90 protein-coding genes, 1 tRNA gene and 2 pseudogenes (2 of these 93 cut by a window edge) are annotated in these 115343 nt (G+C 52.1%); 55 read left to right on the forward strand and 38 right to left on the reverse strand.

Going from position 1 to position 115343, the window contains the following annotated elements; all coding sequences use genetic code 11:
- The 3 genes from brnQ to CSTAT_RS03870 all read right to left on the reverse strand — a co-directional run.
- Positions 1–1054, reverse strand: the 5' portion of a protein-coding gene (brnQ, locus tag CSTAT_RS03860) for a branched-chain amino acid transport system II carrier protein (protein ID WP_066792820.1). The gene continues 311 nt to the left of window position 1, outside the view; only the first 1054 of its 1365 coding nucleotides appear in the window; the start codon lies at positions 1052–1054; its stop codon lies off the left edge, out of view.
- 115 nt (positions 1055–1169) lie between these two features.
- Positions 1170–2351, reverse strand: a complete 1182-nt coding sequence (locus CSTAT_RS03865; protein ID WP_075722528.1) for a MalY/PatB family protein — start codon at positions 2349–2351, stop codon at positions 1170–1172.
- A gap of 10 nt (positions 2352–2361) precedes the next feature.
- Positions 2362–4266: an ABC transporter ATP-binding protein gene (locus CSTAT_RS03870; protein ID WP_075722529.1), complete on the reverse strand. Its 1905-nt coding sequence runs from the start codon at positions 4264–4266 to the stop codon at positions 2362–2364.
- Positions 4267–4419: 153 nt separating this feature from the next.
- On the opposite strand from CSTAT_RS03870, the gene CSTAT_RS03875 reads away from it, so the two are divergent.
- Positions 4420–4977: a hypothetical protein gene (locus tag CSTAT_RS03875; protein ID WP_075722530.1), complete on the forward strand. Its 558-nt coding sequence runs from the start codon at positions 4420–4422 to the stop codon at positions 4975–4977.
- On the forward strand, positions 4977–5549 hold the full coding sequence (idi, locus tag CSTAT_RS03880; protein WP_075722531.1) for an isopentenyl-diphosphate Delta-isomerase: 573 nt from the start codon (positions 4977–4979) through the stop codon (positions 5547–5549). Before CSTAT_RS03875 ends, idi begins: the two co-directional genes overlap by 1 nt.
- On the opposite strand, the gene CSTAT_RS03885 is transcribed toward idi, so the two are convergent.
- A complete protein-coding gene (locus tag CSTAT_RS03885; protein ID WP_075722532.1) occupies positions 5546–6901 on the reverse strand; it encodes a carboxylesterase family protein in 1356 nt (451 codons plus the stop codon). The two genes, idi and CSTAT_RS03885, sit on opposite strands and share 4 nt — an antisense overlap.
- A gap of 54 nt (positions 6902–6955) precedes the next feature.
- On the opposite strand from CSTAT_RS03885, the gene CSTAT_RS03890 reads away from it, so the two are divergent.
- Entirely contained in the window at positions 6956–7153 is a 198-nt protein-coding gene (locus tag CSTAT_RS03890; protein WP_075722533.1) for a hypothetical protein, read from the forward strand.
- A gap of 1 nt (position 7154) precedes the next feature.
- Positions 7155–7487 (forward strand): hypothetical protein, encoded by a 333-nt coding sequence (locus CSTAT_RS03895; RefSeq protein ID WP_066792829.1) that lies wholly within the window; start codon positions 7155–7157, stop codon positions 7485–7487.
- 3 nt (positions 7488–7490) lie between these two features.
- On the opposite strand, the gene malQ is transcribed toward CSTAT_RS03895, so the two are convergent.
- A complete protein-coding gene (gene malQ / locus CSTAT_RS03900; protein ID WP_075722534.1) occupies positions 7491–9614 on the reverse strand; it encodes a 4-alpha-glucanotransferase in 2124 nt (707 codons plus the stop codon).
- Positions 9615–9697: 83 nt separating this feature from the next.
- Here malQ and CSTAT_RS03905 point away from each other — a divergent pair, with 83 nt between their 5' ends.
- From CSTAT_RS03905 to CSTAT_RS03930, 6 genes are all read left to right on the forward strand, one after another.
- Positions 9698–11533 (forward strand): AMP-dependent synthetase/ligase, encoded by a 1836-nt coding sequence (locus CSTAT_RS03905; RefSeq protein ID WP_075722535.1) that lies wholly within the window; start codon positions 9698–9700, stop codon positions 11531–11533.
- A 182-nt stretch (positions 11534–11715) separates the two neighbouring features.
- Positions 11716–12402: a hypothetical protein gene (locus tag CSTAT_RS03910; RefSeq protein WP_075722536.1), complete on the forward strand. Its 687-nt coding sequence runs from the start codon at positions 11716–11718 to the stop codon at positions 12400–12402.
- Between the two features lie 150 nt (positions 12403–12552).
- A complete protein-coding gene (locus CSTAT_RS03915; protein ID WP_075722537.1) occupies positions 12553–12921 on the forward strand; it encodes a hypothetical protein in 369 nt (122 codons plus the stop codon).
- 107 nt (positions 12922–13028) lie between these two features.
- Positions 13029–13280: a PepSY domain-containing protein gene (locus tag CSTAT_RS13905; RefSeq protein WP_075722538.1), complete on the forward strand. Its 252-nt coding sequence runs from the start codon at positions 13029–13031 to the stop codon at positions 13278–13280.
- Positions 13277–14026 carry a PepSY-associated TM helix domain-containing protein gene (locus tag CSTAT_RS03925; protein WP_083640651.1) on the forward strand — a complete coding sequence of 250 codons (750 nt, stop codon included), beginning with the start codon at positions 13277–13279 and terminating at the stop codon, positions 14024–14026. The genes CSTAT_RS13905 and CSTAT_RS03925 overlap by 4 nt, the downstream gene beginning before the upstream one ends.
- Before the next feature lie 12 nt (positions 14027–14038).
- Positions 14039–14452 (forward strand): PepSY domain-containing protein, encoded by a 414-nt coding sequence (locus tag CSTAT_RS03930; RefSeq protein WP_083640653.1) that lies wholly within the window; start codon positions 14039–14041, stop codon positions 14450–14452.
- 100 nt (positions 14453–14552) lie between these two features.
- On the opposite strand, the gene CSTAT_RS03935 is transcribed toward CSTAT_RS03930, so the two are convergent.
- The 3 genes from CSTAT_RS03935 to CSTAT_RS03945 form a co-directional block, all read right to left on the reverse strand.
- Complete coding sequence (locus tag CSTAT_RS03935) at positions 14553–15677, reverse strand: HNH endonuclease signature motif containing protein (protein ID WP_075722539.1); 1125 nt, start codon at positions 15675–15677, stop codon at positions 14553–14555.
- A 199-nt stretch (positions 15678–15876) separates the two neighbouring features.
- Complete coding sequence (locus tag CSTAT_RS03940) at positions 15877–16986, reverse strand: CNNM domain-containing protein (protein WP_066840026.1); 1110 nt, start codon at positions 16984–16986, stop codon at positions 15877–15879.
- The gene (locus tag CSTAT_RS03945) at positions 16986–18434 is read right to left on the reverse strand and encodes a hemolysin family protein (protein WP_075722540.1); all 1449 of its coding nucleotides are present in this window, start codon (positions 18432–18434) and stop codon (positions 16986–16988) included. The genes CSTAT_RS03940 and CSTAT_RS03945 overlap by 1 nt, the downstream gene beginning before the upstream one ends.
- A gap of 158 nt (positions 18435–18592) precedes the next feature.
- Here CSTAT_RS03945 and hemW point away from each other — a divergent pair, with 158 nt between their 5' ends.
- The 8 genes from hemW to CSTAT_RS03985 all read left to right on the forward strand — a co-directional run bounded on the left by hemW (position 18593) and on the right by CSTAT_RS03985 (position 27015).
- Positions 18593–19735: a radical SAM family heme chaperone HemW gene (gene hemW, locus CSTAT_RS03950; protein WP_075723790.1), complete on the forward strand. Its 1143-nt coding sequence runs from the start codon at positions 18593–18595 to the stop codon at positions 19733–19735.
- Positions 19736–19787: 52 nt separating this feature from the next.
- Complete coding sequence (gene hrcA / locus CSTAT_RS03955; RefSeq protein ID WP_066792846.1) at positions 19788–20819, forward strand: heat-inducible transcriptional repressor HrcA; 1032 nt, start codon at positions 19788–19790, stop codon at positions 20817–20819.
- A 51-nt stretch (positions 20820–20870) separates the two neighbouring features.
- Positions 20871–22019, forward strand: a complete 1149-nt coding sequence (dnaJ, locus tag CSTAT_RS03960; protein ID WP_075722541.1) for a molecular chaperone DnaJ — start codon at positions 20871–20873, stop codon at positions 22017–22019.
- An 8-nt stretch (positions 22020–22027) separates the two neighbouring features.
- Positions 22028–22810, forward strand: a complete 783-nt coding sequence (locus CSTAT_RS03965; protein ID WP_075722542.1) for a 16S rRNA (uracil(1498)-N(3))-methyltransferase — start codon at positions 22028–22030, stop codon at positions 22808–22810.
- A gap of 22 nt (positions 22811–22832) precedes the next feature.
- Positions 22833–23792, forward strand: a complete 960-nt coding sequence (locus CSTAT_RS03970) for a PhoH family protein (protein ID WP_066840021.1) — start codon at positions 22833–22835, stop codon at positions 23790–23792.
- The gene (gene ybeY, locus CSTAT_RS03975; protein WP_075722543.1) at positions 23792–24367 is read left to right on the forward strand and encodes an rRNA maturation RNase YbeY; all 576 of its coding nucleotides are present in this window, start codon (positions 23792–23794) and stop codon (positions 24365–24367) included. Before CSTAT_RS03970 ends, ybeY begins: the two co-directional genes overlap by 1 nt.
- A gap of 270 nt (positions 24368–24637) precedes the next feature.
- Complete coding sequence (istA, locus tag CSTAT_RS03980) at positions 24638–26245, forward strand: IS21 family transposase (protein ID WP_075722544.1); 1608 nt, start codon at positions 24638–24640, stop codon at positions 26243–26245.
- A 5-nt stretch (positions 26246–26250) separates the two neighbouring features.
- Positions 26251–27015, forward strand: coding sequence for an ATP-binding protein (locus tag CSTAT_RS03985; RefSeq protein WP_075722545.1), 765 nt, complete (start codon positions 26251–26253; stop codon positions 27013–27015).
- Between the two features lie 746 nt (positions 27016–27761).
- Here the strand turns inward: CSTAT_RS03985 and CSTAT_RS13635 are convergent.
- The 4 genes from CSTAT_RS13635 to CSTAT_RS04000 all read right to left on the reverse strand — a co-directional run bounded on the left by CSTAT_RS13635 (position 27762) and on the right by CSTAT_RS04000 (position 30748).
- On the reverse strand, positions 27762–28715 hold the full coding sequence (locus CSTAT_RS13635; protein WP_211273025.1) for a DUF2326 domain-containing protein: 954 nt from the start codon (positions 28713–28715) through the stop codon (positions 27762–27764).
- A 183-nt stretch (positions 28716–28898) separates the two neighbouring features.
- The gene (locus tag CSTAT_RS13640; RefSeq protein WP_211273026.1) at positions 28899–29210 is read right to left on the reverse strand and encodes a hypothetical protein; all 312 of its coding nucleotides are present in this window, start codon (positions 29208–29210) and stop codon (positions 28899–28901) included.
- A gap of 334 nt (positions 29211–29544) precedes the next feature.
- Complete coding sequence (locus tag CSTAT_RS13985; RefSeq protein ID WP_075722546.1) at positions 29545–29793, reverse strand: ABC-three component system middle component 8; 249 nt, start codon at positions 29791–29793, stop codon at positions 29545–29547.
- Positions 29762–30748, reverse strand: a complete 987-nt coding sequence (locus CSTAT_RS04000; protein ID WP_075722547.1) for an ABC-three component system protein — start codon at positions 30746–30748, stop codon at positions 29762–29764. Before CSTAT_RS04000 ends, CSTAT_RS13985 begins: the two co-directional genes overlap by 32 nt.
- 457 nt (positions 30749–31205) lie before the next feature.
- Here CSTAT_RS04000 and pdxY point away from each other — a divergent pair, with 457 nt between their 5' ends.
- From pdxY to CSTAT_RS04020, 4 genes are all read left to right on the forward strand, one after another.
- Positions 31206–32054, forward strand: a complete 849-nt coding sequence (gene pdxY / locus CSTAT_RS04005; protein ID WP_075722548.1) for a pyridoxal kinase PdxY — start codon at positions 31206–31208, stop codon at positions 32052–32054.
- A gap of 401 nt (positions 32055–32455) precedes the next feature.
- Entirely contained in the window at positions 32456–32944 is a 489-nt protein-coding gene (locus CSTAT_RS04010) for a hypothetical protein (RefSeq protein ID WP_075722549.1), read from the forward strand.
- Positions 32945–33345: 401 nt separating this feature from the next.
- A complete protein-coding gene (locus CSTAT_RS04015; protein ID WP_075722550.1) occupies positions 33346–34788 on the forward strand; it encodes an MFS transporter in 1443 nt (480 codons plus the stop codon).
- 208 nt (positions 34789–34996) lie between these two features.
- Complete coding sequence (locus tag CSTAT_RS04020) at positions 34997–35347, forward strand: DUF2283 domain-containing protein (RefSeq protein WP_075722551.1); 351 nt, start codon at positions 34997–34999, stop codon at positions 35345–35347.
- Positions 35348–35501: 154 nt separating this feature from the next.
- Here the strand turns inward: CSTAT_RS04020 and CSTAT_RS04025 are convergent, their stop codons facing one another.
- Positions 35502–35999: a MarR family winged helix-turn-helix transcriptional regulator gene (locus tag CSTAT_RS04025; protein WP_075722552.1), complete on the reverse strand. Its 498-nt coding sequence runs from the start codon at positions 35997–35999 to the stop codon at positions 35502–35504.
- A 229-nt stretch (positions 36000–36228) separates the two neighbouring features.
- On the opposite strand from CSTAT_RS04025, the gene CSTAT_RS04030 reads away from it, so the two are divergent.
- From CSTAT_RS04030 to CSTAT_RS04050, 5 genes are all read left to right on the forward strand, one after another.
- Positions 36229–36651 (forward strand): hypothetical protein, encoded by a 423-nt coding sequence (locus CSTAT_RS04030; protein ID WP_075722553.1) that lies wholly within the window; start codon positions 36229–36231, stop codon positions 36649–36651.
- A 56-nt stretch (positions 36652–36707) separates the two neighbouring features.
- Positions 36708–37730: a GTPase Era gene (gene era / locus CSTAT_RS04035; protein ID WP_075722554.1), complete on the forward strand. Its 1023-nt coding sequence runs from the start codon at positions 36708–36710 to the stop codon at positions 37728–37730.
- On the forward strand, positions 37720–38445 hold the full coding sequence (recO, locus tag CSTAT_RS04040; protein ID WP_075722555.1) for a DNA repair protein RecO: 726 nt from the start codon (positions 37720–37722) through the stop codon (positions 38443–38445). The genes era and recO overlap by 11 nt, the downstream gene beginning before the upstream one ends.
- 11 nt (positions 38446–38456) lie before the next feature.
- Positions 38457–39209 carry an isoprenyl transferase gene (locus CSTAT_RS04045; RefSeq protein WP_075722556.1) on the forward strand — a complete coding sequence of 251 codons (753 nt, stop codon included), beginning with the start codon at positions 38457–38459 and terminating at the stop codon, positions 39207–39209.
- Positions 39210–39271: 62 nt separating this feature from the next.
- Positions 39272–40357 carry a VIT1/CCC1 transporter family protein gene (locus CSTAT_RS04050; protein WP_419186549.1) on the forward strand — a complete coding sequence of 362 codons (1086 nt, stop codon included), beginning with the start codon at positions 39272–39274 and terminating at the stop codon, positions 40355–40357.
- A 71-nt stretch (positions 40358–40428) separates the two neighbouring features.
- Here CSTAT_RS04050 and CSTAT_RS04055 read toward each other — a convergent pair whose 3' ends face one another.
- Positions 40429–40860, reverse strand: coding sequence for a Fur family transcriptional regulator (locus tag CSTAT_RS04055; RefSeq protein ID WP_075722558.1), 432 nt, complete (start codon positions 40858–40860; stop codon positions 40429–40431).
- 136 nt (positions 40861–40996) lie between these two features.
- On the opposite strand from CSTAT_RS04055, the gene CSTAT_RS04060 reads away from it, so the two are divergent.
- The 3 genes from CSTAT_RS04060 to CSTAT_RS04070 all read left to right on the forward strand — a co-directional run bounded on the left by CSTAT_RS04060 (position 40997) and on the right by CSTAT_RS04070 (position 43494).
- Positions 40997–42376: a glycine--tRNA ligase gene (locus CSTAT_RS04060; protein ID WP_075722559.1), complete on the forward strand. Its 1380-nt coding sequence runs from the start codon at positions 40997–40999 to the stop codon at positions 42374–42376.
- A gap of 102 nt (positions 42377–42478) precedes the next feature.
- Positions 42479–42991 carry a hypothetical protein gene (locus CSTAT_RS04065; RefSeq protein ID WP_075722560.1) on the forward strand — a complete coding sequence of 171 codons (513 nt, stop codon included), beginning with the start codon at positions 42479–42481 and terminating at the stop codon, positions 42989–42991.
- 11 nt (positions 42992–43002) lie between these two features.
- The gene (locus tag CSTAT_RS04070; RefSeq protein ID WP_083640660.1) at positions 43003–43494 is read left to right on the forward strand and encodes a hypothetical protein; all 492 of its coding nucleotides are present in this window, start codon (positions 43003–43005) and stop codon (positions 43492–43494) included.
- 9 nt (positions 43495–43503) lie between these two features.
- On the opposite strand, the gene CSTAT_RS04075 is transcribed toward CSTAT_RS04070, so the two are convergent.
- Positions 43504–45513 (reverse strand): TPM domain-containing protein, encoded by a 2010-nt coding sequence (locus tag CSTAT_RS04075; protein ID WP_075722562.1) that lies wholly within the window; start codon positions 45511–45513, stop codon positions 43504–43506.
- 299 nt (positions 45514–45812) lie between these two features.
- Here CSTAT_RS04075 and CSTAT_RS04080 point away from each other — a divergent pair, with 299 nt between their 5' ends.
- Both CSTAT_RS04080 and CSTAT_RS04085 read left to right on the forward strand, forming a co-directional pair.
- Positions 45813–46442 carry a YdcF family protein gene (locus tag CSTAT_RS04080; RefSeq protein WP_075722563.1) on the forward strand — a complete coding sequence of 210 codons (630 nt, stop codon included), beginning with the start codon at positions 45813–45815 and terminating at the stop codon, positions 46440–46442.
- 6 nt (positions 46443–46448) lie between these two features.
- Positions 46449–47714, forward strand: a complete 1266-nt coding sequence (locus CSTAT_RS04085; protein WP_075723791.1) for a deoxyguanosinetriphosphate triphosphohydrolase — start codon at positions 46449–46451, stop codon at positions 47712–47714.
- 184 nt (positions 47715–47898) lie between these two features.
- Here CSTAT_RS04085 and CSTAT_RS04090 read toward each other — a convergent pair whose 3' ends face one another.
- From CSTAT_RS04090 to CSTAT_RS04100, 3 genes are all read right to left on the reverse strand, one after another.
- Complete coding sequence (locus CSTAT_RS04090) at positions 47899–49179, reverse strand: coiled-coil domain-containing protein (RefSeq protein WP_075722564.1); 1281 nt, start codon at positions 49177–49179, stop codon at positions 47899–47901.
- A gap of 395 nt (positions 49180–49574) precedes the next feature.
- Entirely contained in the window at positions 49575–49820 is a 246-nt protein-coding gene (locus CSTAT_RS04095; protein WP_075722565.1) for a hypothetical protein, read from the reverse strand.
- A complete protein-coding gene (locus CSTAT_RS04100) occupies positions 49810–50331 on the reverse strand; it encodes a guanyl-specific ribonuclease (RefSeq protein WP_083640663.1) in 522 nt (173 codons plus the stop codon). Before CSTAT_RS04100 ends, CSTAT_RS04095 begins: the two co-directional genes overlap by 11 nt.
- A 92-nt stretch (positions 50332–50423) precedes the next feature.
- On the opposite strand from CSTAT_RS04100, the gene dnaG reads away from it, so the two are divergent.
- Positions 50424–52343 carry a DNA primase gene (gene dnaG / locus CSTAT_RS04105; protein ID WP_075722566.1) on the forward strand — a complete coding sequence of 640 codons (1920 nt, stop codon included), beginning with the start codon at positions 50424–50426 and terminating at the stop codon, positions 52341–52343.
- Positions 52344–52379: 36 nt separating this feature from the next.
- Here the strand turns inward: dnaG and CSTAT_RS04110 are convergent, their stop codons facing one another.
- Positions 52380–52649 (reverse strand): hypothetical protein, encoded by a 270-nt coding sequence (locus tag CSTAT_RS04110; protein ID WP_075722567.1) that lies wholly within the window; start codon positions 52647–52649, stop codon positions 52380–52382.
- Positions 52650–53255: 606 nt separating this feature from the next.
- Here CSTAT_RS04110 and wecB point away from each other — a divergent pair.
- Complete coding sequence (gene wecB, locus CSTAT_RS04120) at positions 53256–54461, forward strand: non-hydrolyzing UDP-N-acetylglucosamine 2-epimerase (protein ID WP_075722568.1); 1206 nt, start codon at positions 53256–53258, stop codon at positions 54459–54461.
- A gap of 253 nt (positions 54462–54714) precedes the next feature.
- Here the strand turns inward: wecB and CSTAT_RS04125 are convergent.
- Positions 54715–54787: transfer RNA gene (locus CSTAT_RS04125), tRNA-Asn, on the reverse strand.
- Between the two features lie 259 nt (positions 54788–55046).
- Between CSTAT_RS04125 and CSTAT_RS04130 the strand changes: the two genes are divergently transcribed.
- Complete coding sequence (locus CSTAT_RS04130; protein ID WP_075722569.1) at positions 55047–56348, forward strand: glycosyltransferase family 4 protein; 1302 nt, start codon at positions 55047–55049, stop codon at positions 56346–56348.
- Between the two features lie 14 nt (positions 56349–56362).
- Complete coding sequence (locus CSTAT_RS04135; protein WP_075722570.1) at positions 56363–57886, forward strand: glycosyltransferase family 4 protein; 1524 nt, start codon at positions 56363–56365, stop codon at positions 57884–57886.
- Positions 57887–58083: 197 nt separating this feature from the next.
- On the opposite strand, the gene CSTAT_RS04140 is transcribed toward CSTAT_RS04135, so the two are convergent.
- Together CSTAT_RS04140 and CSTAT_RS04145 are read right to left on the reverse strand one after the other, a co-directional pair.
- Positions 58084–59001 carry a hypothetical protein gene (locus CSTAT_RS04140; protein WP_075722571.1) on the reverse strand — a complete coding sequence of 306 codons (918 nt, stop codon included), beginning with the start codon at positions 58999–59001 and terminating at the stop codon, positions 58084–58086.
- Between the two features lie 97 nt (positions 59002–59098).
- Entirely contained in the window at positions 59099–60010 is a 912-nt protein-coding gene (locus tag CSTAT_RS04145; protein WP_156845091.1) for a hypothetical protein, read from the reverse strand.
- Between the two features lie 516 nt (positions 60011–60526).
- On the opposite strand from CSTAT_RS04145, the gene CSTAT_RS04150 reads away from it, so the two are divergent.
- The 7 genes from CSTAT_RS04150 to CSTAT_RS04180 all read left to right on the forward strand — a co-directional run bounded on the left by CSTAT_RS04150 (position 60527) and on the right by CSTAT_RS04180 (position 74350).
- Entirely contained in the window at positions 60527–61447 is a 921-nt protein-coding gene (locus tag CSTAT_RS04150; protein WP_075722573.1) for an ABC transporter permease, read from the forward strand.
- Complete coding sequence (locus CSTAT_RS04155; protein ID WP_083640666.1) at positions 61431–62282, forward strand: ABC transporter ATP-binding protein; 852 nt, start codon at positions 61431–61433, stop codon at positions 62280–62282. The genes CSTAT_RS04150 and CSTAT_RS04155 overlap by 17 nt, the downstream gene beginning before the upstream one ends.
- Before the next feature lie 64 nt (positions 62283–62346).
- Complete coding sequence (locus CSTAT_RS04160) at positions 62347–64521, forward strand: hypothetical protein (RefSeq protein ID WP_075722574.1); 2175 nt, start codon at positions 62347–62349, stop codon at positions 64519–64521.
- Positions 64522–64783: 262 nt separating this feature from the next.
- Positions 64784–69352 (forward strand): glycosyltransferase, encoded by a 4569-nt coding sequence (locus tag CSTAT_RS04165; protein ID WP_075722575.1) that lies wholly within the window; start codon positions 64784–64786, stop codon positions 69350–69352.
- A 699-nt stretch (positions 69353–70051) separates the two neighbouring features.
- Positions 70052–71470, forward strand: coding sequence for a hypothetical protein (locus tag CSTAT_RS04170; protein WP_075722576.1), 1419 nt, complete (start codon positions 70052–70054; stop codon positions 71468–71470).
- The gene (locus CSTAT_RS04175) at positions 71470–72183 is read left to right on the forward strand and encodes a hypothetical protein (protein ID WP_075722577.1); all 714 of its coding nucleotides are present in this window, start codon (positions 71470–71472) and stop codon (positions 72181–72183) included. Before CSTAT_RS04170 ends, CSTAT_RS04175 begins: the two co-directional genes overlap by 1 nt.
- A 7-nt stretch (positions 72184–72190) precedes the next feature.
- Positions 72191–74350 carry a glycosyltransferase gene (locus tag CSTAT_RS04180; RefSeq protein ID WP_075722578.1) on the forward strand — a complete coding sequence of 720 codons (2160 nt, stop codon included), beginning with the start codon at positions 72191–72193 and terminating at the stop codon, positions 74348–74350.
- Positions 74351–74455: 105 nt separating this feature from the next.
- Here the strand turns inward: CSTAT_RS04180 and CSTAT_RS04185 are convergent, their stop codons facing one another.
- The 5 genes from CSTAT_RS04185 to wecC form a co-directional block, all read right to left on the reverse strand.
- Positions 74456–76141: a heparinase II/III domain-containing protein gene (locus CSTAT_RS04185; RefSeq protein WP_083640668.1), complete on the reverse strand. Its 1686-nt coding sequence runs from the start codon at positions 76139–76141 to the stop codon at positions 74456–74458.
- Positions 76142–76384: 243 nt separating this feature from the next.
- On the reverse strand, positions 76385–78133 hold the full coding sequence (locus CSTAT_RS04190; protein WP_075722580.1) for a hypothetical protein: 1749 nt from the start codon (positions 78131–78133) through the stop codon (positions 76385–76387).
- Positions 78126–78992, reverse strand: coding sequence for an LbetaH domain-containing protein (locus tag CSTAT_RS04195; RefSeq protein WP_075722581.1), 867 nt, complete (start codon positions 78990–78992; stop codon positions 78126–78128). The genes CSTAT_RS04190 and CSTAT_RS04195 overlap by 8 nt, the downstream gene beginning before the upstream one ends.
- Positions 78993–79020: 28 nt before the next feature.
- The gene (locus CSTAT_RS04200; protein ID WP_156845092.1) at positions 79021–80718 is read right to left on the reverse strand and encodes a heparinase II/III domain-containing protein; all 1698 of its coding nucleotides are present in this window, start codon (positions 80716–80718) and stop codon (positions 79021–79023) included.
- A 408-nt stretch (positions 80719–81126) separates the two neighbouring features.
- Complete coding sequence (wecC, locus tag CSTAT_RS04205; protein WP_075722583.1) at positions 81127–82380, reverse strand: UDP-N-acetyl-D-mannosamine dehydrogenase; 1254 nt, start codon at positions 82378–82380, stop codon at positions 81127–81129.
- A gap of 410 nt (positions 82381–82790) precedes the next feature.
- On the opposite strand from wecC, the gene CSTAT_RS04210 reads away from it, so the two are divergent.
- The 3 genes from CSTAT_RS04210 (at position 82791) to CSTAT_RS04220 (ending at position 87717) form a co-directional block, all read left to right on the forward strand.
- Positions 82791–84236, forward strand: coding sequence for an APC family permease (locus CSTAT_RS04210; protein WP_075722584.1), 1446 nt, complete (start codon positions 82791–82793; stop codon positions 84234–84236).
- A gap of 432 nt (positions 84237–84668) precedes the next feature.
- Positions 84669–85580 carry a hypothetical protein gene (locus CSTAT_RS04215; RefSeq protein WP_075722585.1) on the forward strand — a complete coding sequence of 304 codons (912 nt, stop codon included), beginning with the start codon at positions 84669–84671 and terminating at the stop codon, positions 85578–85580.
- Positions 85581–86073: 493 nt separating this feature from the next.
- Positions 86074–87717, forward strand: a complete 1644-nt coding sequence (locus CSTAT_RS04220) for a CTP synthase (RefSeq protein ID WP_075722586.1) — start codon at positions 86074–86076, stop codon at positions 87715–87717.
- A 164-nt stretch (positions 87718–87881) separates the two neighbouring features.
- Here CSTAT_RS04220 and CSTAT_RS04225 read toward each other — a convergent pair whose 3' ends face one another.
- From CSTAT_RS04225 to glnA (CSTAT_RS04235), 3 genes and pseudogenes are all read right to left on the reverse strand, one after another.
- On the reverse strand, positions 87882–89423 hold the full coding sequence (locus tag CSTAT_RS04225) for a glutamate synthase subunit beta (protein WP_075722587.1): 1542 nt from the start codon (positions 89421–89423) through the stop codon (positions 87882–87884).
- Positions 89423–94068: pseudogene (gltB, locus tag CSTAT_RS04230) on the reverse strand (glutamate synthase large subunit). Before gltB ends, CSTAT_RS04225 begins: the two are co-directional and overlap by 1 nt.
- Before the next feature lie 18 nt (positions 94069–94086).
- Positions 94087–95523, reverse strand: coding sequence for a type I glutamate--ammonia ligase (gene glnA, locus CSTAT_RS04235; RefSeq protein ID WP_075722588.1), 1437 nt, complete (start codon positions 95521–95523; stop codon positions 94087–94089).
- Positions 95524–95803: 280 nt separating this feature from the next.
- On the opposite strand from glnA (CSTAT_RS04235), the gene CSTAT_RS04240 reads away from it, so the two are divergent.
- Positions 95804–96172, forward strand: a complete 369-nt coding sequence (locus tag CSTAT_RS04240; protein WP_156845093.1) for a hypothetical protein — start codon at positions 95804–95806, stop codon at positions 96170–96172.
- A 263-nt stretch (positions 96173–96435) separates the two neighbouring features.
- Positions 96436–96669 (forward strand): hypothetical protein, encoded by a 234-nt coding sequence (locus tag CSTAT_RS04245; protein ID WP_075722590.1) that lies wholly within the window; start codon positions 96436–96438, stop codon positions 96667–96669.
- Between the two features lie 94 nt (positions 96670–96763).
- On the opposite strand, the gene CSTAT_RS13445 is transcribed toward CSTAT_RS04245, so the two are convergent.
- Together CSTAT_RS13445 and CSTAT_RS13990 are read right to left on the reverse strand one after the other, a co-directional pair.
- Complete coding sequence (locus tag CSTAT_RS13445) at positions 96764–96976, reverse strand: hypothetical protein (RefSeq protein ID WP_169833254.1); 213 nt, start codon at positions 96974–96976, stop codon at positions 96764–96766.
- 91 nt (positions 96977–97067) lie between these two features.
- Positions 97068–97406 (reverse strand): annotated as a pseudogene (locus tag CSTAT_RS13990) (type II toxin-antitoxin system antitoxin SocA domain-containing protein); the annotation flags it as partial.
- Positions 97407–98013: 607 nt separating this feature from the next.
- Between CSTAT_RS13990 and CSTAT_RS04255 the strand changes: the two are divergent.
- The 3 genes from CSTAT_RS04255 (at position 98014) to CSTAT_RS04265 (ending at position 100172) form a co-directional block, all read left to right on the forward strand.
- Positions 98014–98571 (forward strand): hypothetical protein, encoded by a 558-nt coding sequence (locus tag CSTAT_RS04255; RefSeq protein ID WP_075722591.1) that lies wholly within the window; start codon positions 98014–98016, stop codon positions 98569–98571.
- Positions 98572–98701: 130 nt separating this feature from the next.
- Positions 98702–99286: a TIR domain-containing protein gene (locus CSTAT_RS04260; RefSeq protein ID WP_075722592.1), complete on the forward strand. Its 585-nt coding sequence runs from the start codon at positions 98702–98704 to the stop codon at positions 99284–99286.
- Positions 99287–99293: 7 nt separating this feature from the next.
- Positions 99294–100172, forward strand: a complete 879-nt coding sequence (locus tag CSTAT_RS04265; protein WP_075722593.1) for a DUF4231 domain-containing protein — start codon at positions 99294–99296, stop codon at positions 100170–100172.
- 77 nt (positions 100173–100249) lie between these two features.
- On the opposite strand, the gene glnA (CSTAT_RS04270) is transcribed toward CSTAT_RS04265, so the two are convergent.
- Positions 100250–101692, reverse strand: coding sequence for a type I glutamate--ammonia ligase (gene glnA, locus CSTAT_RS04270; protein WP_075722594.1), 1443 nt, complete (start codon positions 101690–101692; stop codon positions 100250–100252).
- A 58-nt stretch (positions 101693–101750) separates the two neighbouring features.
- Complete coding sequence (locus tag CSTAT_RS04275; RefSeq protein ID WP_075722595.1) at positions 101751–102908, reverse strand: ornithine cyclodeaminase family protein; 1158 nt, start codon at positions 102906–102908, stop codon at positions 101751–101753.
- Between the two features lie 478 nt (positions 102909–103386).
- Here CSTAT_RS04275 and CSTAT_RS04280 point away from each other — a divergent pair, with 478 nt between their 5' ends.
- Entirely contained in the window at positions 103387–104067 is a 681-nt protein-coding gene (locus tag CSTAT_RS04280) for a DUF4230 domain-containing protein (RefSeq protein ID WP_075722596.1), read from the forward strand.
- Between the two features lie 223 nt (positions 104068–104290).
- Positions 104291–105991: a hypothetical protein gene (locus tag CSTAT_RS04285; RefSeq protein ID WP_075722597.1), complete on the forward strand. Its 1701-nt coding sequence runs from the start codon at positions 104291–104293 to the stop codon at positions 105989–105991.
- A gap of 117 nt (positions 105992–106108) precedes the next feature.
- Here CSTAT_RS04285 and CSTAT_RS04290 read toward each other — a convergent pair whose 3' ends face one another.
- The gene (locus CSTAT_RS04290) at positions 106109–107554 is read right to left on the reverse strand and encodes a DUF5129 domain-containing protein (protein ID WP_075723795.1); all 1446 of its coding nucleotides are present in this window, start codon (positions 107552–107554) and stop codon (positions 106109–106111) included.
- A gap of 384 nt (positions 107555–107938) precedes the next feature.
- On the opposite strand from CSTAT_RS04290, the gene CSTAT_RS04295 reads away from it, so the two are divergent.
- Positions 107939–111166, forward strand: a complete 3228-nt coding sequence (locus tag CSTAT_RS04295) for a LamG-like jellyroll fold domain-containing protein (protein ID WP_075722598.1) — start codon at positions 107939–107941, stop codon at positions 111164–111166.
- A 106-nt stretch (positions 111167–111272) separates the two neighbouring features.
- Positions 111273–112499, forward strand: a complete 1227-nt coding sequence (locus CSTAT_RS04300) for a trimeric intracellular cation channel family protein (protein WP_075723796.1) — start codon at positions 111273–111275, stop codon at positions 112497–112499.
- 28 nt (positions 112500–112527) lie between these two features.
- Here CSTAT_RS04300 and CSTAT_RS04305 read toward each other — a convergent pair whose 3' ends face one another.
- The 3 genes in view from CSTAT_RS04305 to CSTAT_RS04315 are tightly spaced (at most 46 nt apart) and all read right to left on the reverse strand, a layout consistent with a single transcriptional unit that may run on beyond the window.
- Entirely contained in the window at positions 112528–114180 is a 1653-nt protein-coding gene (locus CSTAT_RS04305) for a mechanosensitive ion channel family protein (protein WP_075722599.1), read from the reverse strand.
- A 41-nt stretch (positions 114181–114221) separates the two neighbouring features.
- Positions 114222–115070 carry a YwiC-like family protein gene (locus CSTAT_RS04310; RefSeq protein ID WP_083640674.1) on the reverse strand — a complete coding sequence of 283 codons (849 nt, stop codon included), beginning with the start codon at positions 115068–115070 and terminating at the stop codon, positions 114222–114224.
- A 46-nt stretch (positions 115071–115116) separates the two neighbouring features.
- A protein-coding gene (locus tag CSTAT_RS04315; RefSeq protein ID WP_075722601.1) for an isochorismatase family protein crosses the window boundary here: on the reverse strand, positions 115117–115343 show its final stretch. It continues 337 nt past the right edge of the window; 227 of the gene's 564 nt are visible here — the last part of the coding sequence; its start codon lies off the right edge, out of view; the stop codon is at positions 115117–115119.

The following is a 115343-nucleotide window of genomic DNA, read 5'->3' on the forward strand; positions in this document are numbered from 1 at the left end:
CAACGGCCATAACGGCATCGAGCCCGCGGAAAGCAATGGCGATGGACAGCACCGTGAAGATGATTGCCCATACGTGGTAGCTCAACTTTGGAACCAGGGTGTTGAAAAATGCGGAGGTTGCAGAAATCAGGCCGACCGCGGTGGTCAAGCATGCGAGGATAACAATCAGCGAGAAGATGGTTTGACCTGGAGTTCCCATAGTCAGGTTCGCGGAATCTGCGAGCAAAGCCGCGCCAGATTCATAGGACTGACCATTTGGAACAGTCTGCGCCATGTAACCCAGGCCGAGGTAGATACCTGCGAGCAAAACGCCGGCGATGACTCCGGTCAGAACGGTCGAACGCACCAGCGTGCCGCCACTGCCGAAGCCTTTAGCGCGCAGGGATCCAATGATCACGATGCCGAAAGCCAGGCCGGCGATGGCGTCCATGGTGTTGTAGCCTTCAAAAAGGCCGGTGACCATTGGGGTCGAAGAGTAGTCCTCAGTCGGTGCCCCAGGCAGGCGCTCGTAGTTAAAGATTGCCAAGCAGATCAAAGCGATTAACAAGATGACCAGAGCTGGAGTCAAAAAGCGGCCCAGCACGTCAATGACAGAGTTCTTCTTCCAAGACAAAGCCAGGGCGATACCGAAGAAGATCAGGTTGAAGATGCCATTCGCGGCAGTGCCTTCCCAGCCGACCAGCGGGGTGACAGCGGTTTCCATGGCAACAGCACCGGTACGCGGCAGTGCATAGAAAGCACCGATGGAAAGGTAAGCCATCACGGAGAAAATAACACCAAAGAACACGCCGCCGCGTGCTGCGAGGTCGCGCACGCTGTAGCCAGAAATTGCCACGGCGACAATCGCAGCCACAGGAAGCAGCACTCCGGCGATGAGGAAGCCGATAATCGCTGGCCAGAAGTTAGTACCGGAGCTGACTCCCACCATCGGTGGGAAGATAAGGTTGCCGGCACCAAAGAACATCGAAAACAGCGTTAACGAGGCGATGACGATGGTAAGCAGCGGCGAAGGAACCTTTGACTTCGCAGGTGCAGACGCGACGGTGTCAGACATTGAAGTGCCCGTCCTTTGGAATTGTAGGTGTGCAAAATGGTCGTCTAAGCGCGGAAGAATCCGCACTTACTTAGTGCGTGGGATATTACATTCCGCACCGTGAGATCGCAATAGCTTAGTTGTCGGACACCCTGGCAATAGCAGTGGCGATGCGGTCGATGGCCTCTTCGAGAATCTCCGGCGAGGTCGCGAAATTCATGCGTGCTTGGTGCGCGCCGCCCTCGCCGAAAGTCACGCCCTCGTTAAAGGCCACGCGCGCGTGCTGGATAAGCCAGGCGGCGGGATGTTCTATATCTCCAATCGCGGTGTTGCGGAAGTCCAACCACAAAAGATAGGTCGAGTCCGGCTTAGAGGTAACCAGTCCTGGAATGCGCTTCGGCAGCTCTTCGACCAGCCAGTCGCGGGTGCTGCGCAAGTATTCAATTTCTTCTTCGAGGTGCGGAATTCCATCGCGATAGGCAGCTTCAGCAGCGATGATGCCTAAGGTTCCGACGCCATCTTGTGCTACGTGAGGCAAAGAATTCCAGGTCTTCACGTCTTCATCATTGGAGAAGATGATCTGCGCGCACTTAAGTCCTGCGAAATTCCAGGCCTTCGACGTTGCGGTAATGGTCATCGTTACCCGTGCTGCAGCATCGGAGAGACTAGCAACCGAGATGTGTTGGCCGTCGAGAACCAGCGGCGCGTGGATCTCATCAGATAAGATGCGCGCGTCGTATTTATTGGCCAACTCCACCAGTTCATGGAGGTGTTCTTCATCGAAGACATAGCCCAGTGGGTTATAAGGATTCGCCAACAAGATGGAGCCGGCGCCGTCGGCAAAAGCCCGCTCAATCGATTCCAGGTCGAGGCGAGGCTTTTCGCCTTCTTTCAAATCACCGTTGGCGGGGCTAACACCGACATCGATGCGCTTGCGCCCGGCAGTTTCTGGCAATTCCAAAAAAGGTGGGTAAGCCGGCAGTGGAACCACGACGGGGGAGTCCGGGCGGGTGAAATACTGGATTCCCAGCAGCAGGCCACGCACGACATCACCGATCCAGAAGACCTTCTTCGGGTCTGGACGCCAGCCGTAGCGCTTGGCGTGGAACTCAGAGACCGCTCCGCCGAGATCTACAGTGCCCGGTGCTGGGCTGTAGCCAAAGCATTCGCGCTCGGTGTAATCGAGCAGCACCTCTTTGATAACCGGCGCGGTAGGAAAATCGCTTTCGGCAATAAAAAGTGGCAGGACATCGGGCTCAAACTGAGTCCACTTACGGGTAAAACGGGCGCGTAATTCATCTTGAGTAGGAAACTTCATGTTTTCTACCCTAGTCCTCTACAACCTCATCTTCGTCTATGGATTCATTCTCAGCTCCGGACTCATGAGCAAACCCGTACTTCTTCAAGCGTGCGCGATCTGCAGCCGATGCCGACGAGGTCAATTTCAGCAACTGCGCATAGATACCACCGGTGGTCGATAGCTCGGCTGGCGAACCCATCTCATCCACCACTCCCTTGTCCAAGGTGATGATGGTGTCGACGTTGGCGATCGTCGACAAGCGATGGGCGATGATCAACGTCGTGCGATCTTTCATCAGCTCTTCCAAACCTGCCTGCACGGCGCGCTCGGACTTAGTATCAAGCGCGGAGGTCGCCTCATCCAATACCAGGATGGGGGCGTCTTTCAACATGGCGCGGGCAACGGCGACGCGTTGTTTTTGACCACCGGAAAGGCGCAATCCTCTCTCGCCGATGATGGTGTTGTAGCCATCGGGGAAAGCCTGGATGAATTCGTGGGCATTGGCGCGCTTGGCCACCTCGATGATTTCTTCTTCGCTGGCATCAGGTTTGCCGTAGGCAATATTTTCACTAATCGTGCCGGAAAAGAGGAAAGCTTCCTGAAAGACCACACCGACGGAGGCGCGCAGGCGTGCTGTGGTGAGCTCATCGACGTCGTGGCCAAGTACTTCCAGGTTGCCTTTGGTGGGCTGGTAAAGCCCAAGCAACAGGTTGACCAGAGTAGATTTACCGCCACCGGACTCGCCAACCAGTGCGACCTTCTCGCCCTTGCGAGCACTAAAGCTCACGCCCTGGATAACTGGCTTGTCTTCTTCATAAGCGAAGGTGACATCATCGAATGTGAAAATCGGCACTGATGGATCAGCCGGCACCTCCAAGGGCTGCACCTGGGTGATGTCGAGTTCAGGTTCGTGGATGGCGCGGGTGGCATCGATAAGCGTTCTATCTACCGTGGGCTCTACTTCCTGCTCCATGACTTCGAAGTACTCCCGCGAACCACCGATGGCGCGCTGTGCCGAATCAACCATCCAACTCATCATGAAGACTGGCTGCTTGGCCATGGTGACCATTTGGATGAGCATGACCATATCGCCAATGGAGAAATGACCTTCCAGCGTGCGCCAGAAAATGACGGCGTAGATGCCGAAGAAAACCACAGCCATCGCCAAGCTGCGGAATGTATCCATGGTGTGCCACCAGCGTGACTGTGGGCGCGTGCTGGAGACATAACCGCGGTAGTGCTTGGAAAAGACATCCAGCTCGCGGATTTCGGCGACGAAAGACTTCGCCACTTTCATCTGGCCGACCACCTCAGCAAAGCGACCATTAGCGATATCGATGTGCTCGTTTTTGACCTTCTCGAACTTCAACCAGCGCTTCGAGGTCAGCGCGGTCAGCCACATGTAGATGGGGAAAAGAATTGCCAGCAAAATTGCCAGCGGCCAGTAATAAAAGGCAGTGATGGCCAAAATTGCAATGACCTGAATGATCATCGTAAAGAAGTTATTGGAAAAAGACTGCAGGAACTGGGTGATGAACATGATTGAGCGATCCAGTCGCGCAATGATGGTGCCAGTGACCTGGTTGTCGTAATAGCCCTGCGGCAGACTCAGCAGCTTGGCGTAATAGCGGGTGGAGAGAATCTGGCGCAGCCGAGAAATCATCACATCGCCGATATAGCCGCCGATATTACGGACAACGCCGTTGGCCGCATCGGCAGCCAACAAGACAACGGCAAGGCCTAAGACCGTGACAAGTGCGGTGCGAATAACCTCATCGCCGTTCAAAGCTTGCACGATGGTGTCGGTTGCTTCACGGACGATAAAAGGCGAGGCGAGCGCTAGTGCGGCGCCGATAGCCGAAGTTATGATAACGCCAAGGTAAAAGGGCCATAATGCTTGGGCATTTTTAATAATTTTGGCCAGAGAATTCACGAACTAATGCTCCAGAGATTTTATTTAAGTTATGGGGATATTCAGACCGGAAAGTATGCCACTTTTGTCCAAGCGATGCCCTGTTTTGTGAGTGGGTAGACTAAAGTGCAGTTTGAGAAGTTTGTGTCATGCCAGAAGGGAAAAGATCCTCAAGTGCCATCATCCCGCGTCATTGTATCTGCCATAGCCAGCGTAAGTATTGCGGGCGTAGCCCTTGCAGGCTGCTCTTTTTTCAACCCTGAACCAAGCGGATTGGGCTCTGATGAAGACCTCGTGGTCAGCACCTCTGAGGTGCCGTCGTACCAGCCTGAAGAAACCGAAGAGCAACTCATCACCGGTGATATCCCCGAACCGGTCAAGGACGAAGGCTATGGCGTGACCTGGTGGAATCAGGGCGCGTACCAGGATAATATTTCCGGCTCCGTAGTGACCATTAAGGTGCGCAATGACACCGATTTGCCATTGCCTGCCGATGCCATCTCCGACCCGGTACTTGAAGTTGCCGACGGCAACGGTGGTTGGTCTGGCGTTGACCTTTTGCCTTATGACCCTGATGTGAATACGAATGTGGTTGCACCCGGTCTGGACCGGCCATTGGGTGCGGGGGCCTCAACGAATTTGCAGTATCGTTTCGATGTTGCGCCCGGGAATTTGTGGAATGCGCGATTAAAAATCGGCAATGTTGTCTGGGAAGGATCACTGACTCTTTAATGCACAAAAATCTAAACACACACTCCACTGATGAAGTTGTCATCCTTGCAGATGAGAACGGTCAACCCGCAGGCACCGAGAACAAGGTCGTGGTGCACACCGCGGATACGCCGTTGCACTTTGCCTTTTCCGCATGGTTGGTACGCGACGGGAAGCTGCTGCTCACGCGACGGGCTTTGACGAAGCAGACCTGGCCGGGTGTGTGGACGAATTCCTTCTGTGGACATCCAGCGCCAGGGGAGAGCAATGCCGAGGCAGTGTATCGCCGCGCGCGGGTGGAATTGGGCATTGACCCAGCAGATCTCTCGGCGCCGGAAGAAGTACTCCCGGATTTTGCTTACCGCGCGGTGGATTCCTCCGGCATTGTGGAAAACGAAATCTGCCCGGTCTTTATTACGACGCTTGCCGCAGGCGCGAGCTTTGAACCCAACCCAGAAGAAGTGGATTCTTATGAGTGGGTTGATATTGAGAAGGCAATCGCAGCTATTGACGCCACCCCCGGGGTATTTTCCCCGTGGATGGTAGAAGAACTCTCGCACTCGCAGCTGCGCGAGACTTTGCTCGGGCGCTAGAAGCCCATCTCTTCTAAGTTCATTGGGTACGCCGGATATAAGTAATCCAGCGTGCCCTTTTCTATTGTCTGCTCGCCGGTCTCTAAGTTGTACACCATCACCGTGCGGCGGTCTTCCTCGGATTGCGCACGGTATTGTGGCAGCCCTTCGGGCTTACCGGTGCGGATGAAAGACTGCACCCAGTTATTGAGAATGCGCGCGGTCTCGGCCTTTTTCTCATCGCGGACATCGACGGTGTGCACGCCGAAGAGATAGCGCAGCTCATCACAGTGCAGCGCGGGTTTAGTGGTTTTGGTAAATTCCAGCATCCACGTATCACCCGGGGCGGCGTCACCTGCCCAGGCGACCCAGCGGCGAATCTGCGTATCGCCGATGCTGCGGCCCATGGTGCGGGCCGGATCAATCTTATCGGCGGCGAATTTCCACAGGTCATAGGACTCTTTACGCAGCCCCATCAGGATAGAGGTCTTCTTTATTATCCAGCGTTTAAAGAAGCTGTCTTTCAAATTATCGGCCCATTTGCCGCCGATATCGTGGTAGAACTCATCGCGCGTGGACGCCAACAAGACTGGTACATCGGCTAATTCTTCCGGCTGAAAAGGCGCGGGGCCAAGCGCCATGTCCAAAATATAGCGCGTGCGAAACAGCTTAAAGGTACGCTTTAAGCGCTTTGGCGAGGCCTTTTCAAAAGACCGACGGGTAATCGGCTTGCCAAAGAAGGCGCGCAAGGTGCCTTTGCGCTGTGCGAAAGAATGGCGTGGATAGCACGGGGAAATCGCGATGACCCGGCGAAAGCCCCCACGAAAGTGGTCTTTGCGCATCAACCACAATGCGGTGGTGGCGCCGGCGGATTGGCCAATGATAGTGACATTAGTCGGGTCGCCGCCGAAGGCTTCAATGTTTTTCTGCACCCACTCGAGCCCCACCTGGCAGTCATCAATCCCCCGGTAGGTGTGAGGTTCATCGCCCGGAAATTGCACGAAACCTTCAAAGCCCACGCGGTAACCCAGCTGGACTTGGACAACGCCGTGGCGTGCATTCGCAGTGCCCTCGGCACGCGGGTCTTCATGGGTGCCGGATTCAAAGCGTCCACCGTGGATATAGACAACTACAGGGTGGTCGGAGCCTGGGCGGGCATCGTCCGGCGTGGAAATGCTCAGTGCGATTTCATGGGGGCGCTCGACGGTGGCATCGAAAAGCTGCTCTGGCGCAAAATCTGCTGGCTGCGCCGGCGCGTAGCGCGTGGGTAAATCTAAAAAGTCGATGGAGTGGAAGAAATTTACGCCATCGTGAGAAAGGCCCTGATAGATTCCCGCCGGGGCATGAACGAGCACGGTAGACACAGTAGACATGACACACCAGTTTAGCGGTTTCGCTTAAAGCTTATGAGCTAGAATCTCGAAGTGATGGAGTGGTTTAGAGAATTTAGTGACGTGCTCACGGAGCCTTTCGTCACAGCGCCGGTCTGGCAGCAAATGGGCACCATCATCTTGGTGGGCGTACCAGCGCTCATCGTGCTGGCCTGGGTGCTCATGGGGGTTATTGACCTCATTAGTGGTGCTATCCGCACCGTGATTTCGTCGGATTCATCGGCTACGGGCTAAGATGGGCACCGTGTCAAGCCCTGAATCTAATCCACAATCCTCCGATGACTCCGATCGCAAGGATAAAGAACGCGTAAGCAAAGAACGCGTGGGTTTTGACGATATTTTGCCGTTTAACCTCGACCCCAGCTACGACCCGCGTGAGGGCCTGTGGGATCCTGAGCGCGCTGAGCATGACGAGGAAGTCAAAGACGAGGCCGCCGTTCCGGAACCAGCGCCGCCGGTTCCGGTAGTCAAGCGCAAGCGCGCACTGCCGAGGAGTTGGGTCAATATCACCTTGCGTGCGATGTTTGTGCTGGTGATCCTCGCCGCGCTGTGGGGCCTTTTCTTCTAGCTGCTAAACAGTGCGTTTACTGGTCGCGGTGATGGTGCGAAATAGCGGATTGTCTGCGAGCTGTTCAATTAACACTGGCTGACCTGAGCTATCGCACAACGGAATGCACCAGTTCGGATACAGATCATTGGTGGTTCCCGGCTGGTTTTGCGCGCGAATATCGCCGACCATATCTACTAAATTGGTGCACGTTAATGCCGCAGGTGTGCCTGCAATAAACGCGTGCAGTGCGCCCATGAGCTGAGTCGGATTGCCGCGTTCCTGCCGGGGCAGGTGCGCGAAATCGCGCTCGGGCAAAAGCCCACTTTCAGACATCGAGTGCAGTACCTGCGCTTGGAAGTCGAGGTCCTCGGCAATTTCCTCGTCGACGGGGCGGGTAAAAAGCCCCAGGCGCTCGCGCAGGGTAATGTGCTCGCCGCCGAGATAAGCCAAGGTTGGCGGAAGATCGTGAGTACCTACCGAGGCAAGTGCCAGCGGACGGTATTTGTCCTGCGGCAGGGGAGCGCCGTGTTCATCGCGTTCAAACCACACGATGGATGTGCCCATAAACCCTTTATCGCGCAGGGTGTCTTGAATCCAAGGTTCCATGGTGCCCAGGTCTTCGCCGATAACGACGGCGCCGGTGCGTTCAGCCTCCAGTGCGAGCACGCCCAGCATGGCTTCAAAGTCATAGGCCACATAGGTTCCGTTCGTTGGCGGAGACATGCGCGGAATCCAGAACAAGCGGAAAAGGCCCAAGATATGGTCCACGCGCACACCGCCAGCATTGCGCAGCACCGCTTCGAGCATGTCGCGCCACGGCCTATAGCCGGATTCTGCCAAGCGCACCGGGTGCCATGGCGGCTGTGACCAGTCCTGTCCTTGCTGGTTGTAATCATCCGGTGGCGCGCCCACGGAAGCCTGCGGCGCTAAAAACTCCGCCAAGATTTCTGCATCCGCGCCACCCGGGTGCACGCCCACGGCTAGGTCTGTCACAATGCCAATCTTCATCCCCGCTGCCAGCGCACGCTGCTGCGCAGCGCGGAATTGCTCATCACATAAAAATTGCAGCCACGAATAAAAGGCGATCGCGTAGTCTTGCTCTTCTTCGTCATCGATAGCGTGCCTGCCGGAGACTGCTTCTTTTTGCGCGCACCACAGCGCAAACTGTGCCAGCCCCTTGCCCTCACTGCGGGTAAATTCCAAAAAATCCGCGGTGCGCTCCGGGGTATGTTCCAGTGCGAAAAGCTCCCGCAATACCGCCAGCTTGGCCTCGAAGATTGCATTGCGCTCAATCGGGTCAGCGCTGTGGTTGCGCTCGCGGAATTCGGCAGCGAGTTCGGCAATATCGTCTTGCAGGGAGGCATCGAGAAGCGAAAGCTCTGGGATGTCTTCAATGCGTAAATAGAGGGGATTGATAAACCTCCGGGTGGTGGGAAGATACGGGGAGTCTTCCACTGGTGGCTCCGGTTCGGCCGCGTGCAGCGGGTTGATGAGCAAGAATTCCGCCCCCGCCTCCTGCGCCGCGATTTCCGCCAACTGCGCTAAATCCCCAAAGTCACCCATGCCCCAAGACTGCTCCGAGCGCACCGAATACAGCTGCGCCATGACACCGTAGGCAGGGGACTCCACGTACTTGTCCGCAGTGGTCAGCCGCGGCGGGTAGATAATCAGCGCGCACGTGACCGGGTGGTCAAAGCCATCAGAGCGCAGCACCAACTCGTGGTAGCCCAGCGGCAAATCACCTGGGATGTGGAAGGTCGCAGCGCCCCACAACACGCCATCTACTTCCACAGCAGGTTGGTCATTTGGGTCTTGGTAGACCTCGCGCCGCCCGCCTTTTTCTAGTTCAATGTGCACATCGGCGGAAGCACCGGCATGGACATGGACAGTAAAAGTTTTCTCAGTCCCCGCGGGCGCCACCACGGCAGCAGGCAAAGGCCGAGAAGAACGCGCCAAGTAGTCCAGGTACAAACGGTCAGTGAGTTCTTGCTCAGTAGGGTTGGCGGATAGGGGGACGTCAAGGGCACGGAGAGTGTATTCCAACGTGGCATCAGAAATATCGATCCACTGACCACCTTGGGAGTGATAGCCGGTAGACACCCCGTGGTTGGCTGCGAGCTCTTCCAATAGTTGGCGGTATGTCACACCACGCTATTCTGCCACATTGCAACCATTGATAAGCTAAGAAGCGTTATTTTCGTCCCAAAGCCATATGGAAGGGCTCAGCTGTGACTTTGCAAGAAACCCATACGCCGGCAGAATTTGAAATTTTAGACAACGAAACCTGCCTAACTGCGTTGATGGACACCGCGAAAGCTCGTCCGCATGGCGTGATGTTTACTCGGCCTGCTAATTATGAGTGGATTAATGTCACTGCCAAGGAGTTTATCCGGGAAGTTTATGATGTGGCCAAGGGCATTATCGCCGCGGGGATAGAGCAGGGTGATCGGATTATTATTATCTCCGAAACCCGTTATGAATGGTCTCTTTTAGACTTTGCTATTTGGGCGGCGGGCGCGGTTTCGGTGCCGGTTTATCCTTCTTCATCGCTGTCGCAGGTGCGCTGGGTGGTAGAAGATTCGGGTGCGGTATTGGCCATTACTGAGAGCCAGGACCACACAGAGTTAGTGCAGCATTTGCTCGTCGATGACTCCGGCAACCCCTCACTTTCCGGCTTCACCTCGCAGTTGCGCCGGATTTTGGAGATTAATTCCTCGGCGATAGATACGTTGAAATTTGAAGGTCGCTCTTTGACTGATGAGGTCGTCGATGAGCGCATTGCCGCAACCTCTACCAATGATTTGGCGTCTTTGGTTTATACCTCTGGTACCACTGGCAAACCTAAGGGCTGCATTTTGACGCACAAGAACTGGTTGGCGGAAGTTCGCGGACTGCTGACCAACCCGATTGGTGCGATTGTGGGGCCCGGCATTCGCGTGCTGACCTTTTTGCCCATGGCGCACGTATTCTCCCGTGCAGTGTCTTTGGCGGTGGCCATTGGTGGTGCGACGCAGAATCATTGGTCGGACTTTTCCTCCCTCTCGGTGGAATTCCAGCGCTCGCGCCCGAACCTGATTTTGGGCGTGCCGCGCGTATTTGAAAAGGTGCGTAACTCGGCGGCGCAAAAGGCTGCGGATGGCTCGGCTATCAAGCGCGGAATTTTTGAACAAGCTGAACAAGCAGCCATTCAGTATTCCAAGGCTTTGGATACTGAGGAAGGCCCAACGCGGATTCAAAAGGCCAAACACAAAGTTTTTGACCGTATGGTCTACTCCAAGATCCGTGAGGGCGTTGGCGGTTCGGTGCATTTCTGCATTACCGGCGGCTCCGCGATGGGCCAAGACCTCCTGCACTGGTTCCGTGGCATCAGCGTGCCAGTGTATGAAGGCTATGGGCTAACCGAGGTCGCGGCCGCCATCACGGTCGATTTTGACGATCAACAAATCGGTACTGTCGGCCCACCGATCGGGGGCATGACCGTTCGCACTAATGGCGTCGGCGAGATTTTAGTCAAAGGCCCCACCGTCTTTGCTGGCTACTGGAATAACGAGGAAGCTACCAGGGAAGCCCTGCACGGCGAATGGTACAACACCGGTGACCTGGGCGAGATTCTCGATAACGGGAAGTTGATGATCACTGGCCGCAAGAAAGACCTGATTGTCACAGCCGGCGGAAAGAATGTCTCACCTGGTCCGATGGAAGATATTTTGCGCGCACATCCACTGGTCTCTCAGGCCATGGTCGTAGGCGACGGGAAGCCGTTTGTGGGCGTGCTCATTACCCTGGATCCAGATATCCTGAAGCGTTGGAAGCTAGACCGCAATATCCCAGAAAACCGCTCGATTAAAGAGCTGGCCACAGAGCCGCAGTTGCGCGCGGAAATTCAAGACGCCATCAACCAGGTCAACGCTACGGTGTCGCATGCTGAAGCCATCAAGAAGTTTTATATTCTGGAATCAGATTTGACCGAGGAAGAAAACGAACTGACCCCGACGTTAAAGGTCAAGCGCAATGTTGTGGCGCAGCGCTACAGCGACGCAATTGATCACCTCTACACCCGTTAAACACGTGCGTGGACCTAGCCGAAGCTAAGGGCTGTGAAATTACGGAGTGTCTAACAGATATTTCTCAAGATCTGCAATAGAGTCATTCCCGTTAACCGTTACTCTCAACTTTAAGTTGAGGGTATGCATTTAGTAGGCAAGGACCCACTGGGCTAGAGATTGCGGAAGGAGAGGCTAAGACAATGCGCAAGATTGCCGCCGAGCTTCGGCACCGCGAACTAACCCAGGAAATCTACAACATCGGGGATGAAGTCGCTCAGTACATCGAGAACCTCATTGAGGCCATCGAGGACTGGGACAATGACCTGGCCATGGACTGCCTGGCAGAACTTGGCGACATCATCGAAGACGCCCGCGTGGATTCCGGCCGCTGTGTAGGCGAGCTTATCGGTCTGCGCCAGGCTTTGGTCTCAGGACTGCGTTCTGGCACCATTTCTGCTGCCGCTTCTGGTCAGAATGATGTTGAGGCTCCGCGTACTTTCAATGCGCAGACTCTCGAAATTGATTTTCCCATCGATGGTCCGCCTGTCGCAGTGCATCAGCTTGCCGCTGCCTTGCAGGACCGCACGGCTGCGACCGCAGACTATCTGCGCGATGTCGTCGAATATGTCCTTGACCAAACCGATGCCGTTGCCCGCAACCTGGACATGGTTTCTCTGCCACAGTTATACAACCGCACCGGCCAGCAGGTCAACGCCGCATGCCACGGCTGGTACCGCACTGTGGTGGAATCCCACTTTGCTTATGTCCGCACCATGCGCGGGCACAATCCGCCGGTGTTTTTGGAAGAGCGCGCGCGTATCGACCGCATCGTTGCCAAGGTAGCCGCCAAACGTGCGGCAGCAAAACGTTCCGCTACGACGGCTTAGGCAACTGCCGGCGCAAGCAACAGAATTTTTCGGTTGAAATAATTCTCTGTGCGGCGAAATAAAAAAACTGCTATGGTAGTTGCTGTGCTGGGCCTGCTGGCACGCTGTGTAAAAAGTGGAATCACCCTACTGCCGAAAGAGAAGAAATAGATGCGTTCTATTCGTAAGTCCCTGATCGCTGCATCTACCGCTGCTGTAGTTGCACTGTCCGCTACCCCTGCCTTCGCGCAGAGCTCCAATGACGAAACCAAGAAGCAGGAAACTTCACTGTCTTCGAACTTCACCCTCTCTTCCAAGATCGGTGAGAAATTGGACGCTTCTGACTCTCAAAAGGCTCTCTGGGGCATTGAGAAGAACTCCAGCGCCAGCGAGGCAACCCCGTTCGACAAGCTCAACTACGGCTACGTCATCGCTTCTGCTGTAGCACTGGCTGGTGGCGCTGCTGCATTTGCTTCTCAGGTACCTGAGGTTCGCGAAATCGCAGAACAGTTCAACATCGAACTGCCACGCTTTTTCTAAGCGGACCTTTAAATAGCTAAAGCTTCGACCTTCGGGTCGGAGCTTTTTCTAATGCCCAGAAACTAGATGGCGCGGAACTATTTCGTCTTTGATAGGACTTATCATCTGTGAAAGATAACGTGTCCGTTAAGTCTACTATCCCAGCTCGCCGAGCCGGGGGCTCCTATGGGATTATCCACCGGCTGCACTCGGTGGCCGGAGTATTTGTAGCACCGTTACTGGTTATCTCAGCGTTGTCGGGCTTTATCTACGCCTTTGCGCCGACGCTTGAAAAAGTGGTCTACCATGATGAGATTACAGCGAGCTCGTTGGAACCTGCTCACCCACTCGAGCGCCAAGTAGAAGCAGCACGCGCGTGAACCCAGACCTGCAACTATCAGCAGTTCAAAGCTTCGAAGACCCCACCCAAACCACGCGCGTGCTTTTTCATGACCCCGCCTTGGAGAGCTCCAGCTACCGACAAGCAGTCTTCGTCGACCCAGGCTCTTTGGAAATTACCGGAGAGCTAGTCCAGTACGGTTCCTCCCGAGCCTTGCCGCTTCGCACCTGGATCTCTGAAGGCCACCGCCAGCTGTGGCTAGGAGAGTACGGCCGCATCTACTCAGAAATGGCCGCCTCCTGGCTAGGGATTCTGGCGCTTGCGGGCGCGTGGGTGTGGTGGGTGCGCTGGCGCGTCGGTAAGGGTTCAGCCACAGGTTCGCGAAAAGGTTCAACAGCGCACGCCAAGCGCAAGAAGATCCGCAGCATTCACAGCATTTTGGGCGTCTGGCTTCTGCCCGGCTTCCTGTTCCTCACCGTCACCGGTCTGACGTGGTCGTCTATGGCCGGCGGCAATATCGCCAATCTGCGCGCGCAATTGGATTGGGTGCAGCCCACCCCGGAAACCAGCATCTCTGCCACCACCATGACCGCAACAACTAGCGCCCAGGACGAACACGCGCACCATCATCACAGCGGTCACGAAGAATCCTCAACGCTCGCGGGTCAAGACGACCTGACGCAGACTTACATCAGCCAGATCGATACCGTTGCCACCACTGCACGCGGGGCCGGTATGAGTGGCATCATCGAGATTGCTCTGCCAACAGAAGAAGGTACTGCCTAAACTGTTACCGAAATGCGTGAGCCGTGGAAGCTCGCTAACGATGCCATCTCCGTCAATGGCGAGACCGGCGAGATTGTCGACCGCGTTCACCACTCCGATTGGCCATTGGCCGCGAAGCTTTCCGCCTGGCTGATTCAGCTGCACATGGGCACGCTATTTGGCTGGATTAACCAGCTGGTGCTCGGTGGCATCGCACTAGGGCTGTTGACTATTAACGCGCTGGGCTATCGCATGTGGTGGCTGCGCGGACGCAACGGACGCCCGGGCCGACTGCAAGCAGCGGGGCAGTGGCGACGCACCCGCCCAGCGGTTCTCGCCGGCATCATCGCATTCTTGGTGGCCTACTCGGTCATGGCGCCGATGTTTGGCCTCAGCCTCGTTGCTTTCCTCATCATCGACGCCGTGATTCAAGCTCTCCGGCGCTAGGCACAAGCCCTTTCTTAAAAAGGGATCGCCGAATTGGCTAACCAGCCCGGTTGACTAGTTAGCTCTGATGGTCACCTGTTCGCTCCTCTCAGCTGTGGGTTTAGATCAGGTCCATTGCTCCCATGCTGCTCACGTGGTGCGTGTTGCCCACAAGTTTGCCGCCTGGGGTGTGCAGGCGGACTTTGCCGCGGTGGCGTCGCATCCTGCCGCGCTTGGGTTTACCCGGACTTGGTCGTTTCCGCTTCTTGCTCGGGCCGTCATCGTCGTTGACGCCGTTGTGGTACTTACACAGCATCGTCAGATTCGATGGCTTGGTATGACCACCATTCTTGTGTGTGTCGATGTGGTGGACCTGGCATCTATCGGCTGGTACGTTGCAGTCTGGCCACGGGCACACGAGATTCTCGGCCATGGCTAAAGTTCGTAGCTTGTCGGATGCGAAGCGTGCCTCATAAAGGTTGACCGGTCCGGCGGTGGGGTGGAAGAGCCCGACGTAGAGTTTGTCGCCCAAAGCACCTTCCATCGCAGCGTTGATGAACTCGACGCCGGTCATGGTCGTGCCGTCGGATAAAGCAACGATGACTTCCTCGCCGCGACCGCAGGAAACTTTCGCGAAATCATCGAGACCAATAGCAATGACGGTGCGGTATTCCGGCTTGATAAGCCCGGTGCCGCCTCCTTCGACGAGGTTCCAGAAGGGTTCTAATAATGCTTCAGAGCGAGGTTGGCCATCGTCTTTGATAGCAGCGTCAAGCGTCTTTTCTAAGTCAGTAATACGGCGCTGGGTATCGGTAATGCTAATGGTGCGCAGGCCGTCTACAACGCGGCCAAGACGTACACCCGGTTTCTTCTTGGGGTCGCCGCCTTCTTCCGTGACGCGCTTTTTAGCGTAGGCTTCGGCTTCTTCGAAGGTGCCTTCAAACGCGATAAGTTCTGCACGTAAGCGCCACGCGGCACCGCGCTTCTTCAACTTCCGGGCGTGCTTTTCCACCATCTCTAAATACTCAAGGCTTAACCCTCGCTCTTCAGCAAGCGCTACTGATTCGCGTTGGAGGCGAGGTGAGTCGGTGGGGCCGAAAAGGACATCGGAAAGCTGGGTGAAACTCTTCGCAGTCTTGCGAGCCATGCCATCGCTTGCCATGTCATATGGCGAGCGTTTAGACATGTCTTTTAAGATGCCTATTGCTTGGCTGGTAAGAGCCATAAATTCTTCGTATTTATCCATGCCTTCGACACTAAAACGCAAACGCAAGCCCGCGCTAGGGGAAGGACAAAAACCTGTGGATAACTACGTTGACACATCACGCAACAGGCGAAGTTTTCCACAGGCGGGCCAATCTGGTCGAGATAATGAATGGAAAAGGGGCCTGGCTTCGAAAGCAATGTCGAAGTCAGGCCCTTAGTTCGCTAGAACGTAAGTTGTACTAGTTCTCGTCTCCCGGTTGCAGCGGGCGGCGGAAAGCTGCGCGCTCTTCGGGTGGGAGAGTAGGGACCTTGTCCAGCTCTTCCGTAATCTGTGGCCACAGCTGGCCCATGATGTTATTCCACGTCAGAATCCACACCGCTTGAGCGCCAGGCTTGTTGTTCGGCTTACCTACGATGATCATCTGCTCATTACGGGCACGCATGTGATCCAATGTCTGCTGTACCGTGGTGGAGCTAGCAACGTTGAGCGCAGGACGCGAGAACTGCAGGGCAGGAGCATCCGGCTTCGCCATCAAGGTGTCACGCACGTGCACAACCTGGGGCAGACGCGAATTCTTTGGATAAATCAACGCGCGCATGATGCCTTTAGACAGGCATAGGGCTTGGAGTTCGGAAACGGTGGCATCGGCAGGCAAAGGCACAATCTCAGAACCGTGTAGGCGCGCAAATTCGCCGACGGTGGAGGTTTCCAGCTCAATCACGCCGGTAATCTGGCTTGCAGAACTTTCGTCCAGGGTGCCGGTGTCGCGGGAGTGTTCAACCAAGGTACGCAGCGTATCGACGTCATATCCAGCAGCGCCAGCGCGATCGACAGGTGTTTCCCCAGTCTTGCGCACCAGAACATTGGCCATATGGTTAATCCACGTGAGAAGCGGGCGGAAAATCCAGATGAAGCCGCGGGCAGGGATAGCGATGATCTGCAGCGCAGTTTCCGGGTGCGTAATAGCCCAGGACTTCGGAGCCATCTCACCGATGACCAAGTGCAAGAAGGTCACGATAAACAGCGCGACAATGAAGGCAACAACATCAGCGATGGCCATCGGCAAGCCTAGGGCTTCCAATGGGCTCATCAGCAGGTGGTGCACCCATGGTTTGGTGACAGCACCCAGGATAAATGTCGCAGCGGTAATACCCAGCTGCGCACCGGCGAGCATGATGGTCAGCTCATTTAAAGAGCGCAAACCAGCGCGCGATGCACGAGAGGTCTCAGCAGTTTCTTCCAAGCGGTTGCGGCGCGCACTCATCAAAGAGAACTCGATGATGACAAAGAAGGCCGAGGCGATAATCACCAGCAGGGTAACAACAAGATTGAAAATCCAGCTATCCATTAGCGCACCTGCCCTTCGTCGGTCGGTGATGCATCCGAGGGAGCATCATCTCCGTCTGGCTCACGGGAATCCTCGGCAGCGGATTCTGCTTCGCTGGCGGTTTCTTCGATCAGCTCAATGGCCAACACAGAAGGGACGTGGCGGTCGATTTCTTCCACGCGTACCTTGAGGTGGCGCTGCGGAGCATCATTTTCGACCCAGTCTTCAGGTTCGGCTTCGAGGTCAATGGTGTGGGTTTCTCCCTCTTCCACCAAAGCACCGGTGTGCGCGATGAGCAGGCCGGCGATGGTTTCAAAGTCACCTTCGGGCAGGTCGTGGCCGATGGCGCGTTCGATTTCATCGAGAGGCGTGTCGCCATCGACAAGCCAATGCGTCTCGTCTTGCTCGGTGATCTCTTCTGTTTCCTCGACGTCGTGTTCGTCGGCGATATCGCCCAAAATTTCCTCAGCCAAGTCTTCCAAAGTCACGATGCCGACGAAACCGCCGTATTCATCGATAACACACGCCAGCTTTTCATCAGCGTGGCGCAGCTCCTCAACCAAATTCGGCAAAGGCATCAACTCTGGCACGACGACGGCATCTTTCATGATTTCCGTGACCGGTGCATCTGGGGCGCCCTCCCAGGTCAGCACATCAAAAAGATGCACCACGCCAACTGGGTTGTGGTCGTCATCGATGACGGGGTAGCGCGTGTGGTTCGAAGCCATCAGCTCACGCACTTCGGCAATGGTGGTTGAAGGTTCGACAACATCGGTGCGCGAGCGCGGCACCATGGCGTGGTCGACATCTTCATGCGGGAAATGCAGCAAACGGTCTAAGACCAGGTAGGTGTCATCGTCCAAGTCGCCGGATTCGCGGGAATTATCCATGATGGATTCCAAGTCGCCGGAGGTGGCGGAGGAATCCACGTCTTCTAAAGGCTCAATCTTGAAAGTCTTCAAAATTGCATTGGAAGAGTATTCGAAAAAGTGCACCAGTGGGCCGAAAATCTTTAAGAAGATAATCGACGGGGTAGCCAGCCACAGGGCAGATTTCATAGGTGCTGCGATGGTGTAGTTCTTTGGGAATAGTTCCGCAAACAACATCGTGGCGATAGTAGATGCAGCCAGGGCTAAGACGGTGCCGACACCGACAGACACTGCCGCGGGCACTCCCACTCCGCCGAGCAAAACGCCGAGGCCTTGGCCTACGAGGGGTTCTGCGACATAGCCAATAAGCAGGCCAGTGACGGTAATTCCCAGCTGTGCGCCGGAAAGCATGAAGTTAGTTTTTTGTGTAATTGTGAGCGCTCGTTGGGCGCGGACGTCGCCATTGGTCGCCAGTGTGCGCAACTGGGCGCGGTCAACTGACATGTAGGCAAATTCTTGCGCTACGAAGAAAGCGTTTGCAACGATGATCAGGCCAATAACTACGATGCCACCCAAAATCATCAAGATTGCGGTCATCATAGTGCTCCCCACCACCTAGAGATTTGGTAGCGGGGACATCGACTCGGAGGTTCCACCAGCGGGTGCCTTTCTTTGAGTTGGAAAATCAGGTGCATATCATTTTGGAAATGATGTGACAAGATTACACGGATTTCGCGTTAAGCGTTAGTGTAATGGCCATGACAGACTCGTTTGGGCTTTATATCCACGTGCCGTTTTGCGCAACGCGCTGCGGCTACTGCGATTTCAATACTTATACCCCGGGTGAGCTGGGAAGCCCACGGGATCTCACGGGCCCGTATTTGGATGCGCTAGAGCGCGAATTAGACAAGGCCGCAGAGAAAATTAACCGTCCAGCCGATACGATTTTCGTCGGCGGTGGCACCCCCTCGCTTCTAGGTGGGGCAGGGCTTACTCGTGTGCTCAATGCGGCGCGCAATAGCTTCGGGATTTCGCCAGGTGCGGAGATCACCACCGAGTCGAATCCGGAGTCGACCTCGCCGGAGTTCTTTGAGCAGATCAAAGAGGCAGGCTTTACCCGCGTAAGCCTAGGGATGCAGTCGGCATCTTCGCACGTGTTGCAGATTTTAGAGCGCGCGCACACCCCGGGCCGGCCTTTTGCGGCGGCCAAGGAAGCCAAGGCCGCAGGCTTTGACCACGTCAACCTGGACATGATTTACGCGACGCCGACGGAAACAGATGATGATGTCCGCCGCACGCTCGACCTCGCGCTGGACACGGGCGTGGACCACATCAGTGCCTATTCCCTCATTGTCGAAGATGGCACCCGCATGGCGCGCAAGGTGGCCAAGGGTGAGCTTCCAATGCCAGACCAGGACACCATGGCTAGGCGCTATGAGATTATCGCGGGCAGGCTAGACGATGCAGGCTTTGGCTGGTACGAGGTCTCCAACTGGGCCAAGGAAGGCGGGGAGTGCCGCCATAACATGATCTACTGGCGCGATAAAGAATGGTGGGGTGCAGGTCCGGGCGCGCACTCGCACATCGGTAAGCAGCGTTTCTACAACGTGAAATTGCCGGCGCGCTATATCAAGATGTTGGGCGAGGGCGAGTTGCCTATCGCAGATTCGGAAACCTTGACGGCGGAAGAAAACCACATGGAGAAAATCATGTTGGGTTTGCGTCTGCGCGAAGGTATTGATCGCAGCTTGCTCACCCCTGCAGCTCAGCCAGCGGTGGAAGGCTTTATTGAGCGCGGATTGCTTGTCGATGACGGCCGGTTGCGTGTCACAAACACTGGTCGCTTGCTTGCTGATGGCATCATCACGGATCTGCTTTTGGCTGAGGAGTCTGAAACTTAACAATGGCTTGGTGGTGGGGTAGTATTTAGCAACCGAAGGAGGCGAGTGCTAAATGTCGAGTATCACTGACGCTAGGCGTAAAGAGGTCCTGCGCGCAATTGTGGCAGGCTTTATCTCCTCGCAAGAACCTGTGGGTTCTAAAGCATTACTGGAGCGCTATCAGTTAGGGGTATCTTCTGCCACGATCCGCAATGACATGGCGGTGTTGGAATCAGAGGGGTTAATTACTCAACCTCATGCGTCGTCGGGGCGCGTGCCTACGGAAAAGGGCTACCGCGTCTTTGTCGATTCGCTGCATGATCTCAAGCCCTTGTCGCGGCCGGAGCGCAAAGCGATGCTGACTTTCTTAGATGGTGGCGTGGATTTGCAAGACGTGTTGCATCGAGCAGCGCGTATGCTCGCGCAGATTACTGACTCTGCAGCCGTTGTGCAGATGCCGAACTTACGGGTGTCGACAGTTAAGCACTGTGAAGTCGTAGCGTTATCGCCGGTGCGTTTGCTGGTGGTTGTTATTACCGACAATGGCCGGGTGGAACAGCGCAATGTGGAGCTGGATTCTGTCATGGAAGCAGAAGACGTGTTGCGCCTGCGCGATGTTTTGAACAATGCGCTGGCTGGGAAGACCTTGGCGGAAGCCACTGCGCACTTGGATATTTTAGAAGAGCAAGTGGCACTTGATATTCGCCCGCACCTTCGTAAAGCTGCGAACGTCTTAGTAGACACGCTCGTGGAATATCCAGCAGAGCGCTACCTACTTGCTGGCACGCCGAATCTCACGCGCAATTCCATTACTTCTCGCGGGATTGATCTCTCGGGCATTTTAGAAGCGCTGGAGGAACAAGTAGTGGTGTTAAACTTGCTCACCCGGGTGCCAGAAGTAGGCAATATTTCTGTCGTCATCGGTGAAGAACATGATGATGACCAGCTGCGTCAAGCGTCGGTAGTAACCACCGCGTATGGTACCGATGGTGAAGTTCTTGGTGGTTTAGGCGTGGTTGGTCCCACGTTCATGGACTATTCAGGAACAATGTCTCGGGTCTCAGCCGTTGCACACTATGTCAGCGATATTCTCGGACATGAATAAATTTTTTAAGTTTTAAATAAAGATAGAAACGAAAAGGAACTAAATCTCCCCATGGCTCGTGACTACTACGGCATCCTAGGCGTGGAATCTAACGCAACCGATCAGGAAATTAAAAAGGCTTATCGCAAGCTCGCGCGTAAGTACCACCCAGATGTTAATCCCGGCGATGAAGAAGCAGCGGAGAAGTTCCGCGAAGCTTCCTTAGCGCAAGAGGTTCTACTGGATCCGCAGAAGCGTCAGGTAGTGGATATGGGCTCTGACCCGATGGAGCAGCAAGCCGGCGGTGGCGGCTTTGGCGGTGGCGGCTTCGGTGGCGGCGGTCTGGGTGATATCTTCGCTGAGTTCTTCGGCGGTGGCGGTGGCCAAGGCCGTGGCCCCCGCTCGCGCGTACAGCCTGGCAATGATGCGCTGCTGCGCACCTCAATTACTTTGGAGGAAGCTTATGCCGGCATGCGCAAGACCGTCACGGTTGATACCGCGGTGCTGTGTGATCGTTGTTCTGGTTCCGGCTCTGCGTCGAAAGCTAAGCCAGTTACCTGTACCGGCTGTGGCGGCGCGGGTGAAATCCAAGAAGTGCAGCGTTCTTTCCTTGGCAACGTGATGACTTCACGTCCTTGTCCGCAGTGCCAGGGCTTTGGTGAGGTCATCACCGATCCTTGTAACCACTGTGGTAGCGATGGCCGCGTGAAGAAGCGCCGCGACATCACCGTCAATATCCCAGCTGGTATCGGCGATGGCATGCGCATCCGCATGGCTGACCAGGGCGAGGTTGGCCACGGCGGCGGCCCAGCCGGTGACCTGTATGTCGAAGTGCACACCCAAAAGCACCCTATCTTTGAACGCGATGCCGATGACTTGCACGTGAGCGTGCGTGTGCCGATGGTCGACGCCGCCCTCGGTACCTCTTTCCCCGTCGAACACCTCGACGGTGAATCGTTGGAAATTGATATCGAACCTGGCACCCAGCCTGGCGAAGCGATCGTGCTCGACGGCAAGGGCATGCCACGCCTGCGTACCGATGGCCACGGCAAGCTTTATGCCCACGTCGACGTCCTGGTACCTACGGATTTGGATAAGAAGACCAAGGAGCTACTCGAGCAAATCCGCGACAAGCGCGAGGAATCTTCGAAGGTGCACTCCGCCGATGACAACGACGGCGAAGGTTTCTTCGACCGTCTCCGCGACCGCTTCCGTCGTTAGGGGTTAACTTGTCTTTGCCGGCGTTTTTGCACCCGAATCTCCTCGGAGTTGCTGAAGGGGATGTTGTATCCCTTTCCGGCGCGGAAGGCCGCCACGCGGTAACCGTTAAGCGCTTGGAACCTGGCGAGAAAGTGCTGCTGGTCCACGCGCCATCTGAGATCGACCGTTCATCAGAGGGTATTTTCGCCGAAGCTACGGTGACAGAAACCCGCGGCAAAGACGAACTCATTGCCAGCGTCGAGAAAGTTGGCAAGACTCCTGAGCCGAACCCACGGGTAACCGTGGTGCAAGCCATTCCGAAATCAGAGCGTTCTGAATTGGCGATTGATCTGGCGACCCAAGCCGGCGCGGATGAGTTTATTGCGTGGCAGGCAGATAGGTGCATCGCTAAGTGGGACGGCAAGAAGGCACCCAAAGCCTTGGCCAAGTGGCAAAGCCAAGCCCACGCCGCGGCCAAGCAGTCCCGGCGCACGCGCGTGCCTTTCGCCCACGGCCCGTTGACCACACCGCAATTAGTACAGCACCTGAGCCAGCGTAATAATGCGCTGGTCTATGTCCTGCACGAAGACGCCACCGAGTCCATCAAAGATGTTCCGCTCACGGTTGATGCAGCGGAGACCACCGAGCTGATCCTGCTCATCGGCCCGGAAGGCGGGATCGGTGACGAAGAACTGGCAACGCTGCAAGCCGCCGGCGCGCAAGCGATCAAGCTAGGCCCGGAAGTATTGCGCACGGCATCAGCAGCCATGGTGGCGCTGGCAGCAATCGGGGTACGCACGAGTCGATGGTAAGGACGCTGGTAGATTGATAAACGTGGCTATCATTACAAAAAAGTTTGACGTCGACTCCGCCTATACCAGCGCCGTGCTGGGCACAGCGGATGACAACCTGCGGGTGCTCAATAACCTGCTGGATGTAGACCTTTTTGCGCGCGGCAACGTGGTGACTGTAACGGGTCCTGATTATGAAGTAGCCCGCGCGAAGAAAGCCCTGGATGAGCTCGAAGCCATTGCCCGGCGAGGTCATTCGGTTACCCCGGATACGGTCAAGCACACCGTGGATATGATTGCCGTGGATGCGCCGGAGTCGGTCTCGCAGGCGCTGGCCGCAGATATTGTCTCACGTCGCGGCAAGCGCGTGCGTCCGAAGACTGTCGGTCAAAGCGAGTACGTGCAGGCAATTGATGACAACACCATCGTCTTTGGCATCGGTCCGGCTGGTACCGGTAAGACTTATTTGGCCGTGGCCAAGGCCGTGCAAGCGCTACAAAATAAGCAAGTCAGCCGCATTATCTTGACCCGACCTGCCGTTGAGGCAGGGGAGAAGCTGGGCTTTTTGCCGGGCACCTTAAACGACAAGATCGACCCGTACTTGCGTCCGCTCTATGACGCTTTGCGCGACATGATGGATGCGGAGATGATTCCAAAGCTTATGGAAGCAGGAATCATCGAGGTAGCGCCGTTGGCGTATATGCGCGGTCGCACGCTTAACGATGCCTTCGTTATCCTAGATGAAGCCCAAAACACCACTGCTGCGCAGATGAAGATGTTTTTGACACGTTTGGGCTTTGGTTCCAAGATTGTGGTTACCGGTGATATCTCTCAGGTGGACTTGCCTTCGGGTCAGGTCTCGGGCCTGCGGTTGGTGCGCAAAATCTTGAACAATATCGACGATGTGCACTTTTCGGAGCTCAAATCAGCCGACGTAGTGCGCCACCAGCTAGTCGGGCGGATTGTCAGCGCTTATGACAAATATGATGAGGAAAATAAGTAATGAGCATCGAATTTTTCAATGAGTCCGGCTTCGACGGTGTGAATGAGGAAATGCTCATTGATGTCGCCTCCTTCGCACTGGGTGCTATGGATGTTAATCCCGATGTGGAGTTGACTATGACGTGCGTGGATTTAGAGACCATCGAAGAGCTGCATGTGCGGTGGATGGACTTGGAAGGTCCTACCGATGTCATGAGCTTTCCGATGGATGAGCTCACTCCGGGAGCTATGACCCCACGTCCCGATGGCCCGGAGATGGGCCCTGCAATGTTGGGCGATATTGTTTTGTGTCCAGCTTTCGCGGAGCGCCAAGCCGACGCCGCCGGCCACTCGCTGTCGCATGAGCTAGCGCTTTTGACAACGCACGGCTGCCTGCACCTTCTGGGCTACGACCACAGCACCCCTGCTGAAGAACAAGAAATGTTCGCGCTGCAAAATGAGCTTCTGGCTGACTGGTATGACTCTTTGTCCAAGCGCGGATTGAGTTTCCAGCCGAAGCCATCGGGGGCGAAGGCGTTTCCATCGGCAGCCGACCGCGAAACTCTAGACGAGCAAGTCGATACTGACTTCCAGTAGTTCTGCTCGTTGGCTGAAAACTACGCCAGGGAAGTAGAAAATCGTCCTAAGGTTAGGGGCAACTTTTTAAGAGATGTTCTGGTCCAAGTAATCTTATGGATTTAATGGCGTGGGTGCCGTTTCGGGGTAGTTGGTACGGGTATTCCGCGTAGTTGGTACCCGTGTTCCGTATAAGTGGTACTGCTTGGGGGTTTGGGTCATTGTTTTAGGTGGCGGTGCCACGTCTTGTGTCATCGCGTCACCTTTCATGAGTCAAAAAAGGGGCCTGTAATGGCTAACTTCAAAGAAATCATGGCGATGTGTTTAGACGGGGTGAGCTATTCTGCAATAGCTTCTGCCCTGGGATGCTCACGTCGTGATATCGCAAAGACCAAGGCTGTGATTGCATCAGAGTCGGTCACCAAAGAATCGTTTCCCCAGCTTGCGCCCGAGTTTTTCGAGCATCACTTCGGCGATAACCGTACTGTGCGTAAGAAGCATTATCACCAGCCAGACTTCCAAGCCTTGGCGAAGCGTTTGGCAGCAAATAAGCATCTGACCCGGCATAAGCTATGGATGGATTATCTTGCCATTGATGCCGGTCCGGACGAAGCAAAGTATCAGTACTCGCAGTTCTGCGGGCATCTGCGCGACTATGTGCAAGCCTCGGGGCTTGACAGCGTGATTGAACATGAGCCGGGCCAGGAACTCTATGTTGATTGGGCCGGCGATAAGATCCCGGTCATCGACCAGGCCACCGGACTGGTTGGGATGAAGGCCTCGTTGTTTGTCGCAGTGTGTCCATATTCTGGGTTATTGTTTGCCCTGGCTGCCGCAAATGAGAAAATGCCAGCCTGGATTGACTGTCACGTCCAAGCGTTGAACTATCTCGGGAAAGTACCAGGGATCATCGTCCCTGATAATGCATCTACCGCAACGTATCGGCCGTTCAAAGCACAACCAGCTCGTCGTATCCATGACCGTTACGCTGATTTCGCTACGTTCTACGACCTGCTTATCGTGCCAGCACGACCAAGCAAACCGAAGGATAAAGCCGCAGTAGAACGCGCCGTGCAAACAGCCTATAGCCGTATCCTGGGCTATTTTGATGGTCAAATCTTCTACAGCCTGGATGAGCTCAACGAAGCCATCATCATCCGCGTTGACGATATCAACGACAACCTCGTACGCACTGATGGGATGAGCCGACGCGAGCTATTTGACGCGGATGAAGCACCCTTGATGCGGGATCTACCCGCGGTAGCTTTTACCGAAGTGTCCTGGCGTGATGTCAAAGTCGATCGCAACTGGCACATCACCTGCGACCACCAATACGATTCGGTACCGTTTCGTCTCATCGGGAAACGACTTCGAGCCCGTTTGACCAAAGACCTCGTCAGCATCTTCGACGGGGACACACTGGTAGCAGAACACAGCAGGCTACAGGGATTTCGCTACCGATACAGCACCGACCCGGCGCATAATCCTGATGGTGATACCCACGGAGTCGAAGTTCTCACCCGTGATGAACTGCTCAAACGCGCATCCTCGTTCGGGCCGGCAACTACCAAGGTCATCACACTAATCCTCAAGCGCAATGAAAAAGCCATTCCCCGCGGGCTACACACCGCACGCAACATACTGGTCAAACTTGGCAACAAGCACAACAAGACCAGCTTGGAGCCTGCCTGCCAGAAAATACTTGAGCATAATCTAGCACCGAATATGCAGGTCATTGCCCGTATCCAAACCGATATCGCACGCAATCATCAACAACAGTGCGCACCACCGACAGTCGTTTCAAGTGATAGGGCACGCAAACCTGTTGATATCGACAAAGTCGCAGGCGCTGTCTTCATTCGCCCGGCAAGTCACTATGACCAGGTCAAGGAGGTATAGCCATCATGTCATTGTTAAGTATTGATGAAACCACCCGGGCACAATTACGCCAGCTGCGGCTATCCACATTTGCTGATGTCTACTTTGAACTCGCAGCGGATGAAGAAATGACCAATGCGCTGCCGGAAGAGATCTTTCTCAAAGCAGTGGCCCAAGCCGCCGAACAACGCCGGCAACGCAATATCGCCAAAGCCATCACCCAAGCCAAATTCCGCTACCCCGATGCCACGTTGGCCGAGGTGATTAACCCACAAGATCGTGGTATCAACCTGCGCCAGCTCAAACGCTTGTCCGCGACAAACTGGCGTGAAAACCCCACCAACGTCCACGTGCTAGCACCGACCGGTACCGGTAAAACCTATATCGCCTGCGCTTTAGGCATTGCCGCCTGCCAAGCAGGCTACTCGGTAGCCTACTACCGACTTGATCAACTTGTGGATGCTTTAACGGTCTTCCTGCCAGCAGATAAGCGTTATGCAGACCTTATGCGACGGCTGCAAAACATAGACGTTCTCATCCTGGATGACTTCCTGACCATAGGAATCGACCAACGTGGACAAGAAGACCTCACCAAAATCATATTCGACCGCGACGGCAGACTACCAACCATTGTCGCCTCGCAAACCTCCGCCGCCTACTGGCTTGAAGCCCTCCCCGATAGAGTCGGCGCCGACTCCCTAGTCAGCCGACTTAACACCGGCCAACGCATCAACCTCGGCGACTACGACATGCGCCAACACCTGGCCTACACCCACCACACCACCGACTAACAACACTGACCCCTGGTAGCAGCCCACCGACCAAACAAGCTGCCACCAGGGGCCAACCCCAGTACCAACAACCCGGAAACTCTAAGTACCAGCTCCCCGGAACACCGGTACCAAAACATCGGAGTCAGCACGTGGGATTCGGCAGTGTTTGTAGCGCATGATAGCCCAATCAATACTGGACAAGCTACAACTGTTCACGCGTAGCTCCCTAGCTGATTTACCGTCAGGAATGCTATATGTGTCTGGACACAGCGTAAAAGCTGCAATCACATGAATTCATGTGATTAGAGAGAATGTTTAGTGTCTTTGAACGAACCTATTGGGCTGATTACCTTATCGGTTCTCACCGTCTATTCTTCTGGTTCTTAGATAAGACGCATAACCTGACTAACAAGCGCATTCGCGTTAGTTCTTCATCATATCCATCTCCGCACATACGGTGGTCTCTACCTTCGGTATTATCGGAATAGCTCTCCCTAGCATTCCACCCGATACACTTTTGGCATGCATCGAAGGCGTCGTACTTGCGGAAAACAAGAATTTAGGAGAAGTAATAGGGAAATGCCTGTATTTGTGACGACAAATTAGAGCTTGCCAAAACACGGAATCTGTGTGAAGTGAGAATGCGGCTCATGCATTAATCAATGCCAGATTCATCGGCAGAACTTGAGAAGTAAGAAATACCATGGAATTGCGATAGATGTTTCAACCATTGCAATCGGACGTAGAGGTATTAAGTGCTTGGGTCACCAAGGTTGCATTTTGAAAAGCCGGCCCTTGTCACCTTCATCATGAAGCCTCAGCACTATCTCATCCTCAGAAAAAGCAGGTTTATTGTCAACCTCTGGCGGCATGTCCGAGTCAATTAAAGTGATGATTTGTTGTATTCCGAGGTTGGCGTATTCCCTCATGACATCCAAAAGATTGGATTTCTTGCGCTTGTCTAAGGATTCGAAAACACCATCGTGGACGACAAACGCGGGGAATCCGCTCCCGAAATGTACTCTAAGAACGGCCAAGTCGAAGGCAACGCAAAGTAGCTTTTTGTAGGTGTGCCCCCGTTGTGCACTTGTGGCATTGCCAGAATCATCAAGAATTTCAGCTTCGAAGTTCGGATGAAATTGACTGTTCAGTGACACCGTGAGTAGAGCGTTCTGGTCAAGAACGTCCGCAATTATCTCATTAAATTTCAGACGGATAGTCTTGTAAATGCTATCCGTGCTCGGGCTGTTTTTTCCTTCGAATTCCTGTTCCAACTCCGATTCCAGATGATTCTTTGCCTCTTTGGCTTCGCGGATGTCTGCTCGGAGGTTCTGTAGCCTTTGTACGTGCTCACGCTGATGGGATAATGCGCGCACGTCGGATTTCAACTCGACAAGTTCTTCAGAAGCTTGCTTATATTTCCTCACAACGTCTGTGTCCCTCAAGAACGACAACGTTTCGGATCGGAGTTTTCCAAGTCGATTTAGTTCGGCTCCCACACGCTTGAGTCGAGAATCGATCTCTGTTTTCTCTTCCTGAAGGTATACTCGACGTTCTTCAGTAATAGCCTCGTTAAACTGGATCAACTGTTCGTAGTCTCGTTTGATTTGCCCTTCAAAAAGTACACCCGCTTCTTTGAAAAGACGTGCGGCTTGCTCTGGGTCAAATGCCATCTCACCGTCTTCGAGCGATGCCAATACTTTCTTTTTGTTGTACATGAGCGTGTATCGCTCTGCATTTAATTCTGCAATTTCGCTGTCAATCTGATCGACAAGCGCTTTTGTCTTTAATTTGTCCTGGTCCCGAAAATCAAAACTATCGAGTTTTGCCTGTTGCTTTTCCGTTTCTTGTTGTTTGAGCAGGAGGAGTCCTTCGATTCTGCCAAGATCTTCTATGGAGCCTCAGAGCTCAGAGCGTATTGCCTTTTCATCGCTATTCAGCTCATCAATCCGAACTTCCTGTTGATAGAATTCTGAGATGAGATCGGCGTTAAAACCAAGTATGTGTGATACATATGGTTTCCAATCAGCATGTCCAGATGCAAACCGTCTAAGTTGAAAAACGTCAGAGTAATCATCTTGAGTGCGGAGAAAATAACCTAAACCTTTTCGGAAGTCCCACGGACGTACAGCGCTGAGATTTAGAATGCCGTCCAGAATTTCCTTTGAACGCTTGAAGGCCACTTTGTAGTGATCCCATTGTGCTTTAGACAAGCCTCGGAAGTCTTGGTTAGGCGATGCGTGACTTTTAAAGCTTATTTTGGAGGCTTCCTTAACTTCCCTCCTGATAGTTATGTAATAACCGGAGGCAAGCTCTATCTCGAGAAAGAATACAAAATCTTCAAATAGGTCCTGATGTTTAAACAGAAACATCTGTGGGTTGCGTTTTGAGAGAAGGCAGAAATCGAGAAGTGAGACGAGTGTAGTCTTTCCAAGGTTATGAGTGTCTTTGTTACGATTTTCCGGGACCCGAATTTCAGCTAGGACTACGTTTAGACCTTCTCGAAATGAGATCGGAGAAAATTGGTTATCGTGATTGGAATATAGTTTAGAAAGTTTCATTAGGGCCTACATACTCGAATGAATCAGTTTTTGGGCGATACTCGATTAACCCCATTAGATAAAGGAAGCTCATTGCGGGAAGAAAGAGCACATCGCCTCCGGCTACTTTATCCTTAACAAGATTACGGAGGCTGGAGAAGTCCTCGAGCCGCTTGTGTTTAAGGGTTTCCAGCGTTATGAGTGCAACGTAGAGCACTGTCCGGTCAGGGTGCGAGTGCTTCGTTGGCCTCAACATTTTCGTCTCCAATTGTTCCGATGTCACAGTTCCAATACATGTAGAAGAGTAGTGCTCGAGTTATGCGCTTATGGTTCTTTTGTCTCAAGACTGGATCTCTATCGATAAGCAGAGCAACAAGATAGTTCATTACCTGATCGAAAGACTGATAGTCTTTTCTATGCGCGATTATCCGAAATTCAAATTCGTCAACGGCTGATTCGTATGCACTAAGCAGTTCGTAATTTTCTGGGGCTGCCAAAAACTGCCGAATTTGTTCAGTATCCTTCAAATACTTACGTTTGAGCGCCGTCGAATATTCGTCGCTCATTCCATTAATTCTATCTTTTGTAGCCATATCGACTCGCTGGGTCGGGGGCGCATCGAGTATTGCTGTCATCTCACCACGGTATTGCGCAAATGCCCCAACGATTTCTGCAATCTCGTCGGGGCTGACAATAAGCGGAGAATCAATGGGGTCAATGTCAGCCATCTCGGGTATATGCTTGAACCGTTTTAGCCAGCTCTCAAGCAGTTCTATTCCGCAGAGGAGAATTGAATCATCCTTAATTCCGCAAGCAGAAGAGATAGCCCGCCGAATTTCAAAATCACTGTTTGCTGTCAACCGCCGATTTGCGAAGAGCATATAGTGATCAAGCTCGGAGGACTCCTTCAGAGCTTTGATTCTTGGAATTTCCTTGGCAATGACACTTGAATTGCTAGTCGCACTGTAGAATTCGGATTCGCTAAAGGATTTATTCAGACCGCTGGTATGCTTTGCCTGAATCACTACGCAGCCCTCCCAAGGGGCCCTGGTGCTGGGTATAAGTTGTGCAGTTCCATTGAAGCGGGCATCTCTTCCTCCATCTGGCCCTGTGGCAAATCCTTTCGTGCCTACACCGAGAAGCTCTTGGCAAATTAATGTGACCAATGATTCAAATTGCTCGGGGGAGAGATTTTCATAAGCGAATTTCAAAGGAACCCATCTTTTCGGCTTACATGAATTGACTGTTCAGGTGTTCAATAGCAGTATCACAAGTTGCTTTCTTGTTGATTCTAGCGGAACGGCTGACAAGAACACTACAGACTGCAGTCTATAAAATTCTTGCGCGTGAACGTCGATAGATTATGAACCGGAGATCCAACAGAAGCGATGTTTCTAGATGAGCCTGTCTAGTCGAGAGCTTGGTGCTGAACTACTGATCAGGACTATTTCTTCAGAGCAGGTGCTTGACTTGTATTCACTCAAAAGTTAGCCATAACTGTGGCCGCCTAACTACGATTTTCGAGAAGATGTTCACCTCAGAGCCCTATCTGAGAGCAGTTTGGATCGCGAAGACACCACCGCTATAGCCCACGTCGACTGGATTTTGGCGGACTATTTTTGTTATTCGGTTAATAGTTTGACTAGTTGCGGGAGTAACATTGCGGGCATGAATATTCTGTCGATCCAGTCGCACGTCACGTTTGGCCATGTCGGTAACTCTGCCGCAGTCTTCCCGCTGCAGCGTATCGGCCATGAGGTGTGGCCAGTGCACACTGTCAATTTCTCCAACCACACCGGTTATGGTGACTGGGGCGGACCATTAGTCTCTGCTGCTGATGTATCTAGCATTATCGACGGAATTGAGCGCCGCGGCGCTTTTGAAAAGATTAACACCATTGTCTCTGGCTATCAGGGCGGCCCGGATATCGCCGGCGCGATTGTTGATGCCGTCACTCGCATCAAAGCAGTCAACCCCGATGCGCTTTACGCATGCGACCCAGTGATGGGTAACGAGAAATCCGGCTGCTTCGTCTCCGATGAAATACCGCCACTTCTGCGCGATAAGGTCGTACCAGTTGCCGATATCATCACCCCGAACCAGTTCGAGCTGGGTTTTTTGACTGGTAAGAAGGTCGGCAACTTGGAAGAAACCCTCGCTGCCATCAAGGCTGCCCAGGATATGGGACCACGCGTCGTGCTGGTTACCTCCGTGCAGCGTCCTGAGACCGAAGAGGGCAGCATTGAAATGATTGCCGCCGACGGCGACGATGCCTATATCGTCAAGACCCCGCACCTGCCATTCAAGCGCAACGGCTCCGGCGACGTGACCACCGCGCTGTTTGCCGGCCACTATACCGAAACCAAAGACGCCTCTGTAGCCCTTGCACGCACCGCGTCTTCTGTCTTCGATCTGTTGCAGACTACCTTTGAGGCCGGCACCGAAGAACTCCAACTCATCGAATCCCAGGAGTTCTTCGCACACCCACGCCTGCAGTTCGAGGTCACCAAGATCTAAACCACGGCTCCGGGGGCTAATCGCACCCATAAGAAATCGGCAAGAAGCACATGCTCCTTGCCGATTTTTGATCCCTGCTGGTACAGGGAGGTGGTGCTGAAATCAGTACTTTGTGTGATTGCAGGGCGATTGAATCTGAAACAGGGCGAGTTAGTTAGTCGAAAGTAGTGAAAAACTGCGGGAGGCATGCTGTGAATAAGTTTCAATTTAACGGACTCAACATGAAATGCAGGCTTTCCGGAAAGATTAAGACTCTTCTTTTGATTACGTTCGAAATCAGGCAGTGCAATTGAAAAGGCATACGGACTGGACGTAAGGGTAGATTCGATAGTTCAAAATTTTGTCGGGAGGTATAGATAAGCTCATTTTCGTTCCCTATCCCTATCTAAAGAAGGTTCATTATGAAGAGTGAAATTCCTCCTTACGCGCCCAATCCTCCTGTTGTCGGTCCGAATCGGCAATCGAAATCTAAGTCTTGGATGCGCATACTTCCTGTGGCTGCCATAGGTATCGTCATTGGTGCTGTGATGACGTTCACGATCTTTCTAATGGTTGGAAAAGGCGCCGGTGATACCGTGGAGGTGGCCCCTGATACTTCTGACCCAACAGTTGGTCCTACCGAAGCTACTTCAACTTTCCAGTATCCATCGGAGGCTATCGAAGCTCTGAAGCAGGGACGTGAGCCCGAAGACGAAGAAACCTATAAGAAGTTGGTCGCCATTATTTGCCTAGCGTCAGCAAAAGGGTATAGCTCAGAATCAATTGCAAAAGACATCGGCGAAGATCTGCCTTTATTCACCGCGAAAGACGGAGAAGATTTGGTGTTTTACGCAGAAGAAGTTATTTGCCCACAGAATAGTGAGCTGATTCAAGAAATGCTTCAGAACTAAAACCACGGTGTCTGGGCGGTAAGCGTAGGGGCGTATCAAGCCCAAAATTTGTGAAATTTGAGTTTAGATTTAGCGCAATTTCACGAGACTAAGAGAGCATTTCCATACCAAGCTGTCTAGATTCCCTGATTTATATTCATCGGCAATGGTAATACCATTAAATTTTCGCAGAACTCAAGGTCACGTGATTTTTCGGCGTTGTTGCTAGCCAAAGGGCATGTCGACGGAAACCACGGAAGTGGCAAAAAACTCCGGAAAGTTTTGCTTGTCTGGTGAATCAAAATCTGGCGAGGGAATTTTGGGATTCTGTGTTTGAATATCGATGAGCATCTGAGCAGCACAAGTACGTGTTGCCCAGTGCCTTTCTTTATTCACACGCAGGCTAGTAATTGGAGAATCTTATGGCCGCTAATACTAAGGCGAAGGATCGTCGCGTTGCTTTTGCGACGATTGCCGGAACCACAATCGAGTACTACGACTTCTTTATCTACGCTCAGGCAGCAGGCATGGTCTTTTCCACGCTGATGTTTGAGCCACTCGGTTCGGAATTCGGCATGATGTTGTCTTTGGCCACGATTGGTATTAGCTTCCTCTTCCGTCCACTGGGTGCGTTCTTGGCAGGGCACTGGGGTGACCGCTTTGGTCGGCGTGCTGTTCTAGTAGCAACGCTTATTGGCATGGGCGTGTGCACTACGTTGATTGGTTTGCTGCCAACGTACGCACAAATTGGCATCGCAGCACCGATTGCATTGTTGGTACTGCGCCTTATCCAAGGCCTGTGCGCCGGCGGTGAGTGGGGTGGTGCTGCACTTATGGCTGTCGAGCACGCTGCACCACACAAGCGTGGACTTGCTGGCACGTACCCACAGATGGGCGTTTCGCTTGGCATGCTGCTGGCCACCGGTGTATTCGCGCTGATGACCGGTGTTATCTCACCTGGCGATGCCTTCTTGGAGTGGGGCTGGCGCGTTCCCTTTATCTTGAGCTTCGTTCTCGTGCTGCTTGGCCACTTCATTCGCCGTTCGGTGGATGAGACCCCGATTTACCAGGACATCGCCGAGCGCAAGCAGCAGACCAAGGCGCCTGTCGCGGTGCTGTTCAAGAAGCACTGGGCTTTGATAATCTGCGCAGCCGTGCTTTTCGCAGGCACCAATGCATCGGGCTACATCGCCACAGGCGGCTTCGTCACCGCGTACACCACCAACCCCGATGGACCGATCGCTTTCGACCGCACCACCGCGATGTTGTGCATCAGCTCCGCAGCAGGCGTGTGGTTCCTGACCACGCTAATCAGCGGCATTGTCTCTGACTACTTCGGCCGCCGCAACACCTACTTATTCGGCTACATCTGGCTGATTGTCTTCGCGTTCCCAATGTTCGCCTTGGTGAACACCGCAGAGCCACTCAAGGTAGCGGCTGGTTTGAGCCTCTTCGCAGTCGGTCTGGGCTTCTCGTTTGGCCCACAGGCAGCCTGGTACACCGAGCTATTCCCAGCCAACATTCGCTTCTCTGGCGTGTCTATTTCTTATGGCATCGGCACGGTCATTGGTGGTGCTTTCGCACCGACCATTGGCCAAGGTCTGCTGGAGGCTACCGGTTCGACCAACGGCATTGCCGTGTACATCATCGTTATGTCGGCACTGTCTTGCTTCGCCGCGCTGCTGCTTCACGATGTCCCACGTCGCGCCCTCGGCATTGACCACCAGGAGGAGCAGGAGCACTATGCGCGCCTGCGCCTGGGTAAGACCGAGCCTTACACCGCTGCTCCGCAGCTTGTCGATGCCCACGCGGATAGCCAAGCAGCTCCCGCTAACCCAGATGACCTGGAGCGAGTAACAACTTAAAAACCGATGAGACCGATGAGAAAGTCTCTCCAGAGATAAATCCTCCGGATACTTGCCACTAACTGGCTGGTGTCCGGAGGATTCTTTTGCCTTAGTGGAACTTATCGCTGCTCACAACGGTCTAAGTAGTTCGTAGCTATTAGCTACCGAACAAAGTAAGTTGTGCCATTTTGGCGGAAAATATAACCAAGATGATTGGGAGAGACACGTGAATACGCAGGAAACCAAGCCTTTTGATATTGAGACGGCCTATATCAAGGTCAACGACAACTATGTCGAGTACTCAGTTGCCATCAATGAGAACGTGATTGCGGAGCTGGACGATGAAGACATGTTAGTTGGCGTGAAACTACTTTCGGTGAAAGAGATCCCTTCGGTTGAGGAAATTGAGTCACACGTAGATATCAATTGGGGCGATGAGGAAACTCTGGAGCGTGGTCTATGGAGGGTTGGCTTTTGCATCAGACTGCAAAAAGCCGTGGCCTTAGCCCAAGAGATTAACAATTCTCCACCTCCAAATAATGCCGGGGAAGACTTTGTGAACATAATTCATGTTTAGCTAAAGACAAAGCTTTTTGGCTGGTCCCAAGCGAATTTCAACATCGCCTCAGATCTATACGTAGGCGCTGGGAGCGGCGGAATGGACGTGAAAGCTTGGGGGTACCGCGATAGCGCGGGAATCCTGTAGCCGACCAGAATTCTTTGGAATCAGGCTACCGGCGTCGATAGAGAGGAGAGGAAGCCAGCATGCGCTGGTCGGGGTCAAGTCGGGAAAGCAGCTTGGCGGAGATGTTTGCGAGCTGGTCAATTTCTTCAGGCTCGAGGGCATCGGTTACAAGCCGGCGGACTTCGGTGACATGCCCAGGCGCGGAGGCGACAACTTTGTCCCAACCGGAATCAGTGAGAGTAACCTCGGTGGCACGGCGGTCGCTTGTGCAAGGAGCGCGGGTGATGAACTCGCGGCTTTCTAGCTTTGTGAGTACGCGGGAGAGCCGGGGGAGCGAGGCGTTGGTGCGTGCGGCGAGTTCGCTGGTGAGTAATTTTCGGCCCGAAGTTTCAGACAGCACTGACAAGCAGAAGTACTCAAAGTGGGTGAGGCCGGTGTCTTTGTTGAGCTGAGTATCAAGCGCGGAGGGGAGCAACTCCAGCACAGCTGCGAAGCGCACCCATGCTTCTTGCTCGCGTTGTGAAAGCCAACGTGTCTCGTCCATAACGTCAGTTTAATGTAAGTGGTTGCACCTTTAAGCGAGATTCCTAGCAGTTAGTCCGAAGGTGCCTGTGCGCGGGGCTTTTCGTCGACTACGACGCGAAGAAGAATTAAATAGATGCTCAAAATGCGTGACAGGGGGTGCATGAAGCTCGTATCATCAAGACCTAGAACAAGTTAGGGTCTACTTAGTACGGGCTTTGAGATTGCTACATTCGCAGAAAGGTTAGCTCATGGCAAAGAATACGTTGCTGCACCGAATTGAAGCGAGGCTGCGGCTGATTACTGCCAGTGAGTTTCACGCCTGCATTCATGATGAAGCTTTCCGTGCGCGGTTTCTGGGCACGCACGAATGGAGTCCACATACCCCGGTTATTCCGGCGCTGTGGAATACCACGGTCGATGATCTGTGCGAGCACATCGAATGGCACTGCCCGGAAGATAATGACTTCCTGGCGGTACCGGTGCTGCTGAAAGACCCAGTGAAGCTGGCGTGCATCCTGGTCACAGATATCTTTGATGTCTTCGACCCAGGTATGACCATGGATGAAGTCTGTGATGCTTTGGCCAAGACCTCCGACTGGGCTTTTGCTAAAGAAATAGACGTGCCAGTGCAAAATGAGCTGGAAATAAACCGCTTGTTGGACTTGGTCTAATTAGCTAATGTGTCAAAAGTAGGGGATTGGGCAATTTCGGACTAAGATGCAGGTCAATGAATAACTCACCAGAAGACCCATTTGAGGCGGCCATCGCTGGCGCAGGCAATGCTGGCGCAGACGATGACGGCGCTGAAGCAACGGCTGATTACAGCCAGTACACCAACACCCCGGAGGGCTTTCGCTCCGGTTTCGTGAGCTTCGTCGGTAGGCCAAACACCGGCAAGTCTACGTTGACGAATGCACTGGTTGGTCAAAAGATTGCGATTACCGCTGACCAGCCAGAAACTACCCGTCACCCGATTCGCGGTTTGGTGCACCGGGAAGATGCGCAGATCATCGTTGTCGACACCCCGGGTCTACACCGCCCGCGCACGCTGCTGGGTGAGCGCCTCAATGAAATCGTCAAGGAAACCTACCAAGACGTTGACGTGATTGGTCTGACCATTCCTGCTGATGAAAAGATCGGCCCTGGTGACCGCTGGATTTTAGAAAACGTGCGGGAAATTGCGCCGAAGACGCCGATTATTGGCATCGTGACCAAGCTGGATAGGGCATCGAAAGACGAAGTCGGCGCGCAGCTTTTAGCCTTGCATGAGCTTTTGTCGGAGAAAGACCCAGAAGCGGTAGTTATTCCGGTCTCTGCCACCGAAAACGTGCAGATTGATACGCTCATCGAGGTGCTCACGGAAGCCTTGCCTGAAGGCCCGAAGTTCTACCCTGATGATCACATCACCGATGATGACAACAACAAGCGCATCGCTGAGCTCATCCGTGAAGCTGCACTCTCAGGGCTCAAAGACGAGCTCCCACACTCCGTTGCAGTCGAAGTCGATGAGATTTTGCCTTCACAAGAGCGCGAAGGTGTACTCGATGTGCACGCTATTGTCTACGTCGAACGCCCCGGACAGAAGAAGATCCTGGAGGGCAAAGATGGACGGCGTCTGCGTCGCATCGTTAGCAATGCGCGCAAGGAAATCATCCAGTTGCTGGGCCAAAACGTCTTCCTTGATTTGCGCATCAAGGTCTTAAAAAACTGGCAATCTGATCCGAAGTCATTGGGGCGCCTTGGCTTCTAGACCCTCTTTTCGCGACCGTGCGGTAGTAATTCGCAGCTATGACTTCGGTGAGGCTGACCGCGTCATCGTGTTGCTGACTAAGCATCATGGCTTAGTCCGCGCGGTAGCAAAAGGTGTACGGCGCGCGAAATCGCGCTTTGGCTCGCGACTGCAGCTTTTCGTCAACTTAGACGTCCAGCTCTACTCCGGCCGCAACCTGGCCACTATCACCCAAGCCGACACCATTGATTACTTCGGTGCACAGCTTATCGATGACTACGATAAATACACTGCTGCGTGCGTCATGTTAGAAGCCGCCGAACGCCTGAGCCTCGATGATGATCCGTTCCTCTACGAGCTGGTCATCGACACGCTTAAAGACCTGCAAGATACGAAGCGCCCCATGCTGGTGCTTGATACTTTCTTGCTGCTGGCGATGGAACATGCCGGCTGGGCACCAAGTCTTTTTAACTGTGCCCAATGCGGCGCGCCGGGACCGCACCACGCTTTCCACCCGGCTATCGGTGGGGCATCCTGCGGTAATTGCCGCCCACCGGGGGCTGCCGAAGTAGACCCAGAGACCCTGCACATCATGTGGCTGATTTCGCATGGGCATGAGTCCAATGCCACCGTGGCGCAGGCTGGCGAGGCACATCAGCTCATACGCGCGCACCTGCAGTGGCACCTAGAACGCAAAGTCAATGCCCTGTCCGTGATGGATCAGGAATTGCAGTAAGCTAATTAATCGTGATTACCCCAGATCCCAACCGCGTTTTACACCCGCCAGAAATTCCTACGGAATTTCTCCCAAGACATATCGCCATGGTCATGGATGGCAATGGCCGGTGGGCACAAGAGCGCGGCATGAAGCGCACCGAAGGCCACAAACGTGGGGAAGCAGTGCTTCTCGATGTCGTCGATGCCTGCCTGGCTCTGGGCGTTCCTTATCTTTCGGCCTATGCCTTCTCCACGGAAAATTGGCGTCGCTCACCCGATGAGGTGCGCTTTCTCATGGGCTTTAACCGCGACGTGTTGCGCCGGCAGCGCGAGTGGTTGCATGAGCGCGGCGTGCGCGTGGTCTGGGTTGGCCGTCGCCCGCGGCTGTGGCGCTCTGTCATTAAAGAGCTAGAAGCTGCTGAAGAGCTAACGAAAGACAACACACGCATGACGCTAGCGATGTGCGTTAACTACGGAGGCCGCGCCGAAATTGCCGATGCCTTCAAGAAGATGAGCGAAGACGTTCAAAACGGCACGCTCAATGCGGCTACTGTGACCGAGAAAACCATCTCACAGTACATGTATGACCCGACCATGCCGGATGTAGATTTATTCCTGCGCCCCTCGGGGGAAAAGCGCACGTCAAACTTCCTTGTGTGGCAGTCAGCCTATGCAGAAATGGTTTATCAAGATAAGCTATTTCCTGATTTCACTCCAGAAGACCTTTTCGCAGCCGTGGAAGAATACGCGCGCCGCGATCGTCGTTTTGGAGGAACCAAGTAGCTCAGGGAGCTACTAAATTTTCGCACTAGGTAGGTAGGGAAAGCGCGACAAGGATGGAAACCATGGAGCAGCCAACTCGCCAGCAGATAGCCCGCTGGCGGAAGTATCTGGCTAATGAGCGCGCTGAAGCCGCGGTCTATCGTGAACTTGCCCGGAAGAAGAAGGGCGAAGAGCGCAATATTTTGCTCAAGTTAGCCGATGCCGAATCCCGCCACGAACAGTACTGGCAGGAAAAGCTCGGCGAATATGTTGGCATGCCGCAAAAGCCCGATTTGAACACCCAGTTTATGGGCTGGATGGCCAAGAACTTCGGTTCCGTATTTACCTTGGCGCTCATGCAGTCGGCGGAAAGCCGCACACCGTATCTAGACGATGAAGATGCCAGTGAGCAACTAGCTGCCGATGAACGCGTGCACGCCGAAGTCGTTCGCGGTCTGGCAATTCAGGGCCGGGAGAAAATCTCCGGTAACTTCCGCGCCGCAGTCTTTGGCGCAAACGATGGTCTGGTCTCAAACCTTGCCCTGGTCATTGGCGTGATGGGCTCTGGTGCTCCGACGTCGACCTTGCTGCTAACCGGTGTCTCTGGTCTTTTGGCTGGCGCTTTGTCGATGGCCGCGGGCGAATATGTCTCCGTGAAGTCCCAAGGCGAGCTGCTCGAAGCTTCGCGCCCTGCGGCACCGGCGACGCAACTGGCAGGGGAGTTAGATGTTGATGCCAATGAGCTTGCGCTAATTTACCGTGCCCGCGGCATGAGCCATGATGAGGCCGAAGCCAAGGCACAAACCGTCTTCCACGCACTGCAAGAACACACCGCGGCTGCCGATGCCTCTAGCCATGCCCACGCTGAGCCCGCCGTGGAAGAAGAAAAATCCCACGGCATTATTGGCGAAGCTTGGTCTGCGGCGCTGTCGAGTTTCTGCTTCTTTGCCACCGGCGCGCTGATTCCGATCATTCCGTTTATCTTCGGCATGGACGTTCTACCAGGTGCTATCGTTGCCATAGTGCTGGTATCGCTCGCGCTGATGACAACGGGTGGAATAACCGGTCTAATTTCCGGCAAGCCACCACTATTGCGTGCTCTACGTCAGCTGGCTATCGGCCTCGGCGCCGCGGGTATTACTTACCTTCTTGGTCTTCTCTTTGCATAAAAAGTCCGCCTGACGCTCACTGTGCGCAGCCATACTTTTTACAAACAAGATTTCCTATTTGGGAAAATTGCTTATTGGGAATTTTCCCGGCATTTGGAACAAATACCAAAGACTTCGGCGTCGTGGCCAGTGAGCTGGAAACCGTAGGTGTCGGCGACTTGCCGGGCCCACTTTTCAATCAGACCGCCATCGATTTCTTCGGTGCGCCCGCACTTGGTGCATACCAGGTGATGGTGGTGCGCCTCGGATTCGCAGTGGCGGTATAAAACCTCGCCGGTCGGGGAGTGCAGTGCATCAACGGCGCCGATATCAACCAGTGACTGCAAGGTGCGGTACACGGTTGTGAGACCGACCTTGGCGTTGCGGTCTTGGAGCGCAGTATGAATTTCTTTGGCCGATTGGAAACGGTCAATTTCCTGCATAACTTCAACAACTGCAGTGCGCTGTTTCGTGGTACGCATACCAAGCTTTGGGGTGTGTGAGCTTGAGGAATGAACGGTCATGAATCTGAGTTTAGCAACTTAGTTGCCGTGACATATAAGAACCAATTCAACCCCATCGGGCGCGGATTTCTTTCACAAGATAGAATGACGTGATTAGAACCATCGGCTGTCCCCTACCAGAGGAGTCTTAATTATTATGGCGTCAGTGATTGATTCTGTCGTAAATCTTTGTAAGCGTCGTGGCCTGGTGTATCAGGCTGGCGAGATCTACGGCGGATCGCGCTCGGCCTGGGACTACGGTCCCCTGGGTGTAGAACTCAAGGAAAACATCAAGCGCCAGTGGTGGCGTCACATGGTGCAATCCCGTGATGACGTCGTCGGTATTGATTCTTCCATCATCCAGCCTACCCAGACCTGGATTTCTTCCGGTCACGTCGAAGTCTTCACCGATCCTTTGGTGGAGTCCTTGCACACCCACAAGCGCTACCGCGCTGACCACCTGCTGGAGGCTTACGAAGAAAAGCACGGCCACCCACCAGCAAACGGTCTGGCAGATATCAATGACCCAGAAACCGGTCAGCCAGGCAAATGGTCGGAGCCAAAGGCATTCTCCGGTCTGCTGAAGACCTTCCTTGGTCCAGTCGATGATGAAGAGGGCTTGCACTACCTGCGTCCGGAAACCGCACAGGGTATCTTCGTCAACTTCAAAAACGTTATGACCTCGGCGCGTATGAAGCCACCGTTTGGTATCGCCAATATCGGTAAGTCTTTCCGTAATGAAATTACCCCAGGTAACTTCATCTTCCGTACGCGTGAGTTTGAGCAGATGGAGATGGAATTCTTCGTCAAGCCAGGCGAGGATGAGGACTGGCACCAGTACTGGATCGACAACCGACTGCAGTGGTACGTCGACCTAGGTGTTAACCCAGACAACCTGCGTCTGTACGAGCACCCACAGGAAAAGCTTTCGCACTACTCCAAGCGCACGGTGGACGTGGAGTACGCATTTGGCTTCCAGGGCTCTAAGTGGGGTGAGCTGGAAGGCGTTGCTAACCGTACTGACTACGACCTGCGCGTGCACTCTGAGCACTCCGGTGAAGACCTTTCCTACTTTGACCAGACCACCGAAGAACGCTGGATTCCATACGTTATCGAGCCAGCTGCCGGCCTGGGCCGTTCCATGATGGCATTCTTGGTTGATGCTTATACCGAGGAAGAAGTTCCCAACGCCAAGGGTGGCACTGACACCCGCGTCGTGTTGAAGCTGGACCGTCGTCTGTCGCCTGTTAAGGTTGCGGTTCTGCCACTATCGAAGAAGGAAGAGCTGTCCACCCCAGCAAAGGCTTTGGCCGATAAGCTGCGTGGCCTGTGGAACGTTGACTACGACGTCTCCGGTGCGATTGGTCGTCGTTACCGTCGCCAGGATGAAATCGGTACGCCATTTTGCGTGACCTATGACTTTGATTCACTCGAAGACAATGCGGTTACCGTACGTGAGCGCGATTCCATGGAGCAGGAGCGCGTCAAGATTGATGAGCTCGAAACCTACCTAGCTGCGCGTCTCGCAGGCTGCTAAGTTAAATCTTCTGCCTTGCGGCATGCGGGTTTAGCCTGCGAACATGACACTTTAATGCGGTGACTACCCGAAAGGGTGGTCACCGCATTAGACTCTTAAAGCATGAAATACACCAGTTGGGATAGAAGTGACCGTGACAACCCGAAGCTATTAGTAGAAGAGGGCCCAGAAGCACTCGGTACATTTTCATCTGGCTCCGCGGATATCGACGGTGATTTCTGGCGATTGAGCGTGGATAAGAAGCTGGGGGCTTCTGCCACAACCTCAGATGATCGTGTCTTTCGCATCTCTGGTGATTTAAGCAAAGACAAGAAACTGGACGTCTCTTTAGACGGGCGCACCTTTACCATCGTCAATGAGAATTCCAATGACTGGATCATTGATGATGTCAACGAGAACTTCGTCGCGCAATTTTCAGGCCGAAACAACGGTGTGCGCAAGGTCAACTTGGAATTCATGCACGAAGGCAAGATTGAACTCTCCACGGAAGAAATCGCAGCCTTGTCCTGGTTCGCGCGGTTAATTCTGGAAAATCGCTTGCAGAAATCTTCGGTTGCGATGATTGCTACCTTGGTTCTTGCTTCTGCGGTCGCGGTGGTGGCATTCCTGCTTTAAGCTATGCAATTGTGGCTAATAGAGCAGGGATTTTCAATACCCGCATTGACCTCAGCAGTGAGGTCTGGCGGTGGAAAGACAATGTCTTAACAGATTCAGGTGATCACGTTTTAGCGCGCGTGCGCGCTGATGTGATCTCGGCGGGGCACCAGAATCTGCTCATTGAGCACAATATTGGTGCACCACGCTTTCGCCTGCGGGCTACCTCATCAAAGGGCAATTTGTACACGATGGGGCAGTTGTCGTTTACGGTCAACGTGCTCAACGCGGATTGTGACCATGAGCGCTATAAACTACAGCGGGTAAACCCGTTTCGCCGCGAGCGCGTAATTTCTAATGAGCAAGGCTCTGTTTTGCGCACCCGACCGCGCAGCGACGGCTCAGTCACGGTAACTGCGGCAGACGAAAGCGCCGAGGAAATCCCTTTCTTCGACGCTGTATTCTTGTCCTATGGATGCGTGTTAATCGATGGCCCAGGCTTGAAAGAAAATATCCGAATCTAAGAAACTTAGTTAGAAGGAACCACCGCGGAAGCCACCACCACCGCCACCGGAGAAGCCGCCGCCTCCACCGCCGAAGCCTCCTCCGAATCCGCCCCCGAATCCACCACCACCACGGCCACCGCCAAGGATTTGGCCAATGACCATGCCGGTGACAATATTGCCGGCCATATTTCCGGTTTGCTGGCGTTGTTGCGCGCGGCGATGGTTGTTGTAATCATCGCGTGCTCGGTCCGCGGCAATCTTTGCGGCATTAGTTGATTGACGCGCATAGTCAATGGCTTGACGAATATCGCGGTCACGGGCGTGGAGGGCTTGGGCGTGGAGATGCTTGGCATCGGCAAGTGCGGTGCGTGCACCCGATCCTACAATGCGTCCGCGCGAAGAAATAACATCTTCCGCTGCCTGGATCTGCGTAGCCGCGGCCTGAATTTGCTTAGCAAATTGCTCTAACTGGCGCGCGTGGGTCGAGGTTATCTCACGGACCGTATCCAGCTGCTCATCGAGCTCGGTATCAATAGTAATCAACGCCGTGTGCTGTCCCAGCGGATCCTGGGTACCTTCCTGCTTCGCGGTGTTCACGGCCTGCTGGGCGCGCGCGACCACCTCATCGAGAGCGTCCCAGTTAGCATCGGTGCCCTGAGAGCGGCCCTGTGCCTTAATTTGCGCAGCCTCAGCGATTTCCCCTTCCACCTCGGCAATCAACGCCGGCAAGGCCGCTTGGGCCTGGGAGATATTGCTGCGGGCATTTTCCACGCCCTGTAGGTTGCGATCAGAAATTTCAAGCGCATGCTCGGCATCGCGGATAAAGCCGACCACCGCGCCCTGCTCGCCGGCTGGACGCGCCGCAATCTCACGTGCGGAGTCCAAAGACTTTTCCGCTTCATTCAACGCTGCTGCGGCCAGCTGCGTATTATCCGCCACCGATTGCAACATCTGTTCGTTGAACTCTGCCTGCAACCCTTCCCAGGTTTGTTCTGCTTTCGGCAACCGCGCGCGGACATCGATAGTGCGCTGAGTCAGCTCATCTAACTTGGAATCGGCATTGATCAACAGATTGCGCATCTCCGCGAATTCTTCTGCCTGCGCATCGAGGGCATCATCCGCCTGACCACACGAAGAGATAATTTCCACCAGCATCTCCCGGCGCTGCTCGGGCGTTTCGGGAATAGAGTCATCGAGGCGCTGACGGATGCTAAAAGCTTTTTGCAACGTGTTGGTGGAGTGATTCATCGCGCGCGTAAAAGCTCGCGTGCGTTCTGGGCCGAACTCAGCGGTAGCAATGTCTAATTCTTCCTTGCCTCGGCGAATAGATTCATCAGTGCTAACCAACTCTTCCTGCGCCAGCGCGTCTAGGGTCTCCAGATCCAAAGAATTCAACCGGCGAATATCGGTCGGTGCGATCTCGCGGGCATCTTCTAAGACCGCTGCCGATTCCTTCTTCGTTCGCTTCCGCGTATAAGCCCAAATACCGCCGCCGGCAACTACCGCAGCACCGCCGGCCCCGGCGAGCCACGCGCCGCTATTACCGCCAGCACCACCGGTGCCTAATGCGGCATCCATGAGCGCATTCGCGGAACCAGCCCAGTCATCGGTGGCCAAAGGCCCGTAGGCTGCGTCATACATTTCATCAAGCTTGCCCTGCGGCCACTGGTCACCAGTCTGCACGCCCATCGTCCGGCCTTCTACATCTACGACATAGGCGGCAGAATTCGGCCCCTTTTCGTTAACTAGCGCGCTCGCGTAATCTTCCGCACTCATCCCGTCAAAGCCATTACTAAAGACGATGTGAACCATCAACTGTTGCTCTTGCTGCAGCTGCGTAATCTTCTCCGTCAGCTCCTGCTCTTCAGCAGCGCTGAGCACACCCGCGGTATCAGTTACGCGCTCAGAAACAGCAGTTGGTGCCTGCGCTATAACCTCAGCACTAGCCGCAAAGGCAGGAGCAGCAACCCCACAGCCTAGGGCAGTGGCAAATAAACCGGTACACAGGAGATGGCCAATACGCACTCGCTTGTTCATAACTGCCAATCCTACCGTCGTGTGCCGCTGCCTGTGGAAAGACAGAGTTCTAATTGCTATTTCGGTAGTACCGCGACGCGTTGGCCTACCGAGCAGCATGGAATCCACGGCGCTTGTATTGATAAAGCATCTCGCCTTCCCAAAAACCGAACCCCATCTGTTTCGCGCTAGGCTTTAGCCTCTGCCCACGTGCATCGAAGTAGGCAACAGGCTAGGGGATAGCTGCAGAACTTAAAGGCCTCTAAAGCAAATCCACTTCAGTGAACTTTATCGAGGCATAGCACGTAGTCTTGGTTCCTATGGACATGGCGATAGTTATCTTGGGTGCCTCGCAATACGATGGCCGCGCATCGAAGGTGCTTGCCGCGCGCTTGGATGAGGCCTTGGCCATAGCGGGGGAGTACCCGGGCAAAAACGTGCATTTTTATACCCTCGGCGCCAATATGCCAGGCGATAGGTTCACTGAAGCCCAAGTCGCTAAGACCTATCTCCACAACCGCAACGTGGACGAGACCCGTGTGCATGCCATCCCCAAGGGCAATGACACACTCGGTTCCTTGGAGGCAGTTCTAAAAGAGCACGCCATGCTTTTGGATACCCCCTCGTACCTCATCACCGACCCCCTGCACACGGTGCGCGCGAAGCTCATTGCCAGGCAGCTAGGCTGGACACCCAAGGTTAAAGGCGCGCGCACGTGTCCTTATTCCTTCCCACAAAAAGAATGGTGGGGCGGGCTGGCACATGAGGCCGGCGGACTCATTGTCGCTATCCTTACCGGGCTCTTGGGCAAGACAGCAGGGGAGAAGATCCGGGGGCTGCTCTATAACGTCGAAGCGCTTATTCGCCCGCGGTTTAAAACCCGCCACGGTTTGATTCGCAAGAACTCATCGAACAATACAGACACTAGCAGCGATAACGACATAGAATGAATGGCAATGTATTTCTACAACGCTGCTGATACCGCCCGGATTTTTGATGAATCGCCCAAGGGGTCTACTTTTGCGTCTTCAGAAGCCGATCAGCGTGGCGCCTTTTCCCGTGACCGCGCCCGCGTGCTGCACTCGGCGGCACTGCGCCGGTTGGCCGATAAGACTCAGGTCGTCGGCCCCCACGATGGCGATACCCCACGCACCCGCCTTACGCACTCTTTAGAAGTCGCCCAAATCTCCCGCGGCATTGGCGAGGGGCTAGGTCTTAACGCCGACCTGTGCGAGATGGCCGGGCTTACCCACGATATTGGTCATCCACCCTATGGCCACAATGGCGAAAATGCGCTTAATGAAGTCGCCACCGAATGCGGCGGCTTTGAAGGCAACGCACAAACCTTGCGCATTCTCACCCGCCTGGAGCCGAAGATCATCGATGATGAGGGGAACTCCGTGGGCCTTAATCTCACCCGCGCAGCTCTCGATGCCGCCTGCAAGTACCCCAAAGCCAAGACGAACGCGGATGGCAGCATCAACCGCAAATACGGCGCCTACGATGAAGACGCGCATATCCTTGACTGGCTGCGCGAGGGCCACGTGGATGATAAACCGTCGATGGAAGCGCAAACCATGGACTGGTCCGACGACATTGCTTATTCCGTCCACGATGTGGAAGACGGCATTGTCTCCGGACGTATCTCGCTTAATGTGCTGTGGGATCTAGTCGAACTAGCCAACCTCGCAGACAAAGGGGCGAAAGCGTTCGGTGGCACAGCAGAAGAGCTTCTCGATGCCGCCGATTCCCTCCGCCAACTTCCCATCGTCTCTCACCACACGTTTGATTACACCTTAAAAAGCTACGTGGAGTTAAAGAAGATGACCTCGGAATTAGTTGGCCGCTACGTTGGCGCAACTATTTCTGCAACCAAAGACTCCAGCGACATGCTAGGCCGTCAACACGGCAAACTCGTCATCCCCCCAGCAGCAGAGGCCGAAGTACGCCTTCTCAAAACCATCGCAGTGCTCTACGTCATGGACACACCGGTACACCTGCGCCGCCAAGACCGTCAGCGCGAGCGTATCTACCGCGTGTTTGATTACCTCACCGCGGGCGCGCCGGGCACCTTAGACCCGATTTTTCGTATGTGGTGGGAACAAGCCAACACTCCCGCTGAGCGCCAGCGCGTGATTGTCGATCAAATTGCCTCGATGACCGAATCCCGCCTCGAGCGCATCGCGCGTTCTTCGGCAGAATTCTCGGGCTACCTCGGTTAGCGCACGCTGGTTCTCTTGCAAGAGCATTAGCGCTAAGTTGATTCGTCGTTGGATTAGTGACCGACAATCTATTCATTAAGACGAAACGAATGAATCCGAGTTAAAAAGTTTCGACGTATAGGGAATGAACTCTTATAGTGGCGTATTTATGCGCTACCTTTAATTAGAAGCTCTCCTGAACCTTTTATTCTTCCGACTTGGACGTTGTCTCACTTTTTGGTGGAACAAGCGTGGTGGAATCGGACGCTGCGGATTTGGATTGAGTTAAACTAGCGTCCCCTTGTGATTCAATCTCGCCAAGCTCACCATCGATATAGACACGTTTACCGACACCTCGGCGAACTTCCTGCGCATCTTCCTGATCAAAGCGAGCTAAGAATGCATCGAGTGAGCCGAGCCTGACTTCTGCGCTGCGAAAATCTTGGAAAATACTTTGTTGGATAGAAGCTTGCCGAAAGAGGTATGCTGCTATAGCTGCACTGCCTAAGCCTGTCAATATTCGGATAATTCCGCGAACGATATCAGCACTGGTAGCGGTCGATTCTAAAGCATTTTGCCCCGCATTCCATAAGATAATAGCGCTAACTACCGAAACAAAGACACCAGCAATGATGAAGCCGATCCAGAGGGCTCTCGAATCATCCGCTCGTTCTTTGAATAGCCGTGACATTTCATTTTCGGCAATATATCCCGAGACACGCTGTGTCTCTTCAACCATCTTGTCGAGGTCTTCTTTTTGAGCTTTGATTTCCTCAAGGATTCGATTGAGCGATTCAGTAGCGTTTTTACTTTGTAACTCAACTTGCGAATTATATTGATTCTGCAGCGTTGTTATTTGATCATCGATCCGCTTCTTGCCAGCTTCAACTCCTTCATCAATCTGTTCTTTGTAGCTTCCCGAAAAGTCTTCAACTTCTTGCTGAAGGTCCGTAATCTCGTTGCGGTTATTTTTTAGTTCTCCTGAAATTGTCTCCTTATAGCTCTCGAATTCTCGCTGTATAGAAGCGACGATAGACTGAGCATCATCCAGAAAGCTACTAATGCGGTCGCGTTCAACTTGATCAGCTGTGACCTTGCTGTCGACGGCAGCGGACACTATTGGGCTTAACTTATTTAGTCCGGAAAGCAATACATCCGCAGCATCGTTCGCGGCGCTGAGATTCTTATCGAAGTCTGAGGTACTATCTAGCTCTAGATTTTGAAGCTCCACATTAATGCGTGCGAGGGGTGATTTAAGCTCATCCAATAATGCTTTACTGATCGCCTCTTTAGGTGCTAATTGCAGATAAAGCCTCGTTGTTTCGACCGCAATCTGAATCCGACTTAGGAAGGAATTTGCCAGACTAGAAAGTCCTTCGTATTCGGGGCCGAATTTGGTAGAGGCTTCTGAAATCCAACTATTGATTCCTTCAATTTCGTCCCAAAGGGGATGATGATCAAAAACCTCGGTTGCTGAATCAGACATTCAATTCCTTTAAACAGACCTAATACAAATGGTTATAAGTATAGATTGGTGCCTGGACGGTCAGCGTACTTGCAGTAGATAGATGGGGAATATTTGCTGAGTCGGCAAATAGAAATGCTGATTGGACGTTAATTCATCAAGGACTTGCACAATACTTTGACTGCGGGGCAAGGACAATTTCGAGAAGTAAAAACACTAATGTTAAGTCTTTTTCCAAGTCGTATTTAACGCAGGTAATTGAAGTATGGAAAGCCTGCTATATCAGTTTTTACCTTCGGTTTTGGGCCCAAAGCTTTGCGATTAGCGATACATGAAGAGGGAAGCACTACATTTTGCAGTGCTTCTCTTGAATCCTCAAGACAAACAGTTGCACGTTCTTATCGAAGGAAGAAAATCTATCGGTACAGCTTGACGTCAAGATCACTCAGCACCCGCATAATAGCTGCTGCATCAGCGTCGTTTAAGTCCCAATTCGCACACGTAATGCGGTCAATCTTCGCGTCGACTAAGAAATCTGCCAGTCCGTCTAAGTTCTTCGGTGCTGGGGCAGTGTGTTCGCAACGCACGGTTTCTAAAGCGTGGAAGAAATCGTCTCGGTTGTGTAGGCAGTCCGTAATGAGGACGCGGCGTTTATTCGGCATCGGGGATCTCACAGAATGATTCATAGTGGTCATCGGTGTAGTACCACATTTCGGGGTCTTGCTCGGAGCCGCCGCCCGTGATGATGCGGCGCTGCCCACGGTGGTCTAAGCCGGGGGTTTCAACAGTGTATTCGCGGTAAAAGTTCGAATCTTGCTCAGGCAAGATGCCTTCATAGTTGCCAAAATGACGATTGTCATTTTCGGGGTAGTCATAAGGACCACCGGCCAGGATGTCATCGCGGGTCTCGCTAGCCTCATCCGGCAGCGAAGCAATCGCGCACGTTTCACCGTCGGTCGTACCAGCATCGGATCCTGCTACAGCTGAATCATCAGAGTTTCCAGTGTTACCGGAAGCACCGGAGTTTTCTGAATTATCAGAAGTGAGGTCGATACCGAAGTAACCGGCGACTAAAACCACTACCGCGCCGCCGATAATAACGGGCAAAGACTTTTTGCGTCGGGCTGGATTTTCAGATGAAAAATCCTCTGATGCTTGTGCCATGCGCACCATTGTTGCAGCCATGGGGTGCGGAAACGAAATTAGGTGGCCTTAAGTATTCAGCTAAGGATGGCGATTTGGTGTAACACGGTAGTCTTTGAGGTATGGCACGAGGCAGAATTCCGGAGAGCGACATCCAAGCGATCCGCGAACGCGCCCCCATTGAGGAAATAGTGGGCGAGTATGTCCAGCTCAAGCCAGCTGGATATGACAGTTTGAAAGGACTATCTCCTTTTAAGGAAGAAAAGACTCCGTCTTTTCATGTGCGCCCCCAACGTGGTTATTATCACTGCTTTTCCACTGGCAATGGCGGCGACGTTTTCAAATTCCTCATGGAGATGGAACAAGTATCTTTCCCTGAGGCAGTAGAGACAGTAGCTCAGAAAATTGGCTACCACATCAATTATCAAGGTGGCACGACTGGCGCCCGGGATGAAAAACCTGGCACCCGTCAGCGGCTTGTGGCGGCTAATAAAGCCGCGCACGAATTCTATCGGCAGCAACTAGAAACTCCTGAGGCCGCTACAGCGCGTAATTTCTTGCTAGACCGTGGGTTTAGCCAGGACATTATCTACACCTTCGAATGCGGCTATGCACCAGGTGGCTGGGATACCACCACTAAGCATTTGCTGCGCAAGGGCTTTAGCTTTGAAGAGCTCGAAGCAGCCGGTATTACCAAGATGGGTAAACGTGGACCCATCGACCGTTTCCATCGCCGCCTGTTGTGGCCAATTAAAGATTTAGCCGGCAACGTCATTGGCTTTGGTGCTCGCAAGCTTTTTGATGACGACAAAATGGGCAAGTACATGAATACGCCGGAGACGATGTTGTACAACAAGTCCAAGGTGTTATTCGGTCTCGATCTTGCCAAGCGCGAAATCGCGGCACAGCGCCAAGCAGTAGTGGTCGAAGGCTATACCGATGTCATGGCGATGTACGCCGCGGGAGTCACCACCGCAGTCGCATCCTGTGGCACGGCCTTTGGCGGTCCGCACTTACAGGTGCTGCGCCGGTTGATGCTGGATGATTCCTATTTCAACGGGGAGCTCATCTACACCTTCGATGGCGACGAGGCCGGCCAAAAAGCCGCCATGCGCGCCTTTGAAGGCGAACAGAAGTTCACCGGACAATCCTTCGTTGCCGTTGCTCCAGAAGGCATGGATCCCTGCGATCTGCGCTTGGAACGCGGCGATGCCGCCGTGCGCGAGCTAGTAGCTGACCGCATCCCGATGTTTGAGTTCGTCATTGAATCGGTCATCTCTGAATACCGCGTAGATACCGCTGAAGGTCGCCTGCAGGCGCTGCGCCGCGCGGTGCCTGTAGTTGCGCAAATTCGCGATGAACCACTGCAGCGTGAATACGCCCGCCGCTTAGCAGGCTGGGTGGGCTGGCCTGATCCCGATGAAGTCTTGCAACAAGTGCGCGCGGAGATGAAGAAGCCGAAAAAGCCGGAGCAGCGCCGCTCTATCTTGTCTGAATCGAAGGACAACCAGGTTCCGGCAACCGCCGCGCCGATGATTCGCCCGCCATCGCCACGGGAAACGCACCTGTGGCCGCAGCGTGAGGCGCTCAAGGTGGCGCTGCAATATCCTCAAGTGGCCGGTGCCTATTTTGATGGCGTTGACGAAGAAGCCTTTACCAATGAGGCCTACCGCATTGTTCGCAATGCGATTATTTCTGCCGGTGGTGCAACACAGGGCGCGCAGCAACCCACAGTGGAATGGATCGCGAATGTCGCCGGTGAAATGTTGGATCTCACCGGCCGCAATTTCGTCTCTGAATTAGCCGTCGAAGAAATCTTGCCCACCGGGCTATCCATGAAAGATTACGCCGACATGGTGCTATCGCGCTTGCAGGAATCCCAAGTAGGCAACCACATCGCGGAGCTTAAAGCCCGCTTGGGCCGCATGCGTCCATCGGAAGATGAGGCAGCCTATAACTCGTTATTTGCTGACCTTGTCGCTTTGGAGCAAGCCCGCCGTGAGCTTAATAATCGTGCGTTCCGCGGCCCTAGGCCCTCGTAAACCCGAATGTTGCGAGGATTAAATACTCGAAGAAGTTTAATCCTCGTCGACTTCATAGATACGATCAGGGGATTGCTCCTGGTCGTTCTTCTTTTTCCTGCCACTATTGAGATCCTTAATCTCGCGCATGCGGGGATCTGGGTCTAAACGGTTGGCGATAGTTTTGCGCGTTGCGCTAACGGCGCTTTTAGCCACGGGGGAGTTGACGGTCTTTTCGTAGGCATTCTTGATCTGGTGGAAACGCTTGCGGCCAGCCTTGGTACCAAGCACATAACCTGCAGCAGCACCGACTACGAATTGAAACATTATTTTGCTCTACTCCCTGTAGGTCTTGCGGATAAGCGAATTGTTCTTGTCCTAGCCTACCGGTTTCTTTCAGCCGATGAAGATGTCATCCATTGCAAACTTTGGTTACTTTAATGAGCATCCGCACCACGTGGGGGATACTCATAGGGGTGAACTGTAACAATTCGGTTCCGGACTCTTCCCACGCTGATAGTTGCTCCGATAGTTTTAATCCCGTGGAGTTTGAATCACTGTTGCCACAGGCAACCTCAGCTGCGATTGCTACGGCCGCTTTGTTCGTGGCTAGCCATGCCATGGATCAAACCCAGCGAGCTTCAAAGCAGACGGAGAACGTGGAGATCCTCACTAGTCAAAGCCTCAGTAGGCTTAGAAGCAATTCGCTTTTCGATGCACCATAAGTTCTAAATTCTTACACGAAATCCCGAATATAATCGGGCGAATTTGTGCTGTCTGAAAACAGTTGTCGGGTGAAAAACCGCAGCGCCTTGCAGGATAACGGTAATACGCTGCCAATTCGAAATGAAAGTTTGGAAACATCGATCAGTTCTCTGTGGGGAATGCATGGTTGAATGGTTTTAGTTTCCAAATTGATTAGTGAGGAGAAAAATGAGCAAGCCAAAGATTATGACGGTGTATGGCACCCGCCCTGAAGCAATCAAGGTTGCCCCTGTCATCAAGGCTCTGGAAGCCGATGATCGCTTTGAATCGATCGCAGTGTCTACGGGTCAGCACAAGGAAATGCTGGAGCAGGTTAATTCCATGTTCGGCATCAAGCCTGCGTATGACCTCGGCCTAATGAAGCCGGGTCAAGGCCTCAACGAAATCGTTTCCCGTGCATTGGCAGGTCTCGATGAGATCATCACTGAGGTCGAGCCTGATGTAATCATCTCTCAGGGCGATACTTCAACTGCTATGGCTGCTGCAATGGCGGGCTTCCACCGTGGCGTAAAGATTGTTCACCTTGAGGCTGGTCTGCGCACAGGAGATATTTTCTCCCCATTTCCGGAAGAAGCTAACCGAAAGATTATCGGCCAGGTCGCTTCCCTCCATCTCGCTCCGACAGAAGGCTCACTTGAGAATCTGCGGATGGAAAATTTCCGTTCCAAGGACATTGTGGTCACCGGTAACACCGTGATTGACGCACTTCTGGAGGCTGCAAGCTGGGATACCACCTTCGCAGACCCGATGCTTCAGGAAGCTGCTGCATCAGATAAGCGCATGGTAGTTGTCACCACTCACCGCCGTGAGAACCTCGATGCTATGAAGGAAATCGGTGGTGCAATACAGGATCTTGCAACTGAGTACCCTGACATTAACTTCGCACTTCCATTGCACTTGAACCCCGCTGTGCGCCAAGCAGTGCTGCCTGAGGTTGAGAGCCTTGAGAACGTAATCATTACAGACCCGCTTCCTTATGATCAGTTCACGAAGCTGCAAGGTCGTGCAACCATTATTCTGACCGACTCTGGTGGAGTTCAGGAAGAAGCACCTTCCTTGGGCAAACCAGTATTGGTTATGCGTCAGAATACCGAGCGTCCAGAGGCTGTTGTTGCCGGTACCGTAAAGCTGGTCGGCACCAACCGCTCCCTAATCGTTGCGGAAGCCAAGTTACTTTTGGACGATGAGGCTGCTTTTGAAGCTATGGCTAATGCTGTTAATCCATACGGTGATGGCAAGGGGGCGGAGCGCTCAGTAGCTGCTATCGGCGCGCTATTGGGGCTGGGGGAGCGAGCCGAAAATTTTTCGCCGGGAACCGGGGTTGAAGAGGAGCGCATCCCACGGTTCGATGAAGTTCTCAATGATGGAAACTAGCAACTAGTTTTGTGGTGTGAACAAAGCCCGAGTGACACGGATGGGTTGGACAACGAAATGCGGTGCGGTCTCGTCGTCTAACTTCAGGGATTCTGGAGTGTTGCTAGGGTTTTGTCGTTGCCCTATTAATCGGATGAAGGGGCATTTGGGCGGACAGCGCTTTCGACGTGTAGTCCCAGCCTGCTTTCCAAGATATCGATGAATAAGAAAATCACCTCGTCATCTAGTGGAATGATGACGAGGTGATTATTTGCTCCTCCAACTGGGCTCGAACCAGTGACCCTTCGATTAACAGTCGAATGCTCTGCCAACTGAGCTATGGAGGAATAGGTCGCTTAAGCTGAAGTTCATCCGCTCTCTGCAACGAGAATTAACTATACAAGAGGTTGGGTGAATTGGACAAATCGGCAAGTAATTCAGTCTTTTTATGATGAACTAGGAGTGAGGAAATAAGGTGCGCAAGTTCGGTGAATTCATCGTGCTATTAAGGATTTGGCTTTAAGGTTAAGTGCACCTATAGACTTCTAAAGTGATATCTTTAGAAAATATTGTCTTGCGGGAATAAGAGTGTGAGGGAGCTAGTAAGTGAAAATACTGATCATTTCGCAGTACTGGGCTCCAGAAAACGGCGTCCCGCAGAGGCGGTGGTCGTGGCTCACTGGAATTCTCGAGAAGCAAGGACATTCTGTAACTGTCATTGCTCCACCACCTCACTATAATCGAAGCCCTAGCCTGGGGGAGTGGTGGAAGTCTGGGTCGTTTCGGGCTCGGACGGAACATGAGACTAATAATCACGCGGAGACTGTTGTACGTACTGGGTTTTTTCCGGCTGGACGGTCGCTAACTCAAAGGATCTTAAACCAAGCCGCAGTCGCGGCGGCTGCGCTCTGGGTAATCGGTAAAAAACCTGGGGTATTGCGAAATTATCAACCAGATTTGATAATCGGTTCAGTTCCTGCGCTCCCTACCTCGGTGGTCACTTATCTTGCCTACAAGCGATTCAAGGCTCCTTATATCATCGATCTTCGGGATGCTTGGCCTGATTTGATCGGTGAACATGAACGATGGAATTCAGGATTGGGAAAACCATCGTTTCGGGAAAAGGTACTCTCTAGAGGCCCGGTGCAAGTTCTTGGTCTCATAACGAAATGGGCGATGAATTATAGCCTCCGAAAGTCGGACGGTTTGATTGTCACCTCGTCGCGTCTTGGCGCAACGTTGCAGAATCGATTCGAGAAACATCGAAAGTTTGCAGACAAGCCAATCGCTGTTATTCGTAACGTTTTCCCTCCTGAAATCAACCAACGCGTGTCGGCTCGTGAGGAACATTCTACTGACTGTCTGAACGTGTTGTATGCGGGAACTCTTGGGCGTGCCCAGAACTTAGCGAACGCGATCCGTGCTGTAGCAAAAGCTAAGGAATCGGGTTATCAGGTCAATCTGCGGTTTGTTGGTGCGGGGGCCGCACGTCAAGAATTAGTGCGTCTAGCTAAAGACTTGAATGTGAAAGTTGAATTCAGTTCCAAGCTTGCTGCGGATGAATTGGCTGAGCAATATAGCTGGGCGGATACTGCATTAGTGCATCTAACCGATTGGCCTGCTCTAGAACAAGCAGTCCCGTCAAAGACTTATGAGCTTATGAACCTAGGTATCCATATTAGTGCTGTCGCTTCGGGCGAGACTATGGAATTGGTGGAGTCTCTTGATGCAGGTCATGTCGTAGCTCCTGAAACTCCAGAGGCGCTTGCGAAACTTTGGATGAAGCTTATCGATGAGCCTCAGTTGTTGGAAGTTTCCAAGCATGGCGCAAAATGGGTTGCGGAGGAGAGAGCGAACGTAGCACCACAAGAGATTTTGAGATTAATCGACAACTTTGAAACTGATTGATACTTTATAGACGAATGAAATCCTACATTCAGCGTTTTTCTTTGGTGGTTAGTTTATTTGGAACCCACTTCTTGGAAGATCCTAATGATCTTTTTGTGAAAATTGGACAGAAGCTCCGTGTCCTTGGGATTTTAGTACCGCCTTTACGGTTGCCGACGCCTAGTCAACACGGTGAAGACTTGTATGAGCAAGGACAGCTGACGCTAAGTGCGGACGCGTTCGAGCAAAGCGGCTTTCGCGGAAAAGCCAGAGCTCGGAAGATCAGGCGCCAACTTGCCGAGCTGGATTTTCCGATTTCGAAGAGTAAGCCATTGGAAAGCAGTCGCGATCCAAAAAATGTGCTCTTCTATTTGACGAATTCTAAACCCTTCACGCAATCGGGATATACCGACCGTAGTCATTTCTTGCTGAAAGCACTGCAGAAACATGGTCTTAATGTATGTGCAGTTACTCGACTTGGATATCCCGTAGTTATTGGCGAATTTCCTATTAAAAGCCGCTTGACTGTCGACGGCATTGAATATAGGCAGATGCTGCCAACTATGTTTCCTCGAACCAAGGCGCAGCAGATTGAACTAGCTGTCACGATGCTAGTAGAAGAGGCTCGAGAATTCGACGCGGATATATTGCACACGACAACAGACTATAAGAACGCCATAATCGTTTCTCGTGCAGCCCACGAACTTAGGATACCTTGGATCTATGAAACGAGGGGGGAGCTTCAAAAGACCTGGCTTTCCAAGAGAAAACCAGAATCTCAGATAATTGCTAAAGAGTCGGAATACTATATTGCAGCTGAAACCAAAGAGCTTGAGGCAATGCAGAACGCATCTGCTTTGATTCAGCTGAGTGACGTTTCGAAAAGAAATGCTGTAAGTCAAGGAATAGAAGAAGACAAGATCCGAATTGTTCCAAATGCTGTATCCAGTTCGGCGATCGGCCGTGAGTTCAATGAGGATGACATTCGCCAGGAACTTGGGCTGAGTGAGAATAAAGTGATCGTTGGTTCGATTACGTCTGTGGTTCAGTACGAAGGCTTAGACGACCTGATTAGAGCAATTGAGCTTTTACCGGATGTTCATTGCATCATTGTGGGTGAAGGCGAGGACAAATTGAGGTTAGAAGCTTTGGTAGATGAATTGAGCCTGGGAAAACGAGTGCAGTTTGTAGGCAAACAACCAGCTAAAACAATTTGGAAATGGTACGCTGCTCTCGATGTTTTTGTGATTCCCCGTAAAGACCAAGAGGTCTGCCGTACCGTGACACCAATCAAAACATTAATGGCACAAGCTAATGGTGTACCGGTAGTCGCGTCTGATCTTCCTGCACTTCGCGAAGTCACGGGAAATTATGCAGTCTATTTCCCGGCTGAGATACCAGAGGGAATAGCGAATGCGATACGCGAAGTTCTCAACATGGATCCAACGATCATCCGGCAGCAGGCAGAGAAAGCTAGGGATTGGGTACGTTCACGAACCTGGGATTCAAATGCGAGAAATCTGATTGAAGTGTATCGCTCAGGAATTGATTTATCCTAAAGAAATTTCGCAGTTAGTTTAAAAGCTCAAAAACCTCTGCCGACGTTGCCTGCCAGCCTAGTACGTTACGACGCGGAGTCGCACAATCCCGAGAGGAGAATACTGAAACTCATTCGTTTAACCAGCATGACCTAGCTAAATTCTCTTCTGAACCCTTTTATAGCGACGGTCCTGGGGATATTTCGGTTTGAGTTGTATCACCAGGTTTTGAGTTTTGAGTAGGGGCGTGCTGCTTTGGTGTCTTTTGAGTTGAGGACTGTGGGTGTGAAGCCAGCCTTGATGATTGCGTCTTTTTGTGAGTCCTCTGCCGCGAGGTGTGCGACGAGGTGACGGAGTCGTGAACCTGGGATGACGACGTGTCCGGGGCGAATCCATTCGACTTTGGTGAAGAGTCTAGGGTCGTCGGCGAGGTCGGTCGCTAAGGGGATGAGTTGGTGATTGAGGAAGTGTTTGTCGCCTAGGTTTTGGTAGATGCATAGGTCGAAGGGCAGGGATTTCTTGTATAGCCTTGACAGTTTTCCAGGTAGAAAGTCTTTTCCCTCGGGTTGATTGGTTGGGTCGGTGTTGTTGTGCGCCGCGGCCAAGTACTTATCGGTTGCGGATTTGGGCAATGCGTTTAGGTCTAGCCGTGGGTTGACTCCAAAGACTATTGAGTCTGGGAAGTATTGTCCGTATAGGACTGCGGCGTATCCTCCGCCGGATGCTCCAAAAAGTATTGTTCGTTTGGTGTTGATGGAGTCGAGGGCATGTTGGATAAGTGGCGCGAGGATTGGTGGGAGTTTTCCGATGTCCTTATTCCCCAAATACCACGCAACTGTGACTTCCTGATTTCCTAGAGCCATGGTGGGGTCCGCGACTGCAACTAAGTTTATGCCGGTATTGCGTGTTAGCCCATGGCCTAATAGGACAGGAACCGTTTTAGAGCTTCGGGGAACCGCTGCGTTGAAGTTGACGAGGGTGACGTTGGAGCCTCGGTTTTCGACATAGATGTCAATTATCTGGCTGCCGATTTGTATTGAGTGGACGCCTGACTGCAACTGTGCTGAAAGATATTCTTCCATAGAATAGTAGGTAAACTGAGTTTCCCACTTGGACAGATCTCGCTCTCTAGTCATACGAAACAGGATATCTGAAAAGCGAAAGAATTCGACATCCAAATTCAGTAAAACAGTAGAGCATGGCCAGTATAAAAAGTTTTCGGTTTGAGTTGTATCACCAGGTTTTGAGTTTTGAGTAGGGGCGTGCTGCTTTGGTGTCTTTTGAGTTGAGGACTGTGGGTGTGAAGCCAGCCTTGATGATTGCGTCTTTTTGTGAGTCCTCTGCCGCGAGGTGTGCGACGAGGTGACGGAGTCGTGAACCTGGGATGACGACGTGTCCGGGGCGAATCCATTCGACTTTGGTGAAGAGTCTAGGGTCGTCGGCGAGGTCGGTCGCTAAGGGGATGAGTTGGTGATTGAGGAAGTGTTTGTCGCCTAGGTTTTGGTAGATGCATAGGTCGAAGGGCAGGGATTTCTTGTATAGCCTTGACAGTTTTCCAGGTAGAAAGTCTTTTCCCTCGGGTTGATTGGTTGGGTCGGTGTTGTTGTGCGCCGCGGCCAAGTACTTATCGGTTGCGGATTTGGGCAATGCGTTTAGGTCTAGCCGTGGGTTGACTCCAAAGACTATTGAGTCTGGGAAGTATTGTCCGTATAGGACTGCGGCGTATCCTCCGCCGGATGCTCCAAAAAGTATTGTTCGTTTGGTGTTGATGGAGTCGAGGGCATGTTGGATAAGTGGCGCGAGGATTGGTGGGAGTTTTCCGATGTCCTTATTCCCCAAATACCAACCGAGGCGAATTTCTCCCAAAACCATGGTGGGATCAGAAACGGCTATCAGGTTAATTCCTACATCCTCGGTTAAGCCAGAGCCTCTAAAACTTGGCATGGTTTTTGTTGAAGGATTAGCCGCTGCGTTGAAGTTGACGAGGGTGACGTTGGAGCCTCGGTTTTCGACATAGATGTCAATTATCTGGCTGCCGATTTGTATTGAGTGGACGCCTGACTGCAACTGTGCTGAAAGATATTCTTCCATAGAATAGTAGGTAAACTGAGTTTCCCACTTGGACAGGTCACGCGCTCGAAACATGCCCTTAATCATAGTAGAAATGAATTCATTGATCGCAACTTAGGAGGGAATAAGTAGGTTATTTGGATTAACTTTAAATTTTCGTAGTGTAGACGGCGGTACAGTTTATGGCAGATTACAACCTATTTGGACAGGCATGGCACTCGAGAACGCTAATTGTGTGCCGATGTTCTATTTGTACGACGTATGACCATCCGGTTTGGTTGAGACACCCACCTCTTTGTTTTGCTACCAAAGTCGTTCGTTTCAGTTTCCGGACGGACGGTTGGAGTGAGCTTCTTTTCAACACAATATTAAATAGCAATACAGCTGGTCTCAAATAGGTTTGAGATGGTCGAAATTCAAGGAAAGTCAAGCTGGAAACGCGCTATTTCTGCGTTTCAGATTATGTGACTGGTTACTTTTCGACAGTCTTAGGAGTCGCGAAGCAGAAAGTTTTCGGTATTAGAGCTACGCTGTTTAGGATTAGCGGCCGGAGAAGCGGAGCGTAAGAATTTAGCAAATGAGGGAGCGTTAATGAGCCGAGCTGATGAAGTTCAAAATCATGGCGAAGGGCAGGATAGCTCGAATAATTCCACCGTTCCATCGGGCCTGGTGATCGTGGATGACGCTGAGCTCGTTAAACTCCAGGCTCGGCCTTCAATTGCCAAATATTTTATGTCGCTTTGGAGTTTTCGACACTTCATCTGGGAAGACTCGAAATCTAGATCGTTTTCTTCCGGGAACGGGACCTATCTCGGACGAGCTTGGATATTCTTAGATCCAATATTTCAAGTTGCTGTTTATGCAGTAGTATTTGGGCTAATCATGAAAGTAACTAGGGGTATGGATAATTTCCTCGGATTCCTCTTAATTGGTGTGATCTTTTTTGGTTTCTTTTCCCTTGGAATCTCTTCTGGAGGAAGGTTAATCCAGAGATCCAAGAACTTGATAAGTTCTTTCAACTTCCCGAAAATTACACTCATTGTCTCGCTGGTGCTGCGTCAAATGATCGATCACATTATCCCAGCGTTGATTGCGGTTATCGGAGCTTCTCTTTTCCAATTGGGAAAGCCGATTACACCTGCCTTGTTGGGAATCATTCCACTCTTTTTATTGAGCCATCTGTTCGTTTTCGGCTTTGTCTGCATAGCCGCTCGAGCTTCGGCATTCATACCTGACCTAGCAAAGCTACTTAGGCTTGTTAACCGTGCGCTCTTTTTTACGTCAGGTGTCTTTTTCTCAATAGATCGATTTGAGTCACATCCAACTGTGACAAAAGTGGTTGAAGCCAATCCTATTTATCAATTTTTGCAAGCAGCCCGAACCTGCGTTTTGGACGGACGATTTCCGTCTTTGGATGTTTGGGTTTATCTAACAATTTGGAGTGTAGCGCTTGCACTAGTCGGATTTATCTACTTCTGGCAAGCAGAGGAGCGATATGTCGCCATCCAATAAAGCCACCGTTGTGGCTAGAAATATTTCTAAGACATATACGGTTTCTAAATCGAACCGCTCCGTATTTTCCTCGAAGAATAGTTCAGTAGATGCACTCCACGATGTGTCGTTTGTTGCACACTCAGGTGAATGCATTGGCATTTTAGGCAAGAATGGGTCAGGTAAGTCAACACTTCTAAACATCATCGCTGGAAATGAATCGGCAACTAGCGGATTGGTAAGAGTATCAGAACAACCTACTCTTCTCGGAGTGTCGGCTGCGCTCCAGCCCCAGCTAACAGGACGGGCGAATGCCCGATTAGGTCTATTGGCTATGGGCCTGACTCGAGAAGAAGTGAGCAACCTTATTACGCCTGTAATTGAATGGGCAGAGCTTTCGAATGCTGCGGATAGACCCATGGAAACCTATTCAGCGGGTATGAAATCTCGCTTGAAGTTCGCAATCGCGACTGCCGTTAACCGAGAGATTCTGATGGTTGATGAAGCCCTCTCTACAGGAGACGCTACATTTGCTAATAAGGCACGTGAACGTATGAATTCATTCCTCAAGAATGCAGGAACAGTATTTATTGTTTCGCATTCCGCAAGCACGATTCAGAAGCACTGTACAAGAGTTATCTGGCTCCACGAGGGAAGAGTAATTGCGGATGGCTCAACTAAGCGAGTACTGCGAAGTTATAAATTGTGGTGCAAACGTATCGCAGCGAAAAATACGGAGGGAGCTGAAATGGTGATTAAGAACGCAATTAACAGGTATTCTAATCCCAGGATTTACTCAGAATCTGAGTATCAGAAGTTCAAGCTCGACTCTAATAAGTTTCGACAGCAAACTTAGCGTGCTGGACTGACATATTCTAATGATCAACAAGTAACACGTTTCACTTCAAAATGAGGGCTCCATGACACAGCTTGGTTTACCAGCACACTGCATTTCAATTTCAACTCACGCGAAGTCGTTTGCAGTTGGGGCGAATCATGTTGATGACTTTTCTGAGTTCGAGGTCTTCAAAGTATCTGGTATCGCGGCAACGCCCGAATTCAGCGTGAATGCTGACTTCTCTGAAGACGTTTGCGACTCCATTAGCCTGAAAGATTTTTCTTCAGCTGTTGGGGAATGGACTGCAGTGGCCAGGCGAAAAGAAACTAGCTCTGAAAAGAAAAAACGGTACATTGTGTTTAACGACGAGTATGGTTACTCGCCGATTTTCTATTCTCTGCTGCCTGGGCGTGAATTAATCGTTTCAGATTCGTTTCATGGAGTGGTTCACGAACTACGACGAAAAGGAATGGAGCCTTCATTAGACATTTATTCTTATTTGGCATCCATCACGACTAAAGACTCACGGTTTTTGAATCCGTTTGTATCGAAGACTTTTTCCAACTCGATCCAGATTCTTCCGCCACACAAGTTTCTGCACATATCGGATGAAGCGATATCTGTGCATGACCGAAGTGAATTTTTAGCAGATCTGGTCGGAAGTCCCAGTGGTTTGGTAGAAGCAGGTGTTGATTTCATCTCTCGTACCCTCTCAACGCTCGCAAGCAATGACAATGTCAAAAGAACATTGTTGCTTTCCGGCGGCGTTGATTCCAGGACAGTACTTTCACTCGTCGTACGTGCGAATGCTGCAAAAGCATTCTCCTTAAGGACAAATGATCCTCGCCTGTACAAAAATAAATACGCGAACAGGGTTTTTGAGGATGACTTTTTTATCAGTCACCAACTGGGAAACGACCTTGGTATGGACTGGCAGGGAGTCAGAGAATCTTTCCGGATTGAAACTAGCCTAGAAGAATCGATGATTCTGGCTCAAAGCTATTCATCAAATTTTTCCAATTCCTTTGTTCCTGCATCTCATCACCCAGTTTATAAAAACCCAGAGATTTCTCTACGTGGAGGTGGTGGAGAGCCTATCAAAGGTGCGGGGTTCTTAAGTCTTAAAAAACAAGTTGAAGAACACCAAAAAATGCTGGGAAACACAGGGAAGGATGCATTTGAGAAGTTCAGCGATTGGTATCTAGAAAATGCGCTTATAAAGACCCGTCTGCAAGGTGAAGTGGGAGAAGCACTTAAGGGGCTCTCGACGCATTTTGAATCTCAGGATTTCGACACTGCGATGCCTTACCTCTATCAGCAAACTAGGAATCGTACGCACTTTGGGCACGCAAAATACTCGAGCTCATCTAATCTATTTCCGCTACAGCCGCTATCGAACTCCTACTTCTATGAGGCTACTAAATCTATTGAGAAAACGGACCTCCGAAATTTTGCGCTCACCAAAGAAATTTTCCGGGCCTCTGCACCTGAGCTATTGTGCTATCCGTTCGAAAGTGATGAAGCCACTGAAAAACTTACTCAGACGCCGAGGAGAAAGATTTCAACTGAATCCGGTATTCTGGAGTCTCATTTTGCACGGCTTGCTTCCACGCGGTCCCCTTCTACAGCCGTAACTCAGTCTGGCAGTTATAAGGACCGCTTTTTAGCGGATAAAGCTAGTGCGTTAGTGAGCATGTGTCGGACCTTGGCGCATGATATCGAAGATGCATTTGCGGAGCATCGAGAGACTTTGAAAACAGCGCATCGAGAGGCTTTAGCCGCGATTGAACTCGGCGTATTGAATCCATCGACGACAGCTGCAAGGATGAGAGCAGCCAGGGATGTATTTAGCCCGACAATTGATACGGGAGTTGCTTTCAGAGTTAAGACGGATGAAAGACCAATTGAGTCGATCGAAATTGTCGGTATCAAACATCCCGAACTCGCTGCTCCGAAGAAGTTGCAGACCCCTGAGGTTTTACCTCAGGTTGTGCTGAAGCCAGTAATCTCAGAATCCGAAGGAAAGATTACTGTCAAGAGTAATCCAGACTGTACGCGTCCTTTCCCACTTGAGTTTGCATTCTATTTGTTAGCGAATGGCCGAGCAGTTCGAAAAAATCTATATCAAGCAGAAAGTGAAATGGATTTTGAACTTCCTGATGATTACGCCAAATCAAGCCTTTCGGTGAAAGTTTTTGCGCGCTATTCTGGATTGTCTTACCCATGTGCAATAGCCATTGCCGATGTTTCCGTTTAGGCGTTTGGGGACTAATACGCATACGTTCCTTTTGATTGCGTGATTCATTGTAATTTTATGCAAAGTGTGCAGGATCCTTAGATTGAACCTGGTAATTGCTGGTCAGAGGTCGAATAATGTGATGGCAGGGATTCGTGTTATTGGAAACTCGTTTCGGTCGTAGGCCAGCCAATCCTCACTTCCTCGGCATGCAACGCAAGGAGTTAGGTACTATTATCGGTCTGACCGCTCTAATACTTCGATTCTTGCAAGGAACTAGAATATGCATGCCGATGAATATCGGGACTATCAACAAATTCGGGAACTTCGGATCGCCGAAACTTTGAGTGGCCCGGAGCATGTCTATAACAAGTTGGAGTCGTTGGCTGGTCCAGGTAAGGATGCATACGTTCGACAACTTGAAACTGAACGTGATGTTCTTAAACGACGAGTCAGGTCCGCTCACGCAACGCTTGACGAGTTAAAGAGTGAAAACGCTCAGTTGGCTAGTGAAAAGGATCTTGCAGAACGGAGACTCAATTCAGTACGTGTGTCTCGTACGTTTCAAGTGGGCAAACTTGCCGTTATGCCAGTACAGGCAGCACGTAAAGTAGTTACGAACCCTAAGTCCAGTTTTAGGCAGCTTTCGAGCAGCCTCAAATCATCTCTTCTCAGTATGCGAACAAAGCTTATTGAAGAGAAGAACCAAATTCAGGCCAAAGCCAAGGAATCTAGGGGATGGGGGACGGAGCTCAGCCCTCAGAAGTCTTCTGCTGATGGAACTCGGGGAAATGGTAAGCATTCGGCGGATCAAGGCTTAAAGGTTGCTCCCGCTGAGAATGAAGTCGCACCGAAAAATTCAACTGCCTCCGGTAGTACGGTTCATCGAAATCCTCTAGAACAATTCCAAAAGAAGCAATCGGTGCGAAACTTTGAGCGCGCTCTAAATTTCTTGTGGTTCACAGAGGGAAAGATTGCCGAGACGCAATCGTTAATTAACAAGTATCCCAAACTCGTCGACAAATTAAGTGAGGTTCCTAAATCCCTGGCTTCCCGGGTTCTGGGCGAAGCTAGGCTCTTAGAACTCGATCTAGTTCCCATCAGGAGCCAGTTTCCAGCTTACGTAGCGGAACCAAATCGAGTTATGTACTGTATCCACCAGTCTCCGTTATACAACTCGAATGGTTATTCGACCCGCTCCAGAGGAGTGGCTAATGGCATAAAAGCATCCGGTGGAGATGTTGTAGTAGTCGCAAGGTCTGGGTACCCATGGGATTCGAAAGCTGATACTGAGAAACCAAAACCCACTCGCGTCGAGGCAACGCTTGATGGGATTCAGTATGTTCACATTCCCGGAGGGAATCTGAACCGAGATCCAATCGACCACTACACTTTGCAATGTGCGGATGCCTTCGTTCGTGAAGCGAGAATGGTGCGTCCAAGTGTTATTCAGGCCGCATCCAACTTTAGAACTGCGCTTCCGGCCCTGATTGCTGCGCGCCGACTCGGTATTCCGTTTGTTTATGAGGTACGGGGGTTATGGGAGTTTACTGAAGCAGCTGCGAAACCTGGATTTGAAAACACTGAACGCTTTGCTGCGATGCGTGAGCTTGAGAATCTGGTTGCGCAAAACGCGGATCATATACTTGCAATTACTTCGCAAGTGAAGGATGAACTTGTAGCCAGAGGGGCTAATGCAGAAAATATCACGGTAGCCCCTAACTCAGTAGATCCGGAGGTATTCGTTCCTCTTCCCAAAGACACAAACTATGCTAAATCGAAGAAGATTCGCGTGGATGTGCCAGTTGTTGGATTTGCTGGCAGCATCGTCGGGTATGAGGGACTGGATGATTTAGTCGATGCATCTGCGATACTCAAAAACAGCGGTGTTGACCACCAAATTGTGATTGCCGGTTCGGGAGCCGCGGAGAATGCACTTAAAGAACGGGTGGCTAAGTTAAAACTAGAGCAGCAGGTAACGTTCTTAGGTCGTTTGCCTCAGAACGAGATGCCGAGACTTCAAAGTATCTTCGATATCGTCGCCTGCCCAAGGAAATCAAATCTGGTGACAGAATTAGTATCACCTTTGAAGCCACTCGAATCCTTTGCAACTGGAAAAGCAACGGTTCTATCAAATGTATCGCCCAATAAGGATCTCGCTGGTGAGGATGAAGGAAGGGCATTGCTGTCCGTTGCTGATAGTGCGGAATCACTGTCATCCAAGTTGAAGAGCTTGATCCTGGACTCTGATCTGCGGGCTGATCTCGGTCGAACTGGACGACTTTGGATTGTTACTGAAAGGTCTTGGGAAAAACTCGGGGAAAAGATTCTTACAGCTCACATTCAAGCTGCCGAAGCATACGAAAGGAACACTCCGGAGTCAAAGCTATTGAGCTCGTTGCGTGTAGGCGTAATCGGCGACGAATTTACTCGATCCACCCTTGAAGACGCTTTTGATGTCCAATTGCTAAGCCGCACCTCTTGGCGCGATCAGTTGTCAGCTGATCCGAAGCTTGACATGGTCTTCGTCGAATCAGCGTGGGAAGGCAACGAAGCAGAATGGCACCGTGGTGTCGGACACTATTCGGATGAAGAAAGTGCTGACCTGCGGGGAATGCTTACATTGGCACGCGAACGCGGGATTCCGACTGTGTTCTGGAACAAAGAAGACCCGATTCATATTTCACGGTTTGTACCTAATGCGGCCCTGTTTGATCACGTGTTTACAACGGACGCGAATATGATTCCTCGCTATCTAAAAGAAGCAGGCTGTAAGAACAAGACTGTCAGCGCTTTACCGTTCTATGCGCAACCTAAACTGCATAATCCGCTGCCGAGCTCGCGAGAGTTCAAGAAGTCGATTGCTTACGCCGGGTCGTACTATGGCGACCGATACAAAGAGCGGTCTAAAGGCTTGGAGCGGTTGCTGGAGTCATCAGCTAAATATGACATGGACATTTATGATCGTCAGGCGAATAATCCAGATTCACCTTATAAATTTCCTGAAGCATATCGCAGTGCGGTCCGTGGCGGACTGCTATACCGAGATGTCATTGAGTCATACAAATCCCATACTGCACATCTCAATGTGAATTCAGTATTGAATTCGCCGACGATGTTCTCTCGACGTGTCGTAGAAATTCCAGCATGCGGCGGCATTGTTTTGAGCGCCTATGGAAGGGGAATTGCCGAAACGTTGGGATCTAATATCGCGCATTCTAACAACGCTAAGGATCACCGAGCTTGGCTCTATGACTGGTCGTCGAATCCATCTGGCCGGCTTGACGAAATCTGGCGTCAGATGCGGACAGTGTATCGAGCGCATACCACTGAGTCTGCATTGTCAATTCTTGCCCGAACCGCGGGGATCTCGGTCCAAGGTTTGCAGCCTAGGAAGTATATTGCTGTCTTGACTGAAATTGCCACCTTGTCGGAACGGGAGAGGGCTGCATTAATTAACCGTGTAGTGACTCAATCAGTCCGGCCGTCCGCAGTAATTGCTCTGGGGCTTACCCAGGATGAAAAAGTGTTAATTGAACAACTCGGAATCGAAGCGAGCGCGGACCTACAAGCAGACGAAGAGCTTGGCATTGAGGTTTATTTCCCGAACGAGTTCTCACGTACTTTTGCAGAGGACGTAATGTTGCCTCTTCGTTTCGGTGACTACGGGAGAATCCTGACTCGCGACCCAAATACATTCGGTTTAAAGGATTATGTGACGACCGTCGTGGATTCGGAAGCAGCGAAGAACTTCACTCTCGCAGTGCGAAGTCGCTCTAATGATGAAAGCCAATCGATTACAGTAACACTTCCGATGTCACATGAAATAGATGCGGCGGAAGAAGACTCTGAAGAGGAATCTTTCGACTTTTCAGGTAAGACAGTACTCGTCGCTGGACACGATCTAAAATTCGCGGGTGCAATTCTCGATGAGCTTTATGCGACTGGCTGCGAGGTCTTGATTGACAAGTGGGAGGGACACAACAAGCATGACCCCGCAAAGTCCAAGGAGCTGTTGAATCAAGCTGACATCGTCGTGTGTGAGTGGGGGCTTGGAAATGCCGTGTGGTATTCAAATAACTTGTTGTCACGACAGTCAATGATTGTACGAGTTCATTCGCAGGAACTATTTCTTCCGTTCTTGAGCAAGGTAAACAAAGCTAACGTAAGCAAGTTCATATTCGTAGGCGAACTAATTCGTAAAGCTGCGATAACTTCTCATGGGGTTCCTTCGAACAAAACCGTTGTTATCCCAAATTTCGTGGACTCTAGTGCCCTAAATAGGTCCAAACTTGACGGAGCAGAAAAGACACTTGGCATGGTTGGTATTGTCCCGAGGAGCAAGCGCTTGGATCGGGCACTCGACATCCTGGAAGGTCTTCTAAAACATGATCCTGGATACAAACTTCGTATTAAAGGCAAGACGCCAGAGGACTATCCATGGATGAAGAACCGTCCTCAAGAAATGGAATTTTACTCGGAACAGAATTCAAGAATTGATTCGATCAATAGTAGGTACCCTGATGCCGTTGTCTTCGATGGATATGGTTCGGATATGGAGGAGTGGTATAGAAAGGTCGGAATCGTACTGTCAACAAGTGATTTCGAATCATTCCATCTAACTCTCGCAGACGGCGCCGCCTCCGGTGCGCTTCCAGTGAGTCTGGACTGGCCTGGTGCGGATCTAATTTATCCAACAAGCTGGCTTTCAGGAACAACGGACGGCATCGTTAGCAGCATTATCGATGCACAAGTTGATACGGCTGAAGCGCAACAGTTCGTAAAGGACAGCTTTGAGCGGACATTGCTTCTCCGGCAATTCATGCAGATCTTGGGAAACAGTCGAGAATAGGCTAGTTCTTGCGATACAGGCGCTAGCCCATTCGGTGCGGAACTCAGAGCCAATCCCATCGGAGGATTAGTTTCCCACCAATTCGCGTATCTTGTGCGGCGATTATGGCTGCATGGGAAATTTCGAGGTGCCATCTGTTCGTAGCTTTCAGATTCGAATCAGCCGAGTTGCAGTTGACTCGTGTAATTCCTGTTGTCGTTCGAACCTGTCAATGGGGGTACGTGGGGCTTCGACTCGTGGATGGCACAATCGTGTGACTTATATTCTGCGAAGTCACATGACTTATCAAGCGGCGCTCTCATGACCACCAGAGCATGCCACAACTAAAGCTATAAACTCCATAATAGTGTGACGCCAGCTTGGGAAATTGCATACTCGTAGAGCTTTACTGGTGAAGGCGTCACTAATAAGACCAGAACTTAATCCGGCTCCAAAGGAATCGTGATACGCCATATGAAACTTGAAATGCCAGGGAAAGCGGGGTGAAGGGGGGGGGCAGCAGCCGACACGTTAAAAACTCACAAATAGGTGTAGCTCGGCCCGTTGATTTTGCAGCTCATAGGAATTCTCAGCACTATAGTATGAAAAGAAGTAGCTTACCTTTCTAAGCATCTATGATAAGCGCCCTTTTTCTCAGACGGCCTCGTAGAGCCTTAAAGCTTTTAAGAGATAGTAGCGTGAAAAGAGTACAATTTGACTATGCTTTTGGATAAATCTTTAGTTATCAATGCATCGATTCCAACGGATGGCCAGTATATAATTAGTGGCTGGATTAAATGTCCTATTGGAACGCGAGCCTTATTACGCTTCCTCACCAAAGGGACCGCTGACGATCCGATTGACGGACTGCATTGGGGGGCAACTGGTGGATGGTACAAGTATCTTCCAGCTACAGGGGCAATGGAGTATTTTCAAGTGCCCGCCACGATTAATGAGAACCTTCATGGAATCCCTGAGATTAGAATTGAGCGGTGGTTTGGTGACGGAGAAATTGAGTTGCTTCTGGAACAAGAAAAATGGCAACCCAAAGTTCTATTTTGGGGGGACGATGAAGCTTATGAAGCATTACTTAAATCTTCGATTGGGCTCATAGAGCGTTTCCCGTTATCGTCCTGCTTAATCACGGCTGCTGAACCACGGTGCGAAGCATTGAGCAATCGCCTGACAACAGGGAAGCAAAGTCCTGATAGGTCTGCGGAGCTTACCGCAGATATTGAGAAACGCGCGCTTGGAATGCTCCTGGAGCAAGATTTCGACGCATTGGTGTTGGATATCGAGTCGCTTTGTCGGCCTATTATAAACTTTCAAGGAAGTCACATCGAATTTACCAGCGACGCAAAATCTCTAGGGGCAGGGCTGGTAAATGCTGAGATTATCGATGCTGGAAGTACGAACTATCTCAATATTCTACGAAGATCGTTGCAGTCAATTCTTCGAATCGTAAGACCGAGACCTGTGGTGGTTCAAGCCCGGGCTGGGGAGATTTCAGCATCGGAAATTGAAGATAATTCGATTGTCGGTGTCTTAAGAAGGGATCAGGAAGAAAGTAATCTGAATGACTTTGTGTTTCTTGACCTTCCATCCGACCAAGCAATTGACTCTGTGACTATCACATCCAAACGTATTGACTTCGGGGATCTACTAGAATTTTCACTAGTAAACTTAGATGCAAATATGATGCAGAGGGAAAAATCGGACAAAATCGTTCTGCTTTCTAGCCCGGTTCATATTAGGCAACTTGAACCACACAAGTTTAGCCACCTGCCTTCTGAATTTGTCGTCGAGATTGATGTCCTTGCTCCGTTTAAATACAGGGAACGGAATCTCCTCCTGACTTTTGAAATAGAGGACTCAAACGGTGAGCCCTTCGAAGGCAATCTCTCGCAATACTCGATATTCCGTTCTAAAATGAAGGGGGTTAGCTACTACAAGTACTTCCCTGCAGTACAAGGTTCATCGGTAGCAGAATTTGAAGTATCGCTCCCAGAGCATGTGCGGTGTACCGCAATTGGAATAAGAGAGATTCGTGATCAGGGGGACGTTTTCGTCACGAGAATTGAAATCCAGTCTGACGACAGCCTTGTAAATGCTCTGGCTTTGAATCCTGAAAGGAAATAATGAACGCAGTATCTAATAACGTTGCCGGCTCGGCTGTATTGATATTCGAGGACTCTGGATTAAATGTGGATCTCGGGTTTATCCGATCCCGCAGCATCTTTTTCAACGATTGGGAAAGCATTCGGAGGAGCGAAGAACTCGGCTCTCTTTTAGTCGCGGACAAGAATCCAGAACGAGTGATTCAGAATGTGCGTGAACTTCTAGCTGGCCCGACAAAAACCGTAACGATTGTTTGGAACGCTGAAAGAAATAAAGCGTATTCATATTCGATGCTTGCTTTCGCTACTGGTCTTGAATATGTGGGATTTGACCTATTTGGTTCTACCGCGCGTCTCGAGGTTGCAGTAGGGCGAGAACACCTAACGCGGAGAAAAACTCCAATCGATGAGATTCGCAGTCTCATAATTGAGAATTCGAGGAGACCGTCGAACCTTACGTCTTCTGATTTGGACGACCTTCTCGAAGACCAAGAAGAACTTCTCGACGCTGTTGAGCAAAGTATTTTAGAAGTATCAAAACTGAAGTGTGAAATTCAAGCTCTCCGTAAGAGCGTTGAGCAGATCCCGATGCTTCACACGAAAATGAGGGAACTGCAAACTGAAAACTTGAGACTTAGACGGCGAAATGACGCTCTAGCTCGTAAAGCTCTCAATAAACTAACTGGGCATTCAAGAAATCCAGTAGCCGACAAAAACTCAGATCTGAAGGAGTAAATCAGCAATGACAGCAAAGGCGCTTGATGGCACAATCGAACAAAAACGAAAGCGGCTAGATAAAGCGCGGCGAAATGCGCATTTGAGCGGGATTGCTTCACATTATCTACCTGGTATTAGCGTAATTATTCCCTCTTATCAGGGGGAGGAAACCATTGGAGCAACGCTAAGAAGTCTGTTAGATCAATCCCTAGACTTTTCTTCTTATGAGGTAATCGTGGTCTTGAACGGTGAGGACGACGGAAGCTTTGAGAAGATCTCCTGCATAATAGAAAAACATCCAGAATTTAATCTTCGTGTATACTTTAATTCCCAAAAAGGAGCAGGCGCCGCGCGGAATGTCGCATTGAATCTGGTTCGTTATGAGAATACGATTTTTGTAGATGCCGATGACTTAGTTGAAACTGAGTTCTTAGCTTCATGTTTGGAATCCATGCCAAATGAGCCGAGAATCGTTGCTTGTCCGATTCATGACCTTACTTTAGATGGTCAAATTAGCAGTACTAATATTTTAAATGAGCGGATAAGTAAAATGGCCGGTCAAATTGTTCCGGTCTCTGACGTTCCTTGGCTACTTGGTTTTAATGCATGTAAACTTGTTCCTACGAAGTTACTGGAGAACCTGCGTTACCGGGAGGATCTGGAAAGCGGCGAAGATTTGGTTTTCTTCGCGAACTTGCTCAGCGTTGAGGGGCTCAAAGTTGTGTTCCAAAAGCCAGCCCAAAATTCAGCCTATATTCGTAGAATTTCAAACAATTCAGTCTCGCGACAGGCTAAGTCTTTCGAATTTAACGTCAAGCAAAGAGTAGAGTGCGTTTCTGCGCTTCGGAAAATCGATGTCACTGGCGCGGCCAGGAAAGCCCGCATTCAATTGGAACGAGCACAGGTAAGCTTTGTTCGATCGTACCTTGAAGAACACCCGGACCAAGCACCTGCTCTTGACAATCTGCTGGTTGAAATGGCCTTTGTTGATTTCCCATGGAACTGGATCAATGATGGAAAAGCCAAGGATTTGGTATTTTCGTATTGTTTCCTTCCTTATGCAGACACCTCAGCAGTGGTAGCAGCAAAAGCAATTTCCGAGAGAGAAAAGATTGTTGATGTCATCTCAGCTGATATGTCACGTATTCGCAGCAAGGATGTCAGCTTGCGGTTTCTATGCTCGCGTTGGCTAGATAAAACAATCGAGATTCCAGTCGCACCGTCGTTTGCAGATTGGAAACTCAATGTAGAGTTCGCCCAAAAAGCAGTCGCGCAAGCACGTAAACGACAAGAATCTATCGGGTCAAACTACGAAACTCTATACTCGAGAGCGCTTTGGATGGGGTCGCACATAGCGGGTGCGTACTTCAAGATTGAGCATCCTGGGGTGATTTGGACTGCTGAATTTTCAGATCCGCTTCGGTTTGGCGTTGAGGGAGAACCTCGAAAAGGAGATTTACCTTCGGACGCTGATGCAACTATGTTTCAGGAAATCATACGCGCTCAAAGTCCAGTTGTACTAGAGATAGAAACTATTTTCGACTTGGTTGAATCTTTGACGATGCTGCTAGCAGACGAACTGATTTTCACCAATGAGAATCAACTCGAATATATGCTGTCGAAATATCCTGTCGAGTTTGCTGCGCTTGTACGGGGTAAAGCCATAATCCGTGAGCATCCCTCTCCGAGAGCAGCAGATTATCAAGTTGTTGAGGCTAAACCCGGATTTAACCCAACTCGGACGAATATTGCATACTTTGGTGCGTTCTATGTAAATAGAGGTCTTGGCGACATTTTCACCGCGCTCCGGAATCTAACGGGGGCTGAACAACGTAGAATCGCTCTACATATATTTTGTTCAGATACGGCCGAGGCAGTACGGCAAGTAATCGAGTTAGGGCTTGACGAAATTGTGACGGTACATGAGTATCTCCCATATCTGCAGTTTCTCAATTCCGCAACTCAAGCCGATGTTCTTTTGGTCAACGATGTCGCTCGCTCGCCAGCAATGGAAGTTAATCCGTTCCTGCCGTCTAAGTATTCAGATTACAAAGCATCAGGAGCGAAGATTTGGGGAGTACTCGACGAAGGCTCAGCGCTTTCAAAAAAGAAACTAGACTATAGGTCGTTTAACGGTAATGCACCGTCATCTCTTAAAGTCCTACAAGAGATTCTCAGCCAATAGCTGACGAACTACGCTTTCATCCCTCTGAATGGGGGGGTAGCGTAGTTCGGGAACTTTCCCTTAAATCTAACGCCCGCTCAACAAGGGGGTATTCTCACTTATGGGTTAGCTAAACTTGGTCAGCTTCTTAAAGCGGATCCTTGTGGTTTCAGTGGTTCCAGTAATTGGAATCTCAAGGCACTTAGCAGGGGATAAGTTGTTGGCTGTGCCTGCAACCCAACCCTTTAGCTCAGGAACTGTTTGTGCAGACGATAAGCTGACTAGCTCGGCAGGTTCTGTGTAGAAGAACTCTAGACGAATATCGTCCGTAATCAGTTCGGCGTATCCCCGCTCAATTCTGACTTGTGCATCTAAAGGCAAGAGAAATCTTCTGACAACTGACCCGAACTCGGAATAATTTCCATAGATAGAGTCATTAATCTCGATTTGGTTGCTACTTTGTAATAAGACCTCGCGTTCAAGCTTTACGCATTGGTCAATACACACAGTAGTGCGAACATGAAATATGTCGGTGGAGACCTGCGCTAACGAAGCTCGTATTCTTTCCCGGCCGGGCCAATATAGTTTTCCTGGATGAAGATTATCCAAAGCAGTAAGGAACAAACCTGAATGTGCCGACTGTGATTTTGTGTGGATGGCTTTGGGATCGTTCCAATCATGCGAGTAGTACCCTGCATCGAGTATTAAGTTCTGTCCTTCGAAACTCAAAGTGATCGAAGAGTCATCACAGTGCTTATGCGCATAGTTGACTGAACCGCCATTAACGGTCAGGACTAACTTATTGCTTTTGTAAATCGCGAACCCATTTTTTTCGGTAATCAATGTTTCTTCAGGGAACGACGAATCTTCCAAGTAACTAGGGTGTGTGTCCCCAATTGGAATTAGTTTCCCAGAGGTGTCTGAAAACATTCGAAGTGAATGGGTAACTTTGTTGAGTAAAGATGAAAGTACATCTATATCAAGATCTGACTTCGAACTATTATAAAGCGGAGGTAGAACCTCAAACAGAGTTGAAACAGGAGCGAGTAGCACAACCCAGAAACGATGATATGCAGGACTATTCTCGTTTGGAATTCCAAATTCATCAAAAATATTGACAATAATTCCATTTAGTTGCGAAAGTGCGAATTGTAAAACATCCAATTCAACTTTCTTTTCTATCCACTTGGTGAACTCAGGAAAAATACCACAAACATGGACCAACGCAATTGCAGCCATTGCTCCATGATTATTTACGGGAAAGTAGAATTTTTCATTTCCTAAGAGGTTGAGAACATCATTGGCCAGTAAGTTGATCAAGCTATCTGGGTACGGTTGGCTGTTGACAGTGTACTCCACGTAAAGTGCACAAAGAGCTCTGATTCTGACGGCAAGGCAGTGGTCGAGGGAGGTCATCCATTTTGCCCTTGTAGTCCATTCATCTGTCTGCGTAAAGTCCCACAGCGACTCTAATACGAATGTAATTAGTTCGAAGTCTTCGGACTGTTCTAAAAGCGCAGGAAGATAGCCGATCGAGTATTTCCAAAGAGCATTAGTTTGGGCTTCGGATTCTGTAACGCTGTTCCAGTCAAAATCAACGAGAGAGGTATCGGTGGGGAAATCCATGGAGATCGGGAACGTCGAGTTCATCCTCCAGGTTCCTTCGCTCATGGAGAAGGTGCACGTCCCAGTTTTGGCCCCAATCATTGGATCTTGTTGCTCTGACAGGTACCACTCGAATACTTCAGGTAAATACTTTGCATCCGGAAGTTCTAATGCCTCTGGTTCAATGCTCCGTACGCGATAAACCACTTAGTAGCTCACTATTCTTGCTTGATTTGAAGTCCGAAACTCTCTGTTTGAGTGAGCTTGGGAATCTACTTTACTTGATTGCGGAGTTCGAAATAGCTGGGCTATTAGAATGTTTAATCCAGCTCTACAACCGTCAATTCGGCCAAGTCCGCGCCGGAACATATTATTCCTATCACCCCAAGTGAAGCTCAAATTCTCCTATCTTGGGTAAGAATAGTATTCCGAGGCGGCGAATGACATGTTTTAGGTGTGCAGCAGATCTGCGAAAAACCTGAGCTTCGAAGCAGTGGCTCCTAGGTTCACTGGACTTTTTTCTCTGGCCCAGGCGAGGAATGACGACATGTCTTCGCTGGTGACGAAAGCAGCGAACTCTGTGTCGGTTTTACTAAGCAAATTTAGAGATTCTGAAATTTCTGATTCGACAACCTCAGAATAACTCCAATCAATTTTTGGCGGGAGTATCGGGATTACAGGTGAACGCCGGTGTACGCGATTTTGTGCCAGTTCTGGCTTCCCTTTCAGAGGGATCGGGGCGTCGTATAGTCTCGATCCCCGATTGTAATTTGACTCAAAAATAGAATCCGAAAACGGTACTTCGAGTTCAAAATAGGGCAGCTTGGAGTCGAACACCGAAAGAACATCGAAGATCACCCGCCCACTGGTTCTTTCTTTTACAGGAAGTCCACGGTAAGCACGGAGTAGGTTTGTTGAGGTTGCAAGATTAATGCTCGTAGATGTTTCGGTGAGAACAGGCCGCGCACCAAAATGTAGCCTGCAACGTAGATTGAAATAGTGGCTGTCTATTTTATCGCCAATTGTATTGCCATCGAGATTCTCAAATTCTCGGTTTAGCTGGTCGAGATAGTCGAGAGGAAGGGAATTCTTAAAGTCACGACCGCGGTGACGGTTAAGCATTGTTTCTATATTGGTAGCCGTAGCTTGCTCTGCTGGATCTTGCCACGGAAACTCGATTTTACGCCAACTGTCGCGGTAAAGTTCGCCACCACCTCCAAGCATGCGGACAGAAGTCGTTTTTCTCAGTTCTGAGAGTGGTCTAATACCTGCTGAAGTGAGCCAATGATACGCACCGTAAAGTTGGCTGCGCCGGCGCCGGAGGTTGTTGGCAACGCTCGTCTGCGAATATCCTATCGCTCGGGGGCCACCGCCGTATTGCCCTCCATAATGATCAACAAGTCCCGTCGCGATTCGAAGATCGGTTTCAAGCATTTGGGAAGTAGGATTTGAAATCGTGTTGAAGAGCGCGTGTTTGTGTTTACCCGACGCAATTAGTGCTCCGAATACGATTCTACTGTCCCTTCCGCCGGTTACGTCGGCAATAGCAGGTTGTCCGGAATCGATTACTGCTGCTACGTTATGAATGATTTCCTCAGCACCGCGCTCAATAAACGTCCAGTAGTCGTCGGGATCGAGAGGCGTAAAGTCTGCAGCTTCATTTGCTTGTGACGGTAAAATCTTGCCGTCCTCGATGCTAATCGTAGAATTGGCTTTTAGAAGCTTAACCCCACGCACTGGTGTCTCAAGAGTATTGAAGTTAAGCGAAAACCCCGACCTTCCATGAAAGGCCGAGAACGCATTCACTACATCAACATCGTCAACAACTAGTGATGCAAGATGCAAGCGGTTAGTTACTAAAACCTCGCTGTAAAAGGTCAAATTCATTCCAAAAGGATCCGGAATTACTTTTGCCGTGGATGGTTTTATATCGAGGATTGTATAGTTGCCAGCGCCAAGTTTCGTTGGTAGACGGTTCAAGTGCTGCGGACCTATTTTGAATGCTTCGTCAACTACACCAACACCAAAGAAGAAAACATCAGCTGGACGAGGGTCCCAGAGATAAAGAGCAAAGCCTTGCGCTTGCACTCTACTTGCACCGAGTTTCGTTAAACGTTCTTGAATTTGTTCGTTATCGTTCAGCGTAATGATGAAGTCGCACTGTGGAAAGTCATACGGAACGAAAGGCAAATTAGCCATGATTCTTTTCCTTATCGTCGTCTGTAGATTCAATGTTGTTCGCTAGTAAAGCCTCAGCGAGTTCTTGATAGTCTGTTTCATTCATACGCCGAGCTGGAAGAAATTTTGCCTTGTAGCGCAGAGCGTTTTCGACAGTGATTTGCCCAATTTTCTTAGCAGGTACGCCGCCGAGAATTGAACCAGGGCCGAATGATTTGGTGACTACAGCATTTGGAGCCACGATCGTCATCGGTCCGAGTTCGATACCTCCTGAGATATTCGCGCAAGCTCCTATTGTCGTTAGCTCTCCGATTTTAGGTACCGTCGAATAAATTTCTTTGCGTTCATCAAAGCGTTGCTGATGGCCATTACCACCAATCGTTACGTTTGCCCCGATTGTGACGTTTTTCTGAATTTCTGAATCTTTGTGGACGATTACGCCGATCCCCCCATACGCAAAGGTAACCTCATCCTTCAAATCGAGTTCAGCAGGCACATAACTGTTGTGCATTATGTAATTCAGTCGCTCGCATCGTGATGCGCGTTCCAAATCCCCTTTCAAGAAGTAGCGCCGGGAAGACTGCCAGATGCGGTAGGCACTTGGGACTTTGTCACCAATTGTAGGCACCGCATCAACCCATGGATCCACGAGGCTGTCCCAGCCATTTGGAGTTGATTGCCGTGGCTTCGTGGGCCAATCCCCATTTGCCAAAACATCAAGTAACTGCTCATTTGAATGTGAATTTCCTTGAGGTTCTTCGGCTACTGACCCGGGGATAGCTGTTTTTGCTCCCGAGCTGAGTTCACTTCGCAAGGTAGCGGTATCCACCTCTAGCTGCGAAAGGCGGTGAAGTATTTCCTCAATTTGGCCGTGGTCCATTTGTGATCCTATCCGATCGGTGTGATGTTTAGTCAAGAGTATTGAGTCGTATCCGGGTGATTGAAGAGGCATTATTAGTAACCGGTATCTCTAGGCAATGCGCCGGCGCAAGAGTTTTTAATTCCGGAGAGATCCACCCTTTTAAGTAGGGCTTTTCCCGAGAAGTGGTTACAACCACGGATTCAAGATCAGAGATGGAATCAAAGAATAGCTCCATCAAAACGTTATTCTTGCGGATTTCAATGAATCCACGGCCAATTCGTAACTGCACATTCAGAGGGAGAATAAATCGCCGAACAACTGTTCCATACCCTGTAGTATCGCCGGAAACAGAATCCAAAATGTCTATCTGATCCGGAGACTTAATTTTGACCTCGCGCCTCAACGTAATCTTTTCGTCGACAGTCACGTTTGAGACCGCATGTAGAGGATCCTTTGAAAGCGCGCTAAGGCTTGCATGAATGCGCTCATCGCCGGGCCAATATAGTTTTCCAGGATGAATGTTATCTAGTTCAGTGAGGAAAAGGCCAGAGTGGGCCGTTTGCGACTTGGTGTAGATAGTATTTGGATCACTCCAATCATGTGAATAGTATCCAGAATCGAGGATTAGGTCTTCGTCGCCAAAACTCAGTGTTATGGATGAATCGTCGCAGTGCTTGTGCGCGTAGTTGACCGACCCACTATTCAGCGTGAAAACTGTTCCCTGATTGCGGTATACGGCGAATCCGTGGGTTTCCGTGATTAAGGTTCCGGTTTCGGGAGGCGTAGAGTTTAGCTTTCTGGGGTGAGTGTCGCCGATCGGGATGAGCTTCCCTGATGTATCCGTAAACATCTGAAGTGCGCACTCTGCGTTGTTAATTGTGGCTTGCAATGAATCGAAATCTAGCTCCGACTGCTGAGAAGTTGCTAGTGACGAAAGGTTCTGGAAGATATCAGCCACGGGTTTGACAAGTGAAACCCAATAACGTTGATACTCAGGACTATTTTCGCTTGCAACGCCGAACTCATCGAAAATAGCGCCAATGATTCGATTGAATTGGTGGAGTCCTATTTCGAGCGGGCTTTTTTCATCCGACTTACTTATTGCAGAAATTGTCGATGGAAATACCCCGCAAGCATGCAAGAGTGATATTGCAGCCATGGCACCGTGATTATTGATTGGGAAATATTCGTCGCCGTTCCGCATCATATTTGAGACGTCGTTTGCCAGCAGGTTAATTAAACTTGCCGGAACTGGTTGAGCATCTTCTGAGTACTGAAAATACAGTGTGCAGAGAGCTCTAAGCCTAACGGCGACGCAATGGTCGAGAGATGTCATCCACTGAGACCGAGATTTCCATTCCTCGGACTGGGTATAATTCCACAATGAATCTATAACCGCGCCGACTAGTTCGTAATTAGTGCTTTGCTCCAAGAGGGTCGGAAGGAAACCGACAGAGTATTTCCAAAGCGCATTTCCTTGAGCCTGGGAGTCCGCCAGTTCATCCCAGGCAATATCTAGTTGGGAGGAATCAACAGGGAAATCCATCTGAAGCGGTAGCGAAGACTTCATTCTCCAAGTTGAATTTTCTTTGGAAAAAGTACATCGCCCGGTTTGTGTGCCGATGATGGGATCACGTTGATGCTGCAAATACCATTGAGCAGTCTCACTCGCGTGTCGGGTTTCTTTGATGCTGGAAGAATCAAGTTCTTTGACCAATAGTTTGTAGGTAAGTTCTTTACTCACGTATGCACTCGGTTTCTATCATTGAAGCATTCAATTGCGTTGCCTTATTCTAAGTGAAAACTCGGAGTAAGACTGATGTATTGACGTCGATTATTGATATATCTTGGGAATCTTCCGGGTTTAAAGACCTCGGAGAATTGTAAGGGGAGTCCTCTTGCTTCCTTGGTAGAAGCGTCTTGGGATTACGGTATGATTCAGGCCATTGCAATTCCGAATGATGAATCCAGGTCACCATTCGGGGTCTGCCAAAACCGTGTGGTCTAAATGGAAAAGGGTAAATTAGCGAACTGCAGAACGGCCTTTATATTGTTTCGAGAGCTAATAAAGAACGCCATCTGAATAGCGCAGCGGAACAAGCGCCCCTTGAAGTATCACTTATTCCTCAATTGTCACTCGAATTTGAGAGGACTAGTTCCAGATGCCCTTTGTATCGATGAGCTCTTTGCTTTCGAGCAGGTTTGCGTCCAATGCTTTAAATTCCTTGTGGTCTACGAGGAGTAGGACAACATCGGCTTCCGAAATGGCAGCCTCGTATTCTTTCAATTCTGCGTTATCAAAGCCCTTCAGACGCTTAGGAAGCTCTTTAACGTTTGGCTCAGCGATTAGGAACTGGATGTTCTCAAGTTCTTCGGCGAGGTCCACGGTAATGTTCAGGGCAGGGGACTCGCGAAGATCGTCGATATCGGCCTTGAACGCTAGACCGAGAACTGCAACCTTTGAGGCACCAGTGCTTTCAACTGCTTCCTTAACTTTGTTGATGACCCACTGTGGCTTTCCATCGTTCACTTTGCGAGCAGTGTGAATGAGCTTTGAGTTCTCAGGATCAGATGCCACGATGAACCATGGATCAACTGCGATGCAGTGACCACCAACACCTGGGCCAGGCTGAAGAATGTTTACGCGTGGGTGGTGGTTTGCAAGCTCAATGAGCTCCCAAACATTGATATCGAGCTTGTCGGCGATAAGGGACAACTCATTTGCAAATGCAATATTGACATCGCGGAAAGAGTTCTCAGTCAGCTTTGCCATTTCGGCAGTTACATCGTTGGTTGGAAGCAACTCGGCCTTGCAGAAAGTTGCGTATACCGCGGTTGCACGCTTGGTAGCCTCTTCAGTTTGGCCACCGATGATGCGATCATTGGTGCGCAGCTCTTCCATTGCCTTACCAGGCAGGATTCGCTCTGGACAATGTGCGAAGTAAACAACTGGGTTTCCTTCAGGGTTTTCGGAACCATCGGCAGCCAAGTCTGGGCGCAGTTCGAGAATCTTGTCCGCCATCTTCTTCGTGGTCAGTGGAGGGGAAGTCGACTCCAGAATCACAAGTTCATCACCCTTGAGTTGGGGTGCAATTGCCTCAGCTGCAGAGTAGATGTACTTCATATCTACGTCATAAGTATCGGTGAAAGGAGTTGGAACTGCGATGATGTAGGTCTGCGCGTGAACCTGCGAAGTTGTTGCGCGGAAGTTCCCGGATTCAATCGCTTGTTTGAGTTCTTCTTCCAAACCTGGTTCAACGATGGTGACTTCGCCACGGTTGATTCGTTCGACGTTAGCTTCATTCACGTCAACGCCGGTTACGTCTACGCCGGAGTTCGCCATGACGACCGCAGTGGGGAGTCCGATATATCCAAGTCCGACGAAGGCAACAGATGGTTGAGACATCTTTGGAGGGTCCTTAAAATAATATTTGGAAAAGTGATTTAACTATAATTCATTTGTCGCCGAACATTTTACCCACGTTCAACGCTTGTGTGCGGTTAAATAGGCATTCCGAGGGCATCCGTATGTGCGACTTTCGGATTTTAATTATCTCCGATGCGATTGGCTGCAGGAAGTAGGGTATTTTGCTGCAGTGATGCACAGTTTACGATCAAGTGTGCTCTTCCACACCTTTGGCTATTTATAGTCTGTTCGAAGTGTTTTCTGCGGACTTAAGAATTGTGACCGCATTTCTCGAGACTGCCGAATAATATTTGCTAGCCGGGGACAGATTGGAAAATAAACCTCCTCAGTACTTTTGCAATCGGATATGCTAAATCACTAAAAATCAAAAACTTGTATTAAGGAATCGAATGAGCCCTAGTTCCAATCAGCCTGCGCTGCAAAAATCTTTTAAACCCTCTTGGATTTTTGCAATGGCGTTGGGGTCTGCAATCGGATGGGGCGCGTTCGTTCTTCCATTTGATTGGATGACGTCTAGCGGTCTGCTAGGTGCGATTATTGGTCTAGCCGTTGGCGGTGGCTTGATTGCTGTTATCGGATGTAGTTATGGTTATGCAATCAAGGCGTTGCCTGTTACCGGTGGTGGCGTGGTATTCGCGATGGTTGCTCTCGGAAGAGCACACGCCTTCGTTGCGGGCTGGGCACTTATGCTGGGATATGCAGGTATCGTCGCTTTGAACGCATCTGCCGTCACACTCGTATTCCGCGTAACGTTTCCTACATTGTTTCAACGAATGCCGCTTTACGATGTGGCTGGGTGGACTATTTACGCCCCAGAAGTTGCAGTTGCTTCCATTTTTATTCTGGCTTTCGCATGGCTGAATTGGAGAGGATCGGAACTGTCGGGAAAATTTCAGCTATGGGCAGTAGTGCTGATGATCGCGGCGGTTATCGTGATAGTTGTTGTTTTGTTGGGCGCCTACTTAGTTGAGCGGCCGGAGGTTCCCGTCGGAATTCCTTCGGATAGGTCCGCGATAGCTGCGATTCTCATTATGGTGTCATTTGCTCCTTGGGCATACGTCGGGTTCGATAGTATTCCGCAACTTGCGGGGGAGTTCAATTTTTCTGCGCGTAAAGCATTGGGTCTCCTTTTATGGGGGATCCTTGCTGCAACCTTAATTTATATGGCAATGATGGTAGCGACAGTTTTGGCAGTAGGGACAGATCACTCTGGATATGAAGATTCTGCTTGGCCTCCCGGTATGGCTATTGCAGATGTAATGGGGCCGATTGGTTTAGTTCTGATGGTGGTTGCAGTCACGATGGGGGTGCTCACTGGTCTTAACGGTTTCTTTGCTGCCTCGAGTAGAGTGGTCTACTCCTTGGGGAATGCAGATTTAATCCCAGGCATATTCGGTCAACTCGACGTTCGTTACAAAACTCCACGCAATGCTATCTTGCTCATCGCTGCGGTCTGCCTGATCACACCCTGGTTTGGTCGTGCAGCACTTACGTGGGTAGTTGACATGACAAGTGTTGGAATAACATTTGCTTACTTTTACACGTGTTTCTGTGCATGGAAAATAGCACGTAAAGGCATTGTTCCTGGAATGAAGCATCCGTTGCCGATTTCACGCTTGCAGCAGTTTATTAGCGCTACTGGCTGCGTCTTATCGATTTGTTTTCTTGCCCTCCTGCTAGTTCCTGGTTCTCCAGGAATGTTGGATGGGCCTGCATTAATAGCACTATTGGTGTGGTTGATCTTTGGGGCGATTTACTACGTGTTAATGATGAGAAGGCTCAAAAACGTATCCATAGAAGTAACCCAGGAAAAACTACTTCAACTGCGAGCTTGATATCTGCCTTAGCGCTGCGTGGATAATTCGTTAGTTTCGCGGGTTTCAGGTTGTCTAGGAATGATGGATAGGGGATTCGGTAACTTTCATTCCGAAATGCGAAACGAATTAGCGAATTTCAAATTATTGGTGGCCATTGAATCTAATGAGGAAAGTCATCGATGTGGTGTTGAGAATGGTACTTGGGGAACACCAAGGGCTCGGTTGTTAAAGCGATAGCCGATTAAGCATAGAACGGCCAGTTTGGATAGAAAACGTTGAGAGTACTTTTGAATAAGTACTAGCTATCGGGGGTTTAGCATACTAATCGAATCATGTAAGTAACGTTGCAGTTGTGCTGGTGTGAATGTAGACGCTTATGTGTAATGGACGAGTTTCTTATTTGTTGCCTTTGGCTGGAAATATGAGAAATGTACGGTAAAGTGTTTTCTTATGCTATTCAGCTTCAGGTTAGAAACCGAGCCGTTAGATTCGTTCAAACGGGTCCATCTTCATGACGGGGATCGCTCTTTTAAGTTCGTTATGGGCAAGGGCGAGTCCGAGCATATCTATACGAATATTCCCGTAGATAGTTTTCCAACTGTGGAGTATGACGGCCCATCTGCCTTTACGGTGCTTGCGGCAAATGATGAAGTTTTCATGACGCCGGAGCAGCGAAAGCTCAACCAAAACTTAGTGACCGAGAGTAATGTAACCTTTAGGATTTCTACTAGAGGCACCCCGAAGCATGCGGTCGTTTCCTTCCCTGCTTATCGTGGAAATAGAGGGTGGGCGGCTCCCTATGGAGTGTTGCGAGCTGAACGTTTCGATTTAGATGACACTCTTTACATTTCGTTCCAAGACCCCTATCTGACTGCAGGTTCTTACTTTCTGTCAGACTCGTTCGGGAACGATCCCGTTCCTGCAGCTGTAGAGGTCATCAATCGAGCACTTAACGATTATTCATTAACTGCTGAGCAAGCGACATTCGTCGGGGCGAGCAAAGGATCCAATATTGCTGCATTGGTCTCGCAACATTTTGATGGTAATCAACTAATCCTTTGTAATTACTCGATGGATATTCAGTACCGCATCCATCGAACTGGAATGTCTCACCTAGAATCGGCCCTTGGTTATTTCGGTATCGAGTACCCAGATGCATTCAAAATTTTCGCTCAAGAAAGTTCGCGGAAGGAAACTCACTGGCTCTATTCGGAAGATGATGAGATTTCCAACCGGGGCAAAGAGCAGTATTCGGCTGAATTCTTAACTACGTACGCCTCAAAAGAACCACATGGCAAAATGTTCTTGACTGAATGGGATAGGATTACTGCAATAGTTCGTAATAGGCATTCTGATTTTTAATGGTCTCTAAGAGCAGCCGAGGTAATCTGAGACTTCCTTGGTGGAATTCGCTAGCATTGGCGTCTAAAGTCGAGCAGAAGGTAATCAGTCTCTGGGTGATATGTAACCAGTGCTACTAGACTCATTCTCGAGGGGGATTCCTCCTTGGCGTGAGTGAAGCTGACTGATGGAGCGGGGTACGTCGATGCTCTGAGCCTTGGCACAATTCTAATTTCAATAGTCGTGGCACACATATGTGTTACGGGTCGGTTCTGGGACTTAGTGCCGTGAAGAATCGTCTAGCTTTCTAGGAAATAAGGAATTGTGATGGACTTTTTCTGAAGGGCTTGACTGAATTCTATGGATCTGAGATTCGATTTGGTTTCTATCGTTGTATTGAAATGATTTGACAGGAATGATAAGCTGAAAGCCCGTAGGTCGTTAAGAAAGCGCCTGCGGTTTTTCTGATCGTGGGAGCTTTTGGCGAAGAGACTAGTAGCCAGAAAGGTGCATCATGCCACCTCGTTCCACCCATCAGACCAAGTTCATTTTCGTCACCGGAGGCGTCGTGTCCTCCCTCGGGAAGGGATTGACAGCAGCATCGCTAGGTCAGCTGCTGAAGTCCCGGGGATTGTCGGTAACTATGCAAAAGCTGGACCCGTATCTGAACGTTGACCCGGGCACCATGAATCCTTTTGAACATGGTGAAGTTTTCGTTACTGAAGATGGTGCAGAAACTGACTTAGATTTGGGGCACTATGAGCGCTTCTTGGACCGTAATCTGACCAAGAATGCGAATGCGACAACCGGCAAGGTGTACTCCTCAGTCATCGCCAAAGAACGGCGCGGGGCGTATTTGGGCAAAACTGTGCAGGTTATTCCTCATATAACGGATGAGATTAAAGACCGTGTGCTCGCCATGGCGGAACCAGATGCCGATGGTAATGCGCCGGATGTGGTGATTTCGGAGATCGGTGGCACTGTTGGTGATATTGAATCCCAGCCATTTTTGGAGGCAGCGCGCCAGGTGCGTCATGCGGTGGGGCGGGCGAATATCTTCTTCATTCACTGCTCACTGGTGCCGTATTTGGGAACCTCAGGTGAGCTAAAGACTAAACCGACGCAGCATTCGGTGGCGGAGTTGCGCTCCATTGGTATTGTGCCCGATGCGGTTGTGCTGCGATGTGACCGTGAGGTGCCGCAGGGATTAAAGCACAAGATCGCGCTGATGGCGGATGTGGAAGAAGAAGGTGTGGTCTCATGCCCAGATTCACCATCCATCTATGACATTCCAGAGGTTTTATACAAAGAACATTTGGATACCTTCGTTATTCGCAAGCTGTGTCTTCCGTACCGGGATGTGGACTGGAAGCAGTGGGGCGATTTGCTCGACCGCGTGCGGAATCCTCGTTCTTCGGTGACTGTCGGCATCGTGGGTAAGTACATTGATCTGCAGGACGCGTACTTGTCGGTAGCCGAGGCGATTCGCCATGCGGCGTTCGCGCACCGCGCAAAGGCTAATATTCGGTGGATTACCTCAGATGACTGTGAGAATGATGCAGCAGCGACATTGCGTGGGCTGGATGCTGTTGTGATTCCGGGTGGCTTTGGCGGTCGTGGCATTGAAGGAAAGATTGCGGCGATTGCTTATGCCCGTGAGAATAAACTGCCGCTATTGGGTCTGTGTTTAGGCCTGCAGTGCACGGTGCTGGAAGCAGCGCGTAATGCGGGTATTGAGGGTGCGACTTCTACAGAGTTCGATCCGGAGACTTCAGCGCCGGTGATTGCTACGATGGCAGAACAACAGGCTGCGGTATCTGGTAAGGCTGATTTGGGTGGCACTATGCGCCTTGGTGCGTATCCGGCGACATTGCAGGAAGGTTCTGTTGTCGCTGGAGTTTATGGCGAGGTGGAGGTGTCCGAGCGGCACCGTCACCGGTATGAAGTCAATAATGCGTACCGGGAGCAGATTACTTCTGGCTCGGGATTGGTGTTCTCGGGCACCTCACCAGACGGGCAGTTGGTGGAATTCGTGGAATACCCCAAGGATATTCACCCATACTTGGTGGCAACGCAGGCGCACCCCGAGTACAAGTCGCGTCCAACCCGACCTCATCCACTATTTTATGGTTTAGTGGCGGCGGCGCTTGGGGAGTAGTTGTCGGGCTCAGTGCCCCTCGAGCTGAGTGACTCGCCGGCTGGATAGTTCTGGCGCGGGTTGGCTCTCGGGCGAGATGATCAGATAAAAGGAGCACGCGGTGATACCGCGTGCTCCTTTTATCGTGTGTTTTGGTTGAGTGAGGGTGACTGGGTTCGGGGTGGTTAGACGCTCAGCGGGGCAGAGCGTGGGGTAACTGGGATTGGTAGTGCGGATTCGCCCATGAGGTCGCGGTCACAGGCAGCGGCGGCGGCGCGGCCTTCGGCGATGGCCCAGACGATAAGGGATTGGCCGCGGCCGTTGTCGCCGGTGATGTAGACCGGTGGTTTGAAGCCAGGGAACAGTGGTTTGGTTTCGGCGCGGTATTCGGTGTCGCGCACCATGCGGCCGCGTTGGTCGAAGGAGACGCCGAGTTCGTGGATGAGCCCGCCGCGTTCAGCGCCTTGGAAGCCTAAGGCGATGAGTACTAGGTCGGCGTCGAGTTCGAAGTCGGTGTCTTTTATCGGTTGGCGCCGGCCGTTGACTACTTCCACCTCGTTGCCGCGCAGTGAGGTGACGTGGCCTTCTGCGCCGTGGAAGGAGACGGTGTTGACGGAGTAGGTGCGGTTGCCCAAGGTGGTGCCTTTTTCGCGGGTGGCAAGGCCAAGCGCGGCGATTTCATCGGCGGATTCGTCGCCGGTGATGGTGTATTCGCCCTCCTCATGTGCGGTGGCCACGCGGTATTGCAGTGGGTACATCGGCCATGGGGTAGAAGCGGCGCGGTTTTTCGGGGCGCGGGGGCGGATATCGAATTGGGTGACACTGGCTGCACCTTGACGCAGGGCGGTGCCGAAGCAGTCGGTGCCGGTATCGCCGCCGCCGATAATGACAACTTTCTTGCCCCTGGCAGAGATAGCGGAGTCGGGATAGTCGCCCTCATTGACGCGGTTTTGCCAGGTCAGATATTCCATCGCAGGGTAGATGCCGTCAAGCTCACGGCCGTCGACGGGAAGTTCGCGGGCGACGGGCGTGCCGGTGGCTAAGATGACGGCATCAAACGCGTTGAGGTCAGCAGCGGTAGGAGAGACGCCGGTGCGGAACTCAGTGCCCTCAGCGCGCATTTGTTCCAGGCGACGGTCGATCCACTGCTTTTCCATTTTGTATTCCGGCACGCCGTAGCGCATAAGCCCGCCGAGGCGGTCATCGCGTTCATAGACGGTGACGGTGTGGCCGGCGCGGGTGAGTTGCTGTGCGGCGGCAAGACCGGCGGGGCCGGAGCCGACGACAGCCACGCGCATGCCGGTATCCAGGCTTGGTTTGATTGGTGTGGTCCAGCCTTCGGCAAAGGCGCGTTCCACGATGGCAAGTTCCACGTCTTTAATTGCCACGGCGTCATCGTTGATGCCTAGTACACAGGCGCCTTCGCACGGGGCGGGGCACAGGCGGCCGGTAAATTCGGGGAAGTTGTTCGTGGCGTGCAGGCGGTCATAGGCTTCGCGCCAGCGGTTCTGGCGCACCAGGTCATTCCACTCGGGGATGATATTGCCCAAAGGACAGCCCTCATGACAGAACGGGACTCCGCAGTCCATGCAGCGGGTGGCTTGCTGTTCAATCTGGCCAGCGGGGGCCTTTTCGTAGACCTCACGGTAATCCATCAAGCGCAGGGGGACCGGACGGTGCGCAGGGGTTGCGCGGTTAAACTTTTGAAATCCGTGTGGATCAGCCATTACTTCACAGCCTCCATAATTGCGTTATTAATATCGCGGCCTTCGCGCTCAGCTGTGGCCATGATGTTTAAAACCTTGCGGTACGGGGTCGGTACTACCTTCAAGAAATCTTGCGGGGTCGCAGAAATCGTCGAGCCGGTATAGGTGATGTGCTTGGCCAGGGTCTCTGCCAGGAAAGCCTGGTCAGCTGGCGTAAGTTCTTCCACTGCTTTGGCGACGTCTTTGTTGAGACGTGCAAGTACTTCCGGTGCGCGCAGGATAAATGCGGTGCCGCCGGTAAAGCCGGCGCCGAAGTTCTCACCAATCTCCCCGGCGATAATCACGGTGCCGCCGGTCATGTACTCACAGCCGTGGTTGCCAATACCCTCGACCACCGCGGTGGCGCCGGAGTTGCGCACGCAGAAACGCTCGCCCACTGCACCCCGGATATAGAGCTCACCGCTGGTAGCACCGTAAGCGGTGACATTGCCGGCGATGATATCCGGGTTGTGCTTTAACTGCCGTGGGCTCGATTCAGCCGGGCGGACAATGATCCGCCCGCCGGAGAGGCCCTTGCCCACAAAGTCATTGGCGTCGCCTTCCAGGTTTAGCGTCAAACCCGTGGGGATAAAAGCGCCAAAGGAGTTGCCAGCAGAACCTTTTAGGTGCACGTTGATGGTATCGGCAGGAAGTCCCTTCGCACCGGCAGCGCGGGTGATGCGTGAGCCCACCATGGTGCCCACCGAGCGGTCGCGGTTGGAGACTGCATAGTGCAGATCGATAGTGGGCTTTTTGCCTGCTGCCATCCAGTCGGGAGCGTTGGCCGAGGACTTGGCCGCGGCGGCATCGATAGTCAACTGCGCATCGGCGATGATCTGATTATCCAGTGCCTGGTCCAGGAAGTGGTTCTGCTCCTTGGTTTGGCGCAGATTCTGGTTGCGGAAATATGGTGATTCCACACGTTGGAAAATGGGGGAGAGGTCGAGTTTGTCAGCGCGCTCCTTTACTTCATTCTGGGTAGAAGTTTCCTTTTTCGCTTCCGGTGTGCTGCTGGCGGCAGCACGCTGGCGAAGGACGTGGGCTTGGCCGATGGCTTCATCAATCGAGCGGAAGCCGAGCTGGGCTAAGTATTCGCGGACTTCTTCGGCGATGAAGGTAAAGAAGTTGACCACGTGTTCGGCACGGCCGGTGAACTTCTTGCGCAGGTCTGGGTTTTGGGTGGCGATGCCGACGGGGCAGGTATCGAGGTGGCATACGCGCATCATGATGCAGCCTTCGACCACCAAGGGAGCGGTGGCAAAGCCGATTCCTCAGCGCCGAGGAGTGCGGCGATGATGACGTCGCGGCCGGTTTTTAACTGGCCATCGCACTGCACGCGGATGCGATCGCGCAAACCGTTGAGCAGCAGGGTTTGCTGGGTTTCCGCCAGGCCCAGCTCCCACGGCCCGCCGGCGTGTTTGAGTGAGGTCAATGGTGATGCGCCCGTACCGCCGTCATGGCCGGAGACCAGCACGACATCGGCATGCGCTTTGGAGACACCGGCTGCCACAGCCCCGATGCCTTGTTCAGCCACGAGTTTGACGTGGATCCGGGCATCTGGATTCGCGCATTTGAGATCGTGGATGAGCTGCGCGAGGTCCTCAATGGAGTAGATGTCATGGTGCGGTGGTGGGGAAATCAGCCCCACCCCCGGGGTGGTAATACGCACTTTGGCAATCCACGGATAGACCTTATTGGGTGGCAGTTGGCCGCCCTCACCGGGCTTGGCGCCCTGGGCCATCTTGATTTGAATATCGGTGCAGTTATTAAGGTAGTGGCTGGTCACACCAAAGCGCCCGGAGGCCACCTGCTTGATAGCAGAGCGTCGTGAATCGCCGTTGGGTTCAACCTCAAAGCGCTTGGGGTCCTCACCGCCCTCGCCGGAATTGGACATGCCGTGCAGGCGGTTCATGGCGATAGCCAGGGTTTCATGCGCCTCGGCAGAAATAGAACCGTAGCTCATGGCACCGGTGCTAAAGCGCTTGACGATGTCAGCCACCGGCTCCACCTCATCCACCGCAATCGGCGCGCGGTCCGGGGCAAATTCAAATAAGCCGCGGATAGTGGCCAGGCGCTGAGATTGGTCATTGACTGCGCGGGTGTAGTCTTTGAAAATTTCATACTGACCCGTGCACGTTGCATGTTGCAGTTTGAAGATGGTCTCTGGATTGAACAGGTGGAATTCGCCTTCGCGGCGCCACTTGTATTCCCCGCCCAATTCCAGGTCGCGGTGCGCGTTTTCCTCTGGTCGTGGCAAAAACGCGCTGCGGTGACGGGCCTCGACGTCGGCGGCGAGGTCTTCTAAGTCCGCGCCGGAAATAGGGGAGTTGATGCCGCCAAAGTAGTTATCCAGCAAGTCTTGGTGAAGGCCGGTGACATCGGCAAACTGTGCGCCGCGGTAAGAAGATACGGCAGCGATACCCATCTTGGACATCACTTTGAGCACGCCCGTGGTAGCGGCGGTGACGTAATTGGAACACGCCTCATCCAGGCTGAGCTCGCCGAGCTGGCCGGCTAACCGAAGTTCATCGATAGTCTCAAATGCCATATATGGGTTAATCGCATCGGCGCCAAAGGAAATGAGCATGGCCAGGTGGTGGACCTCGCGGGCATCGCCGGATTCAATAATCAGCGAAGCCCTAGTGCGCGTGCGCTCAGCCACCATGTGCTGGTGCACAGCGGAAGTCAGCAGCAGGGAAGGAATCGGTGCAAAGCGCTCATCGGAATCGCGGTCTGAGAGCACAATGAGGCTCTTGCCTTCGGCGATGGCCTCGTCGACTTCGCGCAAAACCTTATCGATGGCTTCGCGCAGACCCTTGCCGTGGTGCGCTACCGGATAGAGTCCATGAATCTTCGCACAACCGAAAGGCTCGGCTTCACCGTTGTCGTTGGCGTGGACCAAGGTGGTGAACTCGTGGTTATCAATGACCGGGCCATCTAAATGAATACGGCGTGCGGCCTGCGCATCCGGGTTGAGCACATCCGATTGCGCGCCCAGCAGGGTGAACATGGAGGTAATATTCTTTTCCCGAATCGAATCCAGCGGCGGGTTGGTTACCTGCGCAAAGCGCTGCGAGAAGAAATCAAAGAGCATGCGCGAACGCGAGGATAGCGCGGCAATCGGGGTATCAGAGCCCATGGAGCCCAGTCCCTCCGCGCCGGTTTGCGCCATGGGTTTGATAATGAGCTCCACGTCTTCTTCGGTGATGCCAAAGACACGCTGGCGCAACACTACGCGGTCATGAGGCATGTACTCATAGCGGGTTTGCGGCAGCTTTTCCACCGGCACGAAGTTCTCACGGATCCACTCGCCATAAGGCTCGGCGGTAGCTAGCGTGTGTTTGATTTCGGCGTCATCAATAATGCGCCCGGCATTGGTGTCTACCAAAAACATCCGGCCGGGCTGCACGCGGGTGCGTTTGACCACATGCTTTGGGTCGATATCTAACACGCCGGCTTCCGATGCCATGACCACCAGGCCATCATCCGTAATCCAAATGCGTCCCGGGCGCAGGCCATTGCGGTCCAACGTTGCGCCCACCAGGGTGCCATCGGTAAATGCAATCGCCGCCGGGCCATCCCACGGTTCCATCAAACAAGAATGGTATTCGTAGAAGTCACGCAGTTGCTTATCGATGTTTCCCGCATGCTCCCACGCCTGCGGCACCATCATCATCACCGCATGGGGGAGCGTGCGGCCACTAAAGTGGAGAAGCTCTAAGGCTTCATCGAAAAGCGCTGTGTCAGAACCTGAAGGCGCACAAATCGGCAATACCCGATCGAGTGAACCAAGCTCCTTAGAGCGCATGAGCGCCTCACGCGCCCGCATCCAATTTTCATTGCCCTTGACCGTATTGATCTCACCGTTGTGCGCGACCATACGAAACGGGTGCGCTAGTGGCCACGACGGGAAAGTGTTAGTGGAAAAGCGCGAGTGCACCAGCACAATAGCTGACTCCATACGCGGATCGCGCAAGTCTTGGTAGAACCCGGCCAACTGCGGGGTGGTGAGCATGCCCTTGTAGACGATGGTCCGTGCCGACAGCGACGGGAAGTAGATAGTATCTTCACCGTTTCTAGTACCCAGCTCGCGCTCGCAGCGCTTGCGGATGAAAAACATGACCCGGTCCAGCGCGATGCCTTCGAGCAGCTGTCCGTCGCGTTCAGCCGTGATGAAAATCTGCTCGAAATGCGGCATGGCCTCATAAGCCATGGTGCCCAGCTCTGAAGGGTCCGTCGGCACCGTGCGCCAGCCTAAGACCTTCGCACCTTCTTCGGCAGCGATGGCCTCAATCTCATGCTTGGCATCCAACATCGCCATGCGCCCGCGCGGCAAGAAGGCAATGCCTGTGGCATAAGCCTGCGCGCCGGGCAGTGTGATGCCTTCTTCGGCCGCTACCGCCTGGCAAAAAGCGTGTGGGACCTGCATGAGGATGCCGGCGCCATCGCCCGTATTAGCCTCTGCACCTGCCGCGCCGCGGTGCTCCAGATTGACCAGAGCCTGGATGCCCTTGTCCACGATGTCGCGGGAAGCGCGTCCATGTATATCCGCGATGAATGCGACACCACAGGAATCCTTTTCAAATTCCGGGTTGTAGAGCCCTTGCGGGCCTGGAATCAAGGTCATGGGGATAACCTCCTTTACTTAGCAATCGAAGTAGAGTTCAAATTCCTGCGGGGTTGGGCGCAGACGTACCGGCGCGATCTCGTTATCGTGCTTGTACTGGATATAGGTGCTGATGAGGTCTTCAGTAAACACATCGCCCTCGGTGAGGAAGTCGTGGTCCGCCTCGAGTGCCTTTAGCGCTGACTCCAGTGAGGTCGGTGCCTGTGGAATCGATGCCTGCTCTGCCGGTGGCAGCTCATACAGATCCTTATCCACTGGCGCATGCGGCTCGATGCGGTTTTTGATTCCGTCTAGACCCGCCATCATCATCGTGGCGAAACCGAAGTAGGGGTTTCCTGATGGATCCGGCGCGCGGAATTCGATGCGCTTTGCCTTCGGATTCGAGCCCGTAATCGGGATACGAATCGCCGCCGAGCGGTTGCGCTGGGAGTACACCAGGTTAATCGGCGCCTCAAAGCCTGGGACCAGGCGGTGATACGAGTTCAGCGTCGGGTTCGTAAACGCCAGCACTGCCGGTGCATGGTGCAAGATGCCGCCGATGTAATAGCGCGCGATATCGGACAGGCCGCCGTAGCCGGCCTCATCGTAGAAGAGCGGCGAGCCGTCCTTCCACAGCGACTGGTGCGCGTGCATACCGGAGCCATTATCGCCGGCCAGCGGCTTGGGCATAAACGTTGCTGTCTTGCCATTCTTCACAGCGGTGTTCTTGACGATGTACTTGAACGACTGAATATCATCCGCCGCATGCAACAACGTATTGAAGCGGTAGTTGATCTCCTGCTGTCCACCGCTGCCGACCTCGTGGTGGTAGCGCTCAACCGCGAAACCTGCATCCTGCAAGTTAGTGACCATCTCATCGCGGACATCTACCGTCTGGTCATAAGGCGCGGTGGGGAAGTAGCCACCCTTCACGCGCACCTTCGATCCCAGGTTCGGCGTACCATCCAGGTTCGTCGCCTTGCCGCGGTTCCACCAGCCTTCATTCGAGTCCACCTCATAGAAACCCGTATTAGTCTCGGTGGCATAGCGCACCGAATCAAACAGGTAGAACTCTGCCTCCGCGCCGAAGTTACAGGTATCTGCAATACCGGTAGACACCAAGTACTCTTCCGCTTTGCGCGCCACATTGCGCGGATCACGCGCATACGGCTCCAAAGTCAGCGGATCATGCACGAAGAACTTCATGTTCAACGTCTTTTCAATACGGAATGGATCCAAGGTTGCCGTTGCAGGATCCGGCAACAGCGTCATGTCTGACTCGTCGATGGAAGTGAAACCACGCACTGAGGAGCCATCGAAAGCCAAGCCCTGCTCGGCTGCATCTTCATCAAATTCTTTTGCCGGGATGGTGAAGTGGTGTTCCGTGCCAGGCACGTCAGTAAAGCGCACATCCACGAAACGGATGCCCTCTTCCTTGATGTAGGTGACTACGTCCGAAACAGTTTCGAAGGCCATGGGATGCTCCTCATAGGTCAATAGATATGCAAGTTCTCCTGCTTCAGGCAGGGCTGCCCAAATCGGAATATCTATAAACTAACAGATAACTTTCCATATTCCTATCGATCTATAGGTAGAAAATGCGCCCGAGCATGTCATCGGGGTTATTTTCCGATTTTCCGGTCATTAATTCCCGCGATTCTCGCCGTGGCTGTGACGTGCTGAAACTGCCTATAGTGCTATACGCATTGTTGTTTGTGAAAGGGTGGATATCACAAGTTGTGGTGTTAGTCACGTTGTGGGCACCATCGGCATTTATGGATGGCGCTGGAGTCTAATGAATGGCTTAGCCAAATCTTGTACGATTCGAGGACTTACGGAAATTGTGAAAAGCCGAGGCGGAAAGGAAGTAAATCAGGTGAAGACTTTTGTAATTAACTATCGTCGCACCACTGGTGAGGTTGAATGCACCGAGTTTGCCGACTTTACTGAAGCCTTGGAGCTCCGGCATAAATTGGAAAGCGAAATCAGCGAATCCGATGTTGAGATAGTTTCATTAACCTCAGAATCACTTGAAATACTCAAGCAAACGCACCGCAGGTATTTCCTGAACGAAATCTTGCTAGGCTTGTCAGATGTTCGGGGCGGTGACTTGAGTTCCCCGTAGTGATGATGCCAGCCTGATAACTCGGGGATTCCCCCCCTCGATTTGCTCCCGCAATTGTCTGGGGAGGAGTGCCCCTCATAGGTGTTCTTGCTGGTGGTGGGTCGATCCTGTTTGCTATGCAGACTTCACACGCAGAAAAGCAGAAGCTGATTAACGCGTGCTACGATGGCGGCCGAAATCCTTGGTGTTAGATAGCTGCGCCTCTGCCGGCGTTGCACCACTGACTCTGGGGCAGCGAAGAAAGCAGGAGGTTGCCGGTTCAAATGCCAGAAGTAGACACCGTCAAGGCGGAATCTCGAGCTTCAGCGCCTATGGTGGTTAGCGCAATTATTGTGGTGGGGATGTTCCTGTTGCTGCTGCTGTATTTGGGGCTGAGCCGTTATTACAACGCGCAGGAAGTCGAGTCTCTAGTCGAGGGGGCAAATGCTAATGGCCAGAGCTATTCCGTTGAAATCCATAACGGTCTCACAGGCAGCTATTCGTTCAGTTTGAACTAACCGGCGGTGACATACACAAAGATGATGTGCTCGCAAGGGTGGTCTGACCGGGATCGTCGGTAGGCCACCCAGGAGAAGGCTATGCGACTACCATCTACTCGGTAGCGAAGGCCCCAGCATCGACCACACCTTGAGGGAGGTCGAGCTCCACTGCCCCGTCTTTGCGGGACTGGAACGTCGGGTTTTCTTTATCGAATGCCTGGTCAAAGACTCGAGAGCGTTCAAAATGGGGCATCCCGTTTGGTTCGCCGTCTTTGAATCCCTGTTGGTTAAGTGCGGCGCAGCTCGCGGAAGTGCTCGGGGTCAATGTCGTAGAGGTTCATTTGTCGGCGAGTAGCTCTAAAGCCGTTCTCGGGCGATTCCCGGATCTAAAAAAGTCTTTCGCGTGCATCTCTAACCTATTTCGAATTGCGTACTTTTGGTCGAACCGGGACTGAATCGCTTTGGAACTCCTGTAGCGCGTAGAACGCTTTCGCCGTCGATTGCGACAGTGGATTCCAGCTAGATTCACCAGACGCAACGTCCTTTCGGGCCTCCCTCCATGGTGGTTCAGACTGGGTTAGTTCAATCAGTTCTTCTTTCGAGAATGTACCGTAGAACTCTAGAACCGAATCGATGATGGCCTTATCGGAATCTGAAATTCTGCCCAAATCCGTAGAGGGGAGAGTTGGAGGAGATGAATTGGAAATCCTGTCCTTTATCTCAGAATGGAGTTTTGGAACGACGGGTCCATCTGGCCAAACCTGGAACTACTCGGTAATCATAGGTCTCCCGAACCATCCGAGACTCCATGCTTGAGAGTAATGGGTGAGGTTGGAAAGTTGTCAGGCTTCAATCCCTCCAAGCCTGTTGTAAATGTATTGAGCTACATGCGTTGCAGTTGCGATTGGTCCTCACTTTGTACTTTCTTGGAGACTGAGTCTAGATGTTTATTCAAAATTTATTGGAATAGGAAGGCCGGAGCCCTCTTCTGCTTGAACTGTAAATCGAAGAGGGGAGGCTTTTTCGGCTATATACGAACTAGCCGTACGCGGTGAATGGAGGAAAAATTTCATTAAGGGTGGGCTGGATAGGGAAATGGGGCTTCGCAGTGGAATTTATGGTGGGTATAGAGGTTAGTAGAGTAATTTTCCTTGATATTGCGGGCAGTGGGGAAGCTGTGGACCTATCAGGTTAAGCGTTGCTCGCAATGAGGCAAGGATGGTTGAGGATTGCAAAGTCTGTCATGCTCTTGCAAGCTTAAGATCTCTCCTTTGGCACTAAAGTTCGAAGTAGGTCCCTCTGTGTCTTTCTTGGAAGTATTATGAGAGATGTAGTTATAAAACAACACTCAAGAAATGGATCATGATGAATCCTGAATTAGTTCGCACCATCCACATTATCTCGGACGAAACAATTGAAGCGGGCATTGCCGCAGGAAAATTAATCAGGGAGGGGAGTGTTGTGCGAAACGCAGTGAACGGCCAGGTTTTTAAAATGCTCCCCGAAGCTGCCACAGCAGTAGTTGGTGAGGCTGCTTCGCATACCCCAGTCATGAGTAAATCTACTTCAGACCTGGTTCGAAGTGTGCCCGAAGCCGTCAAAAGCAATCCGAAGGGAGCGGTGATCGTAGTTATGGGAATGACTGCCGTCGGAGGAGCAGCTTGGGCTATCGGAGCCATTTCATCTAGGCGTAAAAAGCACGAGGCGGAAATGCGATACGAGAAGCTCTTAGCACGAGATATGGAGCGCGCTAAGAGGGCTGCTGCCCAAGAGGCAGCAGAAGATATCGAAATGGATATGAGGATGGAAGCAATGGTGACTCGAGGTAAGGACGAAGTCCCAAGTAACGAAATTGTTGCCCCTGAGGTTATTGGGATTGATGAATTTCGTAAGGGGGAAGCTGGCGTGCGGGCCGATTGAGTTTTCCCTAGGGCCTTCGAAAATGAAATCTCGGGTCCCTCATCGAGACGGATTTTCTTCGTTCTCTACTCCGCGTCGAGAATGAAGATTGCAGTTTGGTTAGATCTAACTTAGATTTTGAGGAGGGCCCATGGGCCATAAGGTTTACATTTCTTTTAAGACCGAAGACATATTGTATAAGGAAACAATCCAATCGTGGGAACATTTGGATTATGTTGACAAGTCGCTTAATGAACCGATTGGTTCTACTGATGATGACTATGTACTTAGGAAGATTCGCGAAAACTATCTCCACGATTCCACGGTTACAGTTTTTCTTATCGGCAGTTACAGTGCCGAATTTCTCGGAGAGGAAGAGCAAAAGTTTATTAAAGGTGAGCTCCGAGCTTCGTTGTATAACGGCGTTGGAAATACTAAGAGCGGAATACTGGGAGTTGTTCTCCCGGAAATGATGGATTCAATCTTTAAAGGATCCTATTCCTGTTCAGCGTGCGGCGGCACACACAATCACGTAGATCTTGGGGAATCAATAGTTATCAATGAATTCAGCTATAACTATTTCATCCCGAATTCTGGATGTTCTTGGTCTGACTCAGACCGGTATTGCGTTTTAGTTTCCTGGGAGGAATTCAAGAACGAGCCGAATAAATGGATCGATAAGGCATACGAAAAGCGTACCGAGCCTATCGCGGATAAGACCAAGGTAAGGCCGTGATTTGTCAATGAAATTGGAATTTCCAAGTCTCTTAGAAGCAACTGAAAAGGCATCTGCGAGTGCTCAAAAATATTTCTTCTGTGCGACGGGAAGTTCTTTCGTGTTGCTTGCGCTTGCTTCGGTGACGGCCTTTATACCTACGTCCGGACCTGGAGAAAAAGTGGGTGCAATTCTTTGTGTCTTATTTTTCTTAATTGCGATTGTGATCCAAATCAGTAGCACTTTGAGCGGGCAAGAGCAAAAATGGTACCAAGCGAGAGCAGCCTCGGAGTCGATTAAGACTGCAACTTGGGAATTTTCTGTTGGTGGAGAGTCTTTTAGGATTGACGATGAATCTGCGAATGTGCGATTTCGAGACACACTCAAGAGAATTCTTTCTGATTTAGAGTCGCTTGACATAGGGCCAGAGGGCCCGAAGCTTTCAGCTATCACTGAATCGATGCGAAACTTAAGGAAGTCGAATTTAGCTACCCGTGCACAGGCTTATCGTTCAGAAAGGGTGGAGGATCAAATTCAATGGTATTCAAATAAAGCCAAACAAAACAAGCAGCAACATTGTCGTTTCATGAAGCTAGTGGTAGGCATTGAAAGCCTTGCAGTAGTTCTTGGTATCCTCCGAATTGCAGGATGGATCGACGTTGATATGCTTTCGCCTATTGCGGCGATTGCAGCAGGATTGGCCGGTTGGATGCAAGCCAAGAAATATTCCAATTTAGCAACAGCTTATGCAGTCACCAGCCATGAAGCTTCTCTGGTGCTTGAGACACTTTCTTTAGATGACGTAGAGTGTACCGAGCCGGAATGGGCGCAGTTGGTGCATGATGCAGAAGCTGCATTTAGTCGAGAACACACGATGTGGCTTGCTCGGAGGCAAGGACCAGTTTAGAAATCAACCCTCCTTAATTCGGGCCAATTGGCTAGTGCGTAGACTCATCAGGAGTTAGGCCAAGGGCTATGACATGGCTACACGTTGTAGTACAGCTCAAATTCTTTGGGGGAGGGGCCCTGGCGCAGGGGTTGGATTTCGCGGTCGAACTTCAGGCGCGCGTAGGCCTCGAGGAAGTCTTCGCTCATGACGTTGCCGGCGGTGAGGAAATCGTGGTCATTCTCGAGTGCTTCGAGTGATGCTTCCAGCGAGTGCGGTACGCGCGGGATGCCTTTGAGCTCTTCTGGTTCAAGTTCGTAGAGGTCCTTGTCCACTGGCTCGCCGGGCTCGATGCGGTTTAAGATGCCATCGATGCCTGCCATTAGTTGCGCGGTGAACGCGAGGTACGGGTTGGCGGATGGATCCGGTGCGCGGAATTCAATGCGTTTGGCGGCCGGGTTATCGCCGGTCAGTGGGATGCGGATGGCAGCCGAGCGGTTGGACTGGGAGTATGCCAGGTTCACTGGGGCCTCGAAACCCGAGTAGAGACGACGGTAGGAATTGACCGTAGGGTTGGTCAAAGCTAGCACTGCCGGTGCATGTTTGAGAAGGCCGCCGATGTAGTAGCGGGCGATATCGGAAAGCCCGGCGTAACCGGTCTCGTCATAAAACAGTGGCTTGCCGTCTTTCCACAGCGATTGATGGGCGTGCATACCGGAGCCGCCATCGCCAGCCAATGGCTTGGGCATAAAGGTTGCGGTCTGCCCGTGAGCCTCAGCGGTGTTGCGAACGATGTACTTGAACGCCTGCATATCGTCGCCCGCATGCAGCAGGTCAGAGTACTTGTAATTGACCTCCTGGATACCGCCGGTGGCTACTTCGTGGTGGAAGCGTTCAATCTCAAAGCCGATTTTCTCCAAGTTGTACACAATGTCATCGCGCACCGGAATGGTCTTGTCATAAGGAGCGACAGGGAAATAACCATCATTAATACGAATCTGGTTGCCGCGGTTCGGGCTGCCATCCATCATGGTTTCCTCGCCTGAGCGCCACCATCCCTCATCAGAATCTACGTGGTGGAAAGAATGGTTGACGCCGGAGGAATAGCGCACCGAATCGAATACATAGAACTCCGCCTCAGCGCCGATGGAACAGGTATCCGCGATGCCGGTTTCTTTCAGATATTCCTCGGCATTTTGCGCAATGGAGCGCGGGTCGCGGCTGTAAGAGGTTTGGGACAGTGGATCGCGAACAAAGAACTGCATGTTCAAAGTCTTGTGATCACGGAAAGGATCGACATATGCGGTTTGTGGATCCGGGACCAAAATCATGTCCGACTTATCCACGGTGGCAAAGCCGGGGATAGACGAGCCATCGAAAGCAAAGCCTTCAACAGCTGTCTCTTCCGTCAGCAGACGGGCAGGCACAGTCAACGCGTGCTCAGCGCCGAAAATATCGCTGAAGCGGATATCTAAGTAACGCACCTCCTCAGCCTGAATAAAGTCGATTACGTCTTGAACTGAGGAAGCTTTAAAGCTCACTGTGAAAACACGCCTTCGTGTATCTGATTGGTTGTTGGTACGGACTAGATATGGCTAGTTATGACAGAGCTGGGATATCCCACAAGTTCAGGGGAGTGCCCAGCTTCTTTTCCAGTGCCTGGTGGTAGACATCTGTTGCCCATGCTACGTCTTCTACGGGCATGCCACCGATGGAATAGAAGAAAATTTCTTCATCATTGCTACGGGCAGGGGCATCGCCGTTAGCAATCGCGCCGATATTGGCGATGTCTGATTCCTTTAAGGTTCCTTCTTGAACCATGTCCCACCAGCGGTTGCCGGGAATACCCAGCAGGCGCTCATAGGTGACATCGGGTCCGTTCTCGTTGAACCACTCGGCATAAAGGCCCTTGTAGTCCACAACCAGGCGGGCGCCGCCGGCGGTGATGAAGTCATCATCGAAACGCGCTGCTGCGGGCGCCAAGACTAGCGCGCCGGGCTTAAGCCATTCCTTCTTGAAGTAAGGGAAACCCTGCGGCCCGTCCGGAGAGGTGGACGTACCGGCGATGAGAATATCGGAATTCTCAATCGCCTCCTGCTCGGTTTCGACGACGGAGAATTCGATGCCGGGATGCTTCTCGCGCAGGTAGTCCGCAGTGCGGCTTGTCGATGCAGGCGTGCGGCCCTTAATCTTCACGCGCTTAATCGATGGACGCTGCGTGATTGACGATGCCAAGATAGTGCGCGACATAACTCCTGGGCCGATGATGCCGACTTCTTCGGCGTTCTCAACGGCTAGGTGCTTCACGCCTACGGCAGGTACTGCACCGGTGCGGTAAGCAGAGAGCAAGTTAGCTGACATGATGGCCTTCGGTGCGCCCGTGACCGTGTCGTTGAGGACGAAGACGTGAATCGAACGAGGCAGATCATTCTTGCGGTTTTCGGCATTCGAGCCGTACCACTTCACGCCTGTGTTGTTAAAGCGCCCGCCGATATACGCCGGCATCGCCATGAAACGACGGTCTGGGCCATTAGCTGGCATACCCTCGTGCTCCGGCTCATCGGGGAAGTTGATTTGTGCGCCGTGCGAGTTCGCAGATGCCCCTGCCATCCGGTAGTCACCTTTATCGAGGAGAATGAGCGTTTCTTCCATGGTTTCCACGCACTTGGCGGTATCGGTCACGCCGGCGTCGATCATGTCCTGCTCGGACAACCAGATTAGATTAATTTGAGTATCAGCGTGCTCACTTGCGGTCATAGTCTCACTTCCATGCGTCGGGCACATCTGGCGAGCTAATAGACCTCATGCTCTGCAACTTCTTTTTATAAGGACCCGCCGATGTGCGATTGCGTATCTAAGGCCTACGTAGTGCAGCCTATAGAACAACCGATAAGAATGCTTCGAAAGCCCAATAAATCGCGCGCTGCGAATCGCACAGATCCGGTGGATACACTCTGTCTTTGTCAGACCAAGCGGTGAAAATTCTGTGCGCTGCGGAAATGCCCCTTAACAGGGGTGTTTGAAGGTTGAGTCCTGCGACTGGAGCTGGGGACGTAAACGATGGTGTGCCTTATTTTGTTAAAAGCGGACTTTGTCTACGAGAGTGCAAGTTGTGGTCTTGTACGCAATCGAGAAAATTATTAAGACAACCTGTATTAGCTCTGATAATCTACTTAACGTTTAATAGGAGTCGGTTCAAAACGAACGTTGGCTCATGGCAATGAGGAGCAGAGTTTTGAATAAGGTTATCTGGAACATAATCGGTGGGATTGTCGCGCTGGTGGCGGTGGTGGCGCTCGTTCTTTGGATTTACAAGGAATTTTTCGCACCCGAAGAAGAGGTTGTTGTTTCGGAGCCAAAGCACATCGACTTCACACTGGAGCCGATCGCAGAACTCGCCCTCGAGGAATATAACTACACAGGCGTAGGGTTCCACTCTGAACAGAGGCAGGTGTTTAACCGCAACGTTCCGTTCACTGGAAACGAGGCTATCTACACCTTCGAAGGTAGCGTCAAAGCTGGCGTGAAAGATGCAACCGAGATTAAGGTGACGCGCCAAGACGCTGAAATGAAGTTCGTTGTCACGGCACCTGAGGTTGAGATTATCGAGTCTCACATTGATTCGGGTGATATTGAAGTTCTCCGACAAAGCAATAATCCGATCAATCCAGTCGATATCCAGGGCGCTTTTGGCTCAGTTGCTGCCGAGCAAGACAAGGCTATCGATAAAGCAATTGACGCTGGAATTCTCGAGCGCGCCCAGGAAGAGCTGGAAAAGCACCTCAACGTGTACGTGAAATCAGTGGTTAATGCCAGTGATTGGGATCAGTATGAGGTTGAGATTCGCACTGCAGGCGACGAGGAAGCTGAAGGATCAGAGGAAGCTGCTGAACCCTCCAGCAACACGGAGTCCTAATCTCCCTCAGCAAAGCCGAGCTTCCAGGTAGTTTGTTTTAGCCATGGAGGCTCGGCTTCTTTGCAGTCGAGAGCGGAATCAGATGCTCGAAAGGCTTCCTGCCCATGGAGAGGCAGTGGAAATGAAATTTAAATGGTGCTCTATCCGGCAGAATTTGCCATATACTTTGATAGTCAATCGCGTGATGAAAAACCTGCGGTTATCTGCATGAAAGAAGGCTCAAATGGACGACCAACTCAATGGGCAGGGCGCTGACAATGCCGTTGCTAAACAGACTGGCACAGAGGTTGACAGCAATTCTGGCACTGTAGAATCTGCAGCGTCGACGACTCTGGTGGAAGTCGCGCCTGGCTTAGCAGCCGTATTCGGGGAAGTTCCGAATGGCCTTGAACTACTCAACCTAGACTTAGTTCCATCGTTTGACCGCGCCGAGCTTTCGAGTGTGTTGGGCTCCGTTGGCACTTGGTCGACTCTAGGCGGAAATCTGGTAGTCGCTGCAGAATCATTGCAGGGACTTTATCGGTTGGATGATGCGACTATGGCTCTGCTTCAAAGCGGAGCTGAACTCGCATTCAAGGATGGTGCCAATCTTGGCGCAATTTTTAAGAATGGCGAACTAATTGCTCAAGCCAGGCTCATTCCAGCCGCAATGACTCCAGCTATGGCGATCGCCGCAATAGGGCCGGCCTTGGCATTGGCCGCTATTGAATCAAAAATTGATGAAGTATCGGACCTTGTTAATACAAACATTCAACTCACGACTCAAACCCTCAAGGCTATTCGTTTTGAGCAGTGGTCAGAGCTTGAGGGATTGGCAAATACGATGGACTCCACGATAAAAGAAATCCGGGAGTTGGGGACCGTCACTGAATCTATCTGGGAATCCGTTGCTCCCCAGCGAACAGCAGTTCGTCATCAGCTAAACCTGTACCGATTGAATGTTGCTGACCACATTAAAGAAATTAAAAAGCTCGAAGGTCGTGCACGTCGTGAGTATCTTGAGTCCAATGCTGAAGCCATAGTCTTTGATTCAAATGCGCTCCTCACGTCGCTCAAGGTATTCGCTGAGTATGAGGCCATTCGTGCGTCTATTGCTCGATATCGTAGCCAAAGCGATGAAGATGAGGCAAAACAGTTTGAGTCGATTGTTGAGAAAACACCGGCTGAGATCGAAACATCCCTGACAGAAATTCAGCAACTGATAGAGTCGCTCGTCCGGGAACTGCAAATCATCGCGGAACTTCCGGGCCGTGCCACGATTCCATTTATGAGCAGATGGAGAGAGTCTAAGAGCACTAAGTTGACCTCTCAACAGATTCTTGAGGCGATCACCCCAGTTTCTGAAAAGCTTCAATCTGCCCCAAGTGTTCTGGGGGTTCCGGAAATCGTTTGTGCTCCAGAGGGCCTCGAGCTGGAACCATATCTCAAAATCCTGCGATGGTTCCTTCAACGCGATGAAGAATTGGAAGCAGTGGCGTTTGCATTTGAGAGCCGGAGCTCACGTTTGGAAGGTGTAGGACGTGCGCTTATTAGCAAGCGGGTAGACGCTGCTTGGGATGCACTTGGAGCACGACGGACATCTGGCGTTGCTGAGAAATTTACTGATGGCATATTTATCTCGGTAACCAACCAGCGGGTCATCGTTGCAGATCCGAAGGATTTCTTGCGAGAGGCAGAGTCTGTCGAGAGCTACAACTTAGCTGACGTACGAAATGTGCGCGGTCGACTGGACCGTACGGCATCGATACGTCCGTCTGTCGATGTTGCTTTGACGAAAGCGGATCTCCACTGGAAGTTCCCAGAAGCGGCAAACACCGCAGACATCGACAAGTTAGCTGAGCTCATTGCGAAGGGACCACAAAAGCTGCTCTCTGCGACTGAAACATCCGCACAGATTGAGAAGCCAAGATCAACGGACGGTTAGAAAGTTTTGCGTATCCGCGGTTTTATTGCCAGCAGACTTGATGTGCTGAATCTAATTCGGCGACCCCGCGATTGTCGAGCTGCTTAGATCGCGGGGTCGTTGCAGAATTGGAAGTTCCTAGAAACTCGATGAGCCACCCGCACCAGAGAAGCCAGAGCTAAATCCAGTGTTGGCGCCGCCACCGCTGCCGGAGGATTGGGCAGCGGAGTTGGTGGAGTGCCAGGTGCTCAGTGCCCAGAATGGAACGAAGTTGTTGTAGCCGTAGCCCGCGCGGTAGTCAGGGCTTGTGATGCCAGGAGCAGTAAGGGCGGTATTTTCAGACTCATCAAGGTCGTTGAACTTCTGCTTGCGCAGCTGTTCAAGGGCAGTGCGGTAGTCACCGAGCAAAATGACGTATTGATCCAAGAAATCGGGGGACTGTGTGCTGTTCATCAACGAGTCCGCACGCTCACGCAAATTTTGTAGTTCGAGGTAGAGCCCGGATTTGGCATCGTCGAGCGCAACTTGGGCCTCGACGACGTCATCGCGAAGCGCGTGCAACTCAATACGACGGACAACCTCGTCGCCGTGCTCCAAGCGATATAATTTGTCAATGTTGTCCTCGGCATAAGAAACCTCACGCGTGGTTACTGCGGCCTGGTGAATGGCGTCGGCCTGCTCAAGGTATTTCTCATCCGAGGACTTTGAGGTGAGATTGCCTAGTGAATCCACTTGGTCGTGGATATGGAAGAAACGGTCACGTACCTCCTCCCACTCAGAGCGCATTGTTGCATTCGCAAACGGAGAGGTCAACGAATGCGCGCGGATATCAACCTGATCCAGGCGTGCTGCCAGCTGACCGTATTCCTTGCCCACTAGGGACATCTCGGCGCGAGCCTGGGCAATCTTCTTTGCTTTGCTCCGGCGATACGCGCCAACACCCAACCCGGTAGCGAAGATAGCTCCGCCGCCACCGATTCCAGAGCCAACCATCGCAGCGATGCGATCGCCGACAGCATCGTTATAGCGATCTTCCGCGAGGGTCGAAATATCCGTTGCCGCATTCGCGCCAGCAAAAAGCCCCGCCGGGATGTTGTTATCCTTAACGCCGGGCTTGATGGCATCGAGTGCATCATCCAAGTGGGAACTTTCGCGCAAGTCCAAGGCCTCGGCTACATCTTCGCCAGCAAAAATGAAGGCCTGACGGGGGTCGAGGCCGACACCAACAATAAGAACTCCATCCGCGAAGTAATCATCACCAATCAAATCCGGACGGTTATCGCGCAGGTATTCCTCCACGGTGTCATTGACGTTGTCATCATTTTCTTCAAAGACCATGTAGTGCAGCTGCTCTACTACGGCGGGGGCGTCAAGGCGCTCGGCGTCACGCTCCAAACGCGCTTCATCATCTGCGCTCAGCACACCTTCTGGATTGTGAACCTCAGTGCTAAATGTGCTGGTGATCTCCATCTCCGCAGTATTAGCAACCTCAAAATCCTCGCGCTGCGGAGCATCTATAGCTGCCCCGACACCCCCGGCTAATGCGCCACCGCCGAGGGCTCCCATAAGGAGGGAAACGCCCATCATTTTTCCGACACCCGGACGGACCTTCTGGTGAACTTCTTTGAGCTCAGCTTCAGTTAACGCTTGTTGCTCATCAGTGTGAGTCGTCTTGGCTACGTCCGTGGTGGGCTTTCTCTTGGCGCTCATAAACACAACGTTAGTTCACATCAAGATAATTCGGCTATAGCGGACTAACAGTGACACAAAAAAGGGGAGAGCGCGAAGCTGTCCTTCTGAAAGTTCTTTCATCAACCTAACGTTTGTGAGATGTTGTTTTGTAGTTTGTTTTGGCTTAACTCTGCCTCGATATCGTGCTTGCGGCATGTCCTCGAAGAGGGCGTGTCTTAGGCGAAATAGCTATTTCGCGTGAGATTTTGTTCAACCACTACGAGAAGAGACAACCAAATGACAATTAAATCGACTCGGCTGTCAACAGCACTAGTCGTCGCCGGCACGGTGACCGTAAGCCACGTTGCCATGGTAGGGGCGGCCCATGGACAACAAAACGCGCAAGCAGATCTGCTTGATATTGAGATTTCGGAATCCGGGGCCATCGACACCGCGCGGGATGTTCCGGCCAAAATCAGCGGGGATCCGGAATTTGGCATCGACCCGGCATTGGAACAGCCGGTTGCTACCTTTGACGGCCAAGATGATGCCGTGCAGTTTGATATCGGGGACCAGGACGCAGCGCTTGCCGATGGCTTCGCAGTCGAGTGCACTTTCAAACTCAACGGCGAATTTGCCAGCGAAAAGAGCCTGTGTGCCAACAAAGAAGCCGGCGGGTTCGCACTCGCGCTATACGAAAATGAACTGTCCTTCATCATCCATGTTGGTTCCGGCTACCAGCAGGCGCGCGTGGAGGTTGACCCAGACCGCTGGTACCACGCGGTTGGCGTATGGGACGGCCAAGAAGCCCAGCTTTATCTCAACGGTGAGCTGGCAGCGAGCAAGAAAACTACCGGCGAATACAACGTGCCCAGTGGCAATGCTGATTCCTTCACCGTGGGCGGTGACACCAATGGCTCTGACAACCCGCAGCTGCTTGCCGATGCCTCCTTCCGCAACGCGCGCCTTTACTCCGAGCCCATCGGCGAGTCGGATGTGGCGGCCCTGTACGGCGAATCTGGCGTCAACAGTGAAAAGCAGCTGGAACTGGCATCTACCACTCCGGCTGAAGGCGACCACGTCAAAGAAGGCGTGAAATTGGAGGTCGAATTTTCAGATGACGCTTTGATTAGCGGTGAGCCCACTTATGAACTCGATGGTGAAAAAGTGGAGGCAGGCCAGTTTATTGGACCGGGGCTTTTGGAAGGAGAACATGAGCTTCATATTCAGGCAAAGGATGTCTTTGGGGGAGAGATTTCCGAGCGGGTTTCCTTCACCAGTGGCAACATACCTCAAGGCGGTGGTACTGATACGGACCAAGGAAAGGGGAGCGTGACTCTGTCCGCGATCGCTGATAATCCTTCCGGTGGGGACGTGGAGACCACGTTTACCAAGGGTGCTACCTCTACTCCGGAGGGTGGGTTCCAGGGAGTAGTGGGCGGAATGCCGGATTCGCTGGATTTTGAATACGAGGACGCTTCCGAGATTTCTGCCTCGCTTAAGCCTGGCGATGACGACACCGCGCAGACAGCTTCCACCACGCAGATGCCTTTTCAGCGTTTCGATGTTGCTCTTCCTGAAGACGGCGCGGAAGAAAACCAACTGGTGTGGAAAGGCCAGGTAGACCCTATTCGCAGCGCGCGCTTGTTTGCATGGAACACGGCAACGTCTACTTGGGATGAGCTGGCAAGCACCCGTGGAAATAGCAACGGCGAGGTCAGCCTCAACGGTGACATCAGCGCTGAACATATCGATGGCGATGATGTACACGCCATGGTTTTAGGCTATGACCCATTTGCAGATGACATCCCGAACACCGTCGAAGATAGCTTTGCAGACCCGGATGACTATGACTTTGCCATCTCTCACCACACTGACACCCAGTATATTGTGGAAGGCGCGGTAGAAAACGAGTCCGAAGAAGAACGCGAAGTCTGGAAGCAGTCCTACTTAGATGCTACGCAGTGGGTTGCTGATAACGCGGATGCGCGCAAGATTGCATACCACGCGCACACGGGCGACATCATCGAAAACTGGATTCGCGAAACCAATGATGAGGACAATGCCCGCAAAGAATTTGAGGTCGCTTCCGAAGCTCAAAAGATTTTGGACGAGGCCGAGGTTGTCAATGGTGTTCTGCCCGGTAACCACGATAACTGGACAGGACGCGATACTGGCCCAGACAACCTGTACAACCAATACTTCGGCCCGGAGCGCTACGAAGCCCTAGAACAGACCGCCGGCTGGCAAGCCCGCGATGCCTCGCACCACCCGTGGAAAGAAGGCGACAATGACAACCACTATGATTTGTTCAGCGCCGAAGGACTAGAATTCGTCGTGGTCAGCCTAGGTTACGATGTCACCGAAGAAGAAGCCGCCTGGGCCGATAGCGTGCTCAAGCAGTACCCAGACCGCAACGCTATTGTGCTCACACACGCTTATAACAAACCCAGCAATTCGCCCGACGGCAGGGGTGCGAATGCCTCTCACGACGGCAGCATCGTTTTAGAAAAAGTTGTGGAACCTAACTCGAACGTGGCCCTAGTGCTCTCGGGTCATGAGCACGGCGTGTCCATCGTCACGCGCAAAGATGTTGGCGCGGAAGGCAACCATGTCACTGAACTGTTAGCTGACTATCAGTTCTACAAAGTCGGATCGGATGAGCTTGGTCTTACCGAGGTCGGCGGATACGGCACCGACACACCACTGCAATTTGGTGCCGCGTTCCTACGCCTTTTGCAATTCGACCTCGATGCCGGCGAAATGATCGTGGATACTTACTCGCCGTTTCTCGACAACTTTGGTGCCACCGAATACGATGACCGCGCCCGTTACGATGGCACCGAAGATGACACCCGCCTGCCGGTTCAGTTTGAAACACGCAAGACCAGCTTTACCACCGACGCCGTGACCTTAGTTTCCGATACTGGCGAAGAAATCGGCAAAGACACCGCGCGTTCTGGCTGGCCAGCCGAAGTCAACTGGACTGGACTCAATTCTGACGAGGTCTACGCCTGGTACGCCACCAGCCGCGACACCGCCACCGGCGAGGAGGTCGAACCTGGTCAGACCCGCCAATTTGCAGTATTTACGGCCCGCGATGCCGGCACCGACTCCACCGCACCTGAGCTTAACGTGCCTAGCGATGACATCATTGTTGAAGCTGGCTCCGCCGCCGACCTGCTTGCCGGGGTCACCGCTACCGATGACGTTGATGGTGATGTCACCGATAGCATCGAAGTTGTGGGCAACCTCGACATCAACCAACCTGGCCGCTACATCATCCGCTACGTCGTCAGCGATGCCAACGGCAACCAAGCCACCACTGACCGTATAGTTGTTGTCACAGAAAAAGACGACGCCTCTAGCTCCGAAGGCAGCTCGGGCTCATCAGGCTCTTCCGAGAACCCCGGTTCTTCGGGATCTTCTAGCTCCAGCCGTGGCGGAATCTTTGGGTTATTCGATGCTCTAGGCGGGGCATTCCGCAACCTTTTTGGGGTAATTAGCGGAGCTTTTCGTTCCTGATACACGCTTTTCTTGGTCTTTGCCAGTAGCTGAGCTTCCACGCTAAACACCGCGATATCTACCAAACCACGGCGCACAAGCAGCTGCGGTTTATACAATGAAGCGCATGCACGAGGTTGATCCGCTCATTGAATCGTTATACCGCTGGTCTGATGTCAGCGGTGTGTTGCTGATGGGAATTATTGGCGGAACGATCGCTAGACAGCGTGGTTATGACATCATCGGGTTCTTTTTCATTGCGCTATTTTCTTCACTCGGCGGCGGCATGATTCGCGATGTGCTCATCAACCGCGGCACCGTCGCCGCCATGGCGCAGCCCGAGTATCTCATCCTCGCTTTTACCGGTGCTTTGATCGCGCGTTTCGTGTACTTCAAAGGCCGGACCTGGGACATCTTGCAAGCGCATGGCGATGCCATCGTCTCAGGACTGTGGGCCGGCACCGGCACTGTTAAAGCGTTGACCTTTGGCTTGCCGGTGGTGCCCTGCATTATGATGGGCGTGTTTACCGCCACTGGCGGGTCAATGATCCGCGACGTTGTCACGGGGCGTGTACCCGGAGTGTTTGGCGATAATCAACCCACGGTGATTCCCGCTATCGCCGCCTCAATTATTGTCCTGATCTCCGATGCCTTCGGCTACCTCGCCGTCGGAATGATCTTAGGCCCACTGGTTAGCATCTTCTTAGCCTTGCTGGGCTACTGGGGCGGGTGGCGTCTGAACTCCAACCCCGAATGGGCGCCGGTGAATGAATCAGCAGTGCAGGTCGCGGAATTGGCCAAGAAGGCAGAACATAAAAGCCGCGCAGTCGGCCGCAAGTACGAACCCACGCGGATTCGGTCCTGGCGCCACAGGCAAATGGAAAAGGCTCTGGAACGCCGCATCGAGTTAGAGATCAAACGCGGCACGCGCCGTGCAACCGCCGAGTCCGATGCCGAGAAATTTTTGAAAACCTTTACCTCAGAGTTTCGGCACGAAGGTGATCCCACAGTCGCGGATTCACGTCATCCCGAGCCGATGCTGAAGCAACCCGCGCACAAGCCTCCAAAGCCTTCTGACGAACTAGCCGAACGTGTCCACCCGACTACCGGGGAGCCAGCTTCCGACAGCGAAAAGGCGCCAAGCACGGGCTTCTTCGCGGACATGGGCATGGACTTTTCCGGCGAGGCCTACGAACACTACGACGAAGATACAGCGAGCGATAGCGATGGATCACCGTCGGAAAGGTCCGACGAGGCGCGGCAAGAGATGCTCGATATGATTTTGTCCGACGACAAGCTTACCGATGAACTCGTCAACCGCCTGATCAAAAAATACAAAGAGCGCGAGGAATAAAACCTCACGCTCGACAGTTCCCGATCTTCTAGTTCTCCTCGGTGGGTTCAGGGACCTGGAAGTTGTCAGTACCGGAGGTGGCGTCTGCATCGTTAGGCGAGCTCTCCGCGGTGCCCTGAGGGTTTTGCGGGGCCACTGATTGTGGCGTTTGGTTTGGCGTGCGGTTATTAGGCGTGGAGCTTTGAGACTGCTGCGTGGAATCGCTGGTATCTTGCTGCTCTTGGTTTTCGGTAGCGTCCTCGGGCAGCTGCTGCTCGGTGACATCCGGCTGCACCGATGGCTCCGGTTGCGGCTGGTAGGAAGGTACGGTGGCAGGAGTTTCTACAGGTTCTTCCTCGGTGGTTTCTACTTCGCTGGACTCGGCCGCAGAGCGTTGCTGCCAGTAGGCTGGCGAAAGCACGCCGGCGTTGCCGTCTTCTGGGTTCGAGGAGGCCAGCGCCAAGCCGCCGGTTAAAAGTAGCGCCATAAGCAGACCAGTAGTCGAGGGGCGAATGCGCCCGCCAAAGCTTAAGGCCTTCTTCCAGCGCTTATCGTAGGCGTCGGTGCGCCAGAAATCGCGGCGCTTAGAATCGGTGACGCTTTGAGCGCAGTCCTCGGAAGCGTCGTCGGTATCGGCATCCGGCATGACGGTCGTCGATGGCCGGCCAGGGCCGTCGTCTTTGGCGGCAGGTGCGATGTCCTCGTCCGCTTTTTCATCGCGCGCGGCCGCTTCCGCAGCATCCTGGGTATCTTCCACTGAAGGTGCGGCGTCATCCGCGGAGGGGTCAACGGGAATGGTCTCGGTGGGAGCATCGCTTAGCGATGCAACCCCCATCTCCCGTGTGAACTCCCCATTGGGGGATTCGAAAGGCGTGCGGAAGTGATCCCAAAATACATTGAGCAATGCGGCGCGAATACCGCGCTCGACCGCCCACTGGCGCGCGGGATTTACGACTACGAGCACGCGGAAATTTACCCGCCATGGCTGGCCAGCGGCGGTAGGGGAGGTCAGCGCGGTAGCGGGGAGGATTTCGACTTCGCCTGCAACGTCTTCGGAAATCGAGGGGTCTTTGATAGCTTGCTTGGCCGTTTTTTCAATGGTGCGATGAATGTCATCAAGGTTTTCCCCTGAGCGCACAGGCACATCGAAGTTGACCACCGCGCGCGACCATTCCTGCGAATAGTTGGTGACAACCCCTGCAGAACCATTAGGAATCATCACCACCTCACCCGACGGCGTGCGCACCTTGGTCGCGCGCAAGGTCAAGGCCACGACGGTGCCTTCTGTCGCGGTGCTGGTGCCATCGAAGCTGACATAGTCACCCACGCCAAATTGGCGCTCCGACAAAATGAAAAAGCCCGAAAGGAAATCCCCGATGATGCTCTGCGCACCAAAACCAACCGCAGCCGAGACAATCGTTGCAGGCACTGCGGCGCCAAGCGGCGGCACGCCCAAATTAGAGAGCGCCAACAAGACAATAATGAAGTAGGCGACAATCTGAACGACATAAACCAAAGCACCTAAAAGTGCTAAGCGCGACTTGGTGGATTCTTCCTCCTCATCGAGCCTTCCTTCAATAATTCTGACCGTTAACCGCCCAAGCCGCGGCACTAAAATGGCCAGTAATAGAAGGGCAACCAGCGGGATTACGTGGTCAACGACCATCTCCCACAGACGAAACAGGAAATACTCAAGGTTCATAAAACCGACTTTAGGCCGGTTTTCTGAAAGGTGGCCTAAAGTTAACTGCCAAATGCTGCGAAGGCCGCAACCACCACGAATACCGTGACGACGCCGTCAACCATGCCGACATACTTCGGCGGGATACGCTTGCCGCGACGCTGGGCGATGCGCGGCACAGCGTAGCTGCGTGCGGCAAGCAGCGCGCCGACGACCGCGACCGGCCAGGTGTGTGGCTGTGCGAACGCCAAGCCGAGCGCGGCGACACAGACTATCGCGTGAAATATTACGGATTGGATAAAGCGCGAACGGCTGCCGAAGTCGCGAATCAGCGTCTTGACGTAATAGATAGAGCCGCCGAAATACAGTGCGAACCAGGCGGTTGCCCACCAGAGATCCCCACTTACGGCAGCTGGTGTGCCGTTAGTGCTTATCGATGCCACCGTCGGCAACATCATCGCCGCCGCCAACACCGTCGACCAGCCAGAAACCAGTGAGCGCTCACGGCGTTTGATGGTTTCATACACGGCAACTACGATAATCGGCGCGAAGATTGGCAGCCAAGCAATCAGTTGCCACTGCGTAATCAGCGCCGCGATCCCCGCCAGCGCAGTAATCGCACCGTAGGTAAGTACCGGCGGCAGATGCTTTGGGCGCAAACGGCCCTTGACCCAAATAGTGATGGCGAAATACGTGAAATACCCGGCCCACCACGTAATCAGCAAGGGCAGTGCCGCCCACGAGGGCTGCAGAATGAGGCCCATCAGCGGCGGGATAAACAACATGAACCACGCGCCGTGTTGGTTGGGCATCCATCCTTGGGAGCGGCGCGTCTTAGCCCTTGCGTTAGAGCGCTTTGCAGTAGGAGCGTTCGGGTGGCCTTGAGTGGTGGAAACTACCGCGCTCGACATACCGAATGCTCCTGTACGTTAATACTTATAAACTAGTTATCTCCAACTATCGTATGATATGTGCGCCTGCTTCTTCAAGCTCAATGAGAGCACTCTCACCTCGGTTTTTATCCACCGACGAGCACAGATTTGCAATCACCGAAACCGCGAAGCCTTCCTTGAGTGCATCTTTTGATGTGGCCAGCACACAATGGTCGGTTGCGATGCCTACTACATCGACTTCTGCGACGCCGGCATCGTTAAGCCATTGCGCCAACAACGTCGAGCCATCGG

Source organism: Corynebacterium stationis, from assembly GCF_001941345.1.
In the GTDB taxonomy this organism is placed as follows: domain Bacteria; phylum Actinomycetota; class Actinomycetes; order Mycobacteriales; family Mycobacteriaceae; genus Corynebacterium; species Corynebacterium stationis.

Excerpts from the sequence above, each read along its gene's own strand:
- CSTAT_RS03865 (WP_075722528.1), bottom strand. The coding sequence starts at position 2,351 with ATGAAGTTTCCTACTCAAGATGAATTACGCGCCCGTTTTACCCGTAAG.
- idi (WP_075722531.1), top strand. The coding sequence starts at position 4,977 with ATGCACAAAAATCTAAACACACACTCCACTGATGAAGTTGTCATCCTT.
- CSTAT_RS03885 (WP_075722532.1), bottom strand. The coding sequence starts at position 6,901 with ATGTCTACTGTGTCTACCGTGCTCGTTCATGCCCCGGCGGGAATCTAT.
- CSTAT_RS03890 (WP_075722533.1), top strand. The coding sequence starts at position 6,956 with ATGGAGTGGTTTAGAGAATTTAGTGACGTGCTCACGGAGCCTTTCGTC.
- CSTAT_RS03895 (WP_066792829.1), top strand. The coding sequence starts at position 7,155 with ATGGGCACCGTGTCAAGCCCTGAATCTAATCCACAATCCTCCGATGAC.
- CSTAT_RS03910 (WP_075722536.1), top strand. The coding sequence starts at position 11,716 with ATGCGCAAGATTGCCGCCGAGCTTCGGCACCGCGAACTAACCCAGGAA.
- CSTAT_RS03915 (WP_075722537.1), top strand. The coding sequence starts at position 12,553 with ATGCGTTCTATTCGTAAGTCCCTGATCGCTGCATCTACCGCTGCTGTA.
- CSTAT_RS03930 (WP_083640653.1), top strand. The coding sequence starts at position 14,039 with ATGCGTGAGCCGTGGAAGCTCGCTAACGATGCCATCTCCGTCAATGGC.
- CSTAT_RS03935 (WP_075722539.1), bottom strand. The coding sequence starts at position 15,677 with ATGGATAAATACGAAGAATTTATGGCTCTTACCAGCCAAGCAATAGGC.
- CSTAT_RS03940 (WP_066840026.1), bottom strand. The coding sequence starts at position 16,986 with ATGGATAGCTGGATTTTCAATCTTGTTGTTACCCTGCTGGTGATTATC.
- CSTAT_RS03945 (WP_075722540.1), bottom strand. The coding sequence starts at position 18,434 with ATGATGACCGCAATCTTGATGATTTTGGGTGGCATCGTAGTTATTGGC.
- hemW (WP_075723790.1), top strand. The coding sequence starts at position 18,593 with ATGACAGACTCGTTTGGGCTTTATATCCACGTGCCGTTTTGCGCAACG.
- hrcA (WP_066792846.1), top strand. The coding sequence starts at position 19,788 with ATGTCGAGTATCACTGACGCTAGGCGTAAAGAGGTCCTGCGCGCAATT.
- dnaJ (WP_075722541.1), top strand. The coding sequence starts at position 20,871 with ATGGCTCGTGACTACTACGGCATCCTAGGCGTGGAATCTAACGCAACC.
- ybeY (WP_075722543.1), top strand. The coding sequence starts at position 23,792 with ATGAGCATCGAATTTTTCAATGAGTCCGGCTTCGACGGTGTGAATGAG.
- istA (WP_075722544.1), top strand. The coding sequence starts at position 24,638 with ATGGCTAACTTCAAAGAAATCATGGCGATGTGTTTAGACGGGGTGAGC.
- CSTAT_RS03985 (WP_075722545.1), top strand. The coding sequence starts at position 26,251 with ATGTCATTGTTAAGTATTGATGAAACCACCCGGGCACAATTACGCCAG.
- CSTAT_RS13635 (WP_211273025.1), bottom strand. The coding sequence starts at position 28,715 with ATGTACAACAAAAAGAAAGTATTGGCATCGCTCGAAGACGGTGAGATG.
- CSTAT_RS13985 (WP_075722546.1), bottom strand. The coding sequence starts at position 29,793 with ATGTTGAGGCCAACGAAGCACTCGCACCCTGACCGGACAGTGCTCTAC.
- pdxY (WP_075722548.1), top strand. The coding sequence starts at position 31,206 with ATGAATATTCTGTCGATCCAGTCGCACGTCACGTTTGGCCATGTCGGT.
- CSTAT_RS04010 (WP_075722549.1), top strand. The coding sequence starts at position 32,456 with ATGAAGAGTGAAATTCCTCCTTACGCGCCCAATCCTCCTGTTGTCGGT.
- CSTAT_RS04015 (WP_075722550.1), top strand. The coding sequence starts at position 33,346 with ATGGCCGCTAATACTAAGGCGAAGGATCGTCGCGTTGCTTTTGCGACG.
- CSTAT_RS04025 (WP_075722552.1), bottom strand. The coding sequence starts at position 35,999 with ATGGACGAGACACGTTGGCTTTCACAACGCGAGCAAGAAGCATGGGTG.
- CSTAT_RS04030 (WP_075722553.1), top strand. The coding sequence starts at position 36,229 with ATGGCAAAGAATACGTTGCTGCACCGAATTGAAGCGAGGCTGCGGCTG.
- era (WP_075722554.1), top strand. The coding sequence starts at position 36,708 with ATGAATAACTCACCAGAAGACCCATTTGAGGCGGCCATCGCTGGCGCA.
- CSTAT_RS04050 (WP_419186549.1), top strand. The coding sequence starts at position 39,272 with ATGGAGCAGCCAACTCGCCAGCAGATAGCCCGCTGGCGGAAGTATCTG.
- CSTAT_RS04055 (WP_075722558.1), bottom strand. The coding sequence starts at position 40,860 with ATGACCGTTCATTCCTCAAGCTCACACACCCCAAAGCTTGGTATGCGT.
- CSTAT_RS04060 (WP_075722559.1), top strand. The coding sequence starts at position 40,997 with ATGGCGTCAGTGATTGATTCTGTCGTAAATCTTTGTAAGCGTCGTGGC.
- CSTAT_RS04065 (WP_075722560.1), top strand. The coding sequence starts at position 42,479 with ATGAAATACACCAGTTGGGATAGAAGTGACCGTGACAACCCGAAGCTA.
- CSTAT_RS04075 (WP_075722562.1), bottom strand. The coding sequence starts at position 45,513 with ATGAACAAGCGAGTGCGTATTGGCCATCTCCTGTGTACCGGTTTATTT.
- CSTAT_RS04080 (WP_075722563.1), top strand. The coding sequence starts at position 45,813 with ATGGACATGGCGATAGTTATCTTGGGTGCCTCGCAATACGATGGCCGC.
- CSTAT_RS04085 (WP_075723791.1), top strand. The coding sequence starts at position 46,449 with ATGTATTTCTACAACGCTGCTGATACCGCCCGGATTTTTGATGAATCG.
- CSTAT_RS04090 (WP_075722564.1), bottom strand. The coding sequence starts at position 49,179 with ATGTCTGATTCAGCAACCGAGGTTTTTGATCATCATCCCCTTTGGGAC.
- CSTAT_RS04095 (WP_075722565.1), bottom strand. The coding sequence starts at position 49,820 with ATGCCGAATAAACGCCGCGTCCTCATTACGGACTGCCTACACAACCGA.
- CSTAT_RS04100 (WP_083640663.1), bottom strand. The coding sequence starts at position 50,331 with ATGGTGCGCATGGCACAAGCATCAGAGGATTTTTCATCTGAAAATCCA.
- dnaG (WP_075722566.1), top strand. The coding sequence starts at position 50,424 with ATGGCACGAGGCAGAATTCCGGAGAGCGACATCCAAGCGATCCGCGAA.
- CSTAT_RS04110 (WP_075722567.1), bottom strand. The coding sequence starts at position 52,649 with ATGTTTCAATTCGTAGTCGGTGCTGCTGCAGGTTATGTGCTTGGTACC.
- wecB (WP_075722568.1), top strand. The coding sequence starts at position 53,256 with ATGAGCAAGCCAAAGATTATGACGGTGTATGGCACCCGCCCTGAAGCA.
- CSTAT_RS04135 (WP_075722570.1), top strand. The coding sequence starts at position 56,363 with ATGAAATCCTACATTCAGCGTTTTTCTTTGGTGGTTAGTTTATTTGGA.
- CSTAT_RS04140 (WP_075722571.1), bottom strand. The coding sequence starts at position 59,001 with ATGACTAGAGAGCGAGATCTGTCCAAGTGGGAAACTCAGTTTACCTAC.
- CSTAT_RS04145 (WP_156845091.1), bottom strand. The coding sequence starts at position 60,010 with ATGTTTCGAGCGCGTGACCTGTCCAAGTGGGAAACTCAGTTTACCTAC.
- CSTAT_RS04150 (WP_075722573.1), top strand. The coding sequence starts at position 60,527 with ATGAGCCGAGCTGATGAAGTTCAAAATCATGGCGAAGGGCAGGATAGC.
- CSTAT_RS04155 (WP_083640666.1), top strand. The coding sequence starts at position 61,431 with ATGTCGCCATCCAATAAAGCCACCGTTGTGGCTAGAAATATTTCTAAG.
- CSTAT_RS04160 (WP_075722574.1), top strand. The coding sequence starts at position 62,347 with ATGACACAGCTTGGTTTACCAGCACACTGCATTTCAATTTCAACTCAC.
- CSTAT_RS04165 (WP_075722575.1), top strand. The coding sequence starts at position 64,784 with ATGCATGCCGATGAATATCGGGACTATCAACAAATTCGGGAACTTCGG.
- CSTAT_RS04170 (WP_075722576.1), top strand. The coding sequence starts at position 70,052 with ATGCTTTTGGATAAATCTTTAGTTATCAATGCATCGATTCCAACGGAT.
- CSTAT_RS04175 (WP_075722577.1), top strand. The coding sequence starts at position 71,470 with ATGAACGCAGTATCTAATAACGTTGCCGGCTCGGCTGTATTGATATTC.
- CSTAT_RS04180 (WP_075722578.1), top strand. The coding sequence starts at position 72,191 with ATGACAGCAAAGGCGCTTGATGGCACAATCGAACAAAAACGAAAGCGG.
- CSTAT_RS04190 (WP_075722580.1), bottom strand. The coding sequence starts at position 78,133 with ATGGCTAATTTGCCTTTCGTTCCGTATGACTTTCCACAGTGCGACTTC.
- CSTAT_RS04195 (WP_075722581.1), bottom strand. The coding sequence starts at position 78,992 with ATGGACCACGGCCAAATTGAGGAAATACTTCACCGCCTTTCGCAGCTA.
- wecC (WP_075722583.1), bottom strand. The coding sequence starts at position 82,380 with ATGTCTCAACCATCTGTTGCCTTCGTCGGACTTGGATATATCGGACTC.
- CSTAT_RS04210 (WP_075722584.1), top strand. The coding sequence starts at position 82,791 with ATGAGCCCTAGTTCCAATCAGCCTGCGCTGCAAAAATCTTTTAAACCC.
- CSTAT_RS04215 (WP_075722585.1), top strand. The coding sequence starts at position 84,669 with ATGCTATTCAGCTTCAGGTTAGAAACCGAGCCGTTAGATTCGTTCAAA.
- CSTAT_RS04220 (WP_075722586.1), top strand. The coding sequence starts at position 86,074 with ATGCCACCTCGTTCCACCCATCAGACCAAGTTCATTTTCGTCACCGGA.
- CSTAT_RS04225 (WP_075722587.1), bottom strand. The coding sequence starts at position 89,423 with ATGGCTGATCCACACGGATTTCAAAAGTTTAACCGCGCAACCCCTGCG.
- glnA (WP_075722588.1), bottom strand. The coding sequence starts at position 95,523 with ATGGCCTTCGAAACTGTTTCGGACGTAGTCACCTACATCAAGGAAGAG.
- CSTAT_RS04245 (WP_075722590.1), top strand. The coding sequence starts at position 96,436 with ATGCCAGAAGTAGACACCGTCAAGGCGGAATCTCGAGCTTCAGCGCCT.
- CSTAT_RS04255 (WP_075722591.1), top strand. The coding sequence starts at position 98,014 with ATGATGAATCCTGAATTAGTTCGCACCATCCACATTATCTCGGACGAA.
- CSTAT_RS04260 (WP_075722592.1), top strand. The coding sequence starts at position 98,702 with ATGGGCCATAAGGTTTACATTTCTTTTAAGACCGAAGACATATTGTAT.
- CSTAT_RS04265 (WP_075722593.1), top strand. The coding sequence starts at position 99,294 with ATGAAATTGGAATTTCCAAGTCTCTTAGAAGCAACTGAAAAGGCATCT.
- CSTAT_RS04275 (WP_075722595.1), bottom strand. The coding sequence starts at position 102,908 with ATGACCGCAAGTGAGCACGCTGATACTCAAATTAATCTAATCTGGTTG.
- CSTAT_RS04285 (WP_075722597.1), top strand. The coding sequence starts at position 104,291 with ATGGACGACCAACTCAATGGGCAGGGCGCTGACAATGCCGTTGCTAAA.
- CSTAT_RS04290 (WP_075723795.1), bottom strand. The coding sequence starts at position 107,554 with ATGGGCGTTTCCCTCCTTATGGGAGCCCTCGGCGGTGGCGCATTAGCC.
- CSTAT_RS04295 (WP_075722598.1), top strand. The coding sequence starts at position 107,939 with ATGACAATTAAATCGACTCGGCTGTCAACAGCACTAGTCGTCGCCGGC.
- CSTAT_RS04300 (WP_075723796.1), top strand. The coding sequence starts at position 111,273 with ATGCACGAGGTTGATCCGCTCATTGAATCGTTATACCGCTGGTCTGAT.
- CSTAT_RS04305 (WP_075722599.1), bottom strand. The coding sequence starts at position 114,180 with ATGAACCTTGAGTATTTCCTGTTTCGTCTGTGGGAGATGGTCGTTGAC.
- CSTAT_RS04310 (WP_083640674.1), bottom strand. The coding sequence starts at position 115,070 with ATGTCGAGCGCGGTAGTTTCCACCACTCAAGGCCACCCGAACGCTCCT.